Below are 115,343 nucleotides of genomic sequence, written 5' to 3'. Positions count from 1 at the left end.
GATCAGTTCTTTGGCAACCTCTGACTGAGGATTTGCAAAAATATCTGCAACCAGTCCCTTCTCAACCACTTCACCCTCATACATGATCGCCACATGTGTACAGATTTCACGCACAACCGACATCTGATGAGTAATGATCACTATGGTGATTCCAAACTGTCTGTTAATCTTTTTCAGCAATTCCAGAATGGAAGAAGTAGTCTGCGGATCCAGTGCACTGGTAGCCTCATCACAAAGTAAGATTTTCGGATCCGATGCAAGTGCTCTTGCAATGGCAACCCTCTGCTTCTGACCACCGGAAAGCTGTGCAGGATAAGCATTCTGTCTGTCCCCCAGACCAACGATCTCCAAAAGCTCTGCTGCCCTCTTTCTGGCCTCTGCCTTCTTCTTTCCTTTTATATAAAGGGGAAAACAGACATTATCGATCACTGACTTCTGCATCAGCAGATTGAAATGCTGGAAGATCATACCAATCTCTTCCCTCTGTTTTCTCAATTCCTTCTCTGTCAAATCTCCAAGAGCCTTCCCATCTATCAGAACCTGTCCCTCTGTAGGAACCTCCAGAAAATTCATACATCGTACCAATGTACTCTTACCTGCCCCCGACATACCGATAATCCCATATATATCACCGGAATCGATATTCAGGTTCACATCCTTCAAAGCCTCGACCACGCCATCTTTCGTGTCAAAAGACTTCCGGACCTTCTCAATCACAATCCCAGACATCTCATTCTCCCTCTCTCTTATTCCCCGCTCCGTTGAGCATGAACATACTATACCACTACACTTCCAAATATGCCAATTCATAATATCTAGCACCAGTTATAGTTTAAAACTATATTTTTATCGCTTTACCACATCAAATTCTATATCTCCTGGATTTATTCAGAAAGAAAAACAGCAGGAGAAAGGTCATATTCCTTTCATCCTACTGCTTTGAAAACGTAATATTCATTAAATTCCATCATCCACATCCGGTTCTTTGGGATTTGCACTTTTGCATCCATTACAGGTCATCCTCTGCTATATTCATTTTGACTTGGATAATCCATCTGAGAATAATTTGTCGTTTTGTCCCATGTAACATGAACCTGAGTCAAGCGGATATTCGCAATCCGGATCCAGAATACGCACTTACCATTTTTACTCTTCCAGGTATTTTTTGCGCAGCATTTACAGTTACTGACATTACCATACAAAACAGTATCAAAAAACACCTGTCAAAATCGCTGAGAACTTTTTCTTCCTCTTAGCTCCTTATCTTTTAATTTTTTTCACAGATGAGAACGCACTGTAAACTTTCTTTCCTTTCACTGTCTGATATGCGCGGATTTTATACTGATAAGTAGTATTCTTTTTTAATCCCTTATCTGTAAAAGAAGTGGATCTTGTGTCACTGACTTTTTTCCATGTCTTTCCAGTCAGTTTGTATACTTCATAACCAGATGCACCTTTTGTCTTGGCCCAGGTTACTTTCCAGCTCTGTCAAGCCCCATCATATTTTTCCAGCCCCGGATAGGTTTCCAGGAAATATTCATATCTCTGTACCGGATTACAGGTAAGAATCATTTTTCTGTATTCATATTCCCTCATAGATGCCACACTCTGCATTCGATTACAGACCAGAGCAATTTCTATATTCTCCATAGCCAGCTTTCGAAGAACATCCGCTGATATCCTTACAATTTCACAATCCGTTATCAACTCCACTGTCAGGAAAGAGGTTATCTGCTTGTCCAAATTCATGATCCCTACCAAAGCTTTACCTTCTCGTTCTCTTTCATCAGCAAAGTTTTTGCTTTCAACTTACAGATTTCCGAGTTCTCCGCCAACACCTCCAGCACAGCTTCCGATTTTATTCCTATCACATTATGAAAAAAATCTTTCAGTTTTTCCTCTTCATTTTCCCTTTTTCTTTCATCACTCATACTTTTTCCTTTTTACACTCTCAAAATCACCAGACAAAACCATCTTGCTTAAAGTTACTGTTTATCCTGTTCTTTTGCAAACAAGATTTTCTCTAATTATATCTTATTGTCTGACAAATAGCAATTTCACCGCTTGATTCAAATCAAGTAATCAAAAATATTTTTCCCAAACATACCCTTCACAATTTTTACTGCTACACAAAAATAGCTATAAGACTTCATTTTTGAAATCCTATAGCTTTGCTATTGATAATATTACGTTGTATTTGTAATCATCAATTATTTTCCAGTAACCATTGGAACACGACTAATAAACCGAACAATACTTGTGTCTTTATTCTTTATCATATTCAAAAGTAACCGAAATCCTACTCATTTCTAAAACATATTTCGATAAGTCAAAATTACAATTTTCACACTTTAATTGATATAATATTCAACAACTAAACAAGGAGGCCATTTAACCATGAATAATGTAAAAATTATATGTATCGCAGGCAGTATCGTACTCGGTAGTATATTGCTATCCGGACAAGCTTTTGGCAAAGCCCCCTCAGATCTAATCACCCTTTCCGCCCCTAAGGAGCCTGAGGGGCAACATGTATCTTATGATATAGATGGTTCCGGCTCTTATTATGACAGTGAGTCAGATACAACTTACTATTTTGTCAAGGGGATTGTCACTTCTTATTCTAATCATACAAAAACCTTTTCACTGACTTCCGACGTCGGTGAAACTTATGAGTTACCGGCAGATACGGATATTAATATAACCGACTATCTCAACACAGAAGCACATATATGGTACTCAGAAGACTCTCAAAAAAACTTAAAATTACTTGTGTTCTCTCCTCAAATTTTTTGGGAACATATTAATGAGCTGGAATCAGATGAGCAAATTCCGGATGGTGCCACAGAAATTGATGGGACTCTTTCAAAATATATCTCTTTCTGGTTAACAGAAGATAAAATAGATGTTACTCTCTTATTTGTTGAGGACAACGATGGAAACACTCATATATATGCAGAGGATAACACATGCAATAATTGTAATAGTTCTGTTTTTGGCAAAACAATCGGCGACTATATCAAGTTATATGAAGATATGCATTTAAATTCTCAAGTATATGATGATTTTAATGTTGCATATCTTATATCAGAAGCATCGTCTTGACTTACCCAAATGTCTGGTTGAGAACCTGATGTTTTTTACATCAAACATATCATATATTTTAAATGCCGCAGCCAATATTTTCAAAGGCTGCGGCATTTTTGACTTAATTTTTCTTTCAAACATGTTGCTTCTTCTTTTGACTGCTGCAAATATGTTTATGTCACAAATTCAAAATATCTTTTGCTTTTTCTCTGTCTCTGATAATCATCCCATGGGCAGCTAACTTATCCAATTGCTCATCAAAAGTCAATGGCTTTTTCAAATCCATAAAATCACTCCTTAACGTAAAAAAGCTGAGCACAAGTCTCAGCTTGGTCCCCAATGCCAAAAAGGCTTCGGGCAACTCTGTTACATATAGTATATTCAAAAAGCCACGAAATTGCAATAGTTTTTATTATTTTCATCATCAAAAAAGGGCGCTGCCCAACCAGGCGAATACGCAAAGTTAATACACTCCTCCACACCACAATCCCGGCGCTGCCCTTAAAAGAAGCGCAAGGGTGGAGTCCAGAGGAGGGACAGCGCTTTCTGTCCTTCCTCTGGGAACCTTCCGTCCCGGAAAGAGTTTATTTAAAATATTCCACTCCAGACTCAAAGATCTTAATATCCTGCTGGCCATAGATGTTGATTGCAACACCATCCCCGCGACGTTCGCTATGTGCCATCTTACCAAGGATACGTCCATCCGGGCTGGTAATACCTTCAATGTTCATATAAGAACCATTGACATTCCATTCCTCATCAACACTGAGCTGTCCATCCGGAGTTACATACTGAGTTGCAACCTGTCCGTTTGCAAACAGCTTCTGCAGCCATTCTTCATTAGCAACGAAACGTCCCTCACCATGTGAAGCCGGGTTACAGTAAACACCGCCAAGCTGTGCCTTCTGCAGCCAAGGAGATTTATTACTAACAACCTTAGTATAAACCATCTTGGAGATATGGCGTCCGATGGTATTAAATGTCAGTGTAGGAGAATCTGCTTTCTGTCCGCAGATTTCACCGTAAGGTACAAGACCAAGCTTGATCAGAGCCTGGAATCCGTTACAGATACCAAGTGCCAGACCGTCTCTCTCATTGATCAGCTTCATAACAGCTTCTTTGATCTTCGCATTCTGGAATGCAGTTGCAAAGAATTTCGCGGAACCATCCGGTTCGTCACCTGCGGAGAATCCGCCTGGGAACATGATGATCTGTGCCTGATCGATTGCTTTCTCAAAGAGCTCTACAGAGTCATGGATATCTTCAGCAGTCAGGTTCTTGAATACTTTTACATCCACCTCTGCACCAGCACGCTCAAATGCACGTGTACTGTCATACTCGCAGTTTGTTCCAGGGAATACAGGAATAAATACGCGAGGTTTCGCAACTTTGTTCTTGCATACATAAATGCTGTCTGCACGATAAAGCTTCTCATCTCTGTCAGCTGCCTCTTTGTCATTCTCAGAAGAAACTGTCTTAAATACTTTTTCCAGAGTACCTTTCCATGCGTTTTCAGCTTCGTCTACAGTGATCACTGTATTTCCATAGGAGAAGTTACCGTCAGCAGTTACTTCACCGATCACTGTATAAGTGATGGAAAGCTCACCAACTTTACCATCCGGAACTTCCAGGATAATATCGCCAAATCCAGGTGCAAAGAAATCTCTCGGATCAAGGTTATGCTCAATCTTTACGCCCATGCCATTACCAAATGCCATCTTTGCAACTGCAGCTGCAATACCATGGCGGTCAAGTGCATAAGCAGAAACAACTTTGCCGTCCTGCATATCTTTATGAAGTTTTTCATACTGATCCATGATTCCTGCATAATCCGGCAGATCATACTGATCCTTCGGTGCACGAAGCCATACCAGTTTGTTTCCTGCTTTCTTTAATTCCGGTGTGATCACATCCTGGATTTTCGCAACGTCAACTGCGAAAGATACCAGTGTAGGAGGTACATCAATATCATTGAATGTACCGGACATACTGTCCTTACCACCGATAGATGGAAGTCCGAATCCCATCTGTGCTGCATAAGCACCGAGAAGTGCTGCGAAAGGCTGGCTCCATCTCTTAGGATCTTCTGTCATACGACGGAAGTATTCCTGGAATGTGAAACGGATTTTCTTATAGTCACCGCCTGTAGCCACGATTCTTGCAACGGATTCTGTTACTGCATAAGCAGCTCCGTGATATGGGCTCCAGGAAGATAAGTACGGGTCAAAACCATAGCTCATCATGGTTACGGTATCTGTCTTGCCATTCTGTACCGGAACCTTTGCTACCATGGACTGAGTCTCTGTGAGCTGATATTTACCACCGTATGGCATAAATACACTGCCAGCTCCGATAGAACCGTCGAACATTTCCACAAGTCCTTTCTGAGAGCATACATTTAAGTCTGCCAGAGTTTCCATCCATTTAGCTTTTACATCAGCTACATCCGGGCGCTCTTCAAAGAGGTTGCCTTCTTTGTTCGGGATTTCTACTTCTACTGTTGTCTCCTGATGTGCGCCGTTAGTATCCAGGAATGCACGGGAAATATTTACAATTTCTTTTCCTCTCCATACAAGTACCAGACGAGGATCCTCTGTTACAACTGCAACCGGAATTGCCTCCAGGTTCTCTTCATTTGCATAGCCAAGGAAAGTATCTACATCCTTCGGATCAACTACTACAGCCATACGTTCCTGAGATTCGGAGATTGCGATTTCAGTTCCGTCAAGACCTGCATATTTCTTCGGAACCTTGTCAAGGTCTACTCTAAGACCTGCTGCCAGCTCACCGATAGCAACGGAAACACCGCCTGCACCAAAGTCATTACATTTCTTGATGATATGGCTGACTTCTTCACGGCGGAACATACGCTGGATCTTACGCTCAGTAGGAGCATTACCTTTCTGTACCTCAGCGCCACATACTTCGATAGAAGCTTCTGTATGAACCTTGGAAGAACCGGTAGCGCCACCGATACCGTCACGTCCTGTACGTCCTCCAAGTAAGATAATGATATCTCCCGGATCAGAATTCTCGCGGATTACTGCGCGTCTGGGAGCAGCACCCATAACAGCACCGATCTCCATACGTTTCGCTACATAGTTAGGATGGTAAACTTCTTTTACATAACCTGTTGCAAGACCGATCTGGTTTCCATAGGAGCTGTAACCATGAGCTGCGCTTCTTACCAGTTTCTTCTGCGGAAGTTTACCCTTGAGAGTTTCTTTTACAGAAACAGTAGGATCTGCCGCACCTGTTACACGCATTGCCTGATATACATAGGTACGTCCTGAAAGCGGGTCACGGATCGCACCGCCAAGGCAGGTAGCTGCACCACCGAATGGTTCGATCTCAGTAGGATGGTTATGTGTCTCGTTCTTGAAGTTGATCAGCCATTCCTCTTCTTTACCGTCTACATCTACAGGAACTACAATACTGCAGGCATTGATCTCATCAGATTCTTCCTGATCAGCAAGCTTTCCTTCTGCTTTCAGTTTCTTCATAGCCATCAGAGCCAGATCCATCAGGCAGACAAATTTGTCCTTACGGCCCTTGTAAAGTTCTTCTCTGTCAGCAAGATATTTGTTGTAGGTATCTACGATCGGTGCCTTGTAATCACCTTCGTCAAATTTTACATCTGTCAGTTCTGTGGAGAAGGTTGTGTGACGGCAGTGATCTGACCAGTAGGTATCCAGTACACGGATCTCTGTCATGGACGGATCACGTTTCTCTTCTTCCTTGAAATAATGCTGGATATGCTGGAAATCCTTGAATGTCATGGCAAGATTTAAGGAAGCATAAAGTTCCTTTAATTCTGCTTCCGGCATTTCCTTGAATCCGTCAAAGATTTTTACATCTTCCGGTTCCGGGAATACAGTTACCAGTGTTTCCGGTTTCTGCAGACCTGTCTCACGGGAATCTACAGGGTTGATGCAGTGATGCTTGATAGCATCAAATTCTTCATCTGTGATAGTTCCTTCAATTACATAAGTAGTTGCGGAACGAATGATAGGCTGTGCATTCTCATCCAGGAACTGTACACACTGAACAGCAGAATCTGCTCTCTGGTCAAACTGTCCCGGTAAAAATTCTACAGAGAAGATGCGGGAGCCTTCTGCTGCCTCAAAATTCTCCAGATATAAATCATCTACAGGTGGCTCTGCAAAAACAGTTTTGCATGCTTTATCAAAAACTTCATCAGAAATATTTTCTACATCATAGCGGATCAGCACACGTACTGCTGTTACGGATTTAATTCCCAGATAGCTGCTGACCTCATGTTTTAATTCCTTTGCCTGTACAGCGAAGGCCGGTTTCTTTTCTACATAGACACGTCTTACGTTACTCATAGAAACTCCTTTCTTGTGTATGCATTGTTTTAAAAATGCTTTAAAAGCACCTTGCAGCCCGACTCCAGTGAACCTGCTGCTTGAACTATTGCTTTCTTTATAGTATCATAGGAAATATCATTAGTAAAATTAATATATCTTATATTTTTTATTAATACAATTAATTAATCACCGTTCACACTCCACTGTCGACGAGATATTGGGGAATGAATATGCCAAAATCCCGAGACATACAATCTAAAGTTCCATTGCTGCCGACAATTTGTATCATCACATTATTTTATGAAAGGATTTATTTCTATGGATATTAATCTTGAACTATACAAAGTATTCTACTATGTTGCCACCACCCTCAGCTTCTCAGAGGCCTCCCGCCAGCTTTTTATCTCCCAGTCAGCAGTCAGCCAGTCCATTAAAACTCTGGAAAAGAAGCTAAATCATCCTCTTTTTATCCGCAGTACCAAAAAAGTATTGTTAACTCCTGAAGGAGAACTTCTGCTCCAGCATGTAAAACCGGCTCTCCAACTTCTGGACGAGGGAGAATCTCTCCTGTCAGGAGACAATCTGCTGAAAGGCCAGCTGCGTATTGCTGCCAGCGATACGATCTGCCGATATTTTCTCATTGATTATCTTCAGAAATTCCATCAAACCTATCCGGATGTCCGTATCAAAGTCACAAACAGTACCTCCATCGGCTGTGCAGAGCTTCTGGAGAAAGGTCAGGCAGATCTGATTGTATGCAACTGTCCTAATTCCAGACTTGGCAGTCATTTTCAGACACGTGTGCTAAAAGAATTCCACGATGTATTCGTTGCCAATACGGATTACTTTCCTGTACACACTGTTCAGACTGAACTGCAGGAGCTTCTGAACTATCCGATCCTGATGCTTTCCCCCAAAAGTACCACCAGCGAATATCTGCGAGAGGCATTTACAGCCCATAATCTCAAGCTTCTTCCTGAAGTAGAGTTAAACAGTAATGACCTGCTTCTGGACCTGGCACGGATCGGACTGGGAATTGCCTGCGTTCCTGATTATATGTTAAAAGAAAATGATCAGCTGACACCGCTCATGTTAAAAGAGCCTCTTCCCGGACGTCAGCTTATACTTGCCCAGCATGACAGTCTTACTGTCTCTCAGGCTGCTGAACGCTTTATTGAAATGTTTACTTCCATATGATCATCATACTCATCAAAAAATTTCCTTCAAAAATACTACAGATAGTTTTTTACAGGATTTTCATACTATAAAATTCCCATACTATAAAATTTCTATGCTGCAGTTACAAAGCCTTTGTACAATAAAAGAAGTCCTCACTCAGTACTGAAACAACAATTTTTATAATCGCGTTTCTTACTGAATGAGAACTTCTTATTATTTTCTATTCTGTTTTTCAGTCTGAAGTCCGGCAGATATTCACAATCCGCTTCGCTATTTGGTCAACTTTCTTATTTCGGCATTACAGCCAGCGCATCAGTAATATACTGATTATCGATTGCTGCAAAGAAGCCGCCGTCTGCCTTGGTTGCATAATCCATATCAATCGGCATTTTTCCAAGTACAGGAACCTTCAGCTCTGCTGCGATTTCATCAATATGGCTCTCACCAAAGACTTTGATCTCTTTTCCGCAGTCCGGACATTTCACATAGCTGTAGTTCTCTACGATTCCAAGTACCGGTATCTTCATCATCTCAGCCATATTAAAGGCTTTCTTAACGATCATCTTAACCAGATCCTGAGGTGATGTTACGATCACGATTCCTTCGATTGGCAGAGACTGGAATGCTGTAAGCGGAACATCACCTGTTCCAGGAGGCATATCCACAAACAGATAGTCTACGTCGCCCCAGATAACATCTGTCCAGAACTGTTTTACCATATTTGCAAGAACCGGACCTCTCCAGATTACAGGAGTATCCTCTGTAGGAAGCAGAAGGTTGATGGACATTACCTTGATCCCGTTTTTTGTGATCATCGGGTAGATACCTTCATCATTTGCCATTGCTGCACCCTTTAATCCATACATTTTCGGAATGGACGGTCCTGTGATATCCGCATCCAGGATACCGACTTTGTATCCCTGTGCTGCCATCATGTTTGCCAGAGAGCCTGTTACGAAGGATTTACCAACGCCACCCTTTCCGCTGACAACCCCGATCACATGTTTTACATTTGACTGAGCATTCATTTCTGCCTGAAAACTCTGCTGTTTCTTGCTGCTGGAACAACCTTCGCAGCTTGCTTTGTCGCATGAAGTGTTGTTACATTCTTTTGCCATAATTAATCTTCTCCTTTATATTTACGCACTGCTGTACTGACAAAATATTGTTACTGTTCACTCTGTTCACAGTAACGTAGCCAAAATTCATTCCAGATTGCCTACGGCAATGGAATTTTGGCTTGTATGTCTCGGGATTTTGGCATCTTCATGCCAAAACACCTCGCGGGATAGTGGTGTGTGAACAATAACAAAATATTCTCTATTGCCAGTGTGGAGCGTGTCTGAAAAATCATTCCCACAAATTGTGACGCACATATTGCGTAAAGCATTTTTCAAACAAGCTCCAGAGTACGCATATTACTTTACAAATCTGTCAATTGCTACCTCAAGTTCTTTAATTGCCTCTTTATCACCATGTTCCACTGCATCTACGATACAGTGTTCGATATGATCCTGCAGAATGATCTTACCTGTATTATTGATAGCAGATTTCACTGCTGAAAGCTGTATCAGAACTTCCGCACAGTCTCTTCCGTCCTCTATCATACGTTTGATAGATTCCATATGTCCGATTGCTCTGGACATACGATTCAGCACTGCCTTTGTATGTGCATGACTGTGATGATGCCCATGCTCCCCATGAGAATGTTCAACTACCGTCCCATCCTCCAGTACATGCGTATGTGTCTTTTGTTCCTCGGCCATAACATTCCCCTTTCTCTTTCAGAATATCCGATTCTTTACCGCTTATCTGTCTTTATATCCTCACACACTGTCTGTGGCTTTCCTGCTTACAGCACTTCCGTACAGCGTAAATGATATTATACCACATTTGTCAAATTTCTGTAAAGGAGCAACGCTGTTTTATTTGTGAAGTCGTAATATCAAAAATAATGGTTCCATCCTCCAGGACAGTTTTTTCATAGGAAACTTCTTTTCCTTTGAATTTATTTCTGATATATTCTTCCGGATCCTCAAGTTCCAGCTCTTCCACAAAAACATCACGCATCTGATTCCGCGGACATTTATTAAAAATTTCCCATATCAGTTCATATTCTTTCATATTCCATCTCCAGTCCGTAAGACGGATATTCACAATCCGTTTCACTATTTAGCCCTCTTCGGCTGATTTACGGCAATCTGCACAGATTGTCCTGCGGTTTTTCCCAACCAGTCTGAGACTATTATAATTATTTTTAGATTTTTTGTCAAAAATAATTGCATGAAGACGAATTATAGCGTATCATAGTCTATAATTATCAAAACAGCAATGTTACTGTTCATTTTGCAGCCTGATGTTTTTGAATTCTGCATATTCACAGTAACTGTAACTATTCAGTACTTTCGGGAAGCAGTGTACCGGATAGTTACCGACAGCTACAAACTAATTACATATATAAAGGAGAGAAATCTATGAAGCTTTTAAAAGACCGAATTCTTAAGGATGGAGTTGTAAAACCGGGAAATATTTTAAAAGTAGACAGTTTCTTAAATCATCAGATGGATATTACCCTCATCAATGAAATCGGCAAAGAATTCAAACGCCGCTTCTCCGACTGTCCAATCACAAAAATCCTTACAATTGAAGCATCCGGTATCGGTATCGCCTGTATTGCTGCACAGTACTTTGATGTACCTGTAGTTTTTGCCAAGAAAGCACAGAGCGTGAATCTGGATGGAGCAATGTATACAACTAAAGTAGAATCTTTCACTCATAAGAAAGTATATGATGTGATCCTTTCCAAGAAGTTTCTCGGACCTGAAGATCATGTACTTCTGATTGATGATTTCCTTGCTAACGGATGTGCACTTCTCGGCCTGATCGATATTGTTAAGAAATCAGGGGCAACTCTTGAAGGAGCCGGTATTGTTATTGAGAAAGGATTCCAGCATGGCGGTCAGGAGATCCGCGATATGGGAATACGTCTTGAATCTCTTGCCATTGTTGATTCCATGACAGACGATTCCTTAACCTTCAGAGATTAACTATAAAAGGATGGGAAAACCCATCCTTTTTTTGTTCTATGAATTCTTTATTTTTTCTGATCTGATGTTTTCTCCACTTTTGAGTTATCTTCGGAATCATAGATCAGATTTTCTCTCGTTTCACCTTCTGATTTATCTTCTGTTTCGGGAGTTGGTGTCACTTCTTTTGAATCTTCCTCTGAGGCTGTCTTTAATGTCACTTTCGGCACAGGTGTTGCCTCTGGCGCAGGTGTGGGATCAGGAGCGATCTCATCTTCCGTATAAGTTCCGTTATCCACAAGAATCTGATAATTATCCTTGTCGATCATCTGTGCTCCACATGTAAAAGTTCCCACAATCTTTACTCCGTTATCATACTGTGAATAATCTTTTACGTCAACTTTCTCTCCTGTCAGATAGTCAATGGCCATCTGTGCTCCGCCCTTAGCCAGTTCCTTACGGTCCATAAACATGGTAAATGACATTTTACCTGCTGCAATATCCTTTACTGCCTGTGCCTCACTTCCATATCCTGTGATCATCGGCCATTCATCACTTCCCGGTTCCAGACCACTGTCACTTAAAATTTCCTCTGCAGCATAAGCAAATCCGTCATATGCAGTACAGATAATATCCGGAGCCTTCTCCTCTGCATAAAACTCACTTATAATCGAATCAAGTTTTGTCTTTGCAGATGTCTCGCTCCATCTCATGATTCCTGTATCATCAAATGACGTATTTCCGGATTTACATACAAGTGTTCCATCATCCAGATATTCCTGAAGCCCTTCCTGGATTCCATTACACAGAAACAGTGCAGCATTGTCATCCGGAGATCCCATGAGAAATTCTATTGTATAAGACTTCTTATCCTCTCTGGCTTTATCCAGATCCATTTTTTTGATAATTTCTTTGGCAATATCCTTTCCTATTGCTCTGGTATCATAAGTTGCATAATAATTGATATCCGCAGTATCCCGGATCAGACTGTCATAGGAAATAACCGGTATTTCCTGCTCTTTGGCAGTTTTCAGGATATCTGTCAGACCATAGGAATCTACCGGATCAATGATCAGGGCAGAAACCTGCTCATCAATAAATTCCTGAATCTGGGAAATCTGAAGCGCAGGATCGCCGCCGGCATTCTTCACATCTGCCTCATATCCTCCATCTTCAATCTGCGAAGTCATCTCTTCGCTGTCAATTTTTGCATCCTCATCGTCATCAGAAAGAAGCACACCTATCTTTCCGGCAGAAGCTTCCGTTACCTCAGCATCTTCCTCTGATTCATCATCTGAATCTTTTCCTGAAGAATCTCCGTCTTCTTCCTCCTTCACTGATGTCTCTTTATTGTCTTCGTCTGATTTTGCACTGTCTCCTGCCTTGCTGCTGTCATCGGCATCAGAAGCATTTTTATTTTCTGCCTCTACTTTTTCACCTTCCTCAGTTACTTCGCCTACGCCCTCTTCTTCTACCTGGGCGCTTTCATTTGCTGCTTCTTTTGCCTCATTCTTCCCGCAGGCAGACAGGAACATGGAGGATACCATTATTCCAAGCAGAATAGCTGTTGCTCTTCTTTTCATAATACGATCCTTTCTGATATCATATTTATTTATCAATTCCCTTATAATCTTTTGCAATGTTCTTCAGATAATCCCGATAGGCAACGGCTGCTTTCTTTGGTTTCAGAATATGTACATTTCTTCCCATAGAAGTCAACCATCCAAAAAATGCCTTATCAACCACAACCTCAACAGTTACAATAAAATTATCCTCCCCCTTTATTTTGCAGAAAATCTCCGAGCCAAAGGTACGCTGGATTTTTTTCTTTGTAGAATTCTGACATACAAGCCTGATTTCTTTTATATTCTCTCCTGTTTGGGAGGGTATCGGAGCACTGATCTTTGCAGGTGCTTCAGATTCTTTTCCAATCTGTTCCTGCACATTTTCAGATTTCTCTCCTGTTTCGCCATCTGGCTGATGTATTATCGTATTATCCGCTTCTGTTTTATCTGAAGCGGATTTTTCCTCATAATATCCGCCTTCCCGTCCTCTTCTGTAATGTATATCCATTCCAAAATCACGCAGGGTTTCCATATCATCATAAATACTCTTTCGCTCAGCTCGAATCCCCTGTTCTTCCAGTTTTGCCAGAATCTCCTGCATGGTGACAGGATTTTGGCTGGTTGTCTCAGACAGCATTTTCTGCAGATACAGTATTTTTCCTTTTTGATTACATGATTTCGCCATAATTATCCTCTTACAAATCTATGGTATATATAGTCATTTGCTTCTTTTTCCTGACTGTCATCTAACGGTGTAAGTTCTGTTTCTTTTCCATACTTTCTTTCCAGCGCATGTTGAATGAGCCAGTCTGCAAGCTGCGGATTCTTCGGAAGTAACGGTCCATGCAGATAAGTCCCTATCACATTCTTATATACTACGCCTTCATAGCCTGACTTACCGTCATTTCCTGCACCGTAAAGTACTTTTCCCAGTGGTTTGTTATTATTAATGCAGGTTCTTCCTCCATGATTCTCAAATCCAACGATCGGCATATCAAACAGCTCACTCTGCAGAACGATATTCTGGATCAGACGGCCTTCGCCCTGCTCTGTATACAAGTCTACCAGGTCCAGTCCTTTCATGTTTCCCTGATCTGTTTTGTAATACTTCCCAAGTAACTGATAGCCACCGCAGATTGCAATGACAACGCCGTTATCTTCCACATAAGCCTTAAAATCCGGTTGGATTTTCTGTAGCTTCTCACATACGATCATCTGTTCTCTGTCCGAACCGCCACCCAGAAGTACGATATCAAGCTTCGAGAAATCTATTTTATCATCCAGCTCAAACGGTATGGTCTCAGCCTCAATCCCACGCCACTGGCATCTCTTCATCAGACACTGGATATTACCTCTGTCACCGTAAAGATTCAGAAGATCCGGATATAAATGTCCTATTGTAATTTTCATTATTTCTCGCCCTCCAGTCTCTTCAGAATATTTCTGGTACTGAATAATGCTGTATAGTTTACCAGCACATACAGATTCCCCACTCCGTCCTCTACTCTGTCGCGGATTGCTTTCTCAACATCGCCCTCGAGGACAGACGGGATATCCACATATTTCAGCCGCAGACGCATATCCTGACAGCGGATACCGCTTACAGTAATAGATTTCACTGAATCATTTCCGAGAAGATCAAAGTCAACATCCCAGAGCCAGGAAATATCTGTTCCATCCTGAGCATTATCATTGATCGCAATAATAATGTCCTTCGGTGCCTGATCCTGCATCACTGCGGAAATATTCTGATTAAATCCCGCCGGATTCTTGGCAAGATTTAAGGTTACTCCTGTTCCCTTAATGCGAAACTGCTCCATACGTCCGTTTTCCGGATTAAATCTGCGGAGCATATCCCCGAAATGCTCTCCCGCAAATCCCGCAGTCCTCACTCCCGCATAAGCTGCCAGTATATTATACACATTATAAAATCCCTTATAATTTGCTACAATGTGTTTTCCTTCTACACAAAAGCTAAGCTGGTCGCCTACCTTTACATCCTCCGCATCAAAATCCGGCTTCGGTCTTGCAAATCCGCATTTTGGACAATAATAATCTCCCAGCTGGCTGTAATGATAGAAACGATATTCCAGTTTTTCACCGCATCGCTTACAGAAACGTCCCTCCCTGATTTCATTTGCCGCAGATTTGATCACCGGTTTACTGATACCATAAGTTACATATGGATTCCCGGAATCCATGGCAAGATATGCGGATAATGCATCATCACCGTTTACAATAATCTGCATCTTCGGAACCTTGCGCATCATTTCTTCCAGAATGTTCATAGTGATATCAATCTCTCCGTATCTGTCAAGCTGGTCGCGGAAAAGATTTGTCAGAAGCATATAGTCCGGTTTGATTCTCGGAAAAATATGTCTGGTGGATGCTTCATCGGCCTCAATGCATGCATAGTCCGCATCAATTTTACCATTCCATTTCGAAGCCAGCACAAATGCGGCAACAACTCCATTGAGCATATTGGAACCTGTATGGTTACAGATTACTTTCTGTCCTTCCGCTTCCAGTGCCGCACAGAGCATATTGTTGGTAGTTGTCTTTCCATTTGTACCGCAGGTTGCAAAAATAGCCTTTCGTACCTGTGAGGAAAGCTGTTCCAGAATGTCCGGACAGATCTTAATCGCCACTTTTCCTGCCCAGGTCACACCCTGTCTTCCCATTTTCTTACATACGTATCCTACAAATTTTGCTGCACAGACAGCAATCATTACTCTTATTTTCATTGTGTATGATAATTTCCTTTATAAATATAATCTTTGTTATTGCCGCTTATTTGTTTCAACTCACAGTCGGTAATTTCACAGAGTCTGACGTGTCAACAACATACTGACTGTGGTTTGCCTCATGTCAGTGGGAGATACCGATTTCTCTCCGCCCGCCACTGCCGTTCATTTTCTTATTTGCAATTCATCTACCACCTATAGAGGAGGGAGAATTCTTGCTATATCCTGTTAAAATTCTTTTTGCTCCTGATATCTTTACCCTTATTCATTCCGGAACAGCTATAGCTATAATAATCCTCTATGATCATTTCATAATGCCGGCAGAACAACTCAGTTAAACATAGTATCCTGCAAATAGTCTGAGCATACACCTGCCGCACCCTCTTGCATATAATATTGTGCTTCTTTCAGGTCATTCACAGTATAAATATATAACCTGATTCCTTTTTTGTCAAAAATCTTCTGCACATCCTCTGACCAGTATTTATAGTAGACTGTAGCTGCCTGAATATTCTTTTCTCTGCAAAATGCCGCAATTTCAGTCAGTTCTTTAATAGAGTATTCCTGCCATAAAGAATAAATATATCCTGGAAAATCGTACAGCAGTGCTGTTCCGGCAAACATTGCCTGGTTATAAATTTCCGGTATGACCTGCCGCATCACATCCGGGACACCGGCAGCCTCTGCCAGTTCAATATAGTCTGCATAATCTTCCACTGTTTTCTGATAATTACGGAGAGAATACTGTTTGGAATCCAGCATCACAAAAGCGTCCGGATAATCACTCAGCAGAACCAGCAGATCTTCAAATGTTATAGGCGTATATTTTCCATAAATAGGCCGGGATAAGAATTCCTCTGAGGACAGAACTTTCTTTTCATCGCCCTCCCATTGTCCAAGAGACTGATACCAGCTATGGCGGCACACCCATACATTGTCAGATGTCTTCACAAGATCAACTTCAAACAACCTGCACCCCATCTGATAGCCTGCCAGAAAACTCTCTTTTGAATTCAGATAGGTTTTATCACCAATCCCTCCCAGTGCATGTGCGATCGTTTTATAATTTTCCCACTTAAATTCAGGTGTGGTGGCAGATATGGAATAAGCATCATTTCCCCACAGAAACAGTGTAACAGCCAGTAATTCCACCAACAACAAAAACATCCTGATGAAATAACCAAATCCTGATCGTTTCTTTTTCGTATTCTGCCTCAATTTTTCAATCTCCTGCCGGTCATTTGTATTCCTCGCTTATCTTTTGCTCTCGTATTTTGTAACAGTCCAATGTCTTATTTAACACTTCTTCATCAATATGGTTTTTATATACTCTACGATTTTACGCTATCTGGCTCAAATAATCAAGGGTAATAAACGGTTATGTTACAAGGAAGTGATTTCCTATAGCATAACAAAAAAACTGCATATATACGGCATGAACACCATACATATGCAGTCTTATCATCGTCTGGACAAATATAAAATCGAAAATCTGGCTGGATTATACTAATTCGATCAGTACTTCCATTGCAGCATCGCCTTTACGCGGTCCGATCTTAACGATTCTTGTGTAACCACCGTTACGGTCAGCGTATTTTGGAGCGATCTCATCGAACATCTTAGCAACCATATCTACGTCTTTAGTGTTTTTCTTTCTTCCGGCACCCTTTGCAGGTACTTCTTTAACCGGGTAGAAAACTTTCATCATCTGACGACGAGCGTGAAGTCTGGAAGGAGCATCTTTCTTGATCTCTTTCTGTACTTCATCGTATACAGTTTTCTTCTTTCCGTCAACAACTTCTTTTACTCTCTTGCCTTCAGCATCTTTACGAGCAACTTTAGCAGTTACAGTAACAGTTTCGAAGTTATCTTTTTCACGAACAGCCATAGCTACAAGGCCTTCTGCGATTTTACGGATTTCTTTTGCTTTAGCTTCTGTAGTAACAATTTTTCCATGATATAAAAGGCTTGTTACCTGGCTTCTCAGTAATGCTTTTCTCTGGTCAGAAGTTCTGCTTAATTTTCTATATTTTGCCATTTAATTTTCCTCCATCTGTGGGACAGCCGGGCACGCTTGTTCGGTCTTACTGTCCGACTGCTTAGGCATCCCCACCGTATAATATCTCTTTGCTAACTGGTTATTGTTCCCTTAGAGAACCAATAACCTGATCAATTCTTACTCTTCTGCAGGCTGAAGCTGTAAGCCCAGCTCTTTCAGTTTCGCAAGAACTTCTTCTAATGATTTACGTCCAAGGTTACGAACCTTCATCATATCATCAGAAGTCTTGTTACATAATTCTTCAACTGTATTAATACCGGCTCTCTTCAAGCAGTTATAGGAACGAACAGATAACTCAAGTTCATCAATGCTCATTTCCAGGACTTTTTCTTTCTCATTGTCTTCTTTCTCGATCATAACCTCAGCGGTCTTTGCATTCTCGGAAAGGTCAATGAAAAGGCTCAAGTGCTCGCTTAATACTTTTGCTGCAAGGCTTACCGCCTCATCCGGATCAAGTGTACCGTTTGTATACACATCCAGTGTCAGCTTATCATAATCGGTTACCTGACCAACACGTGTATTCTCTACAGTCATGTTGACTCTGTCTACCGGTGTATAGATAGCATCAACTGCAAGTACACCAATCGGCATATCATCAGATTTACCTTTATCAGCACTGATATATCCGCGGCCTTTTGTAATAGTAAGCTCCATAGCAAGTCTGCAGTCCTTGCCACCGTTTAAAGTAGCAATCACCTGATCCGGATTCATGATCTCGATATCCTGATCAGCCTGGATATCAGCTGCAGTTACAACACCTTTTCCTTCACATTCGATGTATGCGGTTTTCGGCTCATTGTCTGTGCTGTGGTTCTTAATAGCAAGGCTCTTCAGATTCATGATAATATCGCTCACGTCTTCTTTTACGCCCGGAATGGAGCTGAATTCGTGAAGCACACCATCAATTTTAACCTGGCTTACAGCTGCACCCGGCAGGGAAGACAGCATAATTCTTCTTAAAGAATTTCCAAGTGTAGTTCCATATCCTCTTTCCAGAGGCTCAACTACGAATCTGCCAAATTTTTTATCTTCAGATAATTCGGTAATCTCGATCTTAGGTTTATTAAAATCAAACACTATAGGGTTCCCTCCTTCTGGGTTAATAAAAGTTTGAGGGGTATTCATTCAAATACTACAATTCAGCGGAAGATAATAATCAACCACTGAATCGTATAAATAATAGAAATATTACCAGGTAATTTTCTATGATATAATCCTATGGATTATTTGGAGTACAACTCGACGATAAGCATCTCGTTTACAGGAACATCAATTGCTTCTCTGTTAGGAAGTTCTTTTACAGTTCCTTTTAAGTTCTCCTGATCTACATCGATCCATTCCGGAACAAGACGTCCGCCAGTTACTTCAAGGATACCTTTGTATCTTTCAGAACCTTTGGATTTTTCTCTGATCTCGATCTGATCACCGGCTTTTACAAGGTAGGAAGGAATGTTTACACATTTTCCGTTTACAAGTACATGCTTGTGGTCAACAATCTGACGAGCTTCTTTTCTTGTTCTTGCAAATCCCATACGGAATACTACATTGTCAAGTCTGCTCTCAAGAAGGATCATAAGGTTTGCACCAGTCTGTCCAGGCATTCTGTCAGCTTTGTCGTAGTAGTTGTGGAAAGGTTTTTCCAGAACTCCGTAGATGAATTTTGCTTTCTGTTTTTCTCTTAACTGTAAACCATACTCAGACATTTTACGATTTGCACGTTTTAACTGTCTTGTGGATTTTTTATCAATTCCTAAATAAATCGGATCCAGGCCAAGGGATCTGCATCTTTTCAGAACAGGCACTCTATTTACTGCCATTTCTCAAATACCTCCTAATATTCTAAATCAATTAGACTCTTCTGCGTTTTGGTGGGCGGCAACCGTTGTGTGGTACCGGAGTTACGTCGCGGATGCTTGTTACTTCCAGTCCGCAAGCCTGAAGGGCACGGATTGCAGCTTCACGTCCAGAACCTGGTCCTTTTACCATAACATCTACAGTTTTCAAACCATGAATAAGTGCAGCTTTTGTTGCAGTCTCAGCTGCCATCTGTGCTGCATAAGGAGTAGATTTTCTTGAACCTCTAAATCCAAGACCACCAGCACTTGCCCATGAAAGAGCGTTTCCTTCATTGTCAGTCAGAGTAACAATTGTATTGTTGAAAGAAGACTGAATATGTGCCTGTCCGTGTTCAACGTTTTTCTTGACACGACGTTTTGCAGTCGCTTTTTTAGTCACTTTAGCCATTTTAAAACTAACCTACACTTTCCTATTTATCAATCAAATATATGTTACAAGAAACACCATGTCCACTAAATTCATTTCCTCGCTTCGCTCGTCATTCATCAAGTGTCCATGCAAGCTTCCTCATAAGATCAGCCTACGCTTATCAGATGTTTAAAGCTTTATTTATTTCTTCTTATTAGCTACTGTTCTCTTAGGACCTTTACGTGTTCTGGCGTTGGTCTTAGTCTTCTGACCACGAACCGGAAGTCCTTTACGATGACGGATACCTCTGTAGCATCCGATTTCCTGCAGTCTCTTAATGTTGAGGGCGATTTCTCTACGAAGGTCACCTTCTACTGTCATTGTTTCATCAATAACTGCGCTGAGTCTCTTTACTTCGTCATCAGTCAAATCTCTGACACGTGTGTCAGGATTAACTTCTGCCTTTGCAAGGATCTTGTCTGCGCTTGGTCTACCAATACCATAAATGTAGGTAAGACCGATTTCAATACGTTTTTCTCTTGGTAAGTCTACACCAGCTATACGAGCCATGTACTGTTTCCTCCATCTTCTACTTTGAAAGTCCTTAATGCCTGTACATCACTTACCCTCGCAAATTCTCTCACTCAAGTAAGGTGAAATGGGATGTATCGGACACATCACTTCCTTATTTCTCAGTTCCTAATTGGGGTGCCTCGGTAAAACACCCAGCTGCAATTGGCGAAAAGCAGCCTTTCCGAATTACTGCGGCCAACGGGCCAACGTTGCCTCTCGGTATTAGGCAATACATGCTAAAACTATCTTAACAGTCTGAACAACCCTTCCGGGCGTCTCACACTGCAGCCGCACGTTATACAAACTTTAAACCGTCAATCAACCCTGACGCTGTTTGTGTTTTGGATTCTCACAGATTACTCTGATAGATCCTTTTCTTTTAATGATCTTGCATTTTTCGCAGATCGGCTTTACAGATGATCTTACTTTCACTGGAAATCCTCCTTCCGTAAATTCATTAAAATCTGCAGTTTTTTGAGCGCACAAATACAATATACTCACGCGTTCGGCTTATATATTATCACAGCAAAATATAAAATGCAAGCACTTTTTTGAATAAAATCACATTTTTTCATTTTCTCCCCCAATCATCCATTTATACTTCCCACTGCCAACATACAGCGTAGAAAAATAATTCATTTCATGTGCATTTGCAGGCATCTTAGATATTCTTAGCTCTCAGAAATCTGCGTTATGAGAAAATCAGGTCACTGTCTGAGCGAAGCGAGTTTGACCTGATTTCCTCATGCTTTTAGCAGATTTATGAAAGCTTAGAATATCTTAGATGCCGAAACCGCACATGAAATGAATTATTTTTCTACGCGTCCCCCTTTACAGCACAAAAAAAGAGAACCAGATCCCTCCAGCTCTCTTTCTCATCACTGCACCAACTGCAGTCCAATATTTCTTACTTATCTCTCCAGATAATCCTGCCCTTAGACAGATCATACGGAGACAGTTCAATCGTAACTTTATCTCCGGGAAGAATACGAATAAAATTCATACGTAACTTACCACTGATATGTGCAAGCACCACATGTTTGTTCTCCAGTTCCACTTTAAACATCGCATTAGGCAGCTTTTCCAGAACAGTGCCTTCCACTTCGATTACATCTGCTTTTGACATTTTAAACCTCCTGTATGTCGTCCAATTATTTCGTAAGAGTCAGAATCTCCGGATCTCCGTCTGTAATAAGAATCGTATTCTCATAATGAGCAGAAAGAGAACCATCCATAGTTACAACAGTCCACTCATCATCCAGCCATGCCACATCTGCACGTCCCAGATTGATCATAGGCTCTACAGCAAGTGTCATACCCGGCATCAGACGAACTCCTCTTCGCTTCTGCGGAAAATTCGGGATCTGCGGATCCTCATGAAGGTGAGTGCCGATTCCATGTCCAACCAGGTCGCGGACAATCCCATAATGATATTTGGCAGCATGAGCACCGATTGCCTTGGAAATATCATTCAGATGATTTCCCGCACGTGCGGCCTTGAGTCCCTCAAAGAAACACTCTCTGGTCACATCCATCAGCTTACGTGCCTGCGGTGAAACTTCACCGACAGCATAAGTCCTCGCTGCATCAGAATGATACCCCTTATAAATAAGACCGGCATCAATCTTTACAAGATCTCCCTCCTGAATGATCTTCTCTTCAGACGGGATCCCATGAACTACCTCATCATTCAGACTGATACAGAATGACGCCGGAAACCCTCCGTAGTTCAGGAAATTCGGGATGCATCCCAGATCACGTATCATCTGTTCTCCGATACGGTCAATCTCCTTTGTGCTCACTCCCGGTTTAATGTAAGGGATCAGACCATCATGCACTTTTTCAAGCAGATGACCTGCCTCCCTCATAAGTTCAATTTCATGTTCTGTCTTGATAGAAACCGACATTTTACCTCCAGATGGTGTTTAAAAACACCCAATTACTCTCCCAGGATGGCAACAATATCTGCAAATACTTCTTCAAGATCTTTTGTACCATCCACTGATTTTAAAATTCCCTCTTTAGTATAATAATCGATCAGCGGCTGTGTCTGCTCATGATATACGTTAAGACGTTTCTGAACTGTTTCAGGCTGGTCATCATCACGAAGCACCAGTTTCTCTCCACAGGTATCACAAACGCCCTCAACCTTCGGTGCTGCATGTACAACATGATAAGTAGCACCACATTTCAGGCAGGCACGTCTTCCGGACATACGGTTTACAATATTGGAATCCGGAACATCCACATCGATTGCATAATCAACTTTACTTCCCAGTTTGTTCAGAGCCTCTGTTAAGCACTCTGCCTGAGGAATTGTTCTTGGAAAACCATCCAGCACATAACCATTTGCTGCATCCGGCTGTTGTATTCTGTCCACAACCAGATCACAGGTCAGTTCATCAGGTACGAGAAGTCCCTGATCCATATAAGTTTTTGCTTTTTTACCCAGTTCTGTTCCATTTTTAATGTTTGCGCGGAAAATATCTCCGGTAGAAATATGCGGAATCTGATATTTCGCAGCAATTTTCTTCGCCTGAGTCCCTTTTCCTGCCCCCGGTGCACCCAACATAATGATTTTCATAAGTTATACCCTCCGTTTTCTTTTTTAGCAAATCAAGGCTGTGATGCCATGCACCACAACCTCTCATTTTTAATTGTTCAGAAAGCCTTTGTAATTACGTACGAGAAGCTGTGACTCAATCTGTTTCACAGTTTCGAGGATAACACCAACAATAATGATGATAGATGTACCACCGAATGAAACATTCGCTCCGAATACACCATTAAAGATGAACGGAATCACGCACACAATGATAAGACCTACTGCACCTATAAATATAATATAATTTAAGATATTAGTCAAATAGTCTGACGTAGGTTTTCCAGGACGAATACCCGGAATAAATCCACCCTGCTTTTTGATATTATCTGCTACTTCCAGAGGATTGAATGTAATGGAAGTATAGAAATATGCAAAGAAAACACAAAGTACGATGTAAAGAACCAATCCCCATGTATACTGGAGCTGTTTCGGATTACACCAGTTATTGGAAGAAAGACCACGAATAATCTCACTTCCGATTCCTGTACCATTACCTTTTCCTGTTAACTGCGCAATGACAGCCGGGAAAGACATAATGGAGGATGCAAAGATTACCGGGATAACACCGGCGGTGTTAACCTTCAGCGGAATATTGGTGGACTGACCGCCCATCAGCTTTCTTCCAACCATTTTCTTGGAATACTGAACCGGAATTCTTCTCTCTGCTCCGTTAAGGATAAGTACCAGAACTACTACCAGAAGAATAACGGCTGCAATGATCAGTCCTGCAAGAGTACCCTTTGCAATCGTTTTTCCTTTAATAAAGTTCTCATACAGTAATGTCAGGTCGCTTGGTACTCTGGAAATGATATTAATGGTAAGTACGATGGAAATACCATTTCCAACGCCTTTTTCCGTAATACGCTCACCGAGCCACATCAGCATAGCTGAACCGGCTGTAAGGCAGGCAACAACTACAACACCTTTAAAGAAGTCCAGATTCGGAATCATACCCTGACGTCCGAATCCGATTGCCATTGCGATTGACTCAAATAAAGCAAGACCTACGGTCACATAACGTGTGATCGCAGTCATCTTCTTTCTTCCCTCTTCACCATCTCTCTGCATTTCTTCCAGTGCCGGAATTGCAATGGTAAGAAGCTGAATGATAATGGAAGATGTAATATATGGTGTGATGTTTAATGCGAAAATTGACATTCTTTCAAATGAACCACCGGTAAATGCATCAAAGAAATTGAATGCATCACCGGCATTGCTGCTGAACCACTGTTTGAAGAAATCACTGTCAACTCCCGGTACCGGAATCTGGCAGCCGATACGGATGATAAAAATCATCCATATCAGATACAACAGCTTGCGTCTCATTTCTTTCACTCTAAAAACATTTTTAAGAGTTTCAAACATTAGATCACCTCTACTGTACCACCAGCAGCTTCAATTTTTGATTTTGCAGTCTCGCTGACAGCATTTACTTTGACATTAAGTTTCTTTGTCAGCTCACCGTTTCCAAGAATTTTAACGCCATCAGCGATCTTGGAGATTGCACCGCTTGCAAGTAAGCTTTCTGCTGTAACTTCTGCACCATCTTCAAAACGGTTCAGTACGTCAACGTTGATTGCAATAATCTCTTTTGTATTTCTGTTTTTGAATCCTCTCTTAGGCAGACGTCTGTATAAAGGCATCTGACCACCTTCAAATCCCGGTTTCTTGTGACCGGAACGAGCTAACTGTCCTTTGTGTCCTTTACCGGCTGTTTTACCGTTTCCAGAACCATGTCCACGGCCTCTTCTGAAGTTATCGCTGTGCTTAGAACCTTCTGCTGGTCTTAAGTTTGATAATTCCATGTTGGCACCTCCTTATTATTATTTCAAATCTATAAGTTCAGATTGTATTGTGTCTGAATATGTTTCTGTATGCTCCTGCCATTCTCTGCGAATAACAGGTTCATATCAGATCCATATCAGAATTCTCTCTGGTTAAATCGCAATTAAGCTTCTTCAACCTTTACCAGGTGCTGTACCTGCTGAATCATTCCTCTTGTTGCTGCGTTATCCGGCATTTCAACTGTTTTGTGCATTTTTGTAAGACCCATAGCTGCAACAGTTTTTTTGTGTTTCGGAACTGCACCAATAGGAGATTTTACTAATGTAACTTTTAATGTGTTTGCCATTTTTGTATTTCCTCCTTAAGCCAGAATCTCATCAACAGATTTTCCGCGAAGTCTAGCAACTTCTTCCGGAGTTTTTAACTGTCTTAAGCCTTCGATTGTTGCAAGAACAACGTTCTGTTTGTTTCTGGATCCCATACATTTTGTACGGATGTTTTTGATACCAGCTAACTCGATTACCGCACGGGCAGGACCGCCGGCGATAACTCCAGTACCTTCCGGAGCTCTCTTCAGAAGCATTTCAGCACTTCCGTATTTTCCAACGAAGTCATGTGTAATAGAGTTGTTTTCGTCTCTTGCTACTGTTACTAATTTCTTAATAGCATCCTCTTTTCCTTTGCGGATCGCTTCAGGAATTTCGGCTGCTTTACCTAAACCTGCACCAACGTGTCCGTTGCCGTCACCTACAACAACTAAAGCTGTGAAACGGAAGTTACGACCACCTTTAACAACCTTGGTAACACGCTTGATTGATACTACTTTATCTTCTAATTCTAACTGACTAGCATCAATAAGATTACGTTTCATGTGTTTCGCTCCTCCTTATTAGAATTTCAGCCCAGCTTCTCTTGCTGCGTCTGCCAGTGCTTTAACTTTACCGTGGTAGATATAGCCTCCTCTGTCGAAAACAACGCTTTCGATGCCAGCTTCAACAGCTTTCTTACCAATAACGGTTCCTAAATGTGCAGCAGCTGCTACATCATCAGTGTTCTCTAACTCAGCTCTTACTTCTTTCTGAAGAGTAGAAGCAGATACTAAAGTTTTTCCTACAGTGTCATCAATGATCTGAGCATAAATATGCTTGTTGGAACGAAATACTGCTAAACGTGGTGTTGTTGCAGTTCCGTTTAAATGATGACGTAATCTTCTATGCTTATTCTCACGAATTTTCGCTCTAGATGCCTTATTTACCATTTTCTCACCCTCCTGAATTATTTCTTACCAGTCTTACCAACTTTACGTCTGATAACTTCATCAACATACTTAATACCTTTACCTTTGTATGGCTCAGGTCTTCTCTTGTCTCTGATCTCAGCTGCAAACTGGCCGACTTTTTCTTTGCTGATACCGGATACGATAATCTTGTTACCATCTACTTTGGTTTCGATTCCGTCTGGATCTTCCATTTCTACCGGATGAGAATATCCAAGGCTAAGCACAAGCTTTTTGCCCTGTTTTGCTGCTTTATAACCTACACCGTTAACTTCAAGCTCTTTTGTATAGCCTTCGCTTACACCAACAACCATGTTGTGGATCAAGCTTCTTGTTAAACCGTGAAGAGATTTCATTTTCTTTAAGTCGTTTGGTCTGGATACTACTACATGACCATCTTCGACTTTGATTTCCATTTCTGTAGGAAGTGCTCTTTCGAGAGTTCCTTTTGGTCCTTTTACAGTTACTACGTTGCCTTCAGCGACAGTTACTTCTACGCCTGCAGGAATAGCAACCGGAAGTCTACCAATTCGTGACATATGTTTGTCCTCCTTACTTAGATTATCGGAGAGGATGTTTCATCCTCTCTGTTTTCAGTTTGTTCTCTATAAAAAATCTTGGTTCAAATTACCAAACGAATGCTAATACTTCGCCGCCAACCTGAAGTTTACGAGCTTCTTTATCAGTAATAACACCTTTGTTTGTAGAAAGAATTGCGATTCCAAGTCCACCAAGAACTTTTGGAAGCTGATCCTTACCTGCGTAGATACGAAGACCAGGTTTGGAAATTCTCTTTAAACCAGTGATGATTTTTTCGTTTTTGTCTTCACCGTATTTCAGTGTGATATGAAGAGTTTTAACAACTCCATCTTCAACTAAATCATATTTTGCAATATATCCTTCATCAACAAGGATGTTAGCAATTGCAGTTTTCATTTTGGATGCCGGAACATCTACTGTGTCATGTTTTGCAGTGTTTGCGTTACGGATTCTTGTAAGCATATCTGCGATTGGATCGCTCATTGTCATGTTAGTTTCCTCCTGTTATTCAGACTTTACATGTGCATATATATTAATTGTTTACATTGTTACCTGTTTTATCATAAATCTCGTTTGGACATATGATCGGACTGATAAATCAGCCGATCGTTTATTTTATTTAAATCCGGTTCCTACCAGGAAGCCTTCTTAACACCCGGGATCTGTCCCTTGTAAGCTAATTCACGGAAGCAGATTCTGCAGATTCCGTACTTTCTTAAAACAGAATGTGGACGTCCACAAATATTGCAACGTGTATATTCTCTTGTGGAGAATTTCTGTTTACGCTGCTGTTTGATTTTCATTGCTGTTTTAGCCATGAATCGTTCCTCCTATTATTTTGCAAACGGCATATTGAATAATGTCAGTAATTCACGAGCTTCTTCATCAGTCTTAGCTGTAGTAACGAAGATGATGTCCATACCTCTTACTTTGTCAACTTTGTCATATTCAACTTCCGGGAAGATCAGCTGCTCTTTGATACCCAGAGCGTAGTTTCCACGACCATCGAATGCGTTCGGGTTAACACCACGGAAGTCACGTACACGAGGAAGTGCAAGGTTGATCAGACGATCAGCGAACTCGTACATTTTTTCTCCTCTTAATGTAACTTTACAACCGATCGGCATACCCTCTCTGATTTTAAAGTTAGCGACAGATTTTTTAGCTTTAGTAGCGATTGCTTTCTGTCCTGTGATAAGTTCCATATCTGCGATTGCAGCATCAAGAAGCTTAGCGTTTTCTTTGGCTTCACCAACACCCATATTGATTACGATCTTGTCGAGTTTTGGCACTTCCATAACATTTTTGTATCCAAATTTTTTGGTCATGGCATCCATGATCTCATTTTTGTACATTTCTTTTAATCTACTCACTTGTCATGCCTCCTCTCTTAATTAATCGATAACCTTACCGGTCTTTTTAGCAACGCGGACTTTTTTGTCGCCGTCCATCTGGAATCCTACTCTTGTAGCCTGTCCATCAACAACCAGCATAACGTTGGAGATGTGCAGTGGAGCTTCTTTTGTAATGATTCCGCCCTGCTGATTTGCAGCAGATGGTTTGCTGTGTTTTGTAACTTTGTTGATATTCTCAACAACAACGGTATTGTCTTTTGCGTTAACTGCAAGGACTTTACCCTCTTTGCCATTATCTTTACCAGCGATAACTTTTACAGTATCACCTTTTTTAATTTTCATAGCTGACATTAGGCACCCTCCTATAATACTTCCGGAGCTAAGGAAACGATCTTCATGAATTTCTTTTCACGAAGCTCTCTGGCAACTGGTCCAAAGATACGTGTTCCTCTCGGAGTTAAGTCGTCTTTAATGATTACGGCAGCATTTTCATCGAAACGGATGTAAGATCCGTCTTTACGACGAGCGCCTTTTTTAGTTCTAACTACAACAGCTTTTACAACGTCACCTTTTTTAACAACGCCGCCTGGTGTTGCATCTTTAACAGTAGCAACGATTGTATCGCCAATGCTTGCATATCTTCTTGTAGAGCCGCCCATAACACGAATACAAAGGATTTCTTTTGCACCAGTGTTGTCGGCAACTTTCAGTCTAGTTTCCTGCTGGATCATACTGGTTTCCTCCTTATTTAACTTTCTCTACGATTTCAACCAGTCTCCATCTTTTATCCTTGGATAACGGTCTGGTTTCCATAACTTTTACGGTATCACCGATATTGCACTCATTGTTTTCGTCATGAGCTTTTAATTTATATGTTCTCTTCACGATCTTTTTGTAAAGAGGATGTTTTACATGGTCTTCAATAGCAACTACAATGGTCTTGTCCATCTTATTGCTGACAACCTTACCCACGCGGGTTTTTCTCAGATTTCTTTCCACGATAGTTTCCTCCTATTATTTGGAAGCGTTAGCCTGCTCAGTAATTACTGTCTGGATTCTTGCAATGTTCTTGCGAACCTCTTTAATGCGGCTTGTATTCTCTAATTGATTAGTTGCATTCTGAAATCTCAGATTGAAAAGTTCTTTTTTAGCAGCTACTAATTCTTCATTTAATTCTGCAGCTGATTTTGCCTTTAAATCTTCCACGAATTTATTAATTTTCACTGTTATCACCGCCTTCTAAGTCTGCACGAGAAACGATTTTACATTTACATGGTAACTTGTGCATCGCAAGACGTAATGCTTCACGAGCGATTTCCTCGGAAACGCCTGCGATTTCGAACATTACACGTCCTGGCTTAACAACTGCTACCCAGTATTCGAGAGCACCTTTTCCGGAACCCATTCGTGTTTCTGCTGGTTTCGCTGTTACTGGTTTATCTGGGAAAATCTTGATCCAAACCTGACCACCACGTTTGATATAACGAGTCATAGCAACACGGGCTGCTTCGATCTGGTTGGAACGGATCCAACACGGTTCGGTTGCAACAAGTCCGAATTCACCATAATTGATCTTATTACCTCTAAGGGCTTTTCCTCTCATGGAGCCACGGAATTGTTTACGACGTTTTACTCTTTTTGGCATTAACATTATTTATCGCTCCCTTCCTTAGTTCCTTTTGTTGGAAGTACTTCGCCATTGTAGACCCAAGCTTTTACGCCAACTTTGCCGTATGTTGTGTCTGCTTCTGCGAATCCATAGTCAATATCTGCACGAAGTGTCTGAAGCGGGATAGTTCCTTCGCTGTAGAACTCTGTACGAGCCATATCAGCACCGCCAAGACGTCCGGATACGGATGTTTTGATACCTTTAGCTCCGGCCTTCATTGTTCTCTGCATTGTAGATTTCATAGCACGTCTGAAAGAGATACGGTTCTCAAGCTGAAGTGCGATATTCTCTGCTACTAACTGAGCATCTTTGTCTGGTCTCTTTACTTCTTTGATATCTACGATAAGTTTCTTGTCTGTGAATTTCTTTAATTCAGCTTTAACTTTTTCGATCTCAGCTCCGCCTTTACCGATTACGATACCAGGTTTAGCTGTGTAGATGATGATCTTAACTCTGTCAGATGCTCTCTCGATCTCGATCTTGGAAACACCTGCGCTGTATAATTTCTTTTTAAGGAATGTTCTGATGTTGTAGTCTTCTACCAGGTAATCAGCGAAGTCTGCATCAGCATACCATCTTGAATCCCAATCCTTGATAACACCGACTCTAAGGCCATGTGGGTTAACTTTCTGTCCCATGCTTTTCCTCCTTATCTTTCATCCAGCACGATGGTGATATGGCTTGTTCTCTTCTCGATTCTGTAAGCTCTACCCTGTGCTCTTGGCTGAATTCTCTTCATTGTAGGTCCTTTATCTGCATAGCAGGCTGCAACGTAGAGGTTGTCTGCATTCATTCCATTATTGTTTTCAGCATTTGCAATTGCTGACTCAAGAAGTTTCTTGATAACGCTGGAAGCGTATCTTGGGTTGTATGTTAAGATACCAAGTGCTGTCTGCACATCTTTACCGCGGATTACATCTAACACGTAGCAGGCTTTCTGAACAGAAATTCTTGCATAAGATAATTTTGCAGACGGTCTTGTCTCTCTATTACTCTCATTTCTGGCTCTTTTTATCTGGCTTCTATGTCCCTTTGCCATTTTAAAGTGCCTCCTTTCCTCTTTCTCTCAATATCAGGTTAACCTGTCCGCTGTCTTGTGGGCAGCAGACAGAATATAAAGTCAAATACTAGCGAACTCCGGATTTCTTTTCGTCTTTTCCGTGTCCTCTGTAAGTTCTGGTTGCAACGAACTCACCGAGTTTGTGGCCAACCATATCTTCTGTTACATATACCGGCACGTGTTTTCTTCCGTCATGGACAGCGATTGTGTGTCCTACGAAGGACGGGAAGATTGTAGAACGGCGTGACCAGGTTTTGATAACGGATTTGTCATTTGCAGCGTTTAATGCGTCTACTTTTTTAAGTAAGCTGGCATCTGCAAAAGGTCCTTTTTTCAGTGAACGAGACATGCTTAATCCTCCTTATTATTTCGATAATGCTTTTCCATCGCGTCTTCTTACGATGAGCTTGTTGGACGGTTTGTTTTTCTTTCTTGTCTTCAGACCAAGAGCAGGTTTTCCCCATGGAGTACATGGACCTGGACGACCGATACCGGTCTTTCCTTCACCACCACCATGTGGATGGTCATTCGGGTTCATTACGGAACCACGAACAGTAGGTCTGATACCCATGTTACGTTTACGTCCGGCTTTACCGATGTTAATCAGGTTGTGATCTCCGTTTCCGACAACGCCTACAGATGCGCGGCATACGATCGGAACCATTCTCATTTCACCAGATGGCAGACGCAGTGTTGCGTATTTGCCTTCTTTAGCCATTAACTGAGCGCCGTTTCCAGCAGAACGAACCATCTGTCCGCCCTTTCCAGGATGAAGCTCAATGTTGTGTACCATAGTACCAACCGGGATAAGCTCTAATGGTAAGCAGTTACCAACACGAACTTCTGCATCAGCTCCGTTCATAACTTTCTGACCTACTTTTAAGCCTTCCGGTGCAAGGATATATGCTTTCTCGCCATCTACATAAGAGATTAAAGCGATGTTTGCTGTTCTGTTTGGATCATACTCGATGGAAACTACTGTTGCAGGGATTCCATCTTTTCTTCTCTTGAAGTCGATGATTCTGTATTTTCTTCTGCTTCCGCCTCCGCGGTGTCTAACTGTAATCTTACCCTGGTTGTTACGTCCAGCGTTTTTCTTTAAAGACACGGTAAGAGATTTCTCTGGTGTAGATTTTGTGATCTCTGAGAAATCGGAACCAGTCATATGTCTTCTAGACGGTGTATATGGGTTATAACTTTTGATTCCCATTTTTGTTCTCCTTTCAAATTTGTCCTCACGCTTTTGAATGCGTATACTCGCGATAATCAGAGTGCCGAGGATTCATAAGAAGCAAAGCTTCCGAAGTGGCACTCGTACCGCATGGGCTATCAATTAAAGTCCTTCGAAGATTTCGATATCTTTGCTGTCTTCTGTCAGAGCTACGATAGCTTTTTTGGTTTTAGCAGTTGTTCCAACTGTCATACCACGGCGTTTTTTCTTTCCATCCATATTCATGGTGTTAACGCTCTTTACTTTTGTTCCTTCGAACATTTTCTCTACAGCTTCTTTAATCTGAGATTTGTTTGCTTCCGGATGAACTAAGAAAGTGTATTTCTTTTCAGCCATTGCATTCATAGATTTTTCTGTAATCACTGGTTTCTTGATTACGTCATAGTACTTGATATCAGCCATTATGCATATACCTCCTCGATGGATGCTACAGCATCTTTGGTTACGATTACGGTGTTGTGGTTCATAACATCGTATACGTTGATAGTACTTGGAGTTGCAGTCTGAACATCAGTGATGTTTCTTGCGGAAAGGATTACGTTCTTGTCATCTGTTGCTGTGATAACCAGAGCTTTCTCAGCTTTCAGGTTTGTAAGAACTTTCTGCATTTCCTTTGTCTTAACATCTGCTAATGTAAGAGCATCAACAACTACTAATTTATTGTCCTGAACTTTGGAAGTCAGAGCAGATTTTAAAGCAGCTCTTCTTTCTTTCTTGTTCATTTTTACTTCATAATCTCTTGGTACCGGAGCGAATACAACACCGCCGCCAGTCCACTGTGGTGCACGGATGGAACCCTGTCTAGCATGACCTGTTCCTTTCTGTCTCCACGGTTTTCTTCCGCCGCCGCTTACTTCAGAACGTGTTTTAGCTTTCTGAGTACCCTGGCGATTATTTGCAAGCTGACGAACAACAGCAAGGTGAACAAGATGCTCATTGACTTCTACGCCGAATACTGCATCATTCAGTTCCATTGTTCCAACTTCGTTGCCTTCCATATTATAAACAGTTACGTTTGCCATTTGTGTGCTCCTCCTTTCTTATTATAAGGACTTTACTGTCTCTTTGATAGTAACCAAAGATTTCTTAGGTCCTGGAACAGCACCTTTAACTAACAGTAAGTTATTTTCTGTATCTACGCGTACGATCTCAAGGTTCTGTACAGTAACCTGAACATTTCCCATATGACCTGGCATGTGTTTTCCTTTGAATACCTTGCTCGGATCAGAACAAGCACCATTGGAACCTGCATGACGGTGGTATTTGGAACCGTGAGCCATAGGTCCTCTTGACTGACCATGTCTCTTGATCGCACCCTGGAAACCTTTACCTTTGGAAACAGCTGTTGCATCAATGTGATCGCCGTCTGCAAAGATATCAGCTTTAATTTCCTGTCCTACTGTATATTCAGCAGCGTTATCAAATCTGAACTCTTTAACGAATCTCTTTACTGCAACGCCAGCTTTGTCAAAGTGTCCTTTTTCCGGTTTGTTAACAAGGCTTTCTCTGATGTCTCCGAATCCAACCTGAACTGCTTCGTATCCATCGTTCTCTTCTGTCTTAACCTGAGTTACGACACAAGGACCAGCCTGTAAAACTGTTACCGGAATCAACTGGCCGTCTTCATTGAAGATCTGAGTCATTCCGACTTTAGTAGCTAAAATAGCTTTCTTCATTCTTTCTTCCTCCTTATAGCGGATTACCGATTACCGGCAATCATATAGTAAATAGCTTAATGCTTAGAGCATTATCAAATTGGGGTTGATGACTAATTATTTAGTCTTCATCTTGATATCGATGTTAACACCTGCTGGCATTTCCAGTCTTGACAGAGCATCTACTGTCTTCTGTGTTGGTGTAAGGATATCGATCAGTCTCTTATGAGTTCTCTGTTCGAACTGTTCTCTGGAATCTTTGTATTTATGAACGGCTCTTAAGATTGTAACAACCTCTTTCTTAGTTGGAAGTGGAACCGGTCCGCTTACCATTGCTCCGTTCTTTTTAACAGTCTCGATGATTTTTGCTGCTGATGCATCTACTAACTGATGATCATAAGCCTTTAATGTGATTCTCATTACCTGATTTGCCATAAAAAAAGTCTCCTCCTATTCGTACTTTTCAAGCAGTACGACAAGCGGCGACTGTACACATCTCCGTGTGTGTCTTTCGATTTTTTACCACACACGCCATCCCTGGATGGTCTTCTGAACTTGTACAGTGACTTGTCGTCAGTTTTCAAACTTGACATTCGCTCCACGGAAAACCTGCCATCTCTGTGGCAGCAACCTCGCGCTTCATTGCTATCAATGTCACAACAATTGAGAGTATACACGACCTCTCAGAAAAATGCAAGTGTTTTTTTCACTTTTTTTGATATTTTTTTGTACTTGATTCCGTACAATTTTTTATTGAATTTGGACTTGTATGTCGAAACAAAAAAAGAATCAACTTGTCGACACACCAGTACAGCGAATATTAAGTAACTGCTATATTGACTTGTCTGATTTTTCATCTGCGGCGTTGTCGTCAATCGCCGTAGCCACCGCTACGCCTCATTCCTCCGCCTTGCAGCTGAAGAAATCATCCTGCGTCAATATAGCAGAAACTTAATTTTTGCTGTACTAGTGGCTTTATTATATAGAAACATTACGGAATAGTGAACGGCAAGGCCGATATCTGCAGGTCTGCTGACGCAGGACTTCACGATATGATGGAGATCGGATTGTCTGCAGTAAAAAGAACGTGTTCCTTCTATATTATATATAGGAAGAAACACGTTCTTTTCATCGTCATATTTTTTCAATCTCTTATTTTATTCTTCAGCAGTCTGTTTCTGCGGATAGACCGGCTTCTCATCCGCAATGATATCGGAATAATCAAATAATGTAACCTTTGTAACATCGTCTCTCACAATATCCGGCGCATCGCCCTGACTTCTGGCTGTCTCGGCAATCTGTGCTGCCGACCATGTCGGAATTACCATACGCCTGATTTCTTCCTGTGCGTTTCCTTCTGTTTCCTCTGCTTCTACCGGTTTTCTATCCGAAGCATTCATCATCTGTTTCAGCTGCTCTTTTACCTGAGGCACGATTACTTCTGTCTTTCCGGAAACAGGCTCCATATGTATATCACCTGCATCCGGTTTCGTCTGTACAGATTCTTCCTGCTTTACCGGTACATCCGCCGTAGCTGCTGCAATCTCTTTTCTGAGAAGTTCATGGGCTTCGCTTGTCGCAGTCTGAATTGTTTCCGGCTGCGCAGGCTTCACAGGTTCCAATTCATCTTCATAGATTTCATCCACAAAACCGCCTGTTTTAATTTTCTTTCGTTCCGGAGCCTTTCCTTTCCTGCGTGCCCTTTCCTCTTTCTTAATCTGGCGTTCCTCTTCTTTATAACGCTTCTCTCTTGCCTTCTCTTCTCTCTTAAGTTCCTTCTTGCTCTTAACATATCCGGGTTCTGTATCTGTTTCATCATAATCATCCTGCGGTTCTTTTTTCAGAAGTTCCGCAACTATATACAGAATTACCAGGAAAAGGACGGCAAGTCCGAGAATAATAAGTCCCTCTATGCTTTCTGTTGCAAGAAGGAGATATCCTGCATATCCTACTGTGATCACAACCTTCGGTATGTAATCCTTCACCTCAACGGCAACAGGTTCTGCATCTTTGTCACTGGAATCTATCACCTTAAAAATATGATTCTTTTTATCCATTTCCGTAATCATATAACGGTATGCTTTAGAATCAGTCTGATACAGAATAGAATCACCAACCGCTGCCTCTTTGATCTTTACCGGAATTGCATAAGTAACCGATCCCATGGGCAGATTCGTTTCTTTGCCGGAATCATCCATAATCTCTGTCGTAATTCCCAAAAACGGCGGAACTGCCAGCCCGACAACACAGACAATGGTGCATATCACTATAAAATGTACAATAAATTTCAGAAATTTTGACATTTGTTACGCTCCTCATTTCTACTCTTTTCGCTCATTATACCCTGTTTTATCTTTATGGTCAATCTAATGTTATTGTTATGGCAATGAAATTGATTGCTGTGTTACTGTTCACTTTGTTCACAGTAACATTGCTGTCGTATACACGACAAAACACATCCGAAAAGCGGTCTTCCCTTCCGGATGTGTTCTATCCTGAATACTATTTGATCACTGATTACTTAAGTACTGCTCAATACCTGCCATAGCAGCTTCCTCATCCTCACCATTTGCAGATAAAGTAATTTCTTCCCCTGCATCAAGCCCAAGCGTCATCATACCCATAATGCTCTTTGCATTCACGCGCTTCTTTCCAATCTCTACATAAATCTCACTGTTGAACTGACTAGCCACCTGTACCAACTGTGCCACCGGACGCGCTTCCAGACCTGTGGATAAATTGATGGTGATTGGTTTTTTGATCATAATAATTCTCCTCCTTGTTTCTCCCGCAGTTCGTCAGCCATTGCACTCAGCTTTCTCAGTCTGTGATTGACTCCCGATTTGCCCACCTGCGGGCTTAACATCATTCCTAATTCTTTTAGTGTAGCTTCCGGATACTGCATCCGAAGTTCAGCAACCTGTGCAAGTCCTTCATTAAGCTGCTCAAATCCTATTTTCTGCCGGACCAGCTTAATATCCTCCATCTGCTTGACGGCTGCATTTACGGTTTTATTAATATTCGCAGTTTCACAGTTTACTTTTCTGTTTACTGAATTTCTCATTTCCTTCAGTATGCGGATGTTCTCCAGGTCCATCAATGCCACATTAGCTTCCATAACAGCAAGCATGTCAACAATCTGCGCACCTTCTTTCACATAGACCACATGTGATTTCTTACGCTGTACGATTTTGGCATCTACCGAAAAACTGCGGATGATCGTCTGTAGCTGCTCTGCTCTTTTTGCATCAGAACATACAATCTCAAAATGATACCCCTTCTCAGGATCACTGATTGAACCGGATGCTAAAAAAGCTCCCCTGATAAACGCCCGTTTGCAGCAATTCTGCTGTACCACCAGCATATCCGACAATACAAGCGTACCCTGGTCGATACTGTTCGTGACAAGCCGCAGTGCCTGAAAAATTACCTGGATTTCTTCGGGATCAGTTATTTCTATTGTATATACCTTCACCCGTTTCAGGTGACTGTTCTCACGTACAAATATCTTTGTTTCTATATTAAATGTTTTTTGCAATAATGTAAAGCACTTTCTTGCAACTGCTTCATTTTCCGTCTGGATTTTCAGTTTACTGTCCCCTGAAAAACATTCCATTTTCCCACAGGAACATAAAATCGCAGCCAGTTCTGCCATTTTGCAATGTCTGGCCAATCCAATCTGTCTGGAAAGTTCTTCCTTCACCATCCCTGAAAAAGACATCTCTCCTTTATCATCCTTCCTGTTTTCTGACCAGTCGGTCTTTCTGTGCATCTCTGTGTTCCAGCCTGAATCCGTATTTTGTATTTCCAGACAATCTGGAATAAAGTTCTCTTGCCAGCGTGACGGAACGATGCTTGCCGCCTGTACATCCAATTGCGATCACCAGATTTGTCTTTCCCTCTTTCACATAATTCGGAATAAGGAAATTGATCATATCTTCCAGTTTATCCGCAAATGTCCTGGCTATATCACAATCCATTACATAATTAAAAACCCTGTCATCCAGCCCTGTCAGCGGTCTAAGTTCGTCCACATAGTATGGATTCGGCAGGAAACGCACGTCAAACACGAGATCCGCATCTGCCGGTATTCCATATTTAAATCCAAATGACAGTACAGAAATCATCATATTGCAGAAATCCTGATTATCTACAAATATCCTGTCGATCTCCTGTTTCAGTTCTCTTGTCAGAAGATTGCTGGTATCAATGATATAATCCGCACGCTCTTTCAGAAAACGCATCTTCTCTCTTTCCATCCGGATTCCATCATCCACTCTTCCCCCCATTGCAAGAGGATGACTTCTGCGGGTTTCTTTATAACGTTTGACCAGAACACTGTCCTGCGCATCCAGAAACAGGATTTCAAAATCATACCCTGCCTTTTTCATTCTGTCCAGTACAATCTCCAGCTCATCCAGAGAACGCCCGCTTCTTGCATCGATCCCCAGAGCAACATTCTGCACATCTTCTCCATGTATCTCAGGCATCAGTGATGCAAATTTCTCCAGTAAAGGGATCGGCAGATTGTCTACACAAAAATACTTCGCATCCTCCAACATTTTCAATGCAGATGTTTTTCCTGCTCCCGATACTCCTGTAACTATTACAAAACGCATTTTCTATCTCCCGTCACTTCTTAATCTCATCTGTTGCTCATTGGTCTTTGGTCTTTGCACTCTGTTCACAGTACTTTTTCGATTCAGTCAGATCAAAATTTCCCAAGAAATTTCACTTCCGGTTCAAGAGTTACGCCAAACTGTTCTTTTACTTTATCCTGTACATCTCTGAGCAGTCTGCACACATCTGCTGCGGTTGCATTATCTTTATTGATCACAAACCCACAGTGCTTCTCGGAAACCTGTGCACCGCCTGTTTGGTATCCTCTCAGCCCTGCATCCATGATCAGCTTTCCGGCAAAATACCCTTCAGGACGTTTGAATGTGCTTCCCGCACTTGGAAATTCAAGAGGCTGTTTGCTTACTCTCTGTTCTGTCAGTTCTTTCATTCTTGCTTTTATGGCTTCCTGATTCCCCTGTTCAAGAACGATCACTGCGCTCAACACCAGATATCCTTTTGTTTTCACAAGACTTGTGCGATATCCCATTTCCAGCTTCTCTGCCGGAAGTACGAGAATTTCTCCTGCAGCTGTCATAACAGTGACTTCTTTCAGCACATCTTTCATTTCACCGCCATAGGCACCTGCATTCATGACAACTGCACCGCCTAATGTGCCGGGAATTCCTCCGGCGAACTCAAATCCTGTCAGCGACGCATTTTTGGCTGCCGCCGCGATCTGTGACAGCAGAGCTCCTGCTGTTGCATGGATTTCATTTCCTTTTACTGTAATATCACCATAATTTCTGTAAAGCTGAATAATGACACCCCTGTATCCTTCATCGCTTACCAGAAGATTACTTCCATTTCCAAGAATGAAATATGGCAGTTCTTCATTTTTGCATATCTTCAGAATCCCGCTCAGTTCTTCCTCAGAAGACGGAAGTAAAAAGTAATCTGCCGGACCGCCAATCCGAAATGTGGTATGACGTTTCATGGGTTCATCCACTTTCACTTTCTCTTCTCCCAGCAGATCATTAAATTTCTCTATTATATTCTGATTCACAGATTTCATTCCTCAATCTTTCTATATTTATTTATTATGATTTGTTATGTTTCTTTTGACGTTTTCATTCTGTCGGATTTTCCGATCAGTTCCTGCATCGTCAGATAATAAATTATTATACTATCTCTCTCTCCAAAAGTACAGTTATTCATACACTCTTTTGCTGCCGGATATGTTACCAGATTACTGTTCACTCCGTTCACAGCAACAAATGAATGACTGTGTATATATTTTTATATTTCTGCCATAATACATATCACAGATATATCTGTCCGGTGCTTCACAATAACAGACTGCCGGACAGTTACCCGGAAACTTCTTTTGTTGTCGGCAGGATCGGAGGCGCTTATGTTAGAGCAGATTTTTCTCGGATTTACAGGACTATGTTCCGGTTTTATTATTGCCGGAGGACTAACCGGTCTTATGATCGGCCTTTCTATTATTCCCAGATATGCAGGAATTACCCACACAGCAGATCATATACTGCTGTACGAAGACATCACATTCTGGGGAACAGAACTTGGAAACCTGTTCTTTCTTTTTCACTGGAATATCCGGTTCGGCACCCCGTTTCTGATTCTGTACGGGCTCTTTTCAGGGATTTTCCTTGGTGGATGGATCATGGCCCTGGCAGAGATGGCAGATATTTTCCCTATCTTTGCCAGAAGAAGCAGATTCCAGAGAGGTCTTTCTTTTACAATCCTGTGCATAGCCGCCGGCAAAACTGTCGGGGCACTGATTTACTATTATAACGGATGGCTGCCATAATTTCCAGCTAATCTTTAACATCAGTGCCAAAAAAGCAGCAATCGATTACTCTTTACTCCGTTCTCAGTAACCTGGTGTACCAAAATTCCGGATTTTCAATCAGAAAGGTTTTATATTATGTCAGACAATAATCTCAGTCAGAAAAAACAGAAACAATATGAAGAATACGTAAAAGCAGTCACTCCTGTCCACAGCCTGCCACTGAATATGTGCAAAGCATTTTTCACAGGCGGAGTCATCTGTGTTGTTGGACAGGTCATCTTAAATTACTCAGATAACCTTGGGCTGGACAAAGATACCGCCGGCTCCTGGTGTTCCCTTATCCTGATCCTTTTCAGTGTGATCCTCACAGGATGTAATCTTTATTCCAAAATCGGCAGATTCGGCGGTGCCGGAAGCCTTGTCCCGATCACCGGTTTTGCCAATTCCGTAGCTTCCTCTGCGATCGAATATAAGGCAGAAGGACAGGTATTCGGCATCGGATGCAAAATATTTACGATCGCAGGACCCGTAATTCTTTATGGAATCCTGAGTTCATGGATTCTCGGTGTGATTTATTATCTTTTTACAATGATCCCGTAACTATTCAGCATCCATATCCTGAGAGGTGTTTTTGCATAAGAATCATACAATTATACAAGGAGGTTTCCTATGAACAGACAAATGACCTGCGGTACATCCAGCATTTCATTTCAAAATCCTGTCTTTGTTCAGAGCTGTGCTTCTGTTGTCAGCCAGAAAGAAGGGGAAGGACCATTGGGCGCATACTTTGATACCATATGTGAAGATCCCATGTTTGGAACAGATACCTGGGAAGCTGCAGAAAGCACTCTGCAAAAACAGGCCGCTCTGCTGGCAATCAAAAAAAACGGCCTCACCTGTTCTGATATACAGCTTCTTTTTGCAGGCGACCTGCTGGCTCAGACATCAGCCTCTTCTTTCGGAACCGCTGATCTGAAAATTCCTTTTTACGGTCTTTTCGGAGCATGCTCCACTATGGGAGAATCTCTTTCCCTTGGTTCAATGTGTATCGACGGAGGGTACGGAAAATATATCCTCTGTGCAACTTCCAGCCACTTTGCCAGCGCAGAAAAAGAATTTCGTTTTCCCCTGGGATATGGAAATCAAAGGCCCTTATCTGCTACCTGGACAGTCACCGGTGCCGGAGCCTGTATACTTGGATATGAACCGCCACCACGCCCGGACAACAAAACACTAAACACACTCCGTAACCGCAATATCTGTGCAGTTATAACAGGAATCACCACCGGAAGACTGATTGACTTTGGGTTCAGGGATTCCCTCAATATGGGAGCTTGCATGGCTCCTGCTGCCTGCGACACCATAGCCCGAAATCTTCAGGATTTTCACCGAAAACCATCCGATTATGATGCCATCTTCACCGGTGACCTAGGCATGGTAGGACGGACAATCCTGTTCGACCTTCTCACAGAAAAAGGATTTGATATCTCATCTGTCCATCAGGACTGCGGTATGCTGATCTATGATCCTCAGACTCAGGATACACATTCCGGCGGCAGTGGATGTGGATGTGCCGCCTCTGTTCTGGCAGGCTATATTCTTCCGGGTATTATACAGAAAAAATGGAAAAGGATTCTCTTTGTTCCCACAGGTGCCCTTCTGTCAAAGGTAAGCTTCAACGAGGGGGATCCAATTCCCGGTATCGCACACGCTGTTGTAATAGAACAGTACAGGGTTCCGGATATGATGTAGATACAGAAATTTTTTCAGGAGGAAAATTACATGGACTATTTTAATGCATTCTGGACAGGCGGACTGATCTGTGCCCTGGTACAGATTCTTCTGGACAGGACAAAGCTTATGCCCGGACGGATCATGGTACTTCTGGTATGTACAGGCTCTGTTTTAAGCGCTGTCGGAATCTATCAGCCATTTGCAGAATTTGCCGGAGCAGGCGCTTCTGTTCCTCTGCTTGGTTTTGGCAATATCCTGTGGAAAGGAATGAAAGAATCCATTGACAAAAACGGACTGATCGGACTCTTTATGGGAGGCTTTACCGCCTGCGCGGTGGGAGTCTCCGCAGCTTTGATCTTCTCTTATCTTGCAAGCCTGATCTTCAAGCCCAAAATGAAAGGATAACATACCATGAGTGATACTCTCTATTTACAGTTAGATCAGAATATCCAGATAAACCATCCACACATTTATCTTCAGGACATTGCAAAACTTTCCTGCAGCAACAGTAAAATCCTGAATCGGCTCCGGGTGATGCCGGTTATAAATCTTGACCCGAATAAACCAGGACGTTATGTAATGTCTGTCATGGATCTGATCTCCGAAATCAAAAAAAAAGAACCGGACCTTGAAATCAATAATATTGGAGAAGCCGACTTTATCATCACTTTTAAAAACAAACCCGGTTCCGGGCTTGTCTGGCAGTGGTGCAAGATTATTTTCGTCGGTCTTGCCGCCTTTTTCGGTGCAGGTTTCTCTATCATGACATTTAATAACGATGTAGATGTCGGTGGTCTCTTCTCGCAGATCTATACCCAGGTCACAGGACAGACTTCCGGTCATTTTACTGTTCTTGAGATCACTTATTCCATAGGAATCGGACTTGGGGTACTTTTCTTCTTCAATCACTTCGGTCATATGAAAATAACAGATGATCCAACACCTATGCAGATACAGATGCGTCTGTACGAGGAAAATGTTAATAAAACTCTTATCAAAGACATTGACCGTACTTCCGAAAAGTGATATACTTCGATAGCCGAGTGTTCGAAACCTTCCACTCGTAAAACAAATACTAAAGGAGATAATCAAATATGAAAAACAAAGGTACTCAGTTTCTGGCAGAAGCAGCAGTGATCGGAGCCATTTATGTGGTTCTGACTCTTTTATTCGCACCACTCAGCTATGGCGAAATTCAGATTCGCTTTTCGGAAGCACTGACCATCCTGCCATTCTTTACACCGGCTGCGATTCCGGGGTTATTTGTGGGATGTATCATTGCCAATCTCTTTGGCGGTGCCATTCCTGTAGACATTATTTTCGGAAGCATCGCAACACTGATCGGAGCAGTATTTACTTACAGACTCCGCAGCTGCAACCGTTTTCTTGCGCCGATCCCGCCAATTGTTTCCAATGCAGTCATCGTGCCATTCGTACTTCACTTCGGATACGGAGTAAATCTTCCGATTCCGCTTATGATGCTTACCGTAGGTATCGGAGAAGTAGTTTCCTGTGGTGTAGTAGGACTGATTCTTCAGACAGCCCTTCTGAAATACAAAAATGTGATCTTCAGATCACAGAGAACTGTATAACTTACGACATATAACAATAAAGATATTATAGCAAAAAGAGTGTGCAATATTATAGTAATCCGCACACTCTTTTTGTTACTGTTTACTCCTTTCACAGTAACCTCTTTTTTATTTACCTCTTCAGAGAATACTCCACCTTCTACAAGCGGTGAGTTAATTACTCCCATCTGCTTATACCTGCTTTTTAAGTTCCTTCAGAATCCGCTTTTCCATCCTGGACACTTGGACCTGGGAAATTCCCATCTCTGCCGCAATCTCCGTCTGCGTCATATCCTTAAAATATCTCATACCGATCAGCTGACGTTCTCTTGCATCCAGTTTTTTCAGGATTTCATCCAGAAAAATCCTGTTCAGTGCTGCATCCTGTCCATTTTCTTTTTCCTGGAGCCTGTCCATAAGCGAAATATCATTTCCATCTCCCTGATAGATAATTTTGTGCAAAGATTCCACTTCAGCTCCTGATTCCATCGACATCACCACTTCATCTACTGAAAGTTCTGTCGCTTTCGCAACTTCCTCCAGTATCGGTTCACGTCCCAGTTCTTTTTCCAGTGCTTCTCTCGCAGAATAAATTCTGGCACAGTTCTCTTTCAGGTTTCTGCTCACCTTAAGCATCCCGTCATCCCTCAGATAGCGTCTGATTTCACCTATGATCATGGGAACAGCATAAGTTGAAAACTTCACATCGTACGAAATATCAAAACGATCTATGGCTTTCAGCAGCCCAATGCTTCCTATCTGCACGATATCTTCCATTTCCACACTGCGCCCGGCAAATCTTTTCGCCATGCTGTACACAAGTCCTGCGTTTTCTTTAAATACAGTATCTCTTGCTTCTTTATCTCCCTGTTGTGACTTCATGATCAGAGCAAGAGTATGGTCCATTCCTACCTCCCGATCGTCTTTTTCATATGGACAACTGTTCCATATCCCACCTGTGATTCTACTGTTACCTCATCCATAAACGCTTCCATAAATGTAAATCCCATCCCGGAACGATCCTTCTCCGGCTTTGTTGTAAAAAGAGGCTCCATAGCTTTTGCAACGTCTCTGATCCCCACTCCCTTATCGATCACATCAACCCATAATTTCTGCCCTTCCCTTCTGCAGAAAATCTCTATCTTCTTCACCTGGCCTTCATAAGCATGAATAATACAGTTCGTCACAGCCTCTGACACAGCAGTTTTCAGATCTGCCACTTCCTCCAGAGTAGGATTCAGCTGTGTGCAGAAAGCTGCCGCCGCAACTCTTGCCAGCCCCTCATTCTCAGGTCTGCTGTCAAAAATAATTTTCATTTCATTGGTATTTTCCATAATAGTTTTCTTCCCCCTCTCTTTAGACTTCCCCACAGATTTCGACAAATTTATATACCCCTGACAGATGCAGCAACTTTTCAATATAGGAATTTACTCCTGTAGCCTGTATACAGTCACCGCGCATCCCCATCATCCGGTATCTCCCCATGATCAGCCCTATCCCTGAACTGTCCATAAACGCTGTTCCTGAAAAATCAAATGTGATTGTTCGTATATATTTTTTCCGTATAATATCATCTGAATCTCTGCGTATCTCGTCTGTCACCATATGATCTACCTCTTTCGGTAAATGAATGATCAGGGAATTTCCCTGTATTTCAAATCTGTTCTCCATCATATCCCTCCTCACTTTTTGTCAGGCGAATGTTCGCAATCCACTTTGCAGTGTAGCTCTACATCAAATAACTGTTTATTGCTTTTCGCAGCCTCCTACTTGATTCGGTAAAAAAAGAGACACATGACTTCCATGCATCTCTTTTGTATCTTTACATCTTCTTATAATACTTCATGTCTTCTGCCACATCAAAATGAAAAATGGTATCAATATCCGGAATCGTCATAATCACCGGTGTCGTAACTTCCATCATCTGCCGAATCACCATCAGAATTATCGTAAGAACCATCATCATATTCCCCACTGTCATAGGAACCATCGTCATAACTTCCATCTTCCGCTGAATCTGAAGAAGCATCTCCCTCTGCGCTGTCAGCACTGCCGGTTCCGTCTGCGACTTTCGCATCTGTAGTTCCTTCGATCCCGGTCGTACCTGTAGTGTTACAGATCGTATTGTAAATTCCTTTCAGATCCGCAGGCAGCAAATCCGCATAAACATTCTGTATCTTCAATGCCGCTTCATCTGTATTCTGTTGCTGCAATGCTGAGTACGCCTCGATCAAAGCCTCATAACTGCTGCTTTTTTTCTTCTCTTCCTCTATCTGTTTGGAGGCCGCCTCAACTGTGTCTCCAGATTCCTGAGCCTGGCTCTGTGCCTTGGTCAGCTCAGCTCCCTGGCTGGACACTGCATCACTGTATTTCATAATCTGCTGATTCGCTTCCCTGTAGATTCCCTGACGTATGGCAGGAACAGCCAGAAGATAAAACGCCAGCAATCCTGCACAAAATCCGGCAACCAGTGTAAAAAACAGCGGAATCCTTCCTTTTTCTTTATACTGAGGAATCTGGATTGCCATATCATTCTCACTGCTGTCCACAGCTTTCCTGTTTCTTTTATTCTGACGTTCCAGACGTGTAGATACTCCTGTCTGTTCGTCAATCTCTCTCAAAAAACGAAGGGTTGTTGTATTTGTTTTATCAATCCGCGCGGCTTTCCTTAACGTCTTTCTTGCCTTGTTATATTCCCCCTCTTTCATCTGCACAAGTGCCAGAAGATGGTAACCTTTGATCAGTTTTGGATTCTGTATGAGAATCTTCTTCAGCCTGATCGCAGCCATATCCTCATGACCTTCCCTGCACAGGTTTAAGGCATCATTATACTTTCTGATCGTTTCATTGATCGCCTCAAGCTTATTGGAGTTCGCCTGCAGCTTGTTAATATATTCTGATGCCAGATTTCTGGATGGCTGAAGATTCTTACTGATCACCCATTCACTGAGTGCGGCAACCACCTCCCCTGTCTCAAAATATACCAGTCCAAGAAGATTTCTCGCCTGAATATTATGCTTATTATAAATAAGACTCTGCTTCAGACAGTCAATCGCCCCTGAAAGATCGCGGACACTGGCTTTCTCAAGCCCCCGGTTGTAATACTGTCTGGAAAGGTAATCTACCTTTTTCTGGATCAGCACATTACATCCACATTTCGGGCAGTAATCCAGATCTTTGTCCACCAGAAATGCGCCACAATTCATACAATTCATGTGTATCTCCTTATTTTACCCGTCTGCCACTCTTGGCTTCGCGGAGAACTTCCTGAAGAATATCCAGGATATCCGTCAGTTCTCTCTCATAAATCGCACCCTCCGCATCTGCCACATCCAGACAAGGTTCAAATTTCTTCAGTTCCTCTTCATAATCTATCATTTCTTATTTCTCCTGATCACATCTTTAATCTCACCGACAAGATACAGGGAACCCACGCAGAAGAGCATTCCGTCATCCCCCTTTACTTCCAGTGCTCTACCAAAGGCTTTCTCAACATCCTCCACTACTTCCACAGAAGAAGCACCTGCTTCTGTAAAAAGCTTTGCAAATCTCTCAGCAGGAACCTTGCGATATCCGCCAACAGAGGTTACTACCACATGACGGAACGTGATCCTGCTGCAGATCGTATGTATCATATCTGTATAATCTTTGTCATCTACTGCTGAAAAAAGCAAAGTCAGCGGACATTCTTTCTGAAAATGTTCTGCTGTCTCTACAAATTTCTCTACCCCGTCCTCATTGTGAGCACCGTCCACGATCACACCCGGAAGCACTGTTTCCATTCTTCCCTGCCAGCGTGTTCCGGCAATTCCCACATGGATCTGATCCATAGATACAGAAATCACATTCTGCAGAACCTCAATCGTCTTTAATGCAAGTGCACTGTTCATCACCTGATACTTTGCAATAAACGGAATGGAGAAAACCATATCCTTATAATACTCATTCTGAAATGCAAAATCAATTCCCGCCGAAGTATTTCTGAGCACTTCTGTATCTGATCTCTTCACTTCATAAGCAGGGCTTCCCAGTTCTTCTGCTCTGGCACGGATCACTTCTGCTGCATCCGGGTCGTTTCCGTCATAGATTACCGGTACCCCCGGCACAATGATCCCGGCCTTTTCTCCTGCGATTTTGGCAACTGTATCTCCCAGATACTGCATATGATCCAGACTGATCGATGTGATCACACAGGCAACAGGATTCTCCACAGCAGTAGTCGCATCCATTCTTCCGCCCAGTCCTGTTTCCAGAGTCACATAATCAACACCTGCATCTGCAAAGATCACCATTCCCATCAGAAAAAGCATCTCAAAATAAGTCGGATGATAGCTGCCTTCTGCAACCAGTTCATCCGCAAGTACCTTTACTTTCTCAAAGGCCTTCAGGAAAGTATCATTATCAATATTCACCTCATTGATCTGGAAGCGTTCATTGATCTCCACCAGATGAGGAGAAGTAAATAATCCGCAGGAATATCCCGCCTCTCTCAGAACAGAGGTCAGAAACGCACATGTACTTCCCTTTCCATTAGTTCCTGCCACATGGATCACCTTAAACTTATCCTGAGGATTACCAAGTCTTCTCAGACATTCCTTTGTGTGATCCAGACTGTTCTTCTTTGTAAATTTCGGAGTTTCATCAATATAAGCAACTGCTTCTTCGTAATTCATAAAAAAATTCCACCACTTATCTATAATGTATTTAGTTACTCTAACATTATATAATAGTGGTGGAAGATGTCCAGTACCAATCGTAATATTTTATCCGACAAAATTATGGATTAATTTTCATTCGTACCGGCACTTTCTGTTAATTTCCATTTATTATTTGAATAAAGTGCATAGCAGGACCGGTCATAGCTCTTGCTCAGCGGTTTTCGCGTCGAACTGTTGCTTCGCTGGATCACCGCAAGCCTGTCGAAATCATTCAGCTCCGTACCTGTGATCATCAACGTAGTCGGATTGATATAGACCGTATCATACCATTCTCCGTTCAGCTTGATTTCACTGGACGGCGTAAATTCCGTTCCCTTAATGTAATATGTATGATCTGCCTCAGAGATACATTGAATGGAATCCAGAGTCACATCATAGATTCCCATACGCATTCTGGTACGCAGATAAGGACTTTCGCCGCTTTCCCCGTAGGAATATCTCTTTCCATAAAGGAGGTCATACTGCAGGGTTTCCAGATCCACCTGATAATTTCTGGTATTTCTTCTTGCCTGATGATAGCGGAAAACAGTTCCCTCATGGATTCCCACACGATCCATAACCTCTGCCGCCATCTGGTATGCTGCAAGATTTTCATTCTTTTTCTTAAGTCCGAAGTTATCCCACATCACATACTCTGTCTGGAACAGATACTTGTTCTTCAGGTCCTCCACAGTCAGTCCCATAGTCGGAAGGTGGTCACCGTACATAACAAGAACCACATCCTCAGGATAATCTGCAAGCTTGTCTGTCAGCTCTTTGACAAAATTATCCATCTCATGGATCTCATTTACGTAATATTCCCATTTATTGTTCTCTTCCTCAGTCGGCGCACCGGAAACTGTGATCTCAGGATCCTCCAGAATCTGCTCATCCGGATATGCACCATGTCCCTGTACGGAAATAGTATATACATAATCCGGCCCCTCAGTAGAATCCAAACATTTCAGGATTTCATCTGTCAGAACCTCATCCTTTACCCAGCCATTTGGATTCTTCTCGTTCTCTCTTGCCATGTACTCTTCAGAAGTAAAAGTATCAAATCCGAGATTCGGGAAAATAGATCTTCTTCCATAGAAGTTTGCCTCATTATTATGAACCGCATGGGTGGTATAGCCCAGATTCTTCAGTACATAAGGTGCACTCTCACAGGTAGTCTCTCTCAGAATACTCTTATAAGGATATTCCCCGGGTCCAAAATAATGCATACTCATTCCTGTAATGGATTCAAATTCCGTATTGGCAGTACCTGCACCGACAGACGGAACCTTATAATATCCTGAAGAATATTCCTTCATCAGCTTACGGAAGGTCGGAATCGGGTCTTCTGAAATATCCAGGTAATTAACCAGCGTAGGATCAAAGAATGATTCTAACTGCAAAAACAGAATATTCGGCCGCTTTTCTTCCTGCGTTTCCGGAAGATTCTTTTCCGTCTTCTCAATTCTTTTGATTTCTTTCTCAGAATAATCTCTCGGACAACTGATTCCCGTATTGAAAATCGTAGTTGCCAGACAGTAAGGATATCCATAATCCTCATATGCAAAAGCAATATTTCCAAAGTAATTGGAAAGCACCCTCTTCTCCAGTGCCAGTTGTGTACTTCCTGCAAAAAGAGCAACTGCCAGCAGGATCAGAGGAATATTATAGCGGTATTTAATCTTGTTCTGATACTTCGGTCCTTTAATAAGCAGCATCAGCAGTAAAATAACAAGAATCCCAAACAGGATGCAGACTGCCACAACGCCTGCAACAGGCAGATATTTGTTGGCAATCTTCATTGCATCTGTGATCAGATGCAGATCCGGTCCTGTAAACGGTGTAACACGGTTGAGCAGGAGAACACCGTTAATAATGGCCAGTATCAGCCAGAACAACGTAACCAGTACTCTCCAGAATACTCTCCTGTGAAACAGATAAACAATTAGTGACGAGGTAAAAATGAATGCCGCATTATATGCAAAAACCAGAGGTCTCTGTGTCATATAATTCCAGGCTTCTATAAACGAGTGACGGCAGATTGCCTCCATAACAAAATATCCCGCTGCGCTGGCAAGTACATGGAGTAAAAGGGAGATTTTGTTACAAATCTTATACAATTTCATCTAAACACTCCCTTATTTCTTAAGCTGCTCTAACTGTCCTTTAACCTTATCCATCATTTCTTTATATTTCGCAAGTTTGTCTTTCTCAGCATCCACCTTGGCAGCAGGTGCCTTGTTTACGAAGTTCGGATTATTCAGCATACCTTCACATCTTGCGATCTCTTTTGTGAGACGTTCTGTTTCTTTTGTAAGACGTTCAATCTCTTTATCTTTGTCAATCAGGTCTTCCAACGGCATATATACAACCGCATTGGAAACAACTACTGAAACTGCATCTTCACTGATTCCGTTCTTGTCTGTCTGTACCAGAATCTCTTTTGCAAATGCAAGATTTACAAAGGATTTCTTGCTGTTCTCATACATTGCTGCTGTTTCAGCATCCTTTGCCACAATATGCAGGCTTGTCTTGCGGTTATTCGGAACATTCATCTCTGTTCTGGTATTACGGATACCTCTTACAACCTCTTTGAAGCCCTCGATTGCTTTCTCAGCATCCGGGAAGTTTCTCTCTTCTCTGTATACAGGCCATTCGGAGATCATAATAGACTCTTCTTCAGGAAGAAGTGTGCAGTAGATTTCCTCTGTGATAAACGGCATATACGGATGAAGAAGCTTCAGGCCTTCTGTCAGCGCTGTTCTTAATGTCCAGAGTGCATCATTTGCTGCCTTCGGATCTTCCTCTGCCTTCCACAGACGAACTTTAGCCATCTCAATATACCAGTCGCAGAGTTCATCCCACAGGAAGTCATAAACCTTCTGTACTGCAATACCAAGTTCATATTTTTCCATGTTCTCTGTAGCTTCGCGGATCACTGTATTTAAGTGAGACAGAATCCATTTATCCTCTGCACAGAGATCATATAAGTTCTCCGGCTCTGTCACTGTCTTGCCTTCCAGGTTCATCATGATGAAACGGGAAGCATTCCAGATCTTGTTTGCGAAGTTACGGCTTGCTTCTACCTTTTCCCAGTAGAAACGCATATCATTTCCAGGTGCATTACCTGTCATCAGAGTAAGACGAAGAGCATCTGCGCCGTATTTATCAATAACTTCCAGAGGATCGATACCGTTTCCAAGAGACTTACTCATCTTACGTCCCTGGGAGTCACGTACCAGACCATGGATCAGTACATGATGGAACGGAACCTGATCAGTCTGCTCCAGAGCAGAGAATACCATACGGATAACCCAGAAGAAGATAATGTCATATCCTGTAACAAGTACATCTGTCGGATAGAAATATTCCAGTTCCGGTGTTTTCTCCGGCCAGCCAAGTGTGGAGAATGGCCATAATGCAGAACTGAACCAGGTATCCAGTGTATCCTCATCCTGATGAAGATGTGTGCATCCGCATTTCGGGCATTTCTCAGGCATTTCTCTTGCAACAACTACTTCACCGCACTCATCACAGTAATAAGCCGGAATTCTGTGTCCCCACCATAACTGTCTGGAAATACACCAGTCGCGGATATTCTCAAGCCAGTGAAGATACGTCTTGTCAAAACGGGACGGAACGAATTTCAGATCTCCGTCATCCAGAGCTTTGATCGCAGCCTTTGCCATCTCGCCCATCTTTACAAACCACTGTGGCTTGATCATAGGCTCTACCGTTGTGCCGCAGCGGTCATGAGTTCCAACGCTGTGGTTGTGAGGAACTACTTTTACCAGAAGTCCAAGTTCTTCCAGATCTGCTACCATTGCCTTACGTGCTTCGTAACGGTCCATACCAGCGTATTTTCCACCAAGCTCGTTGATGGTCGCATCGTCATTCATAATGTTGATCTCTTCCAGATTGTGACGGCGTCCAACCTCAAAGTCATTAGGGTCATGGGCAGGTGTGATCTTTACACATCCTGTTCCGAATTCTTTGTCTACATATTCATCGGCGATCACCGGAATCTCTCTGTCTGTGAGAGGAAGCTTCAGCATCTTGCCGATGAGATCCTTGTAGCGCTCATCTTCCGGATTTACGGCAACAGCAGTATCACCCAGCAGGGTTTCCGGACGTGTAGTTGCAATCTCTACGAAACGTCCCTCTTCCCCTACGATCGGGTAATTAATGTGCCAGAAAAATCCGTCCTGATCCTCATGCTCAACCTCTGCATCAGAGATGGAAGTCTGGCATACAGGACACCAGTTGATGATTCTGGAACCTTTGTAGATATAGCCTTTTTCATATAATTTGATAAATACTTCCTGTACTGCTTTGGAACATCCCTCATCCATTGTGAAACGTTCTCTCTCCCAGTCTGCGGAAGCACCCAGTTTCTTTAACTGATTGATGATCTTTCCGCCGTACTCCTCTTTCCATGCCCACGCATGTTTTAAGAATTCCTCACGGCCGATATCGTGTTTGTCGATACCTTCTTTTTTCAGCTTGTCGATAACCTTAACCTCTGTAGCGATAGCTGCATGGTCAGTTCCCGGCTGCCATAATGCTTCATAGCCCTGCATTCTCTTGAAACGGATCAGGATATCCTGCATGGTTTCATCCAGCGCATGTCCCATGTGAAGCTGGCCGGTTACGTTTGGCGGCGGCATAACAATGGTAAACGGTTTCTTGTCCGGATTTACTTTTGCATGGAAATATCCATTGTCCATCCATTTTGTGTAAAGACGCTCTTCGATTCCCTTAGGATCGTAAGTTTTTGCAAGTTCTTTGCTCATAATGTCCTCCTGATATTCTATCTCTGTAATAAAAGTATCTGCGGATCACTCCGCTGTAAAGCAGCCCACAGCTCTATAAGCTTATTCGATTAAAAAACGCCCTTTACACGCATTATACGTGCAAAGGGCGATATAAATCGCGGTACCACCTTAGTTTGTCTCTCATTCCCTTAACGCGGGATACGTGAAAGCCTACCATGCGCGTATATGAATCTCAGTATTATCATACCACTCACTTCAGCCTCCCGGCTCCAAAGCTACCTTCAGCGCTTCTGTTTCCGGGAAACCTTCCAGCTTATAAGCTTCCCTCTCTGTGGGACATTACCGCCTACTCCTCTTTTTCACAGCCTTTTTCTGGATTCTACTATAATGAAAAAAGGCTTTCTTGTCAAGAATGTTTCTCCGGATTTCACAAATTTATCTGATGTCATACGTATATTTTTCCCGCATTGTCGAACAAAATTTTATCAATAATATCCTTTGCATTATTTACGGAAAGATATCCGTCCTCTATTTTTTCTCTCAGAACACTACACAGTGAAAAACGGAATGCAAGAAGGGAGCCATAACTTTCCTCTACTGTCCATGTATCACATCCCCAGCAGATTTTATCAATCTGGGACATCTCGATCAGCTGATGCATTACACGTTTTGATGCAGTGTAGGATAAGATTGGAAGCCAGGTCAGATCCGGATACAGATTCGGATATCCGTCTACTATGGAAAAGAGATCATCTACCCATGGAAAGCCGCAATGCAGCAGTACGAATTTTGTTTCCGGATTATTTTTTATCACATTGTTCAACTGCAATATATTCGTATCTATGACTTGTCCCATTCCTGTATGGCACTGCAATGGAAGTGACACTTCCGCCGCAATTTCACATATTTTCCAGAACAAATAGTCCTGAAAACATCTGATATCTTCCTGGGTTATATCCGACTCTTTTAAACGGAATACCCTTTCAGCCTGCTCCCGCGTCACTTTTTCAAAATGAAGACTACGCTCATAGGCCATCGCTATTTTTAAGGCCACACAGCCCTCACTCTTTTTTTGTATGATCCACTTTCTGACCCACTCCACATAATCCTGTAAATTGTCCGGCAGCTCACCGAAGTTCTCTTCCAGTGATACACCGTCATGATTGCGAAGTCCTTTTTTATAGCCCAAAAAGAACAGATCCAGTCGAAAAGCAGGCGTAAACAGTTCCGGTCTTCCATTGTCAGAGCCCGGATTCCAGTAGGTATCTACGATTACTTTTTGATACTTACACTTATTTTTCAGTACATCCATGTAAAAGTCGGGATTTTGATGCGCTTTTCTGATCTGATCTGAAATCTGATCCCAGTTCTGAGCTGTGATCGGCTCCGATATTCCATACAACTCCCCGATTGCCTTTTGAAGCCAGACAAAATAAGATTTATATCGTGTTTTTTCCAGATATGCATTCCTGCTTTCTGCTGTTGTCCCCGGAGTTACCTGCTGCCATTGTAAATACGTATTATTTATCAGCTTATCCAGATCAAAATCCACCATCGCCTGTTCTGGCAGATGATGTGAATGCGTGTTCCTGATTTTATGATCGGATATATAGTTCATTAATTCCTGCTCTATCTGATTTGCTGTTCCCATGATAATATTCCCCTTTCTTCCTCTTATCCATTCTATCCGTTTGACTACATATTTAAAAACCACAGAAAAACAATTTCTTCTTTTCCGCAATAAAGCGACAGATCGTTTATTCCACACTTTTCAGGGATTCTACCATATCAATCTTCTTTAATTTCTGATGCATAAACAGATTTACGATCATGGAGAATCCAATTGTCAGCAGTCCGCAGTACAGGAAACTGACAGGATTAATATTTCTTCCGAACATGACCGCATCCACTTCCACAGTGCGGATAATATATCTGTGCAAAAAGATTCCGAATACAGCCCCTGCCAGCACGCCGATGAGGGTAAGGATAACATTCTCCCTGTACACATAGGCAGAAACCTCAGTATCATAGAATCCCAGTACCTTCAGGGTTGCCAGTTCTCTCTGGCGCTCCGTAATATTGACATTGTTCAGATTATACAGAACCACGAAAGCAAGCATTCCCGCAGAAATGATCAGCACTATGATTACCGTATCCAATGCTCCAAGCATTCTGTGAAGCTGAGCCTCCAGACTGCTGGTATAGCTGATGCTTAACGCAGCCGGATACTTCAGGATCTCATTTCCCACCTCAGATTCTGATTCTTTGTACTCCTCTTTTACTGTGAACACAGTTGCAGAATAGTTCGGCTTCTCCCCGAAGGTCTGTTCATAGACATTTCCTGTCATATAAATATAATGTCCCATGTAATTCTCTGTCACTGCTGCGATCTTTGTCTCATAATTTTTTCCATCCTTTGTGATGGTCATGGTATCCCCGACTTTCAGTCCTGTCAGGGTCGCCGTCTTCTCACTGATCACTGTACCTGCTTCCGTCAGCTTATATTTCTCTTTTGTCTTTCTGTCCTGAAGAGTTACATCCTTATTAAAGGTCTCAAGATTCTCAGGCACATAAACATATACGCTAATATTGGATTTATTTCTGGGAACACTCATCTTGGTAAACTGCACATGAGTATATCTCTCGATCTGACTGTTATTTTTCAGAAACTCATCCAGTTCCTGTCTCTCCTTATCTGTAGCATCCTCATCATCAATGATCGTTCCTGTGTAATGCTGAAGTTCCTGATACTGCCGTCTGGCAATATCCATAATGGAATCCCTGAGTCCAAAACCTACCAGCATCAACGCCATACTTCCCGAAATACCGAAAATCGTCATAAAGAAACGTTTTTTATATCGGAAAAGGTTTCTCAGAGTAGATTTCCATGTAAAATTCAAGTGCTTCCAGAAAAGCGGGATCCGTTCCAGCAGGATTCTCTTACCCTCTTTGGGAGCAGGAGGACGCATCAGTGATGCCGGGGTTTCCGCCAGTGCCCTGTAACAGGAGAAAATGGTGGCTCCGACAGTACACACAGTTGCCGCACCTGCTGCTATCATTGCAAATTTAAATTCATAACGGATCTGGATATTGTTCATCATTCCCTTGTACATAATGCCATACCCGTTAATAATAACCAAAGGCAGGATCTTCTCTCCGATCAGTATTCCCAGAATACTGCCTCCCACTGTGGCAAGAAAGGCATACAGCAGATATTTGGATGCAATTGCATACTTGCCGTATCCCAGAGCCTTCATTGTACCAATCTGGGTTCTCTGTTCTTCCACCATTCGTGTCATGGTAGTCAGACTTACCAGTGCAGCCACCAGGAAAAAGATAACAGGGAAAACCTGTCCGATACTTCTCATTCTGTCTGCATTATCCCCATAATCTGAATATTCCGGCAGATCATTGCGATCCGTTACCATCCATTCCGGCATACTGATATCATAGATCTCATCCTGGGCATCCTGAATCTTTTTCTCACCGTCTGTAATTTCTTTCTCTGCATCCCTCTTGCCGTCTTCGTATTCTTTTTTACCTTCTTCCAGATCCTTCTCAGCTTTTTTGATGTCCTTTCTGGAATCCTTCAGCTTCTGTTCGTTCTCTGAGATTTCCTTCTCTCCATCCCTCAGCTTCTGTTCATTGTCAGCAATCTCTTTCTCACCGGAAGCAAGCTTTCCTTCATTCTCCTGGATCTGTGCTTCTCCTGAAGCAAGTTCTGCCTCCTTCTCCTCTAACTGAGCCTGGCTGGAATTTAGTTTTGCTTTTGCAGCATCGATCTGTTCCTGTGCTGACTCAAGCTGGGCTTCTTTTTCCTGAATCTCTTTTCTGGCTGGTTCCAGCTTCTTCTCCTGAGCCTTCACCTCTTTCCATCCTGCATCAATCTTTGCCTGGGCATCGGGAAATGCGGCCTCCTGCTGGTTCAATTCTGCTTCCTTTGCATCAAGCTGGGCCAGTCCGCTCTCCACCTGGCTTAAACCACTCTCCAGTTCACTTCTTGCTGCTGCGATCTGGTTTCTGGATGCTTCCAGCTGGGCTGCCTGACTGTCCACCTGCTCCTGATAAGCGGAAACCTGTGCTGCCAGAGCCGCCAGATCTTCCTCTGAATATACTCCCGAAGCTGCTGCTTCCTCATACTGTGCCTGTAATGCTGCAAGCTGACTTCTGGCATTCTCTAACTGAGCCTCTCCTTCGGAAAGCTGGGCCTCCTGCTGCTCAATCTGGGCAAGTCCCTGATTGCAGCTTTCCTTTTTGGCATTTAAGTCCTGTCTGGTTGCTGCAATCTGCTCTCTGCCTGACTGGATCTGCGCCTTTCCATTGTCAAGTTCCTGCTGGCTCTGGGTAAGCTGCGTCTTTGCATCCGCAATCTGCTTCTCACCAGCGCTTAACTGATTCTTGCCATCCTCAAGCTGTGCTTTTCCATCATCAAGCTTTGCCTGGTTCTCTGAAACCTCCGCCCATCCTGCATTCAGCTGTTCCTTTGCAGATGCGATCTGTGCTCTGCCACTGGCAAGCTGCTCTTTCGCACTGGCAAGCTGGGATCTGCCATCCTCTAATTCCTTCTTTGCATCTGCAAGCCGGGCTTTTCCGTCCTCCAGTTCCTTTTTTGCGTCTGCAAGCTTTTTCTTGCCATCCTTATATTCCTTCTTGCCGTCTTTTAACTTCTTTTTGCCGTCCTCCAGTTCCTGTCTGGCATCCGCAAGCTTCTCATTAGCTTCCTTCTTTCCGTCTTCAAGTTCCTGTCTGGCATCTGCAAGCTTGTCATTGGCTTCCTCTACAATCTCATCATATCTGACCTGACACCGTTCTGCCTCAATCCCCTCCACTCGCTCCTGCACTCGCTCTATCAGGGAATCATAAGCATCTGTATAGCTGATCAGATCCTGTGCCCCATGAGCCTGCACATAGATCTGTGTATAAACCTCCTGGTCAAAATCCTCAGGGAGCACATAGGCAAATCCATTAACCTCACCGGAACCAAGAGTAGAGTTTCCCCGGTTATAGGATATGTAAAGCGGACTCTCACCTAAACCCACAACTGTGTAATCTGTCTTTTTCAGCAGTTCGCTGTCTCCGCCCTCTTTCAGGGTAATCTGATCACCCACCTGATATCCATTGCTCTCAGCAAAAATACAGTCAAGGAAAATCTCTCCGCTTTTTTCCGGAGCTTTTCCCTCTGTCACTGAGATCCGGTTCATGGTTTGATCCACAGCTTCCACATGAAGTACCTTCTGCTTCTCGCCTTCTCCACACATTACATCTGTACCATAGGCGCCCTCTGCATTCTCAACTCCGTCCACCTGCTTAATGGCAGCTACATCATCCTCCGTCAGTCCCAGAGTTCCCATTACTTTGATATCCATAAGATTGGTTTCATCATAATAGGCATCACCTGAGAAGCGCATATCCGGTGACGACGCCTGTATTCCGGAAAAGAATGCAACTCCCAAAGCAACGATCATAAATATGGAAATAAACCTGGCCTTACTTTTTCGTATCTCCATCCAGAAATCTTTATGCATTGCTTTCATATTCATCACCTACCATTCAATCTCCTCTATGGGTGTAGGATGGTCATTCATCGTCATCCTGGAAACCTTTCCGTTCTTGATCTTGATCACACGGTCTGCCATAGGTGTCAGCGCCGAGTTATGGGTAATGACGATCACTGTCATTCCACGCTCCCTGCACATATCCTGCAAAAGCTTTAAGATTGCCTTACCAGTCTGGTAGTCCAGTGCACCTGTGGGCTCATCACACAGTAAGAGCTTGGGATTCTTCGCCAGTGCCCTGGCAATGGAAACTCTCTGCTGCTCACCACCGGAAAGCTGTGCCGGGAAATTGGTCAGTCTGTCCTTCAGTCCCACTTCCTCCAGAACCTCCCTGGCATCCAGCGGATTTTTACAGATCTGCAATGCCAGTTCTACGTTCTCCAGCGCTGTAAGATTAGGCACCAGATTATAGAACTGGAATACAAATCCAATATCATTTCTCCGATAACCGGTAAGCTGCCTGCTGTTATATCTGGCAATATTCCTTCCATCCACCAGAACTTCTCCGCTGGTAGCCTGATCCATACCCCCAAGAATGTTCAGCACTGTCGTCTTGCCCGCACCGCTGGGACCAACGATCACTACGAACTCTCCCTTGGCAATCTCAAAGCTGATCTCATCCACTGCAACGATCTTTACTTCTTTGGTTCCATATATCTTGGAAACCTTATCCAGTTTTACATATGCATCTGTCATCTCACTCATCCGCATTTCCCCTGTAATTTTATTTTTGCTACACCGGTAATTTTATTTTGTTACAATTATTAACGATTCTTTTGACCCCGATTTATTTCCGTATTTATTTACAGGCAGGTCAAATTCTGACCTGCCTGGTAGTCTTAATGGTTATATTTATTGTAACACATTATACCTGTAATTAAAAATAAAATATTCATAAAAAATCCAGATACTTCAAAACCGCCTGATCATCTCAGGCGGTTCATCATTTTAACCATGTGGCATATCTCCTTTCTTCTTATTTCGTGTACCAGAACATCTTATATCTTCTTTACCCGTTATTATTTTACATTAAGCTGATGACGAAAATATAAAAGTGGGACTAAACATACATCATCTGACCTCGAATCTTTATTTTTATTCTTACCTGATTTCCGCATGAAAGAAAAAAATCATGCTCATATACACACTTATGGTTTACAAATCACAAAAAGCAGCATCTTTATATAGTGAATTTGCAAATTCAAAAAATTTAAAGGAGGCAAAAATTATGCCAGGAACATTTAACGGAACAACTTTAACTATTTCAGCTACCCCCGTAGACGGTGCACTGATTCCCGATAAAAGTGCAACAAATGTAGCGGGAATTGCCATTGTGGGGTCAGATATGTATTGCGTAAAGACAACCGGTCTTAAAACTACATTACTCAAAACGACTGACTACATGGCAACAAAAGCAACTGCCGTAAAAAAAGATCTGAACTGGTTCGCTCTGGGACTTACCAAAATTGGAAATTATCTGTATATGCTTGCAGAAGACCATAAAGGTTACGGCGGTTCTACAACCATCGTAAAACTGGATACCAAAGGCAATCAGCTCGGTACGTACAGTATCAATGAAATTTGTCCAAAAGGCGCATTAGGTATCACTGCTGCTGACGGAACTAACGAGAAATTTATCATTATGCATTACGCTGACAAGAGCAATGCTGGGACATTAGCTTTCAGTGTTGTAGACTGGAAGGCTGCTGAAGCAGCAAGTACATTCACAGTTACTAACTCAGGTTTTGGTTATACCACACGGCTTCAGGATATTTACTATCACACTTCATTTGGATTATTTATCCTGACAAATAACACTTTTTCAACACTTCAGAACCGTATTCTGGTAGTTGATTATCATCTTACTGATGATAAAGGTAAAAAATACACTCCATGTTCGGTCATCAATGTAAATAAAACAGGTGAATATAAGCAGTACAACCTTGAATCAATCTGTATGAAAGCCAATCACCTTGTGCTTGCATCCAATGTTATAACATCTGATGGAACCGCAGAAGATAAATTCTCTGTGCTGGAAGGCATTACCTACTCCGGTAAAACCTATACTTTTGCATGCGGTTTTAAAGCAGGAGCCCGTGTACCTACCAAAGTAGATCCCAACTATGAAACAACTAATCTGGGATGTGTATCCTTTAACGGAAACAATACTCCATATTTTATAAAACAAAGTCAAGATAAAGTCGCTGTTCTTGGCTACTGTAAAAATTATATGAATACAAGCGCAGGTGTATCTCACTTTAAAACATTCACTGACGGTTTATTAGGTCATGCCAACGGTATGAGCTGTTTTAACGGAAAATTCTTTGTTGTCGCAGGAAATAACAAAGTGGTTGCTATCAGCAGTAACAAAGAGGATGAGGAAATAACATATACAGTAACTCCCAACGATAACGATAAATCATTTGCTCTTAAAGCAATTAATTATTTTTATGAGGCAAATACAGCTTTATTATTGTCCGTTGTTGACGGAACATTAAAGCTCTATAAATGTACATTTGAAAATGAAAAAAATGTAAAAGCCACTTATCTTTGTACACTGGTAAACGCCGGTCAGCCTACATCCCAGGATATTTTCTATCACAATAAATTAGGGCTTTTTGTCGGAACCAGTAATCCACATACTGTAAGTGGAGTAACGACTAAAATCACAACAAAAAACACCTTGCTTCATTATAATCTGAAAAAACTTGATGATAGCAAACTTTTATATCCGGATTTCGGATTTGTTACAGATATTCCTGCTAAAGATGCTCAGGGCCGCACATATAACAGTTTTGAACTGGAATCAGTGGCTCTGGATCAAAATAATAAATTAATCGCTGTGTGCAATGTCAATGTCAAAGATGCTACCCACACCAGTGGTTTAGCATCCACTGACGGCTTCTTTCAGTATAATACGCTTGAATTTATTACAGCTTGATTTCGCTACATCAATAACAGCATAAATTTCCATTATAAAAAGCAGGCAGTTTTTCGCCTGCTTTTTATAATTCCAATTTTCTATTTAACAACAACTTTTTTATTATCTGACCATACGCCAAACTGTTTAATACCATTCAACAACGTATATGCATGCGCTTTCAAATAGTAAACTCCCGGTTTTATATTTTTAAAAGTAACTGTATTTTTCTTTTGATTTTTTAATACAATATTTTCTCCTGAATCTGCATTCTTAAGTACGCAATCAAACCCATCACTGTATTTTAAATTTCCAAACTGTGCGGTTACTGTTTTCTTTTTCCCGGTAATTTTTATTAATTTTATATTATCTTTATTTAGTTTAACAGGAGGCATACGCATTTCATTAGACCACCTGCTATAACTTTTTTTACCATTTTGAACAGTATAAGAACGGACTCTGGCAAATCCCATAGTCGGCACTTTTTTTAATATACAGGTTGTGTTTGCAGAATTTTTATTAGCTAATACCTTAGTACCATCATATATTTGATATTGATATCCATCTGCATTCTTTACTTTTCCGCTCAAATCAATTGTAACATAGATTTGTTTGTTTACTATATCTGAATCAACAGATTTTATATACGGACGATTTGTTTCTGGTTTTGAAGCAGTTCCCTCACTTACAAAAGGAATACCATTCATCTTACAGTAATAGTATGCATATGAATTTTTCTTTCCATGAACTGTTAGAGAATCACAATTTATGAACGCCTCAGCACCTATCTCAGTAACTGTTTCAGGTATATATAACGTTTTCAGTTTTCGACAGTCAGCAAATGCAAAAAAATCTATACTTTGAAGATTTTGGGGAAGTTTAACACTCGTCAGTTCACCGCAGTATATAAATGCACTTTGTCCAATTTTTTTCACATTATCAGAAAGTATTACCCTTTTAAGCTTTGGACATGTGCTAAAGGCAAAAACTGGAACAGTATCTACTGAAGCCATCCACTCTACTTCTTCTATGTTCAAATTATCTTCAAAACAAAATTTTTCTACTTTAGAAACCGAAGGAAGAAGCATTATCTTCTTATAATCTCCAGTTGGGTATTCTCCATACACACGGCTCTCTGAAATTTTCAACTGTTCATACTTATTTTTACTTTCAATGGTTATCTGTGATTTCATAGCAGCTTCTGCTGAGACAGATGCAGAAATTGCTACACACGTTAAAGCAATCAACAATATTTTCTTTACTTTCTTTGACTTCATAGAATCTCCTCCAATCAATAATATTCATCTATTATCATAATATATCACTAACTATAAAAGATCCTGTATTTCTGGTATTAAAAGTATTCTAATGACCCCGAACCAAAATGCAAATTTAAATTAATCTCCACAGTTTTGCAGCAACATATGTTCGCCTGTAGTCTGAAAGCCTTTTGTTTAGCAGCTGCCTTAATTTCCAGCCTGGAATAGCCCTAAAAGCATCTCGGGCTGGAAATTTACATGTTATTGGCACCTTGAATCTGTGCTTCAGTCATACACATATCATGTTCTTTCGCAAATTTAAGAGTTGCCTTTAACCCTTTGGTTTTTTCTCCTTTCAAACCTTCGAATGCTACTTTTACATCTATCATGTAGCAGTATTCTAAAAATCTTTTCAATGCCTTTTCCTTCTGGCTGTTCTTAAATAATAATTCCCATACAGACATCATATCTTCATGATAGAGAAGAATAATGATATCTCCATACCTGACTGCAAAATAGTATTCCGTTAACATTTGATCACGCCTCTTCAGATTTACTGTGCAGGTACTGCATGATTTCTTCATAGCTCCGTCCACTCTGTGCTATAGCATCCAATAACTTTTTCTGGCGAAGTGCATCCCTCTTATCCAATAAATCTTTTAATGTTGCTGCCGCAGCATCATACCGATGCTTTGCTTTCACCAGATTCTTCTGTGCTTTTTCAATTTTAGTGTCCAGTAGTTCTGCGTTTATTTCACGTGCCATATTTACCGCCTTTCTTTCTGAATGTTTGATTTCTTAAGTGTATTACTGATCTCTCCGGCTCGATAAGTAATGTTTCCTTCATTCATCCCAAAAGCCTCTAAGATTTTTTTCTGCTTTGCTGTTACAGCATGGTCCAGCCGGTATACATTATCCGTCTGGCGTGTCATTTCAATCTTCTCAAGTTCCCTGATTGCTGCCGGAACTGTCATATAATTCTGTTTCTTCTCAAGTTTTTCGTTCTCTTCCTGTAATGCAGTATAAATTTTGTTTCGGATTATCAGTGCGATGAATTGTGTAAAAATCCTTCCCTCAACTCCTTCGTTTGTATGTGAACGCATGCTCTTGTTTCCAAGGAATGATTTATCAGAGGCAAAAAGTTTCTCAGATACATCACGGCTCTTATAAAGATGCAGTGCTTCCTTTGCGGTCATCCTTTCGGATGTAATAATAACAAAGTATCCGCATAATGATATTTCCCGTTCTGTCACAGTTGTTTTTTCTTCCGGATATAAAAACACGCCATCTTTATCGTAGTGAAGATAAAAGTATTTTTCGTAAGCTGAACCGAACTCTACTGTTTCATTCTGATGTGACATCAGCAAAGCTGTCCGCTCTCTCAGTGCGTTTTCAAAATGCTCCCGTTCATCAGCATCTTTTGAAATACTATGATAAATATGAATGTATCTCTTTTTTTCATCGCCTTCAAATAAAGTCCTTTGTACTGTTTTTCCATACACACCATAGGCATTCATGTCACAAGAGCGCTTATTTTCGAACGTTCCTTTGTTCTCTAAGATCAAATCACTTATGAAAGAAGACATGCCTTTAGCCATGATCACAAAACTATAACCACATTCGTCTAAATAGCGTATATTTCCACGGCTGAAATATCCCCTGTCCAAAATGAAACCGATTTTTTTATAGCCATACCCAGTGATTTTACCAAGCATGGTCCTAAGCTGTGATACGTCGTTAATACTTCCAGGATAGGCTTCATAAAAGAGTGGTTCTTTATTCTTAAGATCATATCCAACCGAATAGTTGATGATAGCTGAACCGATATCTGTCTTGGCATGACCGAATTCAGCCAGTTCAATCTCTCCGGCCTGACAGTTCTTATTCGTAGAATCATAGGAAATATAAATACGCTCCCTTCGATTTCTCTTTGCATTCCATTCATTCAGAAAGCCTGTACTCTTATCCTTGGTGATGCTCTTAAAGAAATCACTTACCGACGCATCACTATAGATCTTCATACCAGAACTATACAGTGGATGATTGTATGCGTAATCCGGATAATGCTGTGCCACATTGCTTTCTTCTACAATAGAGTAAGAGGCAAGGTCAAGCAATAATGCCATATCCCGCTCAGAGAAGAACTGTCCGAGCAGCTTGTCTAACGAATAATCCAATACTATTTTATGCATTACAGCATATGTACCAACCCGCAGACAGCTGCTACGTTCTGTCCGGTCTTCCATCCCTGATAAGACTGCATCTGGAAAGTATTTCAGAAAGGCTTCGTTAGGAATCATCATAGTGTCATCATCTGGACATACCTTGCCTATAGTCGCTCTCTGTGGATAGGTATATTTTTTCTCCGGATCATAATAGCGATCATACTCATACTTAATATATGTGATATCCCCGCGTCTTAATCGGGTCAATTTTCCATGCACATCCGGTAGCTTAACTCTTGATTTCAGGTACATATTTGCCTCCTTTATTCAGGTTTATATAGCCCTAAATTTATTGTACAGCACAACCCGTATTTTTGCAATAATTTCCGCAGAAATACGGGCTTTTTTAAAATTTTATTTTCGTTAGGGCTACTCATTTTTGGAAGTTAAGGTAATCATGATGCCTTACTTGTCATGCAAAAAAATCGAAAATGATGTATATAATTTTCCTACATGGCAATACTGTAAGTACAAAGATATATTCGACAGCCGCATAATCATTAATTCGACAGCAAAATTTTACATATCTATTTCTTATCAGAAAGATTTACTTTCCATAGACACAAGAATTTTTACACCCTCGCATAAACACTTGGATTGCGGCCATTTTTTTTAATCTATTTTACACTACCCAAAAGTCAGGTTTTATTATCATAATATACCATTTACTATACGAACATCTGTAAATCTGGGATTAAAAGTATTCTAATGGACACGAATGTTATGCTTATATTCATCTACCATTTTAGTAAACATATTTTTCTCAAATTAACCTATTTTCTTACCTAAAATGACAGAAGCCCTCTCCGCTGGAAAAATATATCCTGCAGAAAAGGCTTTTTTCTTTTCCCTATTTAATTTTTGTTAAAAAGATTATCCTTAATCTCTTTCAGATCGCTTTGAACCTGATTCAGAATCTGAAATTTCTCAGTTAAACTCTCAATCACCGTCTGGTAATTTTTCTCTCGTTCTTCCTGCTTTGTATCCCTCTGTTCATTTGATTTCACAATGTAAATCAGAAGAAAAACCGCAAGCACAGCCCAGATTCCCTGTGAAACTGCCACATTCATAACCGTTGTTTCCATGGTTTCTGCCTCCTTCCTTAATCTTCTTTTATTATGCAAACTTTTTCTATGTTTTGTCTACTAAAAGTCTTTTCTAATCTTATTATTACCGTTTTAATTTAAAGCATATTTCTATTCTCTACAATTATTTTGCAAATCTCTTTTTACCATGTATTTCTTCTCCTATCGCTGATCTAAATTTGCAACCTCACTTAATAAAGAGTTTTTTCTCTTCCATTTGTAAACTCACAAATTTTTTTCTTTTTTAGTTTCTGATCAGCAGTTTTCTTACTACTTCCCCTAAAAAGGAGGTAGATACCTATGAAAACACTGACAGAACTTATCCAAAATTATCAAAATGGTATCCCAGATTCAGACAGTGAAATTCTCAAACGTATGGAACCGCTTGTGAAAGGATATGCATCCCGGATTCACTGCATGGAACGCGAAGATTCCACACAGGAATTGTATCTTACTTTGTTAAAGACATTGCCATATTTAAGTTCTTCATCCTCAGAAGGTGAATGTATCAGATACATGCAGACCTCTGTCGAAAACAGATATCGTTCCCTTTGCCGCAGTTGTCTTTCCGAACCTGAAAAAGATGATTTTGATTCTTGTTCTGTTTCATTACAGGCTCCCGACAGTTTTGATGACACCTATTATGATGTAACCGCATATATCAACTCTTACCCTTCGGACAGTGTCCAGAGAAAAATTCTGTCCATGTACTTTTATCAGGATAAAAGCGATGCCCAGATTACCCGGAAACTGAAGCTGTCCCGCCAGTACGTCAATCGGATGAAGAAGAAACTAATTCTCAGATATATTTCCGAAAACAAATAAAAGAAACACCTGCTGACCATAAATTTACAGTCTGCAGGTGTTCCCTTAGTTTTCATAAAATTTCCATTAATGCCATTCCCGTACCGGAAATGCCATTCATAAAAGCCAGATTCAGATATTCTGTCCCAGATATTTTTGCCGGGTGATCCAGTTGAAATAAAAGGCAGTCACATAACGCCTCATATTGCTCCTTCATTTTTTTATTACCATATTTTCGAAGGTACTTCTTCATAATAAGTAAATTCCCGGACATCCCATGACACAGACAAATTTTTTCATCCTGTTCTCCATAAAACAAAGAGTCTACAGCATTTAACCTGTCTTTTTTAATCTGCATATCCTCAGGAAACAGCTCTTCCAGTTTCATTCGTGAAAGCAGGATTCCCGGCGCCCCATGGCACCATGCATTCATGAAGCTTTCCCCTGAACTCTCTCGTAAATCCTTCCAGTTTCCGGCTTTCTCTGAGTACAGAGAATCCTCATATCTCAGCAAAAGCTGTATTTTATCAGCATATTCCGCTTTATGATTACATTCATACAACGCTGCATAAGCCATCAGAAATCCACTGTTGCCATGAGACATTCCAGCCAGCGGTCCGTCTGTTCCTTTTAATCTCCATCCGTATCCATTTCCGGTTTCCTGTCCTTTCTTCCACAAATCTTTTTCCATATCTGCCGCTATTTCATAATATTTCAGATTTCCGGTTTCTTTATATAACATCACTGCCACTACAATAGCTCCGGCATTTCCGCTCAGATAATCCAGTTGTGAATCTTCTTTCCATACCCTCTCAATAATGCTGAAATGCTTTTCCGCATAAATCATCCACACTCTTTTTCCTGTAAGTTTAAACAGATAAAGATAGGTATATACCACCGAGCTTTCTCCATTTACAATACCTGTCAGAAGATTTTTATCATAAATCTGTTTTTTGTGTATTTCATCTGTATAAGCTTTCAATCTCAAAACAGCAAGATGATAAATTTCTTCTGCACTTGCATTCTTTTCTTCAAAATCATGAAGATATTTTGCAAGAAACAAGACTATCCCGGATATTCCATCATATAAATATATTCCACCTGATCTGAGATTCCAGTGACCATTATCCCAGAATTGCAGACCCGCCCAGCCGGCGCTCTGTTCCCGGATAATTGCTCTGCTGCAGATTCGATGAACTATCTTTCTGATCTGACTGTATATTTTGCGCTCTTTATCTGTGTCATATCCCTTTATCCTGGTCGGAAACATCTTTTTCTTTCCATCAGATGCCTTCAGCATTTCCATGGACAGCCTGATATAATCACACTGACATTCCATATCAGAGTAACTCATCTGCTTCATATGCATTCGCCATGACTCATAAGGAGTACAGGGCAGATATTCTTTATGTTCTCCGCCATTTCCATCATAAACAGATCTGCTGTTCGCATCAATCTCAAAGCAGGGTATATCCATTTCCAGAAGGCTGTCAATTTCATAATCATGAATCTCTTTCATAAAAGAAGATTCCCCCTCTTTGTGAATCACATTCAAAAGAGCTTTCCTGCATTCTCTTGACTTCATATAATCCGGATGAAACGAAGCCATAAGATACATTGCATACTGTTGGGTATGCCGCAGTACAACTCTGGAACGTCCGTCAAAAAAGCCGGACAACATCACCTCCACTTTCTTATCTGCCATTGCCACCATGTACGCTCTGCAAAATCCTCTGATAATGCATTCCGTATAATCTGCCGCATTGATAACCTGATCATTTAGTCTTACAATGCATTCCTTTATCTGCATTTCCACAGGTTCATATTCTATGTGGATATCAGATGTTTTATCATCCTTTACCACAGGAAGTTTAAACGGTGTTTTTATCTTTTCCTCTGTTCCCATTGCACTTATAAGAACTCCTCTGTTTCCTCTGCCCCATGTGAGAACAGGAAGCATTCCTGTATGTATAACCGAATTTGCCAATTTTATCTCTGTACTTTTGTTTATTTTTTCTTCTACACTACTTCCGTCTTTCTCTGATTGTTGTTTTAAATATCCCGGATATGTCTCCATATCGATAATCACAGGATATTCTCCATGTGCAATAATATTTTCACCATGAAGATCTGTTGCTCCGAGGGCATATCCCAAAAACAGATGTATGCCCATTCTGAAATAATAATGCTCCACCTCACTTTCGTTTTTACAGGGAATATTCTCAATTTTTTCTTCCCATCCATAGGAATCATGAGATAAATATTGTACCGTCCTGCAGGAAATTCCTGTTTTTCTGCATAAATAGTTATAAAGTTCCTGATATTTTATATTCTTATCAAGACTATGTGGCTTATAGTACAGAATTGTTCCATTATCCAATTCTACCTTCGCCACACTTCGTCCTCCTCTGTGTATATCGCCTTTCGACATGTAAATTCCCACAGTCCCGGAAAACTTTCTTCCATCACAGAATATTTTTTGTATCTGTTCTTTTTCTGCATAAAGAGATTTCCTGATTTCACATTCTGCTCTCTGGATAGAGTTATTTTTCAATTCAAGCAGACGTTTTAACTCGGGATATTCCTGCAGTAAAGATTTTACATATGTTGCATTGTTAAGATATTTTTTTTCATAATAATCATATTGTTCTTTTGGCGTACTTCCTTTTAGATTTCCAAAATTTTTCTGCCGATGTACATCTAAGATTAATATTTTAAGAAACATAGTTCGATTTTTTCTGCATAAATAATCCAATTTCAGCAACACACTATAGTTCCATATACAATAAAAGACAATTTCTCTTCTATACTTTCCGTATCTATTATCTCTATTTCATCTAATTCTTTTTCCACATTTCCTATTATTTTATCATTCATTTCGTTCATAACCGTCACTCTCCCATTATGTATTATCGCTAATTATTATTTCTACTTCAAAAAAATCTTTATCATATTTAAAATCTATTTCACCATTATACTTTCTTACAATTTGTTTGACACTTTCAATCCCCCATCCGTGCTCATCTTTCTCTTTTTTACTTGTATAAAATTTAGTGTTTTTTTCATAAGGTTTATATATGCTTGTATTCTTTACTTTAAAAATAAACATATCATTAATATTTCGAAAAATACACGTAATTTTACCTTTTCCCTCTTCACACTTTTCAGCAGCTTCTATTGCATTATCCAAAAGATTTCCTAGGAGTACAACAAAATCTATGTCTTTCATCGGAATTTTTTCTATTTTTGAATCTACTTTAAAAAAAATATTCTTTTCTTCCATTTTTCGCACTTTTATATTCAACATAAAATTTATTTCTGGAATTCCTGTCCACGCTACTCCACTATATCTAATGCTTTCTCTCTTGTAATGATTCAAAAAAGTGATACATGAATCCAGTTCTCCATTTTCCAGGCATTCTTTTATATATAAAAGCAAATGTTTTTCATCGTGCACCAAACACCGATACCGGTCATATGACATTCTCAATTCTTCATATTCTTCTTCCATTAATTTGCATCTCATATCTAAAATCTGATTTCTCATTTCTAGGGTCTTTTTTTGAAACTTAACATATACACCAATCAATGCTATATTACTAACTGCTAATAAACATGCGGTCATTACAAAATTTTCCTTTTTAATCGTACCAAATTTGTATATGATGCTAACTATTAATAAAACATACTCTAACAATCCAATAATAAAAAGTTCCTTCAGACGTGTACGCAATATTCCTTTTATACTGTTTACTGACAAAATAAATTTAATTATCCAAAATATGAATAAACAGCCTAAAATCCAAAATATAACTTCCTGATATGTATGTCCTCTCGGATATGAATAAAAATCATCCCACTGTTTATGGTTAAACACCCCTGCATATACAACATAAGCCTCTTTTATCAATCCTATATTAACTGCATAGAAAAAATTCCAAACATATGCCTGTTTAAATGTGCAATCAAAGTAGCAAAAAACATATAATACAATTATTCCACTCCCAAGAATAATCATTAACAACGATTGATATCCAGCCCAATACTGAGCAGTTAACCAAAATATCATGCCGATATATAATATTCTTCTTAAGACCATCTCCTTTTTCTTTACAAAAAAAATATCATATATAATTCCTGCAATTAATCCAATTATGTATATACAAATAACTTTTATGACATATTTTTCTATTTTTTTATCAATCTGCCATAATGAAACAGAAAAATTATAAATTCCAAAAAAAATCAAAGAATACAACAGCCATTCTAGAACATAATATTTTTTTTCTAATATTCTTCGTTCAGAAAACGTCTGGCTAAATATCCAGACACCTATCCCTGTCTCCATAAACGTTGCCAGTCCATACAATAAAACTTTCAGCATTCTTCATACCCCCCAGTAATTCAGAATTGCTTCTCTGACACCTTTGAATCTTTCTCTGCCAACTGTAATAATATTACCGTCCCGCATATAAAGATCCCTTCCTTTCATCTTCATCACATGTTGGATGTTTGCAAGATATCCTCTGTCAGATATAATAAATTCTTTTGAATTCAGTTCCTTTTCTACTGTTGACAGACTTGCTCTGATCTTTACTTCCCCACGCCTGTGCACAAAAATGACATATTTTCCTTCTTTTTTCATATAGAAAATATCAGAATATGCCAGTTTTTCAACTTCATTTCTTTTATTTATGATATAGTACCGCTCTTCTTTCTCCATAATTCCAGGAAGAAGCGCATCATAAGCCTGCGGAAGTTTTTCCTTCAGACACTCTTTGGGGATATAACGATAGGTGTTTACCTCATATGCTTCTATTGCATAATCCACAAAATTTGTAATAAATATAATAACCGGATCCGGATAAAGTCTGCGAATTTCCCTCGCTGCCTCTATTCCGTTTTCTCCAGGCATCCGGATATCCAGAATATACATATCGAATTTTTCTTCATTCAATCCCAGCAGAAACCATTCCACATTCTGGTATATCGTTACCGTGCAATCTACGTTTTTCTCTGCAAAATACTGTTCTGTGATATCCTTTTCTTTTTTCAGATACATTTCGTCATCATCCAGAATCATTATTCTTATCATAGCAATTATTCCTCCATGAATGTATAAAATCTGAATTTCTTCACATCATAAAAATAACTTTCATCCTTATTGATGACCAGCTCATAAACCTCGATATCCCCTTTGGTTGTCACATCAGTTCTGTGATACTGATAAATGTATCTGCCTTCCTCATGGTTTTTTACCTTTCTGATGATATCATCCACCAGTTCTCCGATTGTCATCGGACTGTCTCTGGAAGGTCTCCATCTTCCAATCATACCACGAACCTGTGACTTGGTCAGTTTAATTCTCTTTCCAAGAAGATATCCTTTCGGGAAAAAGTCTTCTCTGGTCTTTCCTGTCTTTTTTAATATCTCACGTATTGTCTTATTTTCTTCATCTAAAGCAAATCCCATATTAGCATAAGCCTGCATATGAAGCAACGCTAATTCGAGATATTTACTGTTTTCAGATTCTTTATTCCATAACAGTAATTTGTCCAGACTTTTATATACAGTTTCTCTGATTGTAATTCCCTGATTTTGCAAAGTCTGCAAAGAAAACATCATGGTATACAAATCCTTTGTATATTCGTCCATATTCCTATATTCCTCCTGTCATAAAACATATCAAATTTGATTAGTCGCTTGTCATTTATATCCTTATACATATTTAATTCCGTCTGTTAAACTTTATCAAAGGAAAGGATTTTTATTTATGAAAAACAATACTATCGGAAAAAGAATTGCAGAAGCTCGGATCAACAGAAATATTACCCAGGAACACCTGGAAGAATTAAGTGGTTTATCTGTAAGTACGATCAGCCGGATTGAAACAGGTAAGTATATGCCTACTATTGAAAATCTCCTTAAGCTTTCTGAAATTCTTGATGTGGGACTTGACTATTTTCTTTATGATCTGCTTCCTCATAATAAAGATATTCAAAGCCCGGCTATTCAGGATGCGATTTCAATCATGAATCAAATGGGTGAACGCCAGACTGAATACATTGTAAAAATACTGAAAATATACCAGGCCTCTCATCAGGATTAAATATAATTACAATTCGACAATTTTCGTGTTTTTGTCCTCGAAAAGCATTTTTCTGACCTCGAAGCAACAATCAGGAAATGCTTTTTATTTTTTTCTGTTTCATGTTTACATTTTTCCCTTTTCTCACTCTTTATAAGATGTATCACCGGTGAGCAAATAAATAATCAAATTTCAGGAGGATAAAAAAATGACAAAAACAGAAAAAGCAGTAACATGGGCAATTGAAATCGCAAACGATCCGGCACACGGATATGATCAGGATAACAGATGGGGACCGGACTACGATTGTTCTTCACTGGTAATCTCTGCATGGCAGCAGGCTGGTGTACCTGTAAAAACAAAAGGAGCTTATAATACCAAAAGTATGAAGTCTGTTTTCCTGTCTTGCGGATTCAAAGACGTTACTTCCAGTGTTAATCTTGACAACGGAAGCGGTATGAAACGCGGTGATGTACTGTTAAACATTGCACGCCATACAGTTATGCATATCGGCAACGGCAAAGTAGTTTCTGCCAGTATAAATGAAAATGGTGGAGCCCACGGTGGTACTCCGGGTGACCAGAATGGCAACGAAATTAAAATCCAGAATTACTACAACTGCCCGTGGGATTGTGTTCTTCGTTATAATGAAGATTCTACATCTACGGATCCAGAACCACAGCCAACTACTGGAAATGCCAAAATCCGCAAAGGTCAGAGTTATGCCAATAAATTTGCCAATACTGGCATCTCCATTACCGGGAAAAGAGATGCTGCCACTAAGAAAGCAGCTATTAAAGTTCTTCAGACAGCTCTGAACAAAGATTATGGTGCCGGTCTGGATGTAGACGGTATCTGGGGAACTAACACAAGCAATGCCCTTGGTAAACATTACGTAAAAAGCGGTGAAACCCAGTATATGGTAACTGCCGCTGAGATTCTCCTTCTTTTACGTGCTTATGATCCAAACGGTGTAGAGATTCCCGGTACCTTTGGCTCAGGACTTCTCTCTGCTGTAAAGGCATTCCAGAAGGCACAGGGCTTAACGGTTTCCGGAACCTGTGACAGAAATACTTTCCTGAAACTGATCAGCTGATCTTTACCAGATAAACATCCGGCAGAATTCTTTTCACTGATTCTGCCGGATATGCCCCTTCACTATTTCTTGTATATAAAAAGAAACAGTTTTGAAACCCATCAAAATGATTTCAAAACTGTTTCTTTTGTTTTCTTATTTTTTACCACGGAACATATTCGCCGCTGTCTTCATCATAATAATACCAGCCGTTTCCTCTGCCTATAGGACTACAGTCAGATTCCGCAGCCTGAAACGGTATATAGGAATTGGTTCCCGGATCCCAGGAATACAGGTCATACGGATCTCTTACTTTTCCTGATGCATCATCAGGTGCGGTCCAGGTCCAGTAGTATTTATTGCCATCCTGATCCGTAACACCATCTTCATCCATAGCACGCCCAATATCCTCCCAGCTTCCATAACAATTTCCGTCACTGTCATACCAGTTTCCATCGTCAGCCTGAGAAATCAGTCTTCCATTTCCCTCACTGTCATATATCATCGCCTGATCTGCTGTCTGATCAATTTGATTGCCACCGTCGCCTGTTGAGCCATTATTTTCAGATGAATTATTGTCCACGTATGTATTCTGTGAATCATCTGTATTCTGTGAATCATCTGTATTATCCGCATCATTCCCTGAATTCTGTACATCGCCCGCATTATTGGATGAGGCAAATACTTTCGTCTTCTTATCCGCAGTCTGATTTGAATTTTCTTTTCCACCGGATGTACTTTTATTTACCTGTTTTTTATCCGGCTGAGATTTTTCTGCTGTTTTTTGTTTTGTCTGTTCGGATTTCCCCTGTGAATTCTGTGTATAATCAACCTGTGTCGCTGTTTTATTCTGTTCCGCACAGCCCGTCATAGCAGCCGCTGCTGTTAAAATCCCTGCCATAATAATTACAATCTTTTTCTGCTTCATTTTGTTGTCCTTTCTACATTTTCTAAAAATGTCATTGCCTTTATCATAATGTGCTTTTCCTGTTCATTATTACATACTCCACAGGCTTTGATGCCTCATATGTCCCTTATCTGTCATAAAAAGGACATTATTTATCTCCAAATTCAGACAAGATTTGAGTATAATAAGTGGCAGTACCGTAAACTTTGAGTATTACAGGAAAAAGCAGGTATAAACGCCTGGTAAAAGGGGGATTTTTCTTCTTAAAAGTGAAATCTCTGTGAAACAAATGACAGCAGTGCTTATTTCACAACTATTTTCTTTATTTTCGACCATTTCGTATAACTTTTTGCATAGCCTTTTACATAGGCACGTCCTGCAAGGTAGTAGACTCCGGGCTTCACACTTTTAAAGACCACCGTGGTTTTTGTCTGATTTTTCTTTGTATAAGCATAACTGCTTACACCTGCATAGCTGCCGTCATCAGATTTGGAAACTTTCTTTGCCAGTACCCAGTCTGTTCCATCACAGGACTTTGGAACGGTAAACGTCACCGTTACATTTCTTTTTGTTCCCTGTCTGGAAACCTTAGCTGATTTAACAGCAGGTTTTCCTGTTACAAGGCTTGTTTTTACAGTTACCTTCCTGACCTCTGCCCATTTACTGAGCACTTTGGTATCGCTCCCATTCAGATATTTATAAGCATGTACGCCAATATACCACGTTCCTGCCGGTACGCCCCGTAAGATAAGCTCTTTACTGCTTCCGGAATACCCACTCTTTACCTTTATATAATCCGATGGTTCTTTTCCGTTCTTACTTCTGGCAGCAACAACATCGTAACCGTCCGGTTCCTCACCCTTGCTGTTAAGTACTATTCTGACATCATTTTTCTTCACCTGCACCTTCTGAACCACAGGTGCGTCCGGAGTCTTTACCTTTACCGTAACCGGAACCCCGTCTGACCATTCCCCATATTCCATAACATGGCTGCTGTTCTCTTTGTATGCCCTGCAATAAAGACTATGTGTTCCCTCCGGAATATACTTCAGCTCAGGATATTGATTCAGTTCAGAATTTGTAATTTTTGTCTGCGCAGTATAATTCCCTTTTTTCAGATCCTTCTGAGATTTGGCTGTCACAAACTGATAGCCGTCTGCTTCGTTGGAAAGATCTCTCAGATAAAGCATTGCATAATTTGTTCTCACTCCGGTTCTCAATAAGTCAATAACCGGTCTGTTTAATGTCTGATATGCATCCACCTGTACCATTATCTGCACAGCAGTGTCCAGTCCTTCATTATTTTCATCTTCATTCAGTTCCAGATGACCGGTCACTGTAAAACTTTGAGCTGCCTTGCTTTTCGGATCATACACACAATCCTCCACATCCCACTTCACAGATGCAGAAAATGTTGTTTTCTTTCCATCCACCTCGGTACCATAAACTTCCAGCCAATCTGGCAGATGCAAAGCATCAGCTGTTTTTTCTGCACCATTGGTAATTCCGGTCACAGGCTCAACAGCATCTGCCAGTCCCTGATAAGTCCGGTCTCCTACAATAAAAGAATTATACAGATTCTGCGTTGTCAGGTGTTCTCCTGCCACTGTTTTCGCAGTCACAGTCACCTGAAAACTATATTTTCCCACCGAAAGCCCCAGTTTTGGCAAGAGTCTCAGTTCTGTGCTCTCCCCAGGTGCCAGATAAGCATTTCCGGACAATGACACACTGCATTCTTTACTGCGGTTAAAAGACAGCTTCATATCTGTGTCAGTAACATTTTTCAGAATATATGTCTTTGCTTCCGGAAGTGTCTTATAACCCCACTGCATTGTCGGAAAAGCCCCGGCAGACTTTTCAGTAATTTCCAGCTGCTTCTTTTCTGTCGGATTCTTCTCTCTGTTCATTGTAACATGAAGAGGATATCTGCTTCCGTCATCTGCGAGAAATGCAAACGTTTCATCATAAATTCCGTATTCCTGCTTCGGCAATATATAAAAATAAAGCGTTTCTCCCGGTTTCAGCAGCTTTTTGGAATCCTGTTCCTCATAATCTTCTGTCCACTTTGCCATCTGGTCATCTACTTCAAAGTTCTTAAGACCGGAAGTGTCTACCCGTATTCTGGTTTCCTTTTTCCCTGAATTTCTGACTACTACATACTTCTCCACACGAAATTCCGGATCATAGAAATCGCTTTCTGTAAACTCTTCTTCTGTACCTGTTTCTATACTCAGCTCATAATCTTTTTCAGAGGAAGCTCCCACAATTACTTTCAGAGTAACCTTACAGGAAGCACCTTCTTTTGTCTCAAATGTCACTGTCTCTTCATAATTTCCGGCAGGCAGATCCTTCTTATCATCAATGTCCACAGCCGCACAACTTCCGGGCTGCATTTCTTCATCCGTATTTGTATCGAAAATCGGTGCATAGGAAAAATCAAAATATCTGCTCTGCGGAAAATCAGAGAGATGAAGCGAATCTGTTCCTGCATTATAAAGAAATAACCGCTTACGTGACTGTTCTCCCTCTGCATGAATTCCCAGATCGATCAAAGCAGTACCTGATGTCAGCTCATACTGCTTTATAACAGGTTCCTGCTCACGCTGTGCAACATAAAGGCTCAGTTCCTGTGAAGAAACTCCAATACCATTGTCCGCCTGTACAGTAAAGCTGAAACTCCCTTCCTTCTGCGGTGTTCCGCTGATCACTCCCCCGGAAGACAACGTAAGTCCCGCCGGAAGCTCGCTTCCCTCCTCCAGACTCCAGCTCACATCTGTATCAGCTTCAAGCTGTACCTGATATTCTGTTCCAATCTCTCCACCCGGCAGAACCATATCTGTCAATATGGCAGGAATACTCCCTGTTCCATCACTGAAAGATTCTCCCGCCGAAAAAACTTCCGCCCCGCATACTGTTAACGGAGCTGCTGCTGTCATAATTGCCGATAAAAAAACTGCTGTAAAAATTTTGTAATTACTTTTCATTCTTCTCCTCCAGATAATAAAATATAAAAGTATCAATTTACCTAATTAATATACCACTGGACGGAAATGTTTCTGTAATTACGAAATGATATGTAATCTAATGGTCATGAATATCAGAAAAGCCAGTAATGTTTCGGGTATATGTCAAAAACATTACTGGTCTTTTTTATAAGATTATTCCACACTTTTTATTCGATACAGGGAATCTCATAATTCCAGGATTTACGGATGTCATCCATGATTTTCATAATCCTTATTGTTTCCGCATGAGGCATTTCCGGACACTCCGTTTTTCCCTCATGAATTGCTTTCATGCAGGATTCTACCTCATATTCATATCCTGAGATCTGTTCCGGCACAACATAAGAAGCCACTTCTTTATGTTCGGTATCAAACACTGTAATCTTTTCCGGATTATTGATATTCTGCACCTGCATATATCCTCTGGTTCCGAAAATACTTCCCATTCTGTCTGAGATTTCTCTTGCTCCACACTGAAGGGTTGCCATGCGGTCTCCCTCAAACACCATGGCAATGCTGTCCAGAATATCCACTCCATTCTGAAAGATTGCAGTAGCCTTTACATCCTTTACCTTATCGCCAAGCACCATGGAGGCAAAATTGATCGGATATACGCCTACATCCAGAAGAGCACCTCCTGCAAGCTCCGGTTTACGGATACGTTCCACATGACTTACTGTATAGCTGAGATTCGCGGTAACTGCCGTAACTTCTCCGATCACACCACTTTCAATAATATCGTTGATCATCTTTCTGGACGGCATATATCTTGTCCAGATTGCTTCTGTGATCAGAAGCTTTTTCTCTTTTGCAAGGTCAAATAATTTTTGTGCCTGCTCTGCATTTACAGTAAATGCCTTTTCACAAAGCACATGCTTTCCCGCTTCCAGACACATTTTCGCATGCAGATAATGGTGTGAATGAGGAGTTGCGATATAAACCAGTCCAACCTCATCATCTGCCAGCATTTCCTCATAGGATCCATATGCTTTTTTTACTTCATATTTCTGTGCAAATTCCCGGGCACGTTCCAGATCACGGGCAGCAACCGCATACGCCTCCACATCTTTCATTCCTGCCACTGTTTTCGCCATAGTAGAAGCAATGCCTCCTGCTCCCAGAATACCTAACTTCATTTTACTGTCCGTTACTGAAAACTTATAAAAAGTTATAAACTTCTATGTTTCATTCCTACTTCAACGAGTATGCTTTTGATGATATAAATATCTATCTACTCACAAGTTCTTGTACTCTCCATAGGCGTAAATTCCGGACTAACGTATCCGTACATATTTGCATTAACGTTTCAGTGTCAGCCTGCAAATTGTTCTCCATAAGTCTTGAGATTTATAGATGCCTGGAAATCTCTGTCAATCATATTCCCACACGCACATCTATAAACTCTGTCAGATAACTTCAGATCTTTTTTGATGTTTCCACAACAGCTGCAAAGCTTTGATGATGGATAAAACCGATCAGCCACAATAAGCTGGATCCCTTTATCGCTACACCTATATTCAAGCTGTTTTCTAAACCCAAAAAATCCCTGTGCCTGAACTGCTTTGGATAAATGTCTGTTTTTCATCATTCCGCTGACATTCAGATCTTCAATACATATAAATCTTGGTTTTCGATTTACGATCTCCGATATGGTCTGATTTAAATAATTTTTACGGATGTTTGTTAATCTGTGATTTCGTTTTAATAAAAGTTTTTCCTTTTTGATTACATTATTTGTTTTACAGTAACTTTCCCCTTTCTTATTTTTCTCGTAAGAACGAGAGATACTACGCTGTAATCTGCGTTTCTGTTTTTCTGATTTCTTTACTTTCTGACTCTTATTGATGTTCTTATACTTAGTCCCATCAGAGCAGACAGCCAAATCTTTGATTCCCAGGTCTATGCCGACTCCGTCATCATTAAGTATTTCCCTGCAGTCAGGAAATTCTACACATACACTGATCCACCAGTTCAATCCGTCAAAGGATATTCGCGGATTCATATATTTAGCATTTGTCGGAATTCGTCCATGTTCTGCAAGTCTTACCCAATTCATTTTTTGTTTGTTGGCTTTCCTGCTGGAGGAAAAGCCTTCAAATTTAACATGGGTATTACTGAATCGTATCTTAACGTTGTCCTGATAGAACTTCGGCATTGACCTCTTTTTTGACTTGAATCTCGGGAATTTCTGCAACCCCCTGAAAAAGTTCTTATAAGCAGTACAGGCATCTTTGATCGCCTGTTTTGTTACATTATTTGAAATATTCAATAACCATGCATATTCATCAGAATGTCTAAGCTTTGTAAATTCTTTTCTGAGTTCTGCATCTGAAATGAATTTTCCGCCTTTTTCATAGTTTTCTATTTCCCTTGCCAAAGCCCAGTTATAGGCAAATCTTGAAGCACCGGCGTACTGAAACAACTTAGTTTTCTGCACGTTATTTGGTATCAACATTACTTTTATGGCTTTTACCATCTGCTTCCTCCTGTATTAATTCCCGGATAAGTTTCTTAGCTTTGTTTGCTCGTTTTCCTTGTAATTTGCAACTGAATACAGTGATTATCTGAACCAGATCTTCAACAAGTTCCTGCTGTTCGGACTTTTCAGTATTATCAATAATCTCAATCTCACAATTATAAAGTGAAGCGATATATTCTATCAACTCAAAACCAAATCGCAGTAACCGATCTTTATACAAAACAACAACCTTTTCAACCTGATTTTGAGATATTCGCCTGATCAATTCCTGGAGCCCTTTTTTCTTATAATTAATTCCGGAACCGATATCACTTATTATCTCAAACGGCTGTCCTTTTGCCAGAAGATATGTTTTAACATTATCAATCTGTCGTTCCAGATCATCTTTTTGTTTATGACTGGAAACACGACAATATCCAATTGTAATGCGGTTTTTAGGCTTTACATTTATTACCTGGTTGAGTTACTCATCAGAATAATATCTATAACCACTTACTGTAGTATGATGCGGATGAAGTTTTCCATTGGCATCCCAATTTCGTAATGTCTGGGCAGATACGCCTATAATTTTTGAAAATTCATGTATAGAATAATATTTACTCAAAGTATCAACTCCTTTCAATAATATCCCACTCTAATATCTTATAAAACTCAACATATACTTATATGATTTTATAATTTATATTTAACTGTTAATTCCATCCCATATTTCTTAGCTACTCCAGAGCGTGTCTGAAAAAGGCTTTCTGCAAGATGTGCGTCACAATTTGTGGGAGATTTTGTTCGAATAAGGGCGTCATAGCGGACTACGACAACCGAATTCGGACAAAATATACCACAAAATGGGGCGTGCATCTTGTGAGAATGATTTTTCAAACACGTTCTAATACCTGTTCTTAATTTTACAGCATCATCGTCCGGAGAACAAGCTTATTCCATATTATTTATTTTTTCAATTTCTCTTTTTTTCGTTTCGTCATCAACCCTCCGATCCTTCCGGTCTCTTTTGCAGACAGACTTTTCCATCCATCACTCAATACTCTGTCCAGCAGTCCCATTTCCTCTGCAATTTCATACTTCATTCTGACCTCCGGCAATAATTCTCCATCAAGATAAGCTTTTATTTCCTTCTCTTTATCCAAAACAGCCCACACTCCTTTTCTTTGGAGTATGGGCTGTTTTCTTAATTTTTATACTGTATTTCATTCAAACGGATATTTGCAATCCGCTTCGCTGCCTGCCTGATTCGGTTAAACTTCTGTCTATTGCAGATTGGATTATGTTATCTTTTGGGAATAATAATTGCAGCAATGATATATGCCCAGATTCCCGCACCGCCAAAGCAGGTAAGGATCACCCATGCCAGACGCACCAGCGTAGGGTCAATATCAAAATATTCTGCGATTCCTCCACATACACCGCAAAGCATACTGTTTTCTGATGATTTGTATAAACGTTTGTCACCCATGTTCCATTTCCTCCTTAAACCCAGATTAGTCAAGCAGATAAAATCATCCGCTTCGCTACTTACTCTACACCGAATAACTTCCTGATTCGGTTAAATACCACTTTTATTTCTGCACGTCAGAGTATATGCTCTTCAGGATATCTGCAAATCTCTGTGCTCTTTCCCGGAGAAATCTACTGATATATTTCCCATACCGCACTCCAGATCCAATTTCCTGTCCGCGCCTTTATTGGAAATGGTTTTCTCCCGTCCAAGTCCACTGTAGGAATCAGAACCTACATCCAGATTTCCCACTCCACATTCCAGATCATAATTATAATCCTCCTGCGTACCGGTCAGTGTCAGATCCAGTTCACCCAGACCACATTCTCCATCTGTCTTCCTGGCGCTCAGATCTGCAAATGTCATACTTCCGGTTCCGATTTCCAGATCTGCCTCCCTTGCAGTCACCGGATTCTTACTTTCAAATTCCCCGGCTCCCATCTCCACACTCAGCTTCTCTGTCTCAATATCTCTGTTCATATAAACAGTACCTGCACCCATCTCAATCTCCAACTCCTGAAGCTTAATATCTTTCGGATAGGAGATACACACCTTTCTGGTCTTAGACAGTTTTTTCGTGCTTCTGACCTTAAGAGTATCTGAACTCTCCTTCACTGTCACATTCTTCCCACTGTCATCATAAACTCTGACACAGAAACTGTCGCCCTCTTCCAGAATCAGCTCATCGTACTTCAGCTCTATATCCAGCTTTGTGGGCTGATACTTCAACTGATATACAGTGCCATCTTCCTCATTCTCATCAACAGCGCGGGCATAATCCTCACTGTCGTCACAGTCGTCGCTGTCGTCATAATCATCGCTGTCATAGTCATCGCTGTCATCATAATCATCATCGTCATAATCATCATCGTCATCATAATCATCGCTGTCATCATAATCATAATCCCCGTCTGCCACCAGAAGCACCCTTTTCAGGCTTTTCACCCCTGTCAGTTCCGACATACTGGCTCCCATAACACCACCGGCAGCTGTCAGCCCGATTCCCACAGCACCAAAAATCCCCGCTGCGATCAACATTCCTTTTGTAAACTTCTTCATTTAACCTCCTCCTTTCTCTTTCTGTAAAGCAACCTGTTAAAAAAGTCGGTAATCTTCCGAAACCATTTCGGCACAATGTGTACTGCGATGCTGATCAGTCCTAATATCATAAGGATTGCCAGAGCAATCATCAGACATCCAATTCCTATGGTCAGGATCCCGGTTCCGGTCATTACAACCAAAAGCCCTGCTCCAGCCACAACAGCTGCAATTCCGCCAACCAGTAAAGCCATAGCACCTATGCCCAATCCAACGATCAGCCAGAACGGAAGCAGTAAGATTCCAACTGCAAATGTCAGAATCCCACCAACAGCCCCCTTAACAAAAGGAGAAATAAAAACCAGCAGGATCACCGCAAGGATCAGCACCGCCTGATTCCCCTTTCTGAAAAAACGCTTCCCTGTTCCCGACTCTTCTCCATATCTCTCAGGCATCTGGCCTCTCTCTTTAGTCCGGGCATCCTCATAGCCATGCTCTGTATATTCTCCATACTCATAGCCTCCTGCCGAACCTTTCAGATCCGCCTTGATGATCGCTGCAACTTTCTTGGGACTTCCAAGTTCCCTGAGCACCGAAGCTTCATTTTCAGCTCCTGCATCATCGAAATAACTATTATAAAAATCAAGGGCATCCTGCCTCTCTGTCTCGGAAATATCAGCAAGCAGCTTCTCCAGCTCCTGCATAAACTGCGCCCTGTCCATCATCCTATTCCTCCCTCAAACATCCCGCTTATCTTGGATGCATAAATTTTCCATTCAGCTTTATAAAACTCCAGCTGCGCAGCACCTCTGTCCGTCAGCTTATAATAACGCCTGTTACGTCCTGCATACGCCATATCGTAAACCTCCAGACAATCATCCTTCTGCAGCCTCCTGAGCACCGGATACAAAGTAGACTCCGAAACATCCAGAACTCCACGCACATCCTGCGTGATCTTATACCCGTAAGTCCCTTCCTTCTCCTTAGAAACAACCGCCAGAACAACCGCATCCAGAAGCGCAGCACCCGTATTAAAAACCATATGCTCACTCCCTCGTTTCAATTATGTTCTGTACAGACAGCATCATCTCTGCAATCCAGCCTTAGAGCGTGTCTGAAAAATGCTCCAGACTATACCAAAGGTAAACGCCATTTCACATCTGATACATTTATTCCATCCTGTTCACATACTATACAGAACATCAATATTGTTTTGTTAACGATATTATATGATGTATAATATGATTTTGTCAATACTATTTAGCAAAAATCATTTATACTTTATAATCATATTGATACCTTTACTGAAAATACCTCCTTAACGTCTTCCGGTTCACTATAGCGATCCTCATAAATAATGCATTTAAAAGCATTGCCATATATCAATTTCTTATTTCATAAATTACTGCAAACAATCCAGTCCATCATAGAATGAAGTCCTGCTGAACTGTCTTGATTGCATTATTTTATTAAATTGCTATAGTATTTCATAAACTTAATATTCCATAAACCTCACGTTATACTACAGTTATTTTCAGTAAACAGCGCAGGAAAATATATCTGTCTGAGTGCATTTGCAGGCATCTTAGATCTTCTTAGCCGGTAGAAATCTGCGTTATGGAGAAAAATCGCAACCTGTCTGAGCGAAGCCTGCAGCGGAGCGAGTTTTGCATTTTTCTCCATGCTTTTAGCAGATTTTTACCGACTTAGAAGATCTTAGATGCCGAAACCGCACTCAGACAGATATATTTTCCTGCGCGTCCCCCCACCAACCCAAAACTACAGCAAAGGAAACCAACCCATTATGAACGAAAACACAACACCCCTCCACCCCGCCTTCCTCACCCGAATGAAAGAAATGCTCGGCAACGAATACCCCTCCTTCCTCTCCAGCTTCAATGCCCCCCGAACCTACGGCCTGCGCATAAACACCTCCAAGATCACCTGCGAAGACTTCGAAAACCTGTCTCCATTTCCAACCCGTCAGATCCCATGGATCAAAAACGGCTACTTCTACAATGAAGACATCCGTCCTTCCAGATGCCCATACTACCAGGCCGGCCTCTACTACCTTCAGGAACCCAGCGCCATGACCCCCGCCTCCCGCATCCCCATCGAGCCGGGTGACAGAGTCCTGGACCTCTGCGCAGCCCCGGGCGGCAAGGCAACTGCAGCAGGCGCAGCACTTCAGGGACAGGGGCTTCTGGTAGCAAACGATATCAGCACTTCCCGCGCCAGAGCCCTCCTTCGCAACCTGGAACTCTTCGGTATCCCAAATGTCTTCGTAGCAAACGAAACACCTGCAAAGTTAACCAAAGCATTCCCCGAATTCTTCGACAAGATCATCCTGGATGCTCCATGCTCCGGAGAAGGAATGTTCCGTAAGGAAGAAGCACTTGCCAAAGACTGGACTCCCGAAAAATCCATGGAGCTTTCCGAAATCCAGAAAGAGCTTATCCTCCAGGCAGCCGATATGCTCCGTCCCGGCGGACTGATGCTTTACTCTACCTGCACATTCGCGCCTGCAGAAGACGAACAAACTGTTTCCCATCTTCTGGAAAACCGTCCTGACATGGAACTGGCAGAAATGGAAGATTATGAAGGCTTCTCCCATGGAGTTCCTGAATGGGGAAACGGAAATCCTGAGCTTATCAAATGCATCCGGATTTTCCCACACAAAATGAACGGAGAGGGACACTTCCTTGCGCTCTTCCGTAAAAAAGGACAGGCAATCCGGGAAAACTCCTGTCCTCACACAAAACCGGACAAAAACGCATTTCCACTGATTGAGGAATTTCTGAACGAAATCGGTCTGAAAACTCTCTGCGGCCAGCCGTTTGACTGGGAACGTGTGGAAATCCGCGGTGATAAAGCCTACTATCTTCCCCCGGTTGCCCACAACTTCCGCGGCATCACCTTCTTAAGAAACGGTCTCTATCTCGGTGACCTGAAGAAAAACCGCTTCGAGCCGTCTCAGCCACTTGCACTGGCAATCCGCAAAGATGAAGCAGAAGCAGTCATCTCTCTCTCCGCTTCTGACGAAAGGATCACCAGATATTTAAAGGGTGAAACCTTAAATATCGAACCCGAAGAAGCAGCTCACAAAAAAGGCTGGCATCTCCTCTGTGCAGATGGATATCCCATTGGCTTCGGCAAACTGGTCAACCAGATCCTGAAAAACAAATATCCGGCAGGGTGGCGCGTATAACACGCGCTTATCCCTGCCGGATATTTGAATTCATAATAATAAATTTTTATTCCGCCTACAGCAATATCTCTTTCTGCAATGTAAACGAATAAATAATCTTCTCCTTCACTTTTTTCCCTGTCATCCGCTCCAATGCCCGGGCATAATCCTCAAGCTGCACATGATACAGATCGATCAGCTTCTGTTCCTGTCCTCTCTTCACTCTATCCGTTTTATAGTCCACAAGAACAATCTCTTCCTCTTCCATAAAATAGGCATCGATAATTCCCTGCACCAGCACTGTTTCGTTCTTCCAACCATCATCGAGCATAGAAGCACTTCTCTGAATCACAAAAGGCTGTTCTCTGTAAAGATGTTTTTTCATGGCAGCCTTCTTCATTCTCTGCCCCAGTCCGGACTCCACAAACCTCCTGATATCTCGGATCCGAATACATTCCGCTTCCTGCTCTGTCATTTTCTGGCTCTCCAGAAGTCTCTTTAACTGAGCCCGAAGCTGTTCCTCTGTATCTGCTTCTGCATAATCCAGACATTCCATTACTCTGTGGTAAGCAGTACCTCTGGCAGCCCCCTTATACTCTTCCTGCTTCTCTGCCATAAATGCAGGAACCGGCACTTCCTGTTCTTCATCCTGCTCTTCGGCAGACACACTGATATTCTCTTCCAGTTCACTTTCATCATGCCAGCTTCTCTTTTTCAGATCCGAAACACTGACTTTAACCGGAATATCTTCCAGATATTTATACGGATATACAAAGGAAAATCTCTTCTCTATCTCTTCCTTCACAACCTCATCATACACTTTATTTTCATCCCAGTTCTTCAGATATTCCTCCTGCATCTGGTTTCCTGCCTGGATGAGAACTGCCTTTTCTGTCATCTGACGGACAGTGATCTTTTTTATCACAAACTCAGAGATATCATCGTAAATCCCCGGCTGTTTCTTCATGAGGATTCCATATTCCCACAGAAGTTCACTCATGGCCCGATGCCGCACCAGTGCAGGCAGTACAAAAGCCCAGTAATTCTTTGCTTTCATTCTGGTTCCCAGTGGGAGCAGTTCTTCTTCCTCATCCAGAAAACGCGACAGCGACAGCATCTGCTTTTCCAGCTTTCCGACTGTTCCTGTAAGGATCAGTTTCTCTTTTGCTCTTGTCATGGCAACGTAAAGTACCCTCAGTTCCTCTCCCAGACTCTCTTTCAGAAGCTGTCTTCTGATCACCTGCTTATTCAGCGAAGATGCGATCACCCGTTTCTCCGGTATGATAGCATCAGCCCCTATTCCCAGTTCCGGATGAAGCAAAAGACCTGCATTCATATCTTGAAAATTAAACTGTTTTCCCATACCGGCCACAAATACTACCGGAAATTCAAGTCCCTTACTCTTGTGGATCGTCATGATCTCCACTGCGGTATTGCCCGCTCCTGTCAGATTGACTTCTCCATAGTCTACCTGATATGCCTGTAGCTGTTCGATATAACGAACAAAGTTAAACAGACCCCTGTAGCTTGTCTTCTCGTAGTCCATAGCTTTCTCCACAAGCATGGTAAGATTTGCAAAACGCTGCTCCCCTCCCGGAAGTGCCCTTGCATAATCTCCATACCCGGTTTCTTTTAGCACATAAAGGATCAATTCGTGGACCGGCGTATATGCAGCCATATTTCTTACCTTTTCAAGTAGACTCAGAAATCCTTTTAATTTAATATTCAGAGAATTCTTTTCATCTGTTCGCAGATTACTGTTTAACAATTCAGATTTCAGCTTATCCGAATCCAGTTCTTTTTCCGGGATTTCATTTTCTCCTGCATATGCCGAAACACTCTCATAGAGCAGACCATCAGGATACTGTATTCTAAGCTCTGCCAGTTCCTGTGAAGTGCATCCGACGATTGGTGAACGAAGCACTCCCATAAGCGGAATATCCTGCAGCGGATTGTCACACACCTTCAGATAATTCAATACAGTCACAATCTCGGTTGCAGAGAAATATCCGGTTCTTGATGTACAATATACGGGAATCCCCTGAGATGCCAGCACTTCCCTGAATGTTTCTGCCCATCCATAGGCAGTGCGCAGCAGGATTACAATATCCCCGTATTCCACAGACCGGTATTCCTTCTTCTCTTTATCTACGATCTGTTCTTTTCCCACAATTTCTTTAATTCTCTGTGCAATGGCCAGCGCCTCCAGTTCCTGCCCGGTCTGATTTTCCATTTCCCTGCGGTTTCCCGATGCACCTGCGTCTTCATAGTCCTGTACATCAGACAGTTCTTCTCCGTCTCTCTCGACCAGAAGAACCTCTGTCTTTACAAATTCCTCTGACTCTCCTTCCGGAAAAGAAGCTCCAGGATAAAGGGCTGCATCTTTGTCATAGGTAATCCCTCCCAGGTCTTCCCCCATGATCTGTCGGAAAATAAAGTTTACACTCTCCAGAACCTGTTCCCTGCTCCGGAAATTTTTGTGCAGGTCAATTCTCTGCTCCTGTGCTTCTTCTGTGGAATAACTTTTATATTTTTCCATGAAAAGCTCCGGCCTTGCCAGACGGAAACGATAGATACTCTGCTTTACATCTCCTACCATGAAGATATTTTTCTTCTGGTTGATCCACCCGGATACTGCTGTTGTCAGAAGCTCCTGCACTAAGTTACTGTCCTGATATTCATCCACCAAGACTTCATCATACTTTGCGGAGAGCTCTCTCGCAGCCTGAGACATATGGATTTCTTCCCCTTCTTTCGTCATCAGTATCTGCAGGGCAAAATGTTCCATATCCGTAAAATCCAGAATATTCTTTTCTCTCTTCGCCTCTCCGAACTGTTTTTTAAATCGTGCCGTCAACTCAACTAACATCTCTATTGGGCCTCTGATATATCTGATCACTTCCAGAAGTTCTTTCTCTGCACTCTGGAAATATCGCTGCCCCAGTTCCTTCAGAATCCCCTTTTCCTCATCCCGGAGATCTTTCACTCTCTGCTTCTTCTGTTCATCTACATCCGCAGCCTTCTTTGTGCTCAGCCGGGCAAATGAGGGTTTCATAAGTATTTCTGCAGTTCCATTATAATCTCTTTTCTCTGCCAGTTCCTGCAGACTTCTTATAAGAAGCAGATCACTGCTCAGTGCCTCATCATACAGATACGGACCATCCGGCTCTGAGCAGATTCTTCGAGCCTCCTGCACCAGAAGCTTCGCTTCCTGCAGTTCATCCTTCACTGCATCCCAGAGCATCCTCATCCACTCAGTCTCTCTTAACTCTTCCAGGGAATCAATCCTGTAATCATCCATACACCCGGACAGCCATTCCTGCGGAAAAGGATTGCTCATAGCCATTTCATATAATTTCTGTATCAGGTTTCCCAGATTTTCATCTGACTTTCCTGTTGCAAAGCATTCCACGAATTTCTGAAACTTTTCATCTTTTTTGGCATAATATTCTTCAAGCAGTGCTTTCACAACATCTCCTCGCAGAAGCTTCAGCTCCCCCTCATCTGCCGTCCGATATCCCGGATCCAGTCCGATCAGATGAAAGTAATTCCGGATAATATAGGCACAGAAACCATCAATAGTTGTAATCTGTGCAGTATGAAGCAGGGTTGTCTGTCTCTGCAGATGCTCATTATCGGGATCCTCACAGAGTGCTTTTTCAATAGCTGCCGAGATCCTCTCTTTCATTTCACCTGCTGCCGCTCTTGTAAATGTCATGATCAGCAGTCTGTCAATATCCACAGGGTGTTCTTTATCTGTTATCTTACTCAGGATACGTTCTACCAGTACTGCCGTTTTTCCGGACCCAGCTGCCGCACTGACCAGAATATTTCTGTCCCGCAGCCGTATAACCTCCTGCTGCTCCTTTGTCCACTGTACGCCCATCTTATTCTGCCTCCCTGTCAAATGCTTTCCATAATTCCTCATCAGAGAAGTTTTTCAGTCTGCGGAATTCATATCCTGACAGCCTGCGGTCAAATCCGCATACCGTCATATACGGACAATAAGTACACGCATTCTTTTTTCCGAGCTCATAGGGAGAAACCTCTGCATCTCCCTCCAGAATAGAACTTCTTATCTTCTCAATCTTCGTCCTTACATACCGTCCAAGCACTGCGAACTGTGTTCTGTCTGCCACAGAAGAATTTTTGCGAAAGCTTCCGTCCTTATTAAATGCGACAGGAATGGAGCCAAGACTGCTGTCCATTCTGTACACAAGCTCCGGATCTGCCTGAACCAGCCCATTCATCTTCAGTTCTTTCATAAGACCTGCACTGACTGCTTCCACATCCGCATCTATCTTCTCCTGGATCATAGGATCCTTGATATTGTAATAAAAAACTCCCGCAGGAATAATCTCCTTATCCGGATATTTCTTCTGCTCTACACGCAGAGCACCATCCAGATAGATCATCAGCTGTAACTGCAGGCCATGATACAGATAAACCAGGTCAAAGGATGTATTTCCGGTTTTATAATCAATCACCTTCACATACACCTTATTCTGATCTTCCATAATATCTACTCTGTCAATCCGTCCTCCCCCGAAGGTTACCTCAAAGCCTTCTGGCTGAAATTCTCCCTGTTCCAACTGTTTCTGAAGTGCCCATACCGTCCTTCTGAGGATTCTCCTTGTTCTCTCGATCATATATTCATTTCTGGCACTGCTTTTGAGCACCGTGTTTCCATAATCTGCCACAATATTATCCAGACACCGGTCCGCAATCTCATTCCGTTCCTGTTCTGTCAGCTCTGTCCATTTCATGCCTCTTTTTCGCACTTCTTCTGCAAAGCTTTCCAGTGCTTCATGCATAACATTTCCCATATCCATAGGTTTAAACTCATATTCCACACGCTCGGTAAGCTTCATTCCATACTGAAGGAAATGTGCAAATGCACAGGCTGCAAAACGTTCCAGTCTGGTAGCACTGTAAGGTGAAACCTCTCCGTATAATGCCTTCGCCACACTCTGGCTGATAATGTCCTCTGGTTTTCCGGCAAAAGCCGACTGTACCAGCTTCTGTACTCTGCTTCTGTATTCCGGATTCCGCAGATACCAGCTGTAAAGCTCTCCAAACATTGCATCCGTCTCATCTGCCTGCTCCAGAATATCCTCATGTTCTTTCTCTGTCTCCTGTACCAGCTTCTCCAGAAACAGATCAATCCCAGCTTCCGGATTTTCCGGATAACAATAAGAATTTTCAATTTCCAGCTTCGGATACAGACTGCGTATACTCCCGATCAGATATGCCGGACTTATGCCTTCTCCTTTTGCATTGGTATCACTATAGGAGAGGATCAGCTTTTCTCCCGGTTTCGTCATATTCAGATACAGATAAAACCTCTGCATATTCATCAGTTCTTTAGGCCCCGGTGCCAGTTCCACTCCTTGCTCCTGGAAGAAATCCCTGTCAAGCTCTGATAAGATTCCGCCTGTCTGTGTGCTCTTTGGGATATTTCCCTCATTCACGCCAACAAAGAACAACGCCTTAATCTCCTTTAAGCGGGATCGTTCCATATCACCCACCATTACCTGATCTATGCTCGGCGGAATCAGTGCTACTTTTGCCTGAGAAAGTCCTGATTCCAGAAGCTGTCGAAACTCCTGTCTGTTTACCGTTTCTTCGCCAAGAATCTCAACCATCTTATCCAGCAGGTCCATCACAATTCCATAAATCTGGTTATATTCTTTTTCCATTGCTTTATCGCCTGACTCTTTAAACTTTCGCTCCTGTCGTTTCAGTTTCTGCCAGACATTGCTTTTTTGGATAAACTCATAGAGAATCCGGCAGTACTCTTCCACTGTCTTCTTACCGGAACCAAATCCCTGCGCAAGTTCCCTTACTTCTTCCGCAAAGATTTCTCTGATCTCATTCAGTTCCTGTATCTTCTCCGCTTCCATTCCTCTGTACACACGAACCCATTTTTCAGACCATTTCTTATATCCCCGGATTCCCAGCGCCAGCACGTAATTCTCCAGCTTATCAGCCTGTTCTCTGGTAACTTCTGACATCCCGCATCTGAGATAACGGAAAACGCTCTCATAAGGAAATCCCTGTACCGCCATCTCCATGGCAGCGCGCAGATACTCCACAAAAGGATTCATCATTACCGAGTGCTTCTCGTCAATAAAATATGGAATATCTGCCTCCTCAAATACCTGTGCTGCAAGTCTTGCATATTCTTCCAGATTTCCTGTGATCACTGCAATCTCACCATAGTGGTATCCGCAAGTACGCACAAGTTCTGACATCCTTCTGGCAGCCTCCCGCATTTCTTCCAGGGGGGATGGCGCAGTAAATATTTTTATCTCCTGCTGTTCTTCGGCATACACGCCCTTTCTGTAGCGGAAGATATTTTTCTCCAGAAACTGTAAGGCAGGTGCATGTGCAAACCGGGACTGTCCGGATGGTTTCAGATACACCGGATCCTCCAGATCTCTGGTCAGCCCTGCAAGTGTCCGTATCATCTGTTTGCTCATAAAGAAAAGCTGATAAGGTTTTCCCGGCGAAAAAGCATCCTCCCGTTCGTCCATAGTCACAGTAACACTTATTCGGTCAGCAATGACCAGAAGTTCCCTGAGTACATTTACCTGAATTGGCGTGAATCCGGTAAATCCATCAAAGAGAAATTCCGCTCCCTTAAGTTTTTCGGAAAAAGGAAGCTGTTTAAGCAGGACATCCATCACTTCTTCTCCAGTCATATAATGCCCCTTCAGGAATTCCCTGAATGACTGATAAAGGATTCCCACATCCTTAAGCTTCATTTCAAGTAATGGCTGATCTTTGGCCTTCTCTTTCATTTCTGCCAGATTCTCTTCTCTGATATCATACTGCATAAATTCTGACACCAGAGATTTCACCTCATCCAGATATCCCGGCTTATTCATCTGGCTTCCCAGATAGGCAAGTTCCCTTCTGTGCTGCTGCACCATTTTCTGCAGCACCATGCTTTTTCCCGTATCTTCCAGAACCTTTCTGTTATCTCCGCCGGTTTCTTCAAATACACGGTACGCAAGACGTTCAAAGCTCAGGATGTCAATATTCAGGATTCCTTTTCCCGGGTGCATTTCCACCAGCGTCTTCTGTGTCTGCATGGTAAACTGCTCCGGAACAATAATATAGTAATTTCTCTCCGGGTGTTCCATGGACTCCCGGATTACTCTCTCATATGCAAAATAAGACTTTCCGGCACCGGAACTGCCGATAATAAACTGTAATGACATTCTTCTCTCCTTACTGTCGGTTACTCACATTCGTTGTTTCAGTATATCATAATTTAAGCACTTCTGTAATAGAATATACAAAACCATCCAGGAGGCGTGTACCATGAGTGCAAAAACAAAAATCATAGTCCTACATATGAAGGAAGTTATATACACCGGCATTTTCCTTCTTCTTGCTGTCATCCTGGCTATTGTACTTTTTTTCATGTTTGGACCCGGTCAGAAAAAAAGTGCCTCAGCCGATGCCAAAAGCCTGTACAAACCGGGAATTTATACTTCCTCCATCGACCTGAATGAAAACACCTTTGACCTGGAAGTAACCGTTGACTCTGACAGGGTAACTTCCATCCGTCTGGTAAATTTAAGCGAAAGCACCGCAGCCATGTTTCCTCTCATGGAACCGGCTCTGGAATCACTGGCCAGCCAGATCTATACCTCCCAGTCGCTGGAAAACATCCAATATTCCGAAGATCAGAAGTATACTTCCATGATTCTTTTGAATGCAATTGAAACAGCACTGAAAAAAGCGGAGAACAACTGATCGTTCTCCGCTTCACCATGCAAAATCACGCGGATAAAATCCTCCACTCCGCTATGCGATTCTAAAGATCCATATTTTCAAGCTGCTCCAGCCATACTCCTGCACTTGCATCACTTGGCATTCTCAGATCACCTCTCGGTGAAACCGCAACGCTTCCCACCTTCGGGCCATCCGGAAGGCAGGAACGTTTAAACTGCTGTGCAAAAAATCTCCAATAGAAGGTTTTCAGCCATTTGAAGATTGTCTCCTTATCATACATTCCTTCAAAAGTCTCACATGCCAGCCTGTAAATTTTCTCCGGTTCAAATCCTGCACGAAGCATATAGTACAGATAGAAATCGTGAAGTTCATAAGGTCCCACCAGATCTTCTGTCTTCTGTGCGATCTTGCCATCCTTAGGCGGCAGAAGCTCCGGACTTACCGGCGTATCCAGAATATCAAGAAGAACCTCTGTCAGCTTCTCATCTTTGCAGGTATCCGCATAATAACGTACAAGATGACGCACCAGAGTTTTCGGCACTGAAGCATTCACTCCGTACATGGACATATGGTCACCATTGTAGGTTGCCCATCCCAGAGCCAGTTCAGACAGATCTCCTGTTCCCACCAGAATCGAGCCATCCTGATTTGCACTGTCCATCAGGATCTGCGTTCTCTCTCTTGCCTGGCTGTTCTCATAAGTCACATCATGCACAGACGGATCATGAGCAATATCCCGGAAATGTACATTTACTGCTTCTTTGATATTAATCTCACTTAAAGTCGCACCCAGACACTGACTTAATTTGCAGGCATTCTGATAAGTTCTGTCTGTAGTTCCAAAGCATGGCATGGTAATACAGTGAATATCCTTTCTGTCCGCACCGGAAAGGTCAAAGGCTCTTGCGATCACAAGCAGTGCCAGTGTGGAATCCAGACCTCCGGAAAGTCCCACTGTTGCCTTATGGCAATGGATATGATCCATACGTTTCTTAAGTCCCATTGCCTGAATATTCAGGATTTCATCACAGCGCATATCCCTTTCTTCTTTTCGTGAAGGTACGAAAGGATACTGCGAATATTTTCTGGTCAGTTTTGTCTCTTCCACATTCAGATGGAAGCACACTTTAATGTGATCACTGTCGTCAGCCGGCTGATAAGTAGTCAGTCTTCTTCTCTCATCGTTCAGCCTCTGCACATCAATCTCACTGTATACAATACCATTGTGGAAACGTTTTCCTTCCGCAAGGATCACTCCATTCTCTGCAATCATATTCTGACCGCCAAAGACCAGATCCTGTGTGGACTCACCTTCTCCTGCATTTGCATATACATATCCGCACACCAGACGTGCAGACTGTCCGGAAACAAGATCTCTGCGGTAGCTGTCCTTTCCGACCATCTCATTGCTGGCTGACAGATTCACAATCAGATTCGCTCCTGCCTGTGCATGGAGAACGCTTGGCGGCAGTGTCACCCATAAATCCTCACAGATCTCTGCTGCTGCCACAAGCTCCGGCTCCTCCTCACAGATAAAAAGAATATCTGTTCCGAAAGGAACTCTCTTTCCCTCAATATCCACATATTCCAGACATCCAAGACCTGATGCAAAATGGCGCTGCTCATAAAACTCTCCATAGTTTGGAAGATAAGTTTTCGGAACCAGCCCGATAATCTCACCTCTGTTTAAAACCGCTGCCACATTATATAATTTTCCATGATTTCTGAAAGGCACACCTATAAAAACAAGGGCATCCACATCAGCAGTTTCCTTTGTGATCTTCAGCAAAGTTTCCCAGGCGCTGTCGAGAAGACGTCTCTGCAGGAAAAGGTCCTGACAGGTATAGCCTGTGATACAAAGCTCCGGAAAAACCATAACCTTCACATGTTCTTTTTCCATCTCATGGATCAGTCTGATAATCTCATTTCCATTGGCATTGCAGTCTGCAACTGTGATATAAGGTGTTGCGGCCGCTGTTTTGATATAACCGTTTTTCATTTTCTACCTCTTCTTCCCTGTGCTCCGGCAGATCTATCTGTCAGTACATTTGCATCTCTTATTTACATTTACGCAGGATTTCTTTCAGTTCTTCCACTGTAAATTCATAATTCTTATTACAGAAATGGCAGTTCATCTCGATGGACTTACCTTCCTGAATCATTTCATTGAGTTCTTTTCTTCCGATGCTGATCAGGGCTTTCTCCACTCTTTCTCTGCTGCAGTTACAGTAAAATTCCGTAGGAACTTTCTCATTGATCTCCATGTCAAAGCCCTCCAGAACTTTCTCAAGCAGACTCTCAGGAGTATGTCCCTCTTCCAGAAGATTTGTAACAGATGTGATTTTCTGTACATTTTCCTCAAGCTTAGCAATTGTGCTTTCTTCTGCAAACGGCATCAGCTGCACGATAAATCCGCCAGCCTGACGTACTGTATTGTCTTTATTCATAAGAACTCCGAGACCAACTGCTGACGGTACCTGTTCACTTGTAGCAAAATAATAGGTAAGGTCTTCTGCGATCTCACTGGTCTGAAGCGCAACCTGTCCAACATAAGGCTCTTTCAATCCCATATCCTTGATCACATTCATAAATCCTATACCGACAGCACCTGCAACATCCAGTTTTCCCTTGCTGTTTGCCGGGATACATACATCAGGATTTCCCACATATCCCTTTACACGACCTTTGGAATCTGCAGTCACAGTAATTCCTTCCAGAGGACCTCCTGCCTTAATCTGAAGTGTGAGGATGTCCTTATCCCCCTTCATCATGGTACCCATCATGGCACCTGCTGTAAGAAGACGTCCCAGTGCTGCTGTGGCTACCGGACTTGTATTGTGATCCTGTCTCGCTGTTTCTACTGTTTCTGTAGTAACTGCCGCAAATGCACGAATCTGATCATTCGCTGCAATTGCTCTGATAATATAATCGTTCATTCGTTTATTACTCCTGTTATTTCTTTCATATTATTTTGTAAACAGACGTTAACGTCCAAAAATAGTTACTGTTCACACACCACTATCCGCGCGATGTGTCTCAGGTTTCTCCGGGATTTTTCCATGATATCCGTTCTGTGCACTTTTTCCATGCTCTCTTGCAACAAAAGTCAGACGTTCACAGTTCTCATCACCCGGATTATGAGTATATGCATCACAGACTGCCACCAGTTCCATTCCTGCCTTCACAATCATAGCTTTGATTGCTTCTATGGAATACGCTTTCTGTACATGTTCCTCCTCACACTTCTCATACAATCCGTCTTCTCTTGGAAGAAAAAGTGCCAGTTCATATACATTCAGGGCATTTTCCCTGTCATAACTGTTCTCCCAGATAAAGCTTCCGTCCTCTCTGTCCTCAGCAATAGTCGTATCGCCGATCACATCCCGGTATTTATGGATCGTATTCATATCAAAAATGAACAGTCCGCCCGGATCCAGATAATTATTTACCAGTGCAAAAAGATACTCCAGATCTTCCTCATCCGTCAGATAATTCATACTGTCACAGACACTGATCACAGCACGAACCGTACCATATAACTCAAAATCCTGCATATCCTGCAAAAGATACAGAATATCATGTCCTGATTTTGCCCGCTTCTCCATAGCCTCTGCAAGCATCTCCTCAGAATTATCGATACCGATCATATCATATCCGGCATCTGCAAGCATCTCTGTCACAGTACCTGTTCCACATCCCAGCTCCAGAACCAGACCATCCCTGATCCCGTCCTGAGCCAGTGTTTCTATAATATAGTCTGCCCATTCACGATAGTTTACATTATCCATGAAAACATCATAAACACCGGCAAATCTTCCATATGATTCCATTCATCAGCCCTCATTATCTACCTGTTTTACTGTTCACAGCAACACATATTTTCTCTGCTATTCTATCACAATATCCGTTCTTATGTAAATAACAGGTTGTTCTCTGTCAGCGCAAAAAAGGACGACTGTTTTTTTACAGCAGCCGTCCTTTTCAACTTTTCTGTTACTGATTCTTAGGCATATAGCGGACATACGCCGGTTCTCCATGATAGTAATAGTCAACGCCGTTCTCATCATAAACGTCCTCACCATTAGCAAAATCATAGGTATTTCCGTCATCATCACACCATGTACCGTCACCGTTCGGATAAATTACAAGCGGATATCCATCGGAGTTTCTGTAAATAGTTCTTGTCTGATCTGTATCATAGTCCGGATCATCTGTTCCCACAGGTGTTCCGTCTGCATAATATCCATTGGAGGAACCATCGTCATAATCATAAGATCCGTCACTGCTGCCATCAGAAGTATAGTCTGATGAACTGTAATCTGATGAACCGTCCGATGAAGTACCATTGTAAGAACCGTCTGTGCCTGCTGAAGAACTTCCATCTGATGAACTGCCGGATGCTGTTGTGTCTGTACCTGCAGCCGCTGTTCCTGTAGTTCCTGAAGTGCCGTCCGCAGTTGTACCTGCTGTAGTTCCTGAAGTTTTTCCTGTTGCTGCTGCTTTCAGTACAGAATCACCGGAAATAGTGAATGAATCAACAGAAGTCTTGATTCCTGCCAGTGCTTTCTCATCCTTTACAGAACCTGCAACACTGTAAAATTCTGTTGTATTATCTGTGAAATATTTATTTACAACATATTTATAGTCACTCTTGTCAGTGAGGTAATGAACTGTATAGCTGTAAACATTTACACCGCTGACTTCCTCTGATTTATAATCCTGGATCTCAAAATCTGTACCTTCTACAAGATTATCTGCCTTTACAAGTGCAGAGGCTGTATCCTGTGAACTTGGAATGATCGCCACAGACATATCCTCCTCACCGGAACCATGCAGGATCAGGAGTTTGCCCTGTTTCGGTGACTCGAAGCTTAACATATCGTCAGAATCTGATTTATTCGCCCATGTCGCATCCGGAAGTTTAATGGATACTGCTTTGTTCTTAGATGTATAGGTAGTATTCTGGGCATTGGCCGGTGCAGGGGTAGGAGTTGCTTTCGCTGCTTTGGTTGGCTCCGGTGTGGGAGTTACCTGTACCACACTTGAATCCTCGTCACTGCCGCCTCCAAAGCTACATGCAGTCATGGAAACAGATAATACAGCTGTTAAGGCCAATAACATTAGTACTCTTTTATTTTTCATAATATCCTCCTTAGAATAGGTATATAGTCTTCAGGTAATATTTGATATCAGGTCAGAAGAGGAAACCTCTCTCTGATATTATTATAACTGTTCCGTACTTTATAAAATATGGTGTCAGGGACAAAAGGTATTTTGCCACTGACATTATATATTTTACAGTTTCATTACATAGATGTCAATGTCGATTTCTCAGCCTTCTGCGATTTGCATAGTCTATCATAACGCCATTTCTCTGCTTCATCATACCATTTATCTTTTTTTCTCTGTAACTGAGAGATTACTTGTTACTGTGAACGGAGTGAACAGTAACGATTACTTTTTTATTTTTCCACTTCATACATATGCAGTTCATGAAGGGCTCTTGTTGCAGCGATATATCTCGCCTGACGCACAAGCGGGCTCCGGTCTTTCTGCGGAAATACTGCAAATACCTGATCAAATTCCAGACCTTTTGCCAGATAGAATGTCGTAACTGTAAGACCTTTCTTAAAGCTTGTGCTGTTTCTGTCCAGATAAGACAGGCGTTCTTTTACATCAAATCCTTTTTCTCCCAGAATTTCCTTCAGAATAAGCCACATATGTTCTGCTTCTTTCTCTGTACGCAAGACAACCGCTGCTGTTTCATATTCTTCTTCGCCGAGTTTCAGAGTTTCTGCAATCTCTTCCGCAGCATGGCTCATATCTGCAAATATTTTCTCCTCCACCAAAGCACCATGACGTTCAAAGAGTTCCATATCTTCAATACCCGCAAGCTGATTTGCATAAGACGCAATCTCTATGGTGTTACGGTAACTCTTATTCATAATGATCTTGTGGATATCTCTCCCGAAAATCTTCGGCAAGAATTTCAGCACATCCTGCTGTTTGTCATCCATAGTCTGTGCCCGGTCACCCAGGATCGTCATTTTGCAGGAGAAAATCCTCTGCAGGATTTCATACTGAAGCCTTGAGTAATCCTGCATCTCATCTACCACCAGATGCTTGATATTGCTTCTTCCCTGCTGGCTCTGCAAACGATATTTCAGATAAAGAACAGGATAAACATCCTCATATTTCAGCTTTCTTTTCTCATAAGAAACACGCGGAAGTCCTTTGTATCCGTTCTCTTTCAGGAACTGACTGTAGATCACATAAAGATCTCCGGTCACATACAGTTTCATGAATTTCTCACGGATCAGGTCTTTCTCATCATCTGCCAGATCACGATTCCGCAGAGTTTCCACCTCGTCAATAAAATAATCTGCAACTGCATCCATTCTTGAAAGAAGCGGAAAATCCTGAAATTTAAAATAAAACAGTTCAATGATCTCAGACTCTGTCTTTACAAATCCATTGTATTCCACATCCCTGAAATTCATCAGCCGGTCTTCCAGTTCCACCAGATAGCGTTCCATAAGATTTATAAATTCCATGGACTGTTTCTCTTCTGCAAGAGAAGCTTTCTGCGGAAAACGGATTCTGCGTTCAATTTCATCATAGCGGTCTTCGCAGTCAGAAACTGTATCCCTAAGCTGCTTATAGGCAAAAAGATCAAAGCTCATTTCCTTAATATTCTCTTCTCCCAATTCAGGAAGGATATGGGAGATATAATCGGAAAACACTCCATTTGGCGACAGGATCAAAATATTGGAAGACTTCAGATTCTGTCTGTCATGATAGAGAAGATAGGCAATCCTGTGAAGTGCAACGGAAGTTTTCCCGCTTCCTGCTGCACCCTGTATTACCATGATCCTGTCTTTGGTATTTCGAATGATGGCATTCTGCTCTTTCTGAATGGTACGGATGATGTTCTTAAGCTGTACCTCACCGTTACTCCCCAGTTCTGCTTTCAGGATCTCATCATCAATTTTTACATCACTTTCAAATTCATAGATCATTTTTCCGTTGCGGATCTTGTACTGCCATTTGGAAGCAACCTCGCCATGGATTTCACCCATGGGAGCCTCATAAGAAGCCGGTCCTTTGTCATAGTCATAAAACAAACCGCTTACCGGAGCACGCCAGTCGTATACTAATGGAATATGCCCTGCTTTCTCTGCAAAATTTCCAATTCCAATATAAAAGATCTCCGGTTCGTCCTCTCCTTCGTAAATGAAATCCACTCTTCCGAAGAATGGAGAATCTGCCATTCTGCGAAATCTCTGTTTCAGAATCAGCTGCTCTTCATTTGCGGAAATCTGGCGGAACAATGCCTGCTGATTATCATAATTCTCATAACCATACTGGTCCATCTCTGTATAATTTTCCCAGTAATACTCATGCATTCCCTCAATCTCTTTCTGGCCTTCCACCAGAGAGAGACTGATCTCTGTGATACGTTCTTTTAATTTTTCCAGCACATAGCCCAGATATTCTCTGCCGTTTTTCTTATCTGTCATATTGTTGATATCCTCTGATATTTGCAGCTGTTCAGCAACTTCACAGCTACAATACTCCTTATTATTGTTATCATTTTCTTCTGTTTCTATGATAAAATTTATCATTTTTCGTAAGTTAGTTTTTAATTATAACATATTACCCTCTGACAGAAAAGACTAAAATGTTACTGAGAACGGAGTGAACAGTAACACTAAAATCCCTCAGCCGGTATCTGTGAGATCCTATATCCACCAGATATATTCTCTTTCACAAATACCCCTGAGGGATTGTAACTTTATATTTCAGGCAGTTGCCTTATTCTCAAACTGACTGTTATACAGGTCTGCATAGAAGCCTTTCTTAGCCAGAAGTTCTTCATGATTTCCCTGCTCGATAATGTCACCGCCTTTCATAACCAGAATCAGATCTGCATCCTTGATGGTAGAAAGTCTGTGCGCGATCACAAAGCTGGTTCTGCCCTTCATCAGATTGTCCATGGCTTTCTGGATACGCACTTCGGTTCTGGTATCTACAGATGAGGTTGCCTCATCCAGGATCAGAATCTTATTATTTGCAAGGATTGCCCTGGCAATAGTGAGAAGCTGTTTCTGTCCCTGGGAAATATTGCTGGTTTCTTCATCCAGAACCATATCATAGCCGCCCGGCTGCTGCATGATAAAGTTGTGCACATGGGCTGCCTTTGCTGCTGCGATCACCTCTTCATCTGTAGCATCCAGACGTCCGTAACGGATATTTTCCATAATGGTTCCCGAGAACAGCCAGGTATCCTGAAGTACCATTCCAAACATCTCTCTCAGACTGCTTCTGTTAAAGTCTTTGATGTCATAACCGTCTACCTTAATACTTCCGCCATTGAGATCATAGAATCTCATAAGCAATTTCACCATCGTTGTCTTTCCTGCACCTGTGGGACCTACAATGGCAATCTTCTGGCCATCCTTCACATCTGCAGAGAAGTCATTGATAATGATCTTATCCGGATTGTAGCCGAATTTTACATGTTCAAACTGTACATCTCCGGTAAGTGTATTAATATCTACAGGATTCTTCTCATTCTGACTCTCTTCCGGCTCCTCCAGGAATTCAAATACTCGTTCGGAAGCTGCTGCTGAGGACTGTAACAGGTTTGTAACCTGTGCGATCTGCTGGATTGGCTGTGTAAAGTTACGGATGTACTGGAAGAAGGACTGGATATCACCGACTTCAATACTTTTTTTGATTACAAACACGCCGCCTAAGAGAGCTACCATTACATATCCAAGGTTACCTACAAACTGCATGATCGGCATCATCATTCCTGAGAAAAACTGAGATTTCCATGCAGATTCATAAAGCTTCTGATTGTCTTTTTCAAATTCTTCTACTACATCATTCTCTTTGTTGAAAACCCGGACTACATTATGACCGCCGAAGTTCTCTTCGATCTGACCGTTTACTTTACCCAGATAGCTCTGCTGATCCTGGAAGTATTTCTGGGAATGCTTCATGACAGTCTGGATGATGAACATGGAAACCGGCAGGATCAGAAGTGCTGCCAGAGTCATCCACACGTTAATGGAAAGCATCATAATAAATACACCAATCAGAGTTGTCACTGATGTGATCAGCTGCGTCAGACTCTGGTTCAGACTCATCTGCAGAGTGTCCACATCATTGGTGATACGGGAGAGGATCTCTCCGTTTGTTCTGCTCTCATAATAGTTCAGAGGCAGTCTGTTGATTTTCTTTGAAATATCTTTTCTCAGATTATAGGTAACATCATTGGAGATCCCTGACATTACGAATCCCTGTACAAAGGAAAAGCATGCACTTAACACATATAATCCAAGTGTCCATAACAGGATCATCCCGATCTTTCCGAAGTCAATTTCACCGGTTCCGTTTACCTTGGCAACCAGGCCGTTAAACAGCTCTGTGGTCGCCTTACCTAAAATCTTAGGCCCTACAATACTAAACACAGTTCCCGCTACTGCAAAGATAAACATCAGTATAAAGCGGAATTTATATCGTCCCATATAACGGAAAAGCTTAGCCATGGAGCCCTTGAAGTCTTTCGCCTTTTCGCCGGACATCATACGTCCATGTCCTCCCATAGGACCTCTTCTTCTCTGTTCGCTCATGCCAGTTCCTCCTCTGATAACTGAGATCTTGCAATCTGCTGATATACCTCACAATTTGCCATCAGTTCCTTATGAGTTCCAATACCTGCCATATGTCCGTCGTCCAGTACAATGATCTGGTCTGCACCAAGGATAGTACTGATCCTCTGGGCAACGATTACGGTAGTTGCGTCCTTGGTGTACTCCTTCAATGCCTTTCTTAACTGACTGTCAGTCTTAAAGTCAAGGGCAGAGAAGCTGTCATCAAAGATAAAGATTTCCGGATCCTTTGCAATGGCTCTGGCAATGGACAGACGCTGTTTCTGTCCGCCCGAAACATTGGTACCTCCCTGTGATACAGGGGATTCATATTTCTCCGGTTTGGTATCAATAAATTCTGTAGCCTGTGCAACCTCTGCTGCTTCCTTTACCTGTGCATCAGTGATTTCCGGCTTACCATAGCGGATGTTTGAATCAATGGTACCTGAGAAAAGTACACCCTTCTGTGGCACATATCCCAGCTTATCACGAAGCTCTTTCTGAGTCATGTCACGGACATCCACACCATCCACTTTAACAGAACCCTTTGTCACATCATAGTATCTTGGGATCAGATTGATCAGGGTACTTTTACCACTTCCTGTACTTCCGATCACTGCAATCGTCTGACCTTTCTTTGCTTTAAAGGAAATGTCTGTCAGTACATTCTCACCTGCTTCCGGGTAAGCAAAGGATACATGGTCAAATTCGATCTCACCTTTCACACTTTCTGACGGATGTACCGGAGTTTCCGGATCCTGAATGGAAACCTCTGTTTTCAGAACCTCATCAATACGAAGCGCTGCAACATTTGCTCTCGGGAGCATAATAGACATTGCAGTGATCATCAGGAAGGACATAATGATCTGCATTGCATACTGGATAAATGCCATAACATTACCAACCTGCATGGTTCCGTTGTCTACTGCATGGGCACCACTGTAAATAATAAGTACAGATACTCCGTTCATGATCAACATCATAATGGGCATCATAAAAGTCATACATCTGTTGACAAACAGGTTTGTTTTTGTCAGATCCAGGTTCGCTTTCTCAAAACGATCTTCCTCATGCTTCTCACGGCTGAATGCACGGATAACAGGAATACCTGTCAGAATCTCACGGGATACCAGATTCAGTCTGTCGATCAGAGTCTGTAAGATAGTGAATTTTGGCATTGCCACCTGGAACAGCACAAAGATCACAATCAGGATCAGACCAACTGCCACACCAAGGATCCATGTCATGGAAGAATCTGTGTTTAATACCTTGAGCACTCCACCAATACCAAGGATCGGCGCGTACAGAACAATGCGGAACATCATTGCCATAACCTGCTGTACCTGCTGCACATCATTGGTGCTTCGTGTGATCAGGGATGCTGTGGAGAATTTATGATATTCTCTGCTGGAAAAGCTCATAACCTTGCGGTAAATGCTGTTTCTCAGGTCATGACCAAGTCTGCCTGCCACTCTGGCCGAAATAAATGTGACGCTGATTGCTGCCAGCATGATCACCAGTGCCATGGCAAGCATTCTGATACCTGACATCAGGATGTAATGCATCTGAATGGCATCCACATCTTTTCCCAGTGCTTCATATTCTGAAGCAACAAAGGAAACACCAGCCTGTGTCACAATAGACTCCGGCATATCTTTCAGCCTCTCATCCACCTGACTCATAATCTGCTGTACTGCTTCTTCCGGCATCTGTGCCAGTGCTGTCAACGGGTCTGTTCCCTCCGGAAGGCCCATCTGTGCAGCCATTGCCTGCCCCTGCTCACTGTCTTCGGAAAAGGCAGCTACCATCATCATTGCCTTTGAGAAATCCTCATTTAAATTCTCTCTGGTTTCTTTGGAAATATCATCGTTTAATAACCAGGTATCATCTTCCTGTGTATAATTCTGTGAAACTTCCTTTTTCTGATCCTCATCCATAAAAATCTGAAGATTCTGCAGGGTTGAATCCCGAAGCTTATCCGGCACACTGTCTTCAATACCTTTCTGCTGGATACCTACATTAATGATCTTGGAGGTATAATCCGGCAGGGAAAGATCACAGTACGCCTGCAGAAACAGAAGTGCTATGATCAGGACAATGTATCCCGCTGATTTCTTCAGATATTTCATCAGTTTAATCATTGCTTGATTCCCTCTTTTCCTATTTTTAATATGTATGTCTGTTTAAACTCACGTGTCAGTTCTTTCACAGACAATATTATTTTTTATCTGAACATGCTGATACAGTTTTCTCAATCTGCTCCATCATGTATTTTTCAGTTTCTACCTGTTGACAGGTATCTCCGAAATATTATCCAGAATCTGCCCAAAAAACCTTCGTAAAAGACATAGCTCTGCTTCGCTGAAATTGCTGAACATCACTTTTTCCACAGCTTTGCTTTCCTGCTGGAGCTCCTCCACGATTTTTCTTCCGTTTTCTGTCAGATATACACGCATGATGCGTTGGTCTTTATCATCACGTTTCCTGCAGACAATATCTGCTTTCTCAAGACGCTGAATACTTACATTTACAGTAGGCGGTGTCACACCCATACATTCTGCGATTTCCTTCTGGCTACAGCCGTTATTTCTGTATACGATCATAATGATCGGCATCTGTCCCCGCTGGATACCGATTTCCCGTATACGCTGCATACATCTCATACCATATTGGCGGTTGATCTCCATAAAGAGCGCAGGCATGCTTTTCTCTTCTCGTTTTTCTTTCTTCTCCTCTTCTGGGCACCACATAACTTCACTCCTTTCCGGCCTCTGTCCTCTTTCAGGTCTGATATTATTCTTTAATTAGCCTGACTAATCATATATGATATACTTTTAGACAAAAAATGCAAGTGTTTTTTGTGCAGTTTATAATTATTTTAGATTTAACTTTGATATTTCCAATTTGTAAATATTCAATTTTATTTTGCCCGGCTAATATTTTTCATCTCAGGTCGAATAAAATTTCCAGTATTCTTCAAGTTCTATCTCTGCATGACTTCTTTATAAAATTCTACAAACACATTAATTGCCGGAGACCGCCATTTATTTTTGTGGAGCAGCAACTGTGTCCATACAGTTACCGGGCAGCCGGCAACATCCAGTCTTTTAATCTGTCCGTCTTTCACATATTTCTCCGAAATAAAATCCGGAAGAAAGGAAAGCAGGCTGCTGTTTTTTACCAGTTCACATATCTGGAGCGGATTTCCGATTTCAAGAACCGGACGGATTTCCAGTGATTGGGACGCAAGGGTTTCATTCAGTATTTTTCTGTAGCTCATGGCTTGTTCTGTTAACACAAACTCATTCTGAGAAATTTCACTTAATTTCCATGAACAGCCTGCAACAGAATTATCAGCCGCTGCAATAAAATGTACCTGTTCTTCCTGTTCCGCACAAATAATAAAATCCGAATCATAAATATGCCTGTCCAGAGTAAAAACCAGATCTGTTTCGTTCTTCCGCAATTTATCAAACATCTGCTCTGTACCGTTTTCTGTTATCTCCACTTTTATTTCCGGATACTGATGATGAAAACGCAGAAAATCATTTTTAAAATATCTGCTGCAGACAGAACTGGACATAGACAACCGTATCTCGCCTTCAATGCTTTCAGCCGAATTCAGCGAATCGAGCATTTTTGCCTGTGCCTTCAGAATGTTTCGAGCCTGCTGCAAAACTAAAACTCCCTTTTCCGTAAGATTGATTTTATGATAATAACGGTCAAACAGCCTGACATCAAGTTCCTTTTCCAGTTGTTTAATCTGTGAAGAAACTGTAGACTGCGTATATCCCAGTTCTTTTGCAGCAGCCGAAAATCCGGAATATTCACATACTGCAATAAAAGTTTTTAACACATTTGTATCCATTTCTCGTTCCTTTCCCATATTTTTTTCAATATTTTCCCATCAAAACGCAGAAGCGTTATTTTTCTTATACAAACGATATTTTCAATAACATACAACAAAACAATCAATTTTACAAATATTGTTTTTTATCTTATAATATCCCTTATATGAACTTCTGAAGGGAGCGTTATCTTATGAAACGTGAACAGCTTGGAAGCCGGCTTGGCTTCATTATGCTTTCCGCCGGCTGCGCCATTGGCTGCGGAAATGTGTGGAAATTCCCGTGGATGTGCGGGCAAAATGGCGGCGGCAGCTTTATGCTGATCTATCTTCTGTGTCTGGTCATCCTGGGAATCCCGGCTCTTGTGTTGGAATTTTCCATCGGAAGAGCGGCTCAGACAAGTCCCCTTTTCATGTACCGTAAGCTGGAAAAGCCAGGACAGAAATGGGGGATTTTCGGTTGGTTCTGTCTGCTTGGCAACATTGCCCTGATGGCATTTTACACTGTTGTCTGCGGCTGGATCATTTATTATTTTGTACAGTTTCTCAGAGGTAAAAATGGTTCACTGGGATTTTCAGCCATGATCTCCTCTCCCTCTGTGAATGTATTCTTCTTACTGGTCACTGTAGTCATTGCATTTTTCATCCTTTCCTTCAATCTTCAGGGAGGACTGGAGCGTGTGACAAAATATATGATGTCTGCACTGCTGGTACTGATGCTTGCTCTCGCTGTACACAGTCTTTTTCTGAAAGGCTCTGGTGAGGGAATGACCTTTTATCTGAAACCGGATTTCTCAAAGATTGATGGTTCGGTGATCGTAGGGGCAATGAACCAGGCATTCTTTACTTTATCTACAGGTATGGGTGGCATGGCTATCTTTGGCAGCTATATTGGCAAAGAGCATTCTCTGATGGGGGAAGCTATTCATGTGATCACACTGGACACACTGGTTGCTTTTCTGGCAGGAGTTATTATTTTCCCTGCATGCTTTACCTTTAATCTGGAAGTAAACGCAGGTCCGAGCCTTCTGTTTGATACAATGGCAGCAGTTTTTAACAACATGTCCGGAGGTCGCATCTGGGGTTCCTTATTCTTCCTGTTCATGGTATTCGCAGCCATGTCAACAGTTCTGGGAGTGTGCGAAAACATTCTGGCAATGATACGTGAGCTTACCGGCTGGTCTCGTCCAAAAGGCAGCGTGGTCTGCGGCACAGGTGTCTTTCTTCTGGCACTTACCACAGCCCTTGGTTTCAGCGTTTTCCACTTCCAGCCATTTGCCGAAGGAACTACCTGGCTTGATTTCTGGGATTTTATTGTTTCCAACAATATTTTACCCCTTGGCTCTCTCATCCTTGCACTCTTCTGCTGTAATAAGTTCGGCTGGGGATGGGATAACTTTATCAGAGAGGCCAATACAGGTAAGGGCTTAAAGGTACAGAAGTGGATGAAACCACTCTTCCGGTTTGTACTTCCGATTATAATTGCCTTTATCTATGTTTATGGTATGAGTACATTCAACTGGCGTTAAAATCAAAGTCGTTTACAGCAAGCGCCGGGCATTCCCAGATTGCTTTGCTGCTTACAAATATCTGCCTGGACTTGGCAAAAAATAAGCTCTGTGGATTTTTCTTTTATCCACAGAGCTTATTTTCTTTGTCAGGCGGATATTTGCAATCCGCTCCGCTATTTACTCGATTCGGTTAAATCAGACAGATAAATCTCCCTCTGATCAGTGAACCTTCTGATCCAGCATTCTCCGGATCAGCTCAATTGTATCCTTCAGTCCATAGTTGGCACTGTTGATGCACAAATCATAATTCTCCGGTTTTCCCCATTTCTCACCGGTATAAAATTCATAATATTTCTTATGCTGCTTATCCATCTGCTTCAGAAAACGTACTGCCTGTTTCAAATTCATATTACGGATATCCATAACGTGCTGCACACGAACCTGGAAGGGAGCACTGATAAACAGGCTGATATGAGGAATGTGATTATTCTTAAGAATCGTGTCTGCACAGCGCCCCATAATCACACAGTCTTCACTTTTTGCCAGTTCACAGATCAGATCACTCATGTTGAAGAAAACCGCATCCTGTTTCGGAAGTCCGTGATAACGGTTGAATTCCCTGAACCAGGTTTTCAGATCTGTATGTTTTTTCTTTCTGTATTTATCAAATTTCTCAAAATTACCTGTATCACTGACTACACTTTTATCTGCCTGCAGACGCTTCATAACCTGATCAAAGATCTCTGCATCATAATAGTTGATCTGAAGCTGATCTGCCAGTTCAAATCCGATATCATTACCGCCACTTCCCTGTGTACGGCTGATACAGATGATCAGATGATCATTTTCGGAAATCTCATTCTGGCGTCTTGCGATCAGATTATTCAGACTGATACGTTCTTTATCTACAATATCTGTCTGTCCAAATGTATCCGGAAGACTTTCAATCTCTTTCAGAATACTGTCATACTCTATCATAAGACGTCTTCTCTCGCTCTTATCCCTGATGGTACGGGCCATGTTACTGATCAGCGCCAGTTCACTTCTGAGCAGATGTCCGTCCGGCTTGGTATACATCAGTGCTGCCAGATGACGGAGAGTTGTTTCTTTTTGTCCTGTAAATGTACGTCCCAGAGAGGAACCCACACATTTATAAACTTCTTCGTCCAGGTTATAAATGCGTATTGCAAGTTCTTTACATTTTTCCTGATTGTCCTGCATAATGATCCTCCCTCCTTATAAAAAGAATACAAACATATCGATAATAAACACCGGAACCAGAAATGCCACAGACCACAGCATATATCCGAAAAATGACGGCATCTTCACACCATTCTCATCAGAGATTGCCTTTACCATAAAGTTCGGGGCGTTTCCGATATAAGTGTTAGCACCCATGAATACTGCACCGCAGGAAATTGCGGACAGAACCTTGGTCGGTACAGTTCCCAGTGTGGTTGTGATTCCATTGGTAAATGCCAATGTTCCTGCTGTTGTAAGGAATACCAGATAAGTCGGTGTGTTATCCAGAAAACTGGAAAGTGCACCTGTTGCCCAGAACATCTCTGCAGGCTTGGTGATTCCAAGATTTGGTCCTACTGCTTTCAGAAGCATCAGTGCAGGCTGCATGGTAATAAAGATACCAATGAATAAAACTGCAACTTCCTGGATCGCGCCCCAGGTAAAATGGTTTCTGATACGGATCTGCTTATCTGTTGTCTTAAAGGAAAGAAAAGCAGCAAGCAGAATGATCACGATTTCGATCAGAGCCGGGAATGTCAGGGTTACTTCTCCAAAGAGATGAATGCCTCTTACATTGCCTGCTGCATCCTGGAATGCGGACATTCCCGGAAGTACACCGCTTAAGATTACCGCGCCAACGATCATCACAAGGAAGATGATATTGTGCAGTCCATCCAGACGGAACTGAGTACCCGGTTTACGGATATCCGGTTTACGGCCATTTGCAATATCCTTTCTGTAGGAACGTTTATCGATTTGATAAAATGCAAATAGCAGTATGACCATATTAAAGATCAGCACAGGGAACAGATGCAGGCTCCAGAAGAAAGGAACACCTCGCATAAATCCCATTAACAGCGGCGGATCTCCAATCGGGGTAAGACATCCACCCATATTGGAAACCATGAAGATAAAGAAGATCATAATATGTCCTTTTCTCTTTCTCCATGAATTCATTTTAATTACCGGACGTACCATCAGCATACTGGCACCGGTGGTACCGATACAGCTTGCCAGAAGAGTTCCCAGTGCAAGCAGACCTACATTAACACGGGGGGAACCTGCGAAATCACCCTCCATGGTAATATTACCTGATACGCAGAACAGGCCGAATAACAGAATGATGAATGTAAGATAATCATTCACAATACAGTCCAGAACTGTCTCTGCAGTCTTTCCGGCTCCATAAACGAAAGCAAATGGAACCACCATCAGAATGATCCATAAGGCAACAACCAGTGGCTGATGAGACTCCCACCACTCCGCTTTTACCAGAGGCATCACTGCAATACATAACAAAAGCCCTGCAAAGGGAATGCAAAGCCATACAGGTACTGTAGATGGTGCTTTACTGCCTTCTGCCGCAAATACACTCAACGGACAAGCCAGAAGAACTGCAAAAAAAGCACCCAGTACGGTCACCAACTTTTTCAAAACTGCCACCTCCATATTGTATTTTCGTACAGCGCGATTATCATTCAGGAGATTTTTTTCATATATGTGTTTCTTCCTATTTAATATGCGCTTGTTTTTTACAGATGCAATTATATCATACAGCATACAAAAATCAATTGTGTGGATAGTGAATATTTATACTTTATTTCCTGTTTTTTTATACATTTTTTACATATTCCCTGATTATTTTCGTTTATATTTTAACGATTTAATCTTTATTACTGACATTTTTTTGTACTGCCTTATCTATTTTTTAAGATTGTACTGATTTTGAAACACATGACCCAATAACTGCTCCGCAGTTTATCACTTTTGAGCAATTAAAGCAGGGATCTTTCTTATATGCAATACGAAAAATGCTCCCCAACAGCAATTCCCGCTGTCAGAGAGCATTTCGCATATTTCTTATATGAACTGATTGGTTGCTTCATCATACTCATAGTCGATGGAATGCATCTTCGCCACCAGTTCGTCTTTCTTCAATCCTCTGCATGTGCAGAGTGCTTCCAGGGAATCATAGTAATCCCTGAGCTGAGTATTTACATAACTCAGCAGAATCATTGGATCTTTGGGTATCATTTAGTTTCCGTCCTTTACCGTAACAATGAATTCCCCATTCTGAACATCCAGCACCAGAGTATCACCTGCGTGAACATCTCCGGACAAAATCTTTCTCGCCGCAAGAGTCTCTACATATTTCTGCAGATAGCGCTTCAACGGACGTGCACCATATACCGGGTCATAGCCATTCTCGATAACCTGATCCTTGGCTGCATCTGTCAGTTCCAGGGAAAGCTCCTGGTCTGCAAGACGTTTGTCAAGCTCGCCGACCATCAAGTCTACTATCTTACCAATATTGGATTTTGTCAAGGGCTTGAACATAATTATTTCATCCAGACGGTTCAGGAATTCCGGACGGAAATGGCCTCTCAGGTCATCCATAACCTGACTCTGAGCCTCAGGTTTGATCTCACCATTATCATCAATACCATCCAGCAGATACGGAGAACCAATGTTGGAAGTCATGATAAGAATTGTATTCTTAAAGTCAACCGTACGTCCCTGAGAATCTGTGATACGGCCATCATCCAGTACCTGTAACAGTACGTTAAACACATCCGGATGTGCCTTCTCAATCTCATCGAAAAGTACAACACTGTATGGTTTACGGCGGACTGCCTCAGTAAGCTGGCCACCCTCCTCATATCCTACATATCCGGGAGGCGCTCCGATCAGTTTGGATACAGAATACTTCTCCATGTATTCACTCATATCAATTCTGACCATATTCTGTTCATCATCAAACAGATTCTCTGCCAGAGTTTTGGCAAGCTCTGTCTTACCTACACCTGTAGGACCAAGGAACAGGAAGGAACCGATTGGTTTAGTCGGATCCTTGATGCCGGCTTTAGAACGAAGGATTGCATCTGTAACCCTCTTCACACCTTCATCCTGACCTACAACTCTCTTGTGAAGCTGATCTTCCAAAGTGAGGAGTTTGGCTCTCTCGCCTTCTGTCAGTCTTGTTACAGGAATACCGGTCCATCTGGAAATGATCCTTGCGATCTCATCATCAGTGACTGCCTCATGAACCAGACTTCTGTCACTTTCTTTGACACTCTTTTCTTCGATTTCCAGCTGCTGCTGTAATTTCGGAAGTTCGCCGTACTGTAACTGTGCAGCCTTCTCCAGATCATAATTCTGTTTTGCTTTCTGGATCTGCTTATTCACATCCTCGATCTGCTCACGAAGCTTCTGTAATTTTTCTACAGAATGCTTCTCATTATCCCACTGTGCTTTCTGTGTATTAAAGGTATCACGAAGCTCTGCCAGCTCCTTCTGAAGTGTTTCCAGACGTTCCTTACTCAGATTATCTGTCTCTTTCTTCAGTGCAGATTCCTCGATCTCCAGCTGCATGATCTTACGGCGCTGTTCATCCAGCTCTGAAGGCATGGAATCCAGCTCTGTCTTGATCAGGGCACAGGCCTCATCCACCAGGTCAATGGCCTTATCAGGAAGAAAACGGTCTGTGATATATCTATGTGAAAGTGTAGCTGCTGCAACCAGCGCACTGTCTGTGATCTTAACACCATGGAAGACCTCATATCTCTCCTTCAGACCACGAAGAATGGAAATGGTATCCTCCACTGTAGGTTCATCTACCATAACAGGCTGGAAACGACGTTCCAGAGCGGCATCTTTCTCAATATACTGACGATACTCATCCAGAGTTGTGGCACCGATACAGTGAAGCTCACCTCTGGCAAGCATAGGCTTCAGCATATTGCTTGCATCCATGGCTCCGTCAGTCTTACCTGCACCAACGATCAGATGTAACTCATCAATGAAAAGAATGATGTTTCCTTCACTCTTCTTTACTTCTTCAAGGACTGCTTTCAGACGTTCCTCAAACTCACCTCTGTATTTGGCACCTGCCACCAGAGCACCCATGTCCAGTGCAAAAATCTTCTTATCCTTCAGACCTTCCGGCACATCCTCTGCCACGATTCGCTGTGCAAGACCCTCGATTGCTGCAGTCTTACCTACACCAGGCTCACCGATGAGCACCGGATTGTTCTTGGTCTTACGAGAAAGGATTCTGATGATATTACGGATTTCTTCATCACGTCCGATCACAGGATCCAGCTTCTGGTTACGTGCCTTTTCAACCAAATCCTCACCGTATTTATTCAGAGTATCATAAGTAGCTTCCGGATTGTCACTGACTACACGCTGATTGCCTCGTACTGTAGAAAGTGCCTGCAGGAAACGCTCCTTAGTAATGCCAAATTCCTGAAACAGTTTCTTCATGCTTGGACTTGGATATCTTAATAAAGCAAGGAAGAGATGCTCTACAGAGACATATTCATCTCCCATTGCCTTGGCTTCATCCTCTGCACTGACCAGAGCCTTGTTCAGGTACTGTCCGAAACGGAGTTCACCGCCGGATACCTTAACCTTGGCATCCAGTGCCTGATTCAGAGAATTTCTGAAATAATCCTTATCTATCTCCATTTTCTCAATCAGTTTAAGAATCAGGCTGTCTTCCTGTTCCAGCAGAGCATATAAAAGATGCTCCTCTTCAATCTCCTGGTTGCCAAACTGATAAGCAACCTTCTCCAGATCCTGGACAGCCTGTACGGATTTCTGTGTAAATTTACTGATATTCATAGGCTAACCCTCCTCTTATATGAGAAATATCTCTCCCGAAGGAGAAATATGTTGTTTTCTTTGTTCTGCATGTAATATAACACATGTTGTTAGCACTGTCAAGAGGTGAGTGCTAATATTTTGTAAAGAATTTGTGACCCTCGGAAATTTCTGAATGATTTTCTGAAAGAATGGGTAGTTCGGATGAATGAACTGAAATCCGATGTGATTACCAAAGATGAATATTTTGAATGGAAAATCACCCAGCCACAGACCTGTGACGGATGCGAGAAATATGAATCCAAGAAAAAATGGCGCTCTGTAAAAACAGAACTGAGTGAAACTTAACGAAACTTAAATTATGCCCAATATGGAATATACTTTTTATATCTTGGTGCAGTATCCGGATTCATTTCTGATTATATTTCGCTCCACATACCCGTAGTGTTCTAGAGCGTGTCTGAAAAATAAAAATTGCACAAAACGCATGTTTTATTTCCCTTT

111 protein-coding genes, 3 pseudogenes and 1 other annotated feature (1 of these 115 running past the window's edge) are annotated in these 115,343 nt (G+C 41.8%); of the genes and pseudogenes, 18 read left to right on the top strand and 96 right to left on the bottom strand.

Annotated elements, in window-relative coordinates; all coding sequences use genetic code 11:
* The 4 genes and pseudogenes from LJE09_RS05020 to LJE09_RS05010 all read right to left on the bottom strand — a co-directional run.
* Positions 1 to 729 carry the 5' portion of a methionine ABC transporter ATP-binding protein gene (locus tag LJE09_RS05020; protein ID WP_025580559.1) on the bottom strand. The gene continues 327 nt to the left of window position 1, outside the view, so 729 of the gene's 1,056 nt are visible here — the first part of the coding sequence; its start codon is at positions 727 to 729; the stop codon falls past the left edge of the window.
* 531 nt (positions 730 to 1,260) lie between these two features.
* Positions 1,261 to 1,470 (bottom strand): annotated as a pseudogene (locus tag LJE09_RS19110) (transglutaminase domain-containing protein); the annotation flags it as partial.
* 18 nt (positions 1,471 to 1,488) lie between these two features.
* On the bottom strand, positions 1,489 to 1,761 hold the full coding sequence (locus LJE09_RS05015; RefSeq protein ID WP_020994112.1) for a hypothetical protein: 273 nt from the start codon (positions 1,759 to 1,761) through the stop codon (positions 1,489 to 1,491).
* Entirely contained in the window at positions 1,755 to 1,931 is a 177-nt protein-coding gene (locus tag LJE09_RS05010) for a hypothetical protein (RefSeq protein WP_008707318.1), read from the bottom strand. Before LJE09_RS05010 ends, LJE09_RS05015 begins: the two co-directional genes overlap by 7 nt.
* A gap of 466 nt (positions 1,932 to 2,397) precedes the next feature.
* Between LJE09_RS05010 and LJE09_RS05005 the strand changes: the two genes are divergently transcribed.
* On the top strand, positions 2,398 to 3,105 hold the full coding sequence (locus tag LJE09_RS05005) for a hypothetical protein (RefSeq protein ID WP_008707316.1): 708 nt from the start codon (positions 2,398 to 2,400) through the stop codon (positions 3,103 to 3,105).
* A 566-nt stretch (positions 3,106 to 3,671) separates the two neighbouring features.
* Here LJE09_RS05005 and LJE09_RS05000 read toward each other — a convergent pair.
* A complete protein-coding gene (locus tag LJE09_RS05000; RefSeq protein ID WP_008707311.1) occupies positions 3,672 to 7,436 on the bottom strand; it encodes a phosphoribosylformylglycinamidine synthase in 3,765 nt (1,254 codons plus the stop codon).
* Positions 7,437 to 7,736: 300 nt separating this feature from the next.
* On the opposite strand from LJE09_RS05000, the gene LJE09_RS04995 reads away from it, so the two are divergent.
* Entirely contained in the window at positions 7,737 to 8,615 is an 879-nt protein-coding gene (locus LJE09_RS04995) for a LysR family transcriptional regulator (RefSeq protein WP_008707308.1), read from the top strand.
* Positions 8,616 to 8,884: 269 nt separating this feature from the next.
* Here the strand turns inward: LJE09_RS04995 and LJE09_RS04990 are convergent, their stop codons facing one another.
* From LJE09_RS04990 to LJE09_RS04980, 3 genes are all read right to left on the bottom strand, one after another.
* Complete coding sequence (locus LJE09_RS04990; protein WP_008707307.1) at positions 8,885 to 9,715, bottom strand: Mrp/NBP35 family ATP-binding protein; 831 nt, start codon at positions 9,713 to 9,715, stop codon at positions 8,885 to 8,887.
* A gap of 300 nt (positions 9,716 to 10,015) precedes the next feature.
* Positions 10,016 to 10,363: a metal-sensing transcriptional repressor gene (locus tag LJE09_RS04985; protein WP_008707305.1), complete on the bottom strand. Its 348-nt coding sequence runs from the start codon at positions 10,361 to 10,363 to the stop codon at positions 10,016 to 10,018.
* Between the two features lie 130 nt (positions 10,364 to 10,493).
* Positions 10,494 to 10,721 (bottom strand): hypothetical protein, encoded by a 228-nt coding sequence (locus tag LJE09_RS04980; RefSeq protein WP_019162473.1) that lies wholly within the window; start codon positions 10,719 to 10,721, stop codon positions 10,494 to 10,496.
* Between the two features lie 350 nt (positions 10,722 to 11,071).
* On the opposite strand from LJE09_RS04980, the gene LJE09_RS04975 reads away from it, so the two are divergent.
* Entirely contained in the window at positions 11,072 to 11,644 is a 573-nt protein-coding gene (locus tag LJE09_RS04975) for a xanthine phosphoribosyltransferase (RefSeq protein WP_008707300.1), read from the top strand.
* Positions 11,645 to 11,691: 47 nt separating this feature from the next.
* Here the strand turns inward: LJE09_RS04975 and LJE09_RS04970 are convergent, their stop codons facing one another.
* The 41 genes from LJE09_RS04970 to murB all read right to left on the bottom strand — a co-directional run bounded on the left by LJE09_RS04970 (position 11,692) and on the right by murB (position 39,577).
* Entirely contained in the window at positions 11,692 to 13,206 is a 1,515-nt protein-coding gene (locus LJE09_RS04970) for a substrate-binding domain-containing protein (protein WP_020994113.1), read from the bottom strand.
* 25 nt (positions 13,207 to 13,231) lie between these two features.
* A complete protein-coding gene (locus LJE09_RS04965) occupies positions 13,232 to 13,873 on the bottom strand; it encodes a hypothetical protein (protein WP_173721275.1) in 642 nt (213 codons plus the stop codon).
* A gap of 2 nt (positions 13,874 to 13,875) precedes the next feature.
* Positions 13,876 to 14,598 (bottom strand): type 1 glutamine amidotransferase, encoded by a 723-nt coding sequence (locus tag LJE09_RS04960; RefSeq protein WP_008707293.1) that lies wholly within the window; start codon positions 14,596 to 14,598, stop codon positions 13,876 to 13,878.
* Positions 14,598 to 15,932, bottom strand: a complete 1,335-nt coding sequence (locus LJE09_RS04955; RefSeq protein WP_008707292.1) for a MurT ligase domain-containing protein — start codon at positions 15,930 to 15,932, stop codon at positions 14,598 to 14,600. The genes LJE09_RS04960 and LJE09_RS04955 overlap by 1 nt, the downstream gene beginning before the upstream one ends.
* A 330-nt stretch (positions 15,933 to 16,262) precedes the next feature.
* Positions 16,263 to 17,150: a phosphatidylinositol-specific phospholipase C/glycerophosphodiester phosphodiesterase family protein gene (locus LJE09_RS04950; protein ID WP_022380204.1), complete on the bottom strand. Its 888-nt coding sequence runs from the start codon at positions 17,148 to 17,150 to the stop codon at positions 16,263 to 16,265.
* Positions 17,151 to 17,433: 283 nt separating this feature from the next.
* Positions 17,434 to 17,970 carry a bL17 family ribosomal protein gene (locus LJE09_RS04945; protein ID WP_008707287.1) on the bottom strand — a complete coding sequence of 179 codons (537 nt, stop codon included), beginning with the start codon at positions 17,968 to 17,970 and terminating at the stop codon, positions 17,434 to 17,436.
* A gap of 138 nt (positions 17,971 to 18,108) precedes the next feature.
* Positions 18,109 to 19,068, bottom strand: a complete 960-nt coding sequence (locus LJE09_RS04940) for a DNA-directed RNA polymerase subunit alpha (protein WP_008707285.1) — start codon at positions 19,066 to 19,068, stop codon at positions 18,109 to 18,111.
* Between the two features lie 146 nt (positions 19,069 to 19,214).
* Entirely contained in the window at positions 19,215 to 19,808 is a 594-nt protein-coding gene (gene rpsD, locus LJE09_RS04935; RefSeq protein WP_008707284.1) for a 30S ribosomal protein S4, read from the bottom strand.
* Between the two features lie 31 nt (positions 19,809 to 19,839).
* Positions 19,840 to 20,235 carry a 30S ribosomal protein S11 gene (gene rpsK / locus LJE09_RS04930; RefSeq protein ID WP_008707283.1) on the bottom strand — a complete coding sequence of 132 codons (396 nt, stop codon included), beginning with the start codon at positions 20,233 to 20,235 and terminating at the stop codon, positions 19,840 to 19,842.
* Positions 20,236 to 20,397: 162 nt separating this feature from the next.
* Entirely contained in the window at positions 20,398 to 20,766 is a 369-nt protein-coding gene (rpsM, locus tag LJE09_RS04925) for a 30S ribosomal protein S13 (protein WP_008707282.1), read from the bottom strand.
* A gap of 321 nt (positions 20,767 to 21,087) precedes the next feature.
* The gene (rpmJ, locus tag LJE09_RS04920; RefSeq protein ID WP_003497809.1) at positions 21,088 to 21,201 is read right to left on the bottom strand and encodes a 50S ribosomal protein L36; all 114 of its coding nucleotides are present in this window, start codon (positions 21,199 to 21,201) and stop codon (positions 21,088 to 21,090) included.
* 475 nt (positions 21,202 to 21,676) lie between these two features.
* Positions 21,677 to 21,895, bottom strand: a complete 219-nt coding sequence (gene infA / locus LJE09_RS04915) for a translation initiation factor IF-1 (RefSeq protein ID WP_005428560.1) — start codon at positions 21,893 to 21,895, stop codon at positions 21,677 to 21,679.
* 25 nt (positions 21,896 to 21,920) lie between these two features.
* Entirely contained in the window at positions 21,921 to 22,676 is a 756-nt protein-coding gene (gene map, locus LJE09_RS04910; RefSeq protein WP_008707279.1) for a type I methionyl aminopeptidase, read from the bottom strand.
* 32 nt (positions 22,677 to 22,708) lie between these two features.
* Entirely contained in the window at positions 22,709 to 23,353 is a 645-nt protein-coding gene (locus tag LJE09_RS04905) for an adenylate kinase (protein WP_008707277.1), read from the bottom strand.
* Positions 23,354 to 23,422: 69 nt separating this feature from the next.
* Positions 23,423 to 24,739 (bottom strand): preprotein translocase subunit SecY, encoded by a 1,317-nt coding sequence (gene secY, locus LJE09_RS04900; protein WP_008707275.1) that lies wholly within the window; start codon positions 24,737 to 24,739, stop codon positions 23,423 to 23,425.
* The gene (rplO, locus tag LJE09_RS04895) at positions 24,739 to 25,179 is read right to left on the bottom strand and encodes a 50S ribosomal protein L15 (protein ID WP_008707274.1); all 441 of its coding nucleotides are present in this window, start codon (positions 25,177 to 25,179) and stop codon (positions 24,739 to 24,741) included. The genes secY and rplO overlap by 1 nt, the downstream gene beginning before the upstream one ends.
* A gap of 143 nt (positions 25,180 to 25,322) precedes the next feature.
* Entirely contained in the window at positions 25,323 to 25,505 is a 183-nt protein-coding gene (gene rpmD / locus LJE09_RS04890; RefSeq protein WP_008707273.1) for a 50S ribosomal protein L30, read from the bottom strand.
* A 15-nt stretch (positions 25,506 to 25,520) separates the two neighbouring features.
* Positions 25,521 to 26,030, bottom strand: coding sequence for a 30S ribosomal protein S5 (rpsE, locus tag LJE09_RS04885; protein ID WP_008707272.1), 510 nt, complete (start codon positions 26,028 to 26,030; stop codon positions 25,521 to 25,523).
* Positions 26,031 to 26,048: 18 nt separating this feature from the next.
* Entirely contained in the window at positions 26,049 to 26,417 is a 369-nt protein-coding gene (gene rplR / locus LJE09_RS04880; RefSeq protein ID WP_008707271.1) for a 50S ribosomal protein L18, read from the bottom strand.
* Positions 26,418 to 26,434: 17 nt separating this feature from the next.
* Positions 26,435 to 26,974 (bottom strand): 50S ribosomal protein L6, encoded by a 540-nt coding sequence (rplF, locus tag LJE09_RS04875; RefSeq protein ID WP_025579624.1) that lies wholly within the window; start codon positions 26,972 to 26,974, stop codon positions 26,435 to 26,437.
* Positions 26,975 to 27,062: 88 nt separating this feature from the next.
* The gene (gene rpsH, locus LJE09_RS04870) at positions 27,063 to 27,464 is read right to left on the bottom strand and encodes a 30S ribosomal protein S8 (protein ID WP_008707269.1); all 402 of its coding nucleotides are present in this window, start codon (positions 27,462 to 27,464) and stop codon (positions 27,063 to 27,065) included.
* 143 nt (positions 27,465 to 27,607) lie between these two features.
* Entirely contained in the window at positions 27,608 to 27,793 is a 186-nt protein-coding gene (locus LJE09_RS04865) for a type Z 30S ribosomal protein S14 (RefSeq protein WP_008707268.1), read from the bottom strand.
* Positions 27,794 to 27,808: 15 nt separating this feature from the next.
* Positions 27,809 to 28,348 carry a 50S ribosomal protein L5 gene (gene rplE / locus LJE09_RS04860; protein ID WP_008707267.1) on the bottom strand — a complete coding sequence of 180 codons (540 nt, stop codon included), beginning with the start codon at positions 28,346 to 28,348 and terminating at the stop codon, positions 27,809 to 27,811.
* Positions 28,349 to 28,369: 21 nt separating this feature from the next.
* Positions 28,370 to 28,681 (bottom strand): 50S ribosomal protein L24, encoded by a 312-nt coding sequence (rplX, locus tag LJE09_RS04855; protein ID WP_008707266.1) that lies wholly within the window; start codon positions 28,679 to 28,681, stop codon positions 28,370 to 28,372.
* Positions 28,682 to 28,692: 11 nt separating this feature from the next.
* The gene (gene rplN, locus LJE09_RS04850) at positions 28,693 to 29,061 is read right to left on the bottom strand and encodes a 50S ribosomal protein L14 (protein WP_008707265.1); all 369 of its coding nucleotides are present in this window, start codon (positions 29,059 to 29,061) and stop codon (positions 28,693 to 28,695) included.
* A gap of 13 nt (positions 29,062 to 29,074) precedes the next feature.
* Positions 29,075 to 29,329: a 30S ribosomal protein S17 gene (gene rpsQ, locus LJE09_RS04845; RefSeq protein WP_008707264.1), complete on the bottom strand. Its 255-nt coding sequence runs from the start codon at positions 29,327 to 29,329 to the stop codon at positions 29,075 to 29,077.
* Between the two features lie 15 nt (positions 29,330 to 29,344).
* Positions 29,345 to 29,554: a 50S ribosomal protein L29 gene (gene rpmC / locus LJE09_RS04840; protein WP_020994114.1), complete on the bottom strand. Its 210-nt coding sequence runs from the start codon at positions 29,552 to 29,554 to the stop codon at positions 29,345 to 29,347.
* Positions 29,544 to 29,981 carry a 50S ribosomal protein L16 gene (rplP, locus tag LJE09_RS04835; RefSeq protein ID WP_008707261.1) on the bottom strand — a complete coding sequence of 146 codons (438 nt, stop codon included), beginning with the start codon at positions 29,979 to 29,981 and terminating at the stop codon, positions 29,544 to 29,546. Before rplP ends, rpmC begins: the two co-directional genes overlap by 11 nt.
* Positions 29,981 to 30,637 (bottom strand): 30S ribosomal protein S3, encoded by a 657-nt coding sequence (gene rpsC / locus LJE09_RS04830; RefSeq protein WP_008707259.1) that lies wholly within the window; start codon positions 30,635 to 30,637, stop codon positions 29,981 to 29,983. The genes rplP and rpsC overlap by 1 nt, the downstream gene beginning before the upstream one ends.
* A gap of 11 nt (positions 30,638 to 30,648) precedes the next feature.
* On the bottom strand, positions 30,649 to 31,038 hold the full coding sequence (gene rplV / locus LJE09_RS04825; RefSeq protein WP_008707257.1) for a 50S ribosomal protein L22: 390 nt from the start codon (positions 31,036 to 31,038) through the stop codon (positions 30,649 to 30,651).
* 88 nt (positions 31,039 to 31,126) lie between these two features.
* Positions 31,127 to 31,408, bottom strand: a complete 282-nt coding sequence (gene rpsS / locus LJE09_RS04820) for a 30S ribosomal protein S19 (RefSeq protein ID WP_008707255.1) — start codon at positions 31,406 to 31,408, stop codon at positions 31,127 to 31,129.
* A gap of 15 nt (positions 31,409 to 31,423) precedes the next feature.
* A complete protein-coding gene (rplB, locus tag LJE09_RS04815) occupies positions 31,424 to 32,269 on the bottom strand; it encodes a 50S ribosomal protein L2 (protein ID WP_008707253.1) in 846 nt (281 codons plus the stop codon).
* A gap of 123 nt (positions 32,270 to 32,392) precedes the next feature.
* A complete protein-coding gene (gene rplW, locus LJE09_RS04810; RefSeq protein ID WP_008707251.1) occupies positions 32,393 to 32,692 on the bottom strand; it encodes a 50S ribosomal protein L23 in 300 nt (99 codons plus the stop codon).
* The gene (gene rplD, locus LJE09_RS04805) at positions 32,692 to 33,312 is read right to left on the bottom strand and encodes a 50S ribosomal protein L4 (protein ID WP_008707249.1); all 621 of its coding nucleotides are present in this window, start codon (positions 33,310 to 33,312) and stop codon (positions 32,692 to 32,694) included. Before rplD ends, rplW begins: the two co-directional genes overlap by 1 nt.
* 21 nt (positions 33,313 to 33,333) lie before the next feature.
* Positions 33,334 to 33,966 carry a 50S ribosomal protein L3 gene (gene rplC / locus LJE09_RS04800; protein WP_008707247.1) on the bottom strand — a complete coding sequence of 211 codons (633 nt, stop codon included), beginning with the start codon at positions 33,964 to 33,966 and terminating at the stop codon, positions 33,334 to 33,336.
* Between the two features lie 96 nt (positions 33,967 to 34,062).
* Positions 34,063 to 34,380, bottom strand: a complete 318-nt coding sequence (rpsJ, locus tag LJE09_RS04795) for a 30S ribosomal protein S10 (protein WP_008707245.1) — start codon at positions 34,378 to 34,380, stop codon at positions 34,063 to 34,065.
* Positions 34,381 to 35,102: 722 nt separating this feature from the next.
* Positions 35,103 to 36,248: a hypothetical protein gene (locus LJE09_RS04790; protein WP_008707244.1), complete on the bottom strand. Its 1,146-nt coding sequence runs from the start codon at positions 36,246 to 36,248 to the stop codon at positions 35,103 to 35,105.
* 207 nt (positions 36,249 to 36,455) lie between these two features.
* Complete coding sequence (locus LJE09_RS04785) at positions 36,456 to 36,710, bottom strand: HPr family phosphocarrier protein (RefSeq protein WP_008707243.1); 255 nt, start codon at positions 36,708 to 36,710, stop codon at positions 36,456 to 36,458.
* A complete protein-coding gene (gene whiA, locus LJE09_RS04780; RefSeq protein WP_025579631.1) occupies positions 36,707 to 37,666 on the bottom strand; it encodes a DNA-binding protein WhiA in 960 nt (319 codons plus the stop codon). The genes LJE09_RS04785 and whiA overlap by 4 nt, the downstream gene beginning before the upstream one ends.
* Before the next feature lie 10 nt (positions 37,667 to 37,676).
* Positions 37,677 to 38,564 (bottom strand): RNase adapter RapZ, encoded by an 888-nt coding sequence (rapZ, locus tag LJE09_RS04775; protein ID WP_008707241.1) that lies wholly within the window; start codon positions 38,562 to 38,564, stop codon positions 37,677 to 37,679.
* Positions 38,565 to 38,656: 92 nt separating this feature from the next.
* A complete protein-coding gene (murB, locus tag LJE09_RS04770; protein WP_055052568.1) occupies positions 38,657 to 39,577 on the bottom strand; it encodes a UDP-N-acetylmuramate dehydrogenase in 921 nt (306 codons plus the stop codon).
* A gap of 339 nt (positions 39,578 to 39,916) precedes the next feature.
* Here murB and LJE09_RS04765 point away from each other — a divergent pair, with 339 nt between their 5' ends.
* From LJE09_RS04765 to LJE09_RS04740, 6 genes are all read left to right on the top strand, one after another.
* On the top strand, positions 39,917 to 40,336 hold the full coding sequence (locus LJE09_RS04765; protein WP_008707239.1) for a stage V sporulation protein AB: 420 nt from the start codon (positions 39,917 to 39,919) through the stop codon (positions 40,334 to 40,336).
* A 117-nt stretch (positions 40,337 to 40,453) separates the two neighbouring features.
* Positions 40,454 to 40,918, top strand: a complete 465-nt coding sequence (locus LJE09_RS04760; RefSeq protein WP_227311024.1) for a SpoVA/SpoVAEb family sporulation membrane protein — start codon at positions 40,454 to 40,456, stop codon at positions 40,916 to 40,918.
* Positions 40,919 to 40,987: 69 nt separating this feature from the next.
* Positions 40,988 to 42,070 carry a stage V sporulation protein AD gene (locus tag LJE09_RS04755; protein ID WP_227311023.1) on the top strand — a complete coding sequence of 361 codons (1,083 nt, stop codon included), beginning with the start codon at positions 40,988 to 40,990 and terminating at the stop codon, positions 42,068 to 42,070.
* A gap of 30 nt (positions 42,071 to 42,100) precedes the next feature.
* Complete coding sequence (locus LJE09_RS04750) at positions 42,101 to 42,457, top strand: SpoVA/SpoVAEb family sporulation membrane protein (protein WP_008707235.1); 357 nt, start codon at positions 42,101 to 42,103, stop codon at positions 42,455 to 42,457.
* Between the two features lie 6 nt (positions 42,458 to 42,463).
* Positions 42,464 to 43,078: a stage V sporulation protein AA gene (locus tag LJE09_RS04745; protein WP_055052571.1), complete on the top strand. Its 615-nt coding sequence runs from the start codon at positions 42,464 to 42,466 to the stop codon at positions 43,076 to 43,078.
* A 68-nt stretch (positions 43,079 to 43,146) separates the two neighbouring features.
* Complete coding sequence (locus LJE09_RS04740; protein WP_022381088.1) at positions 43,147 to 43,644, top strand: QueT transporter family protein; 498 nt, start codon at positions 43,147 to 43,149, stop codon at positions 43,642 to 43,644.
* 171 nt (positions 43,645 to 43,815) lie between these two features.
* Here LJE09_RS04740 and LJE09_RS04735 read toward each other — a convergent pair whose 3' ends face one another.
* The 11 genes from LJE09_RS04735 to LJE09_RS04685 form a co-directional block, all read right to left on the bottom strand.
* The gene (locus tag LJE09_RS04735; protein ID WP_008707232.1) at positions 43,816 to 44,529 is read right to left on the bottom strand and encodes a SigF/SigG family RNA polymerase sporulation sigma factor; all 714 of its coding nucleotides are present in this window, start codon (positions 44,527 to 44,529) and stop codon (positions 43,816 to 43,818) included.
* Positions 44,530 to 44,531: 2 nt separating this feature from the next.
* A complete protein-coding gene (gene spoIIAB / locus LJE09_RS04730) occupies positions 44,532 to 44,957 on the bottom strand; it encodes an anti-sigma F factor (protein WP_055060207.1) in 426 nt (141 codons plus the stop codon).
* Positions 44,958 to 44,979: 22 nt separating this feature from the next.
* The gene (locus LJE09_RS04725) at positions 44,980 to 45,294 is read right to left on the bottom strand and encodes an STAS domain-containing protein (protein ID WP_020994122.1); all 315 of its coding nucleotides are present in this window, start codon (positions 45,292 to 45,294) and stop codon (positions 44,980 to 44,982) included.
* A 206-nt stretch (positions 45,295 to 45,500) separates the two neighbouring features.
* Positions 45,501 to 46,838, bottom strand: a complete 1,338-nt coding sequence (locus LJE09_RS04720; RefSeq protein WP_022381090.1) for a tetratricopeptide repeat protein — start codon at positions 46,836 to 46,838, stop codon at positions 45,501 to 45,503.
* Between the two features lie 10 nt (positions 46,839 to 46,848).
* The gene (locus LJE09_RS04715) at positions 46,849 to 47,001 is read right to left on the bottom strand and encodes a hypothetical protein (RefSeq protein WP_008707227.1); all 153 of its coding nucleotides are present in this window, start codon (positions 46,999 to 47,001) and stop codon (positions 46,849 to 46,851) included.
* Complete coding sequence (locus tag LJE09_RS04710; protein ID WP_173750592.1) at positions 46,998 to 48,296, bottom strand: bifunctional folylpolyglutamate synthase/dihydrofolate synthase; 1,299 nt, start codon at positions 48,294 to 48,296, stop codon at positions 46,998 to 47,000. The genes LJE09_RS04715 and LJE09_RS04710 overlap by 4 nt, the downstream gene beginning before the upstream one ends.
* A gap of 110 nt (positions 48,297 to 48,406) precedes the next feature.
* The gene (locus LJE09_RS04705; RefSeq protein WP_195658851.1) at positions 48,407 to 50,443 is read right to left on the bottom strand and encodes an LTA synthase family protein; all 2,037 of its coding nucleotides are present in this window, start codon (positions 50,441 to 50,443) and stop codon (positions 48,407 to 48,409) included.
* 12 nt (positions 50,444 to 50,455) lie between these two features.
* Positions 50,456 to 53,110 carry a valine--tRNA ligase gene (locus LJE09_RS04700; RefSeq protein ID WP_195980951.1) on the bottom strand — a complete coding sequence of 885 codons (2,655 nt, stop codon included), beginning with the start codon at positions 53,108 to 53,110 and terminating at the stop codon, positions 50,456 to 50,458.
* Between the two features lie 120 nt (positions 53,111 to 53,230).
* Positions 53,231 to 53,464, bottom strand: a binding site (T-box leader).
* Between the two features lie 73 nt (positions 53,465 to 53,537).
* A complete protein-coding gene (locus LJE09_RS04695; RefSeq protein ID WP_055060203.1) occupies positions 53,538 to 54,743 on the bottom strand; it encodes an amidohydrolase family protein in 1,206 nt (401 codons plus the stop codon).
* Between the two features lie 106 nt (positions 54,744 to 54,849).
* Positions 54,850 to 58,632, bottom strand: a complete 3,783-nt coding sequence (locus tag LJE09_RS04690) for an FtsX-like permease family protein (RefSeq protein ID WP_118338628.1) — start codon at positions 58,630 to 58,632, stop codon at positions 54,850 to 54,852.
* A 3-nt stretch (positions 58,633 to 58,635) separates the two neighbouring features.
* A complete protein-coding gene (locus LJE09_RS04685; RefSeq protein ID WP_022381281.1) occupies positions 58,636 to 59,352 on the bottom strand; it encodes an ABC transporter ATP-binding protein in 717 nt (238 codons plus the stop codon).
* Between the two features lie 523 nt (positions 59,353 to 59,875).
* On the opposite strand from LJE09_RS04685, the gene LJE09_RS04680 reads away from it, so the two are divergent.
* Positions 59,876 to 61,588 (top strand): hypothetical protein, encoded by a 1,713-nt coding sequence (locus LJE09_RS04680; RefSeq protein ID WP_025579942.1) that lies wholly within the window; start codon positions 59,876 to 59,878, stop codon positions 61,586 to 61,588.
* Between the two features lie 80 nt (positions 61,589 to 61,668).
* Here LJE09_RS04680 and LJE09_RS04675 read toward each other — a convergent pair whose 3' ends face one another.
* The 5 genes from LJE09_RS04675 to LJE09_RS04655 form a co-directional block, all read right to left on the bottom strand.
* Complete coding sequence (locus LJE09_RS04675) at positions 61,669 to 62,844, bottom strand: leucine-rich repeat domain-containing protein (protein ID WP_022381279.1); 1,176 nt, start codon at positions 62,842 to 62,844, stop codon at positions 61,669 to 61,671.
* A gap of 236 nt (positions 62,845 to 63,080) precedes the next feature.
* A complete protein-coding gene (locus LJE09_RS04670; RefSeq protein ID WP_022381278.1) occupies positions 63,081 to 63,359 on the bottom strand; it encodes a hypothetical protein in 279 nt (92 codons plus the stop codon).
* A 4-nt stretch (positions 63,360 to 63,363) separates the two neighbouring features.
* Complete coding sequence (locus LJE09_RS04665; protein ID WP_025579941.1) at positions 63,364 to 63,591, bottom strand: hypothetical protein; 228 nt, start codon at positions 63,589 to 63,591, stop codon at positions 63,364 to 63,366.
* Positions 63,592 to 63,593: 2 nt separating this feature from the next.
* The gene (locus LJE09_RS04660; RefSeq protein ID WP_025579939.1) at positions 63,594 to 65,303 is read right to left on the bottom strand and encodes an IS1634 family transposase; all 1,710 of its coding nucleotides are present in this window, start codon (positions 65,301 to 65,303) and stop codon (positions 63,594 to 63,596) included.
* A gap of 602 nt (positions 65,304 to 65,905) precedes the next feature.
* Positions 65,906 to 66,136: a BhlA/UviB family holin-like peptide gene (locus LJE09_RS04655; RefSeq protein ID WP_025581193.1), complete on the bottom strand. Its 231-nt coding sequence runs from the start codon at positions 66,134 to 66,136 to the stop codon at positions 65,906 to 65,908.
* 300 nt (positions 66,137 to 66,436) lie between these two features.
* Here LJE09_RS04655 and LJE09_RS04650 point away from each other — a divergent pair, with 300 nt between their 5' ends.
* Positions 66,437 to 66,961 carry an RNA polymerase sigma factor gene (locus LJE09_RS04650; protein ID WP_227311021.1) on the top strand — a complete coding sequence of 175 codons (525 nt, stop codon included), beginning with the start codon at positions 66,437 to 66,439 and terminating at the stop codon, positions 66,959 to 66,961.
* Positions 66,962 to 67,013: 52 nt separating this feature from the next.
* Here the strand turns inward: LJE09_RS04650 and lanM are convergent, their stop codons facing one another.
* Genes lanM through LJE09_RS04630 form a run of 5 tightly spaced genes read right to left on the bottom strand, consistent with a single transcriptional unit; the run spans position 67,014 to position 72,595 of the window.
* Positions 67,014 to 69,665 carry a type 2 lanthipeptide synthetase LanM gene (gene lanM, locus LJE09_RS04645; RefSeq protein ID WP_227311020.1) on the bottom strand — a complete coding sequence of 884 codons (2,652 nt, stop codon included), beginning with the start codon at positions 69,663 to 69,665 and terminating at the stop codon, positions 67,014 to 67,016.
* A gap of 32 nt (positions 69,666 to 69,697) precedes the next feature.
* Positions 69,698 to 69,826, bottom strand: a complete 129-nt coding sequence (locus LJE09_RS17910; RefSeq protein WP_255601783.1) for a hypothetical protein — start codon at positions 69,824 to 69,826, stop codon at positions 69,698 to 69,700.
* 16 nt (positions 69,827 to 69,842) lie between these two features.
* Positions 69,843 to 71,324, bottom strand: coding sequence for an ATP-binding protein (locus LJE09_RS04640; RefSeq protein WP_118338613.1), 1,482 nt, complete (start codon positions 71,322 to 71,324; stop codon positions 69,843 to 69,845).
* 3 nt (positions 71,325 to 71,327) lie between these two features.
* Positions 71,328 to 72,035, bottom strand: coding sequence for a LytR/AlgR family response regulator transcription factor (locus LJE09_RS04635; RefSeq protein ID WP_025579789.1), 708 nt, complete (start codon positions 72,033 to 72,035; stop codon positions 71,328 to 71,330).
* A gap of 5 nt (positions 72,036 to 72,040) precedes the next feature.
* A complete protein-coding gene (locus tag LJE09_RS04630) occupies positions 72,041 to 72,595 on the bottom strand; it encodes a hypothetical protein (protein ID WP_025579787.1) in 555 nt (184 codons plus the stop codon).
* Between the two features lie 118 nt (positions 72,596 to 72,713).
* Here LJE09_RS04630 and LJE09_RS04625 point away from each other — a divergent pair, with 118 nt between their 5' ends.
* Together LJE09_RS04625 and LJE09_RS04620 are read left to right on the top strand one after the other, a co-directional pair.
* Positions 72,714 to 73,049, top strand: a complete 336-nt coding sequence (locus tag LJE09_RS04625; RefSeq protein WP_025579785.1) for a helix-turn-helix domain-containing protein — start codon at positions 72,714 to 72,716, stop codon at positions 73,047 to 73,049.
* Positions 73,050 to 73,236: 187 nt separating this feature from the next.
* Positions 73,237 to 74,124, top strand: coding sequence for a C40 family peptidase (locus LJE09_RS04620; RefSeq protein ID WP_055152296.1), 888 nt, complete (start codon positions 73,237 to 73,239; stop codon positions 74,122 to 74,124).
* Between the two features lie 142 nt (positions 74,125 to 74,266).
* Here the strand turns inward: LJE09_RS04620 and LJE09_RS04615 are convergent, their stop codons facing one another.
* The 6 genes and pseudogenes from LJE09_RS04615 to LJE09_RS18690 form a co-directional block, all read right to left on the bottom strand.
* On the bottom strand, positions 74,267 to 75,031 hold the full coding sequence (locus LJE09_RS04615; RefSeq protein WP_118338614.1) for a hypothetical protein: 765 nt from the start codon (positions 75,029 to 75,031) through the stop codon (positions 74,267 to 74,269).
* Positions 75,032 to 75,312: 281 nt separating this feature from the next.
* Positions 75,313 to 77,994, bottom strand: coding sequence for an Ig domain-containing protein (locus LJE09_RS04610; protein ID WP_227311019.1), 2,682 nt, complete (start codon positions 77,992 to 77,994; stop codon positions 75,313 to 75,315).
* 188 nt (positions 77,995 to 78,182) lie between these two features.
* Positions 78,183 to 79,151: a Gfo/Idh/MocA family protein gene (locus LJE09_RS04605; RefSeq protein ID WP_161234398.1), complete on the bottom strand. Its 969-nt coding sequence runs from the start codon at positions 79,149 to 79,151 to the stop codon at positions 78,183 to 78,185.
* 176 nt (positions 79,152 to 79,327) lie between these two features.
* Complete coding sequence (locus LJE09_RS04600) at positions 79,328 to 80,491, bottom strand: RNA-guided endonuclease InsQ/TnpB family protein (protein WP_227311017.1); 1,164 nt, start codon at positions 80,489 to 80,491, stop codon at positions 79,328 to 79,330.
* Positions 80,454 to 81,098 (bottom strand): annotated as a pseudogene (locus LJE09_RS04595) (IS607 family transposase). The gene LJE09_RS04600 and the pseudogene LJE09_RS04595 overlap by 38 nt, the downstream one beginning before the upstream one ends.
* 68 nt (positions 81,099 to 81,166) lie before the next feature.
* A pseudogene (locus tag LJE09_RS18690) lies at positions 81,167 to 81,310 on the bottom strand (DUF6783 domain-containing protein); the annotation flags it as partial.
* Here LJE09_RS18690 and LJE09_RS18685 point away from each other — a divergent pair.
* Complete coding sequence (locus LJE09_RS18685) at positions 81,248 to 81,394, top strand: DUF6783 domain-containing protein (protein WP_306441521.1); 147 nt, start codon at positions 81,248 to 81,250, stop codon at positions 81,392 to 81,394. The pseudogene LJE09_RS18690 and the gene LJE09_RS18685 overlap by 63 nt on opposite strands.
* A 44-nt stretch (positions 81,395 to 81,438) precedes the next feature.
* Here the strand turns inward: LJE09_RS18685 and LJE09_RS04590 are convergent, their stop codons facing one another.
* The 5 genes from LJE09_RS04590 to LJE09_RS04570 form a co-directional block, all read right to left on the bottom strand.
* On the bottom strand, positions 81,439 to 81,636 hold the full coding sequence (locus LJE09_RS04590; protein WP_022380942.1) for a small, acid-soluble spore protein, alpha/beta type: 198 nt from the start codon (positions 81,634 to 81,636) through the stop codon (positions 81,439 to 81,441).
* A 140-nt stretch (positions 81,637 to 81,776) separates the two neighbouring features.
* Complete coding sequence (locus tag LJE09_RS04585; protein ID WP_008706626.1) at positions 81,777 to 81,962, bottom strand: PspC domain-containing protein; 186 nt, start codon at positions 81,960 to 81,962, stop codon at positions 81,777 to 81,779.
* A gap of 132 nt (positions 81,963 to 82,094) precedes the next feature.
* Positions 82,095 to 83,063 carry a DUF4097 family beta strand repeat-containing protein gene (locus LJE09_RS04580; RefSeq protein WP_227311016.1) on the bottom strand — a complete coding sequence of 323 codons (969 nt, stop codon included), beginning with the start codon at positions 83,061 to 83,063 and terminating at the stop codon, positions 82,095 to 82,097.
* Positions 83,060 to 83,767, bottom strand: coding sequence for a DUF1700 domain-containing protein (locus tag LJE09_RS04575; RefSeq protein ID WP_227311014.1), 708 nt, complete (start codon positions 83,765 to 83,767; stop codon positions 83,060 to 83,062). The genes LJE09_RS04580 and LJE09_RS04575 overlap by 4 nt, the downstream gene beginning before the upstream one ends.
* On the bottom strand, positions 83,764 to 84,084 hold the full coding sequence (locus LJE09_RS04570) for a PadR family transcriptional regulator (protein ID WP_020993548.1): 321 nt from the start codon (positions 84,082 to 84,084) through the stop codon (positions 83,764 to 83,766). Before LJE09_RS04570 ends, LJE09_RS04575 begins: the two co-directional genes overlap by 4 nt.
* A 762-nt stretch (positions 84,085 to 84,846) precedes the next feature.
* Here LJE09_RS04570 and LJE09_RS04565 point away from each other — a divergent pair.
* Positions 84,847 to 86,250: an RsmF rRNA methyltransferase first C-terminal domain-containing protein gene (locus LJE09_RS04565; RefSeq protein ID WP_227311012.1), complete on the top strand. Its 1,404-nt coding sequence runs from the start codon at positions 84,847 to 84,849 to the stop codon at positions 86,248 to 86,250.
* Positions 86,251 to 86,305: 55 nt separating this feature from the next.
* On the opposite strand, the gene addA is transcribed toward LJE09_RS04565, so the two are convergent.
* Positions 86,306 to 90,115, bottom strand: coding sequence for a helicase-exonuclease AddAB subunit AddA (addA, locus tag LJE09_RS04560; RefSeq protein ID WP_227311010.1), 3,810 nt, complete (start codon positions 90,113 to 90,115; stop codon positions 86,306 to 86,308).
* 1 nt (position 90,116) lies between these two features.
* Complete coding sequence (locus LJE09_RS04555) at positions 90,117 to 93,455, bottom strand: PD-(D/E)XK nuclease family protein (RefSeq protein ID WP_227311009.1); 3,339 nt, start codon at positions 93,453 to 93,455, stop codon at positions 90,117 to 90,119.
* 103 nt (positions 93,456 to 93,558) lie between these two features.
* Here LJE09_RS04555 and LJE09_RS04550 point away from each other — a divergent pair, with 103 nt between their 5' ends.
* Positions 93,559 to 93,996 (top strand): FMN-binding protein, encoded by a 438-nt coding sequence (locus LJE09_RS04550; protein WP_008706640.1) that lies wholly within the window; start codon positions 93,559 to 93,561, stop codon positions 93,994 to 93,996.
* A 61-nt stretch (positions 93,997 to 94,057) separates the two neighbouring features.
* Here the strand turns inward: LJE09_RS04550 and LJE09_RS04545 are convergent, their stop codons facing one another.
* The 9 genes from LJE09_RS04545 to LJE09_RS04505 all read right to left on the bottom strand — a co-directional run bounded on the left by LJE09_RS04545 (position 94,058) and on the right by LJE09_RS04505 (position 107,502).
* Complete coding sequence (locus tag LJE09_RS04545; protein WP_227311008.1) at positions 94,058 to 95,974, bottom strand: NAD(+) synthase; 1,917 nt, start codon at positions 95,972 to 95,974, stop codon at positions 94,058 to 94,060.
* Between the two features lie 58 nt (positions 95,975 to 96,032).
* Entirely contained in the window at positions 96,033 to 96,911 is an 879-nt protein-coding gene (gene hslO, locus LJE09_RS04540; protein ID WP_117676321.1) for an Hsp33 family molecular chaperone HslO, read from the bottom strand.
* A 72-nt stretch (positions 96,912 to 96,983) separates the two neighbouring features.
* Positions 96,984 to 97,805 carry a class I SAM-dependent DNA methyltransferase gene (locus tag LJE09_RS04535; protein ID WP_118609755.1) on the bottom strand — a complete coding sequence of 274 codons (822 nt, stop codon included), beginning with the start codon at positions 97,803 to 97,805 and terminating at the stop codon, positions 96,984 to 96,986.
* A 163-nt stretch (positions 97,806 to 97,968) separates the two neighbouring features.
* Positions 97,969 to 99,117, bottom strand: a complete 1,149-nt coding sequence (locus LJE09_RS04530) for a hypothetical protein (RefSeq protein ID WP_118613822.1) — start codon at positions 99,115 to 99,117, stop codon at positions 97,969 to 97,971.
* Positions 99,118 to 99,437: 320 nt separating this feature from the next.
* Positions 99,438 to 101,495 (bottom strand): HelD family protein, encoded by a 2,058-nt coding sequence (locus LJE09_RS04525; RefSeq protein WP_227311006.1) that lies wholly within the window; start codon positions 101,493 to 101,495, stop codon positions 99,438 to 99,440.
* Positions 101,496 to 101,777: 282 nt separating this feature from the next.
* Positions 101,778 to 103,616, bottom strand: a complete 1,839-nt coding sequence (locus LJE09_RS04520) for an ABC transporter ATP-binding protein (protein WP_227311004.1) — start codon at positions 103,614 to 103,616, stop codon at positions 101,778 to 101,780.
* Entirely contained in the window at positions 103,613 to 105,775 is a 2,163-nt protein-coding gene (locus LJE09_RS04515) for an ABC transporter ATP-binding protein (RefSeq protein ID WP_144137055.1), read from the bottom strand. Before LJE09_RS04515 ends, LJE09_RS04520 begins: the two co-directional genes overlap by 4 nt.
* Before the next feature lie 141 nt (positions 105,776 to 105,916).
* Entirely contained in the window at positions 105,917 to 106,384 is a 468-nt protein-coding gene (locus tag LJE09_RS04510) for a MarR family winged helix-turn-helix transcriptional regulator (RefSeq protein ID WP_144137054.1), read from the bottom strand.
* 233 nt (positions 106,385 to 106,617) lie between these two features.
* Positions 106,618 to 107,502 (bottom strand): LysR family transcriptional regulator, encoded by an 885-nt coding sequence (locus LJE09_RS04505; RefSeq protein ID WP_118569612.1) that lies wholly within the window; start codon positions 107,500 to 107,502, stop codon positions 106,618 to 106,620.
* 173 nt (positions 107,503 to 107,675) lie between these two features.
* On the opposite strand from LJE09_RS04505, the gene LJE09_RS04500 reads away from it, so the two are divergent.
* Positions 107,676 to 109,010 (top strand): sodium-dependent transporter, encoded by a 1,335-nt coding sequence (locus tag LJE09_RS04500; protein ID WP_025580801.1) that lies wholly within the window; start codon positions 107,676 to 107,678, stop codon positions 109,008 to 109,010.
* 201 nt (positions 109,011 to 109,211) lie between these two features.
* Here the strand turns inward: LJE09_RS04500 and LJE09_RS04495 are convergent, their stop codons facing one another.
* The 4 genes from LJE09_RS04495 to clpB form a co-directional block, all read right to left on the bottom strand.
* Positions 109,212 to 110,213, bottom strand: coding sequence for a cytidylate kinase-like family protein (locus LJE09_RS04495; RefSeq protein ID WP_025580802.1), 1,002 nt, complete (start codon positions 110,211 to 110,213; stop codon positions 109,212 to 109,214).
* Between the two features lie 15 nt (positions 110,214 to 110,228).
* A complete protein-coding gene (locus LJE09_RS04490; RefSeq protein ID WP_025580804.1) occupies positions 110,229 to 111,668 on the bottom strand; it encodes a sodium:proton antiporter in 1,440 nt (479 codons plus the stop codon).
* A gap of 426 nt (positions 111,669 to 112,094) precedes the next feature.
* Positions 112,095 to 112,268: a DUF4250 domain-containing protein gene (locus LJE09_RS04485; RefSeq protein ID WP_008706656.1), complete on the bottom strand. Its 174-nt coding sequence runs from the start codon at positions 112,266 to 112,268 to the stop codon at positions 112,095 to 112,097.
* Complete coding sequence (gene clpB / locus LJE09_RS04480) at positions 112,269 to 114,860, bottom strand: ATP-dependent chaperone ClpB (protein ID WP_227311003.1); 2,592 nt, start codon at positions 114,858 to 114,860, stop codon at positions 112,269 to 112,271.
* A gap of 183 nt (positions 114,861 to 115,043) precedes the next feature.
* Here clpB and LJE09_RS04475 point away from each other — a divergent pair, with 183 nt between their 5' ends.
* Entirely contained in the window at positions 115,044 to 115,187 is a 144-nt protein-coding gene (locus tag LJE09_RS04475) for a hypothetical protein (RefSeq protein WP_331466565.1), read from the top strand.
* Positions 115,188 to 115,343 lie beyond the last annotated feature (156 nt).

Origin of the sequence: Blautia sp. DFI.3.45 (assembly GCF_020593505.1) — a bacterium.
Lineage (GTDB): Bacteria > Bacillota > Clostridia > Lachnospirales > Lachnospiraceae > Blautia_A > Blautia_A wexlerae.
The sequence above is the reverse complement of the archived record's forward strand: the minus strand, read 5'-3'. Positions and strand labels throughout refer to the sequence as shown.

Bases quoted from the DNA above. Each gene is read 5' to 3' on its own strand.
- LJE09_RS04640 (WP_118338613.1), bottom strand. From the start codon at position 71,324: ATGCTGAAAGTTTTATTGTATGGACTGGCAACGTTTATGGAGACAGGG.
- LJE09_RS04755 (WP_227311023.1), top strand. From the start codon at position 40,988: ATGAACAGACAAATGACCTGCGGTACATCCAGCATTTCATTTCAAAAT.
- murB (WP_055052568.1), bottom strand. From the start codon at position 39,577: ATGAAATCTGTGAATCAGAATATAATAGAGAAATTTAATGATCTGCTG.
- LJE09_RS04725 (WP_020994122.1), bottom strand. From the start codon at position 45,294: ATGGAGAACAGATTTGAAATACAGGGAAATTCCCTGATCATTCATTTA.
- LJE09_RS04550 (WP_008706640.1), top strand. From the start codon at position 93,559: ATGAGTGCAAAAACAAAAATCATAGTCCTACATATGAAGGAAGTTATA.
- LJE09_RS04960 (WP_008707293.1), bottom strand. From the start codon at position 14,598: ATGAAAATTACAATAGGACATTTATATCCGGATCTTCTGAATCTTTAC.
- LJE09_RS04905 (WP_008707277.1), bottom strand. From the start codon at position 23,353: ATGAAAATCATTATGTTGGGTGCACCGGGGGCAGGAAAAGGGACTCAG.
- rpsM (WP_008707282.1), bottom strand. From the start codon at position 20,766: ATGGCTCGTATAGCTGGTGTAGACTTACCAAGAGAAAAACGTATTGAA.
- rpsS (WP_008707255.1), bottom strand. From the start codon at position 31,408: ATGTCTCGTTCACTGAAAAAAGGACCTTTTGCAGATGCCAGCTTACTT.
- LJE09_RS04570 (WP_020993548.1), bottom strand. From the start codon at position 84,084: ATGGTTTTTAATACGGGTGCTGCGCTTCTGGATGCGGTTGTTCTGGCG.
- LJE09_RS04655 (WP_025581193.1), bottom strand. From the start codon at position 66,136: ATGGAAACAACGGTTATGAATGTGGCAGTTTCACAGGGAATCTGGGCT.
- rpmD (WP_008707273.1), bottom strand. From the start codon at position 25,505: ATGGCAAACACATTAAAAGTTACATTAGTAAAATCTCCTATTGGTGCA.
- LJE09_RS04500 (WP_025580801.1), top strand. From the start codon at position 107,676: ATGAAACGTGAACAGCTTGGAAGCCGGCTTGGCTTCATTATGCTTTCC.
- LJE09_RS04750 (WP_008707235.1), top strand. From the start codon at position 42,101: ATGGACTATTTTAATGCATTCTGGACAGGCGGACTGATCTGTGCCCTG.
- LJE09_RS04635 (WP_025579789.1), bottom strand. From the start codon at position 72,035: ATGATAAGAATAATGATTCTGGATGATGACGAAATGTATCTGAAAAAA.
- LJE09_RS04705 (WP_195658851.1), bottom strand. From the start codon at position 50,443: ATGAAATTGTATAAGATTTGTAACAAAATCTCCCTTTTACTCCATGTA.
- LJE09_RS04535 (WP_118609755.1), bottom strand. From the start codon at position 97,805: ATGGAATCATATGGAAGATTTGCCGGTGTTTATGATGTTTTCATGGAT.
- LJE09_RS05010 (WP_008707318.1), bottom strand. From the start codon at position 1,931: ATGAGTGATGAAAGAAAAAGGGAAAATGAAGAGGAAAAACTGAAAGAT.
- LJE09_RS17910 (WP_255601783.1), bottom strand. From the start codon at position 69,826: ATGAACGAAATGAATGATAAAATAATAGGAAATGTGGAAAAAGAATTA.
- LJE09_RS04760 (WP_227311024.1), top strand. From the start codon at position 40,454: ATGTCAGACAATAATCTCAGTCAGAAAAAACAGAAACAATATGAAGAA.
- rpsC (WP_008707259.1), bottom strand. From the start codon at position 30,637: ATGGGACAGAAAGTTAACCCACATGGCCTTAGAGTCGGTGTTATCAAG.
- LJE09_RS04565 (WP_227311012.1), top strand. From the start codon at position 84,847: ATGAACGAAAACACAACACCCCTCCACCCCGCCTTCCTCACCCGAATG.
- LJE09_RS04720 (WP_022381090.1), bottom strand. From the start codon at position 46,838: ATGAATTGTATGAATTGTGGCGCATTTCTGGTGGACAAAGATCTGGAT.
- LJE09_RS04650 (WP_227311021.1), top strand. From the start codon at position 66,437: ATGAAAACACTGACAGAACTTATCCAAAATTATCAAAATGGTATCCCA.
- LJE09_RS04975 (WP_008707300.1), top strand. From the start codon at position 11,072: ATGAAGCTTTTAAAAGACCGAATTCTTAAGGATGGAGTTGTAAAACCG.
- LJE09_RS18685 (WP_306441521.1), top strand. From the start codon at position 81,248: ATGTGCGTCACAATTTGTGGGAGATTTTGTTCGAATAAGGGCGTCATA.
- LJE09_RS04625 (WP_025579785.1), top strand. From the start codon at position 72,714: ATGAAAAACAATACTATCGGAAAAAGAATTGCAGAAGCTCGGATCAAC.
- LJE09_RS04580 (WP_227311016.1), bottom strand. From the start codon at position 83,063: ATGAAGAAGTTTACAAAAGGAATGTTGATCGCAGCGGGGATTTTTGGT.
- LJE09_RS04600 (WP_227311017.1), bottom strand. From the start codon at position 80,491: ATGGTAAAAGCCATAAAAGTAATGTTGATACCAAATAACGTGCAGAAA.
- LJE09_RS04630 (WP_025579787.1), bottom strand. From the start codon at position 72,595: ATGGACGAATATACAAAGGATTTGTATACCATGATGTTTTCTTTGCAG.
- LJE09_RS04970 (WP_020994113.1), bottom strand. From the start codon at position 13,206: ATGAAAAGAAGAGCAACAGCTATTCTGCTTGGAATAATGGTATCCTCC.
- LJE09_RS04585 (WP_008706626.1), bottom strand. From the start codon at position 81,962: ATGGGTGACAAACGTTTATACAAATCATCAGAAAACAGTATGCTTTGC.
- LJE09_RS04670 (WP_022381278.1), bottom strand. From the start codon at position 63,359: ATGTTAACGGAATACTATTTTGCAGTCAGGTATGGAGATATCATTATT.
- rpsK (WP_008707283.1), bottom strand. From the start codon at position 20,235: ATGGCTAAAGTGACTAAAAAAGCGACTGCAAAACGTCGTGTCAAGAAA.
- rplD (WP_008707249.1), bottom strand. From the start codon at position 33,312: ATGGCAAACGTAACTGTTTATAATATGGAAGGCAACGAAGTTGGAACA.
- spoIIAB (WP_055060207.1), bottom strand. From the start codon at position 44,957: ATGGAAAATACCAATGAAATGAAAATTATTTTTGACAGCAGACCTGAG.
- LJE09_RS04710 (WP_173750592.1), bottom strand. From the start codon at position 48,296: ATGAATTACGAAGAAGCAGTTGCTTATATTGATGAAACTCCGAAATTT.
- LJE09_RS04790 (WP_008707244.1), bottom strand. From the start codon at position 36,248: ATGTCAAAATTTCTGAAATTTATTGTACATTTTATAGTGATATGCACC.
- rplW (WP_008707251.1), bottom strand. From the start codon at position 32,692: ATGGCTGATATCAAGTACTATGACGTAATCAAGAAACCAGTGATTACA.
- LJE09_RS04745 (WP_055052571.1), top strand. From the start codon at position 42,464: ATGAGTGATACTCTCTATTTACAGTTAGATCAGAATATCCAGATAAAC.
- LJE09_RS04495 (WP_025580802.1), bottom strand. From the start codon at position 110,213: ATGCAGGACAATCAGGAAAAATGTAAAGAACTTGCAATACGCATTTAT.
- LJE09_RS04945 (WP_008707287.1), bottom strand. From the start codon at position 17,970: ATGGCAAAATATAGAAAATTAAGCAGAACTTCTGACCAGAGAAAAGCA.
- LJE09_RS04505 (WP_118569612.1), bottom strand. From the start codon at position 107,502: ATGGATACAAATGTGTTAAAAACTTTTATTGCAGTATGTGAATATTCC.
- rpsE (WP_008707272.1), bottom strand. From the start codon at position 26,030: ATGAAACGTAATCTTATTGATGCTAGTCAGTTAGAATTAGAAGATAAA.
- LJE09_RS04575 (WP_227311014.1), bottom strand. From the start codon at position 83,767: ATGATGGACAGGGCGCAGTTTATGCAGGAGCTGGAGAAGCTGCTTGCT.
- LJE09_RS04520 (WP_227311004.1), bottom strand. From the start codon at position 103,616: ATGAGCGAACAGAGAAGAAGAGGTCCTATGGGAGGACATGGACGTATG.
- LJE09_RS04695 (WP_055060203.1), bottom strand. From the start codon at position 54,743: ATGGGAACAGCAAATCAGATAGAGCAGGAATTAATGAACTATATATCC.
- LJE09_RS04660 (WP_025579939.1), bottom strand. From the start codon at position 65,303: ATGTACCTGAAATCAAGAGTTAAGCTACCGGATGTGCATGGAAAATTG.
- rplO (WP_008707274.1), bottom strand. From the start codon at position 25,179: ATGGAATTATCAAACTTAAGACCAGCAGAAGGTTCTAAGCACAGCGAT.
- LJE09_RS04620 (WP_055152296.1), top strand. From the start codon at position 73,237: ATGACAAAAACAGAAAAAGCAGTAACATGGGCAATTGAAATCGCAAAC.
- LJE09_RS04995 (WP_008707308.1), top strand. From the start codon at position 7,737: ATGGATATTAATCTTGAACTATACAAAGTATTCTACTATGTTGCCACC.
- rplV (WP_008707257.1), bottom strand. From the start codon at position 31,038: ATGGCAAAGGGACATAGAAGCCAGATAAAAAGAGCCAGAAATGAGAGT.
- LJE09_RS04735 (WP_008707232.1), bottom strand. From the start codon at position 44,529: ATGGACCATACTCTTGCTCTGATCATGAAGTCACAACAGGGAGATAAA.
- LJE09_RS04740 (WP_022381088.1), top strand. From the start codon at position 43,147: ATGAAAAACAAAGGTACTCAGTTTCTGGCAGAAGCAGCAGTGATCGGA.
- LJE09_RS04690 (WP_118338628.1), bottom strand. From the start codon at position 58,632: ATGAATATGAAAGCAATGCATAAAGATTTCTGGATGGAGATACGAAAA.
- addA (WP_227311010.1), bottom strand. From the start codon at position 90,115: ATGGGCGTACAGTGGACAAAGGAGCAGCAGGAGGTTATACGGCTGCGG.
- hslO (WP_117676321.1), bottom strand. From the start codon at position 96,911: ATGAACGATTATATTATCAGAGCAATTGCAGCGAATGATCAGATTCGT.
- rpsJ (WP_008707245.1), bottom strand. From the start codon at position 34,380: ATGGCAAATCAGGTAATGAGAATCACATTAAAGGCTTATGATCATCAG.
- rplR (WP_008707271.1), bottom strand. From the start codon at position 26,417: ATGGTAAATAAGGCATCTAGAGCGAAAATTCGTGAGAATAAGCATAGA.
- LJE09_RS04990 (WP_008707307.1), bottom strand. From the start codon at position 9,715: ATGGCAAAAGAATGTAACAACACTTCATGCGACAAAGCAAGCTGCGAA.
- LJE09_RS04955 (WP_008707292.1), bottom strand. From the start codon at position 15,932: ATGAAAATAAGAGTAATGATTGCTGTCTGTGCAGCAAAATTTGTAGGA.
- LJE09_RS04510 (WP_144137054.1), bottom strand. From the start codon at position 106,384: ATGTGGTGCCCAGAAGAGGAGAAGAAAGAAAAACGAGAAGAGAAAAGC.
- rplP (WP_008707261.1), bottom strand. From the start codon at position 29,981: ATGTTAATGCCAAAAAGAGTAAAACGTCGTAAACAATTCCGTGGCTCC.
- rplC (WP_008707247.1), bottom strand. From the start codon at position 33,966: ATGAAGAAAGCTATTTTAGCTACTAAAGTCGGAATGACTCAGATCTTC.
- lanM (WP_227311020.1), bottom strand. From the start codon at position 69,665: ATGTTTCTTAAAATATTAATCTTAGATGTACATCGGCAGAAAAATTTT.
- map (WP_008707279.1), bottom strand. From the start codon at position 22,676: ATGTCGGTTTCTATCAAGACAGAACATGAAATTGAACTTATGAGGGAG.
- rpsH (WP_008707269.1), bottom strand. From the start codon at position 27,464: ATGACAATGAGCGATCCAATCGCAGATATGCTTACAAGAATCCGTAAC.
- rplX (WP_008707266.1), bottom strand. From the start codon at position 28,681: ATGTCAGCTATGAAAATTAAAAAAGGTGATACTGTAAAAGTTATCGCT.
- LJE09_RS04610 (WP_227311019.1), bottom strand. From the start codon at position 77,994: ATGAAAAGTAATTACAAAATTTTTACAGCAGTTTTTTTATCGGCAATT.
- LJE09_RS04555 (WP_227311009.1), bottom strand. From the start codon at position 93,455: ATGTCATTACAGTTTATTATCGGCAGTTCCGGTGCCGGAAAGTCTTAT.
- secY (WP_008707275.1), bottom strand. From the start codon at position 24,739: ATGTTTGAAACTCTTAAAAATGTTTTTAGAGTGAAAGAAATGAGACGC.
- LJE09_RS04700 (WP_195980951.1), bottom strand. From the start codon at position 53,110: ATGAGCAAAGAACTTGCAAAAACTTACGATCCTAAGGGAATCGAAGAG.
- infA (WP_005428560.1), bottom strand. From the start codon at position 21,895: ATGTCAAAAGCAGATGTAATCGAAGTGGAAGGCACTGTTCTGGAAAAG.
- rplB (WP_008707253.1), bottom strand. From the start codon at position 32,269: ATGGGAATCAAAAGTTATAACCCATATACACCGTCTAGAAGACATATG.
- LJE09_RS04515 (WP_144137055.1), bottom strand. From the start codon at position 105,775: ATGATTAAACTGATGAAATATCTGAAGAAATCAGCGGGATACATTGTC.
- LJE09_RS04475 (WP_331466565.1), top strand. From the start codon at position 115,044: ATGAATGAACTGAAATCCGATGTGATTACCAAAGATGAATATTTTGAA.
- LJE09_RS04985 (WP_008707305.1), bottom strand. From the start codon at position 10,363: ATGGCCGAGGAACAAAAGACACATACGCATGTACTGGAGGATGGGACG.
- LJE09_RS04680 (WP_025579942.1), top strand. From the start codon at position 59,876: ATGCCAGGAACATTTAACGGAACAACTTTAACTATTTCAGCTACCCCC.
- whiA (WP_025579631.1), bottom strand. From the start codon at position 37,666: ATGTCTTTTTCAGGGATGGTGAAGGAAGAACTTTCCAGACAGATTGGA.
- LJE09_RS04685 (WP_022381281.1), bottom strand. From the start codon at position 59,352: ATGAGTGAGATGACAGATGCATATGTAAAACTGGATAAGGTTTCCAAG.
- LJE09_RS04605 (WP_161234398.1), bottom strand. From the start codon at position 79,151: ATGAAGTTAGGTATTCTGGGAGCAGGAGGCATTGCTTCTACTATGGCG.
- LJE09_RS04485 (WP_008706656.1), bottom strand. From the start codon at position 112,268: ATGATACCCAAAGATCCAATGATTCTGCTGAGTTATGTAAATACTCAG.
- LJE09_RS04665 (WP_025579941.1), bottom strand. From the start codon at position 63,591: ATGGCACGTGAAATAAACGCAGAACTACTGGACACTAAAATTGAAAAA.
- rpsD (WP_008707284.1), bottom strand. From the start codon at position 19,808: ATGGCAGTAAATAGAGTGCCTGTTCTGAAAAGATGCAGATCCCTTGGC.
- LJE09_RS04980 (WP_019162473.1), bottom strand. From the start codon at position 10,721: ATGAAAGAATATGAACTGATATGGGAAATTTTTAATAAATGTCCGCGG.
- rplN (WP_008707265.1), bottom strand. From the start codon at position 29,061: ATGATCCAGCAGGAAACTAGACTGAAAGTTGCCGACAACACTGGTGCA.
- LJE09_RS04525 (WP_227311006.1), bottom strand. From the start codon at position 101,495: ATGACAGATAAGAAAAACGGCAGAGAATATCTGGGCTATGTGCTGGAA.
- LJE09_RS04785 (WP_008707243.1), bottom strand. From the start codon at position 36,710: ATGATCAAAAAACCAATCACCATCAATTTATCCACAGGTCTGGAAGCG.
- rapZ (WP_008707241.1), bottom strand. From the start codon at position 38,564: ATGCGTTTTGTAATAGTTACAGGAGTATCGGGAGCAGGAAAAACATCT.
- LJE09_RS04615 (WP_118338614.1), bottom strand. From the start codon at position 75,031: ATGAAGCAGAAAAAGATTGTAATTATTATGGCAGGGATTTTAACAGCA.
- LJE09_RS04965 (WP_173721275.1), bottom strand. From the start codon at position 13,873: ATGGCGAAATCATGTAATCAAAAAGGAAAAATACTGTATCTGCAGAAA.
- LJE09_RS05005 (WP_008707316.1), top strand. From the start codon at position 2,398: ATGAATAATGTAAAAATTATATGTATCGCAGGCAGTATCGTACTCGGT.
- LJE09_RS04545 (WP_227311008.1), bottom strand. From the start codon at position 95,974: ATGAAAAACGGTTATATCAAAACAGCGGCCGCAACACCTTATATCACA.
- rplF (WP_025579624.1), bottom strand. From the start codon at position 26,974: ATGTCACGAATTGGTAGACTTCCGGTTGCTATTCCTGCAGGCGTAGAA.
- LJE09_RS04530 (WP_118613822.1), bottom strand. From the start codon at position 99,117: ATGAAAAATAAAAGAGTACTAATGTTATTGGCCTTAACAGCTGTATTA.
- LJE09_RS04715 (WP_008707227.1), bottom strand. From the start codon at position 47,001: ATGATAGATTATGAAGAGGAACTGAAGAAATTTGAACCTTGTCTGGAT.
- LJE09_RS04765 (WP_008707239.1), top strand. From the start codon at position 39,917: ATGTTAGAGCAGATTTTTCTCGGATTTACAGGACTATGTTCCGGTTTT.
- LJE09_RS04865 (WP_008707268.1), bottom strand. From the start codon at position 27,793: ATGGCTAAAACAGCAATGAAAATCAAACAGCAGCGTAAACAGAAATTC.
- LJE09_RS05000 (WP_008707311.1), bottom strand. From the start codon at position 7,436: ATGAGTAACGTAAGACGTGTCTATGTAGAAAAGAAACCGGCCTTCGCT.
- clpB (WP_227311003.1), bottom strand. From the start codon at position 114,860: ATGAATATCAGTAAATTTACACAGAAATCCGTACAGGCTGTCCAGGAT.
- LJE09_RS04675 (WP_022381279.1), bottom strand. From the start codon at position 62,844: ATGAAGTCAAAGAAAGTAAAGAAAATATTGTTGATTGCTTTAACGTGT.